Source organism: Streptomyces abyssomicinicus (genome assembly GCF_008974245.1).
GTDB classification, from domain to species: Bacteria; Actinomycetota; Actinomycetes; order Streptomycetales; family Streptomycetaceae; genus Streptomyces; species Streptomyces abyssomicinicus.
The window spans coordinates 312,913-428,255 of sequence record NZ_BBZI01000011.1; the positions used below are offsets into that span (position 1 = coordinate 312,913).

90 protein-coding genes, 2 tRNA genes, 2 pseudogenes and 1 riboswitch (2 of these 95 only partly in view) are annotated in these 115,343 nt (G+C 73.3%); of the genes and pseudogenes, 60 read left to right on the plus strand and 34 right to left on the minus strand.

Features of this window, described 5'->3' with window-relative positions; all coding sequences use genetic code 11:
- Positions 1–805: the 3' portion of a galactokinase gene (gene galK, locus GBN72_RS26720; RefSeq protein WP_151774460.1), read on the plus strand. Its footprint begins 374 nt before the window's first position; only the last 805 of its 1,179 coding nucleotides appear in the window; its start codon lies off the left edge, out of view; the stop codon is at positions 803–805.
- Between the two features lie 133 nt (positions 806–938).
- Here the strand turns inward: galK and GBN72_RS26725 are convergent, their stop codons facing one another.
- Positions 939–2,306: a sensor histidine kinase gene (locus tag GBN72_RS26725; protein WP_151774461.1), complete on the minus strand. Its 1,368-nt coding sequence runs from the start codon at positions 2,304–2,306 to the stop codon at positions 939–941.
- Between the two features lie 155 nt (positions 2,307–2,461).
- Here GBN72_RS26725 and GBN72_RS26730 point away from each other — a divergent pair, with 155 nt between their 5' ends.
- The 7 genes from GBN72_RS26730 (at position 2,462) to GBN72_RS26760 (ending at position 8,861) form a co-directional block, all read left to right on the plus strand.
- On the plus strand, positions 2,462–3,328 hold the full coding sequence (locus GBN72_RS26730) for a terminase gpP N-terminus-related DNA-binding protein (protein WP_151774462.1): 867 nt from the start codon (positions 2,462–2,464) through the stop codon (positions 3,326–3,328).
- An 8-nt stretch (positions 3,329–3,336) separates the two neighbouring features.
- Positions 3,337–3,408: transfer RNA gene (locus GBN72_RS26735), tRNA-Gln, on the plus strand.
- 129 nt (positions 3,409–3,537) lie between these two features.
- Positions 3,538–4,980, plus strand: coding sequence for a bifunctional UDP-N-acetylglucosamine diphosphorylase/glucosamine-1-phosphate N-acetyltransferase GlmU (gene glmU, locus GBN72_RS26740; RefSeq protein WP_151774463.1), 1,443 nt, complete (start codon positions 3,538–3,540; stop codon positions 4,978–4,980).
- A 140-nt stretch (positions 4,981–5,120) separates the two neighbouring features.
- Entirely contained in the window at positions 5,121–6,095 is a 975-nt protein-coding gene (locus tag GBN72_RS26745) for a ribose-phosphate diphosphokinase (RefSeq protein ID WP_108951652.1), read from the plus strand.
- Positions 6,096–6,307: 212 nt separating this feature from the next.
- Positions 6,308–6,916, plus strand: a complete 609-nt coding sequence (locus GBN72_RS26750; protein WP_151774464.1) for a 50S ribosomal protein L25/general stress protein Ctc — start codon at positions 6,308–6,310, stop codon at positions 6,914–6,916.
- Positions 6,917–7,013: 97 nt separating this feature from the next.
- Positions 7,014–7,610 carry an aminoacyl-tRNA hydrolase gene (pth, locus tag GBN72_RS26755; RefSeq protein ID WP_151774599.1) on the plus strand — a complete coding sequence of 199 codons (597 nt, stop codon included), beginning with the start codon at positions 7,014–7,016 and terminating at the stop codon, positions 7,608–7,610.
- 435 nt (positions 7,611–8,045) lie between these two features.
- Positions 8,046–8,861 (plus strand): LuxR C-terminal-related transcriptional regulator, encoded by an 816-nt coding sequence (locus GBN72_RS26760; protein ID WP_151774465.1) that lies wholly within the window; start codon positions 8,046–8,048, stop codon positions 8,859–8,861.
- Here the strand turns inward: GBN72_RS26760 and GBN72_RS26765 are convergent.
- Positions 8,820–9,317: a MarR family winged helix-turn-helix transcriptional regulator gene (locus GBN72_RS26765; RefSeq protein ID WP_151774466.1), complete on the minus strand. Its 498-nt coding sequence runs from the start codon at positions 9,315–9,317 to the stop codon at positions 8,820–8,822. The two genes, GBN72_RS26760 and GBN72_RS26765, sit on opposite strands and share 42 nt — an antisense overlap.
- A 72-nt stretch (positions 9,318–9,389) precedes the next feature.
- Between GBN72_RS26765 and GBN72_RS26770 the strand changes: the two genes are divergently transcribed.
- Positions 9,390–10,244 carry a trans-aconitate 2-methyltransferase gene (locus GBN72_RS26770; protein WP_246212929.1) on the plus strand — a complete coding sequence of 285 codons (855 nt, stop codon included), beginning with the start codon at positions 9,390–9,392 and terminating at the stop codon, positions 10,242–10,244.
- Between the two features lie 300 nt (positions 10,245–10,544).
- Here GBN72_RS26770 and GBN72_RS26775 read toward each other — a convergent pair whose 3' ends face one another.
- Entirely contained in the window at positions 10,545–11,240 is a 696-nt protein-coding gene (locus tag GBN72_RS26775) for a TetR/AcrR family transcriptional regulator (RefSeq protein WP_151774467.1), read from the minus strand.
- A gap of 7 nt (positions 11,241–11,247) precedes the next feature.
- A complete protein-coding gene (locus GBN72_RS26780; RefSeq protein ID WP_151774468.1) occupies positions 11,248–12,261 on the minus strand; it encodes an acyl-CoA desaturase in 1,014 nt (337 codons plus the stop codon).
- Between the two features lie 328 nt (positions 12,262–12,589).
- Between GBN72_RS26780 and ppc the strand changes: the two genes are divergently transcribed.
- Positions 12,590–15,322, plus strand: coding sequence for a phosphoenolpyruvate carboxylase (gene ppc / locus GBN72_RS26785; RefSeq protein ID WP_151774469.1), 2,733 nt, complete (start codon positions 12,590–12,592; stop codon positions 15,320–15,322).
- 149 nt (positions 15,323–15,471) lie between these two features.
- Here ppc and GBN72_RS26790 read toward each other — a convergent pair whose 3' ends face one another.
- Positions 15,472–18,066 carry an ABC transporter permease gene (locus GBN72_RS26790; RefSeq protein ID WP_151774470.1) on the minus strand — a complete coding sequence of 865 codons (2,595 nt, stop codon included), beginning with the start codon at positions 18,064–18,066 and terminating at the stop codon, positions 15,472–15,474.
- Positions 18,063–18,881 carry an ABC transporter ATP-binding protein gene (locus tag GBN72_RS26795; RefSeq protein WP_151774471.1) on the minus strand — a complete coding sequence of 273 codons (819 nt, stop codon included), beginning with the start codon at positions 18,879–18,881 and terminating at the stop codon, positions 18,063–18,065. The genes GBN72_RS26790 and GBN72_RS26795 overlap by 4 nt, the downstream gene beginning before the upstream one ends.
- Positions 18,882–19,369: 488 nt before the next feature.
- Between GBN72_RS26795 and GBN72_RS26800 the strand changes: the two genes are divergently transcribed.
- The 4 genes from GBN72_RS26800 to GBN72_RS26815 all read left to right on the plus strand — a co-directional run bounded on the left by GBN72_RS26800 (position 19,370) and on the right by GBN72_RS26815 (position 24,515).
- Positions 19,370–20,917 carry an MFS transporter gene (locus GBN72_RS26800; protein WP_151774472.1) on the plus strand — a complete coding sequence of 516 codons (1,548 nt, stop codon included), beginning with the start codon at positions 19,370–19,372 and terminating at the stop codon, positions 20,915–20,917.
- A 147-nt stretch (positions 20,918–21,064) separates the two neighbouring features.
- Complete coding sequence (locus GBN72_RS26805; protein ID WP_176604110.1) at positions 21,065–21,628, plus strand: DUF485 domain-containing protein; 564 nt, start codon at positions 21,065–21,067, stop codon at positions 21,626–21,628.
- Positions 21,629–21,648: 20 nt separating this feature from the next.
- Entirely contained in the window at positions 21,649–23,220 is a 1,572-nt protein-coding gene (locus GBN72_RS26810) for a sodium/solute symporter (protein ID WP_174887215.1), read from the plus strand.
- Positions 23,221–23,561: 341 nt separating this feature from the next.
- Complete coding sequence (locus tag GBN72_RS26815) at positions 23,562–24,515, plus strand: TerC family protein (RefSeq protein WP_246212932.1); 954 nt, start codon at positions 23,562–23,564, stop codon at positions 24,513–24,515.
- A gap of 100 nt (positions 24,516–24,615) precedes the next feature.
- Here the strand turns inward: GBN72_RS26815 and GBN72_RS26820 are convergent, their stop codons facing one another.
- Both GBN72_RS26820 and GBN72_RS26825 read right to left on the minus strand, forming a co-directional pair.
- Entirely contained in the window at positions 24,616–26,955 is a 2,340-nt protein-coding gene (locus GBN72_RS26820) for an SUKH-4 family immunity protein (RefSeq protein WP_151774474.1), read from the minus strand.
- A 7-nt stretch (positions 26,956–26,962) separates the two neighbouring features.
- Positions 26,963–27,985 (minus strand): HNH endonuclease, encoded by a 1,023-nt coding sequence (locus tag GBN72_RS26825; protein WP_151774475.1) that lies wholly within the window; start codon positions 27,983–27,985, stop codon positions 26,963–26,965.
- 282 nt (positions 27,986–28,267) lie between these two features.
- Here GBN72_RS26825 and GBN72_RS26830 point away from each other — a divergent pair, with 282 nt between their 5' ends.
- From GBN72_RS26830 to mfd, 3 genes are all read left to right on the plus strand, one after another.
- A complete protein-coding gene (locus GBN72_RS26830) occupies positions 28,268–28,789 on the plus strand; it encodes a YwqJ-related putative deaminase (protein ID WP_151774602.1) in 522 nt (173 codons plus the stop codon).
- Positions 28,790–28,982: 193 nt separating this feature from the next.
- A complete protein-coding gene (locus GBN72_RS26835) occupies positions 28,983–29,513 on the plus strand; it encodes an SUKH-3 domain-containing protein (protein ID WP_151774476.1) in 531 nt (176 codons plus the stop codon).
- Between the two features lie 129 nt (positions 29,514–29,642).
- Complete coding sequence (gene mfd / locus GBN72_RS26840; RefSeq protein WP_151774477.1) at positions 29,643–33,182, plus strand: transcription-repair coupling factor; 3,540 nt, start codon at positions 29,643–29,645, stop codon at positions 33,180–33,182.
- Positions 33,183–33,568: 386 nt separating this feature from the next.
- Here mfd and GBN72_RS26845 read toward each other — a convergent pair whose 3' ends face one another.
- Positions 33,569–34,177: a TetR/AcrR family transcriptional regulator gene (locus tag GBN72_RS26845; protein ID WP_151774478.1), complete on the minus strand. Its 609-nt coding sequence runs from the start codon at positions 34,175–34,177 to the stop codon at positions 33,569–33,571.
- 213 nt (positions 34,178–34,390) lie between these two features.
- Here GBN72_RS26845 and GBN72_RS26850 point away from each other — a divergent pair, with 213 nt between their 5' ends.
- Both GBN72_RS26850 and GBN72_RS26855 read left to right on the plus strand, forming a co-directional pair.
- A complete protein-coding gene (locus tag GBN72_RS26850) occupies positions 34,391–35,227 on the plus strand; it encodes an SCO6745 family protein (protein WP_151774603.1) in 837 nt (278 codons plus the stop codon).
- A 164-nt stretch (positions 35,228–35,391) separates the two neighbouring features.
- Positions 35,392–36,192 (plus strand): HNH endonuclease family protein, encoded by an 801-nt coding sequence (locus tag GBN72_RS26855; protein WP_151774479.1) that lies wholly within the window; start codon positions 35,392–35,394, stop codon positions 36,190–36,192.
- Between the two features lie 146 nt (positions 36,193–36,338).
- Here GBN72_RS26855 and GBN72_RS26860 read toward each other — a convergent pair whose 3' ends face one another.
- A complete protein-coding gene (locus GBN72_RS26860; protein WP_246212933.1) occupies positions 36,339–37,136 on the minus strand; it encodes a DUF4352 domain-containing protein in 798 nt (265 codons plus the stop codon).
- 355 nt (positions 37,137–37,491) lie between these two features.
- Here GBN72_RS26860 and GBN72_RS26865 point away from each other — a divergent pair, with 355 nt between their 5' ends.
- The 3 genes from GBN72_RS26865 (at position 37,492) to GBN72_RS26875 (ending at position 42,141) form a co-directional block, all read left to right on the plus strand.
- Positions 37,492–39,729, plus strand: a complete 2,238-nt coding sequence (locus tag GBN72_RS26865; protein WP_151774480.1) for an N-6 DNA methylase — start codon at positions 37,492–37,494, stop codon at positions 39,727–39,729.
- A gap of 157 nt (positions 39,730–39,886) precedes the next feature.
- Positions 39,887–40,603 (plus strand): hypothetical protein, encoded by a 717-nt coding sequence (locus GBN72_RS26870; RefSeq protein WP_151774481.1) that lies wholly within the window; start codon positions 39,887–39,889, stop codon positions 40,601–40,603.
- 38 nt (positions 40,604–40,641) lie between these two features.
- A complete protein-coding gene (locus GBN72_RS26875) occupies positions 40,642–42,141 on the plus strand; it encodes a serine/threonine-protein kinase (protein ID WP_281371935.1) in 1,500 nt (499 codons plus the stop codon).
- A gap of 42 nt (positions 42,142–42,183) precedes the next feature.
- Here the strand turns inward: GBN72_RS26875 and GBN72_RS26880 are convergent, their stop codons facing one another.
- A complete protein-coding gene (locus GBN72_RS26880) occupies positions 42,184–42,585 on the minus strand; it encodes a hypothetical protein (protein WP_218042090.1) in 402 nt (133 codons plus the stop codon).
- A 395-nt stretch (positions 42,586–42,980) separates the two neighbouring features.
- Between GBN72_RS26880 and GBN72_RS26885 the strand changes: the two genes are divergently transcribed.
- The 13 genes from GBN72_RS26885 to GBN72_RS26945 all read left to right on the plus strand — a co-directional run bounded on the left by GBN72_RS26885 (position 42,981) and on the right by GBN72_RS26945 (position 57,682).
- Positions 42,981–43,601 carry a SurA N-terminal domain-containing protein gene (locus tag GBN72_RS26885; protein ID WP_151774484.1) on the plus strand — a complete coding sequence of 207 codons (621 nt, stop codon included), beginning with the start codon at positions 42,981–42,983 and terminating at the stop codon, positions 43,599–43,601.
- A 49-nt stretch (positions 43,602–43,650) separates the two neighbouring features.
- Positions 43,651–44,619 carry a nucleoside triphosphate pyrophosphohydrolase gene (locus tag GBN72_RS26890; protein WP_151774485.1) on the plus strand — a complete coding sequence of 323 codons (969 nt, stop codon included), beginning with the start codon at positions 43,651–43,653 and terminating at the stop codon, positions 44,617–44,619.
- A 157-nt stretch (positions 44,620–44,776) separates the two neighbouring features.
- The gene (locus GBN72_RS26895; RefSeq protein ID WP_151774486.1) at positions 44,777–46,078 is read left to right on the plus strand and encodes a cytochrome P450 family protein; all 1,302 of its coding nucleotides are present in this window, start codon (positions 44,777–44,779) and stop codon (positions 46,076–46,078) included.
- A gap of 135 nt (positions 46,079–46,213) precedes the next feature.
- Positions 46,214–47,431, plus strand: a complete 1,218-nt coding sequence (locus GBN72_RS26900) for a LysM peptidoglycan-binding domain-containing protein (RefSeq protein ID WP_151774487.1) — start codon at positions 46,214–46,216, stop codon at positions 47,429–47,431.
- A 221-nt stretch (positions 47,432–47,652) separates the two neighbouring features.
- A riboswitch (cyclic di-AMP (ydaO/yuaA leader) is annotated at positions 47,653–47,822 on the plus strand.
- Between the two features lie 4 nt (positions 47,823–47,826).
- Positions 47,827–48,522, plus strand: coding sequence for a LysM peptidoglycan-binding domain-containing protein (locus tag GBN72_RS26905; protein ID WP_151774488.1), 696 nt, complete (start codon positions 47,827–47,829; stop codon positions 48,520–48,522).
- Positions 48,523–48,828: 306 nt separating this feature from the next.
- Entirely contained in the window at positions 48,829–50,109 is a 1,281-nt protein-coding gene (gene eno / locus GBN72_RS26910) for a phosphopyruvate hydratase (protein WP_439959818.1), read from the plus strand.
- A 228-nt stretch (positions 50,110–50,337) separates the two neighbouring features.
- Positions 50,338–50,862, plus strand: coding sequence for an FtsB family cell division protein (locus GBN72_RS26915; protein ID WP_151774490.1), 525 nt, complete (start codon positions 50,338–50,340; stop codon positions 50,860–50,862).
- A gap of 36 nt (positions 50,863–50,898) precedes the next feature.
- Entirely contained in the window at positions 50,899–51,507 is a 609-nt protein-coding gene (locus tag GBN72_RS26920; RefSeq protein ID WP_151774491.1) for a DUF501 domain-containing protein, read from the plus strand.
- Positions 51,504–52,445 carry a Ppx/GppA phosphatase family protein gene (locus GBN72_RS26925; protein ID WP_151774492.1) on the plus strand — a complete coding sequence of 314 codons (942 nt, stop codon included), beginning with the start codon at positions 51,504–51,506 and terminating at the stop codon, positions 52,443–52,445. The genes GBN72_RS26920 and GBN72_RS26925 overlap by 4 nt, the downstream gene beginning before the upstream one ends.
- 275 nt (positions 52,446–52,720) lie before the next feature.
- Entirely contained in the window at positions 52,721–53,950 is a 1,230-nt protein-coding gene (locus tag GBN72_RS26930) for an LPXTG cell wall anchor domain-containing protein (protein WP_151774493.1), read from the plus strand.
- Between the two features lie 460 nt (positions 53,951–54,410).
- The gene (locus GBN72_RS26935; RefSeq protein ID WP_151774494.1) at positions 54,411–55,811 is read left to right on the plus strand and encodes an NAD(P)/FAD-dependent oxidoreductase; all 1,401 of its coding nucleotides are present in this window, start codon (positions 54,411–54,413) and stop codon (positions 55,809–55,811) included.
- Positions 55,812–56,172: 361 nt separating this feature from the next.
- On the plus strand, positions 56,173–57,303 hold the full coding sequence (locus GBN72_RS26940) for a lytic polysaccharide monooxygenase (protein ID WP_501207497.1): 1,131 nt from the start codon (positions 56,173–56,175) through the stop codon (positions 57,301–57,303).
- Positions 57,304–57,599: 296 nt separating this feature from the next.
- Positions 57,600–57,682, plus strand: a tRNA-Leu gene (locus GBN72_RS26945).
- Positions 57,683–57,769: 87 nt separating this feature from the next.
- On the opposite strand, the gene GBN72_RS26950 is transcribed toward GBN72_RS26945, so the two are convergent.
- The 3 genes from GBN72_RS26950 to GBN72_RS26960 form a co-directional block, all read right to left on the minus strand.
- Positions 57,770–58,987 (minus strand): acyltransferase family protein, encoded by a 1,218-nt coding sequence (locus GBN72_RS26950; protein WP_246212952.1) that lies wholly within the window; start codon positions 58,985–58,987, stop codon positions 57,770–57,772.
- A gap of 425 nt (positions 58,988–59,412) precedes the next feature.
- Positions 59,413–61,542 (minus strand): bifunctional polysaccharide deacetylase/glycosyltransferase family 2 protein, encoded by a 2,130-nt coding sequence (locus GBN72_RS26955; protein ID WP_439959822.1) that lies wholly within the window; start codon positions 61,540–61,542, stop codon positions 59,413–59,415.
- 158 nt (positions 61,543–61,700) lie between these two features.
- Positions 61,701–62,291, minus strand: a complete 591-nt coding sequence (locus tag GBN72_RS26960; protein WP_151774497.1) for a hypothetical protein — start codon at positions 62,289–62,291, stop codon at positions 61,701–61,703.
- A gap of 303 nt (positions 62,292–62,594) precedes the next feature.
- Between GBN72_RS26960 and GBN72_RS26965 the strand changes: the two genes are divergently transcribed.
- The 3 genes from GBN72_RS26965 to GBN72_RS26975 all read left to right on the plus strand — a co-directional run bounded on the left by GBN72_RS26965 (position 62,595) and on the right by GBN72_RS26975 (position 66,036).
- Positions 62,595–63,509 (plus strand): chitosanase, encoded by a 915-nt coding sequence (locus GBN72_RS26965; protein ID WP_151774498.1) that lies wholly within the window; start codon positions 62,595–62,597, stop codon positions 63,507–63,509.
- Positions 63,510–63,643: 134 nt separating this feature from the next.
- Positions 63,644–64,864: an acetyl-CoA C-acetyltransferase gene (locus GBN72_RS26970; protein ID WP_151774499.1), complete on the plus strand. Its 1,221-nt coding sequence runs from the start codon at positions 63,644–63,646 to the stop codon at positions 64,862–64,864.
- A gap of 374 nt (positions 64,865–65,238) precedes the next feature.
- Entirely contained in the window at positions 65,239–66,036 is a 798-nt protein-coding gene (locus GBN72_RS26975) for a hypothetical protein (RefSeq protein WP_151774606.1), read from the plus strand.
- Positions 66,037–66,909: 873 nt separating this feature from the next.
- On the opposite strand, the gene GBN72_RS26980 is transcribed toward GBN72_RS26975, so the two are convergent.
- Positions 66,910–68,298 (minus strand): cystathionine beta-synthase, encoded by a 1,389-nt coding sequence (locus GBN72_RS26980; protein ID WP_151774500.1) that lies wholly within the window; start codon positions 68,296–68,298, stop codon positions 66,910–66,912.
- Positions 68,299–68,465: 167 nt separating this feature from the next.
- Here GBN72_RS26980 and GBN72_RS26985 point away from each other — a divergent pair, with 167 nt between their 5' ends.
- The 3 genes from GBN72_RS26985 (at position 68,466) to GBN72_RS26995 (ending at position 71,038) form a co-directional block, all read left to right on the plus strand.
- Complete coding sequence (locus GBN72_RS26985; RefSeq protein WP_151774501.1) at positions 68,466–69,545, plus strand: SGNH/GDSL hydrolase family protein; 1,080 nt, start codon at positions 68,466–68,468, stop codon at positions 69,543–69,545.
- A 129-nt stretch (positions 69,546–69,674) separates the two neighbouring features.
- Positions 69,675–70,577: a Bax inhibitor-1/YccA family protein gene (locus GBN72_RS26990; protein WP_151774502.1), complete on the plus strand. Its 903-nt coding sequence runs from the start codon at positions 69,675–69,677 to the stop codon at positions 70,575–70,577.
- Positions 70,578–70,726: 149 nt separating this feature from the next.
- Positions 70,727–71,038, plus strand: coding sequence for a hypothetical protein (locus GBN72_RS26995; protein ID WP_164540890.1), 312 nt, complete (start codon positions 70,727–70,729; stop codon positions 71,036–71,038).
- A gap of 41 nt (positions 71,039–71,079) precedes the next feature.
- Here the strand turns inward: GBN72_RS26995 and GBN72_RS27000 are convergent, their stop codons facing one another.
- Positions 71,080–71,499, minus strand: a complete 420-nt coding sequence (locus GBN72_RS27000) for a hypothetical protein (RefSeq protein ID WP_151774503.1) — start codon at positions 71,497–71,499, stop codon at positions 71,080–71,082.
- Positions 71,500–71,676: 177 nt separating this feature from the next.
- Here GBN72_RS27000 and GBN72_RS27005 point away from each other — a divergent pair, with 177 nt between their 5' ends.
- Together GBN72_RS27005 and GBN72_RS27010 are read left to right on the plus strand one after the other, a co-directional pair.
- Positions 71,677–72,537 carry a MurR/RpiR family transcriptional regulator gene (locus GBN72_RS27005; protein WP_151774504.1) on the plus strand — a complete coding sequence of 287 codons (861 nt, stop codon included), beginning with the start codon at positions 71,677–71,679 and terminating at the stop codon, positions 72,535–72,537.
- Between the two features lie 222 nt (positions 72,538–72,759).
- Complete coding sequence (locus tag GBN72_RS27010; RefSeq protein ID WP_151774505.1) at positions 72,760–73,344, plus strand: hypothetical protein; 585 nt, start codon at positions 72,760–72,762, stop codon at positions 73,342–73,344.
- 17 nt (positions 73,345–73,361) lie between these two features.
- Here GBN72_RS27010 and GBN72_RS27015 read toward each other — a convergent pair whose 3' ends face one another.
- From GBN72_RS27015 to GBN72_RS27030, 4 genes and pseudogenes are all read right to left on the minus strand, one after another.
- Positions 73,362–73,736 (minus strand): roadblock/LC7 domain-containing protein, encoded by a 375-nt coding sequence (locus GBN72_RS27015; RefSeq protein WP_151774506.1) that lies wholly within the window; start codon positions 73,734–73,736, stop codon positions 73,362–73,364.
- 14 nt (positions 73,737–73,750) lie between these two features.
- The gene (locus GBN72_RS27020; RefSeq protein ID WP_151774507.1) at positions 73,751–74,329 is read right to left on the minus strand and encodes a roadblock/LC7 domain-containing protein; all 579 of its coding nucleotides are present in this window, start codon (positions 74,327–74,329) and stop codon (positions 73,751–73,753) included.
- 599 nt (positions 74,330–74,928) lie between these two features.
- A pseudogene (locus GBN72_RS35590) lies at positions 74,929–75,699 on the minus strand (DUF4388 domain-containing protein); the annotation flags it as partial.
- Complete coding sequence (locus GBN72_RS27030; protein ID WP_151774508.1) at positions 75,696–76,097, minus strand: hypothetical protein; 402 nt, start codon at positions 76,095–76,097, stop codon at positions 75,696–75,698. The pseudogene GBN72_RS35590 and the gene GBN72_RS27030, both read right to left, overlap by 4 nt.
- A gap of 899 nt (positions 76,098–76,996) precedes the next feature.
- Here GBN72_RS27030 and hutU point away from each other — a divergent pair.
- The 4 genes from hutU to hutI all read left to right on the plus strand — a co-directional run bounded on the left by hutU (position 76,997) and on the right by hutI (position 82,633).
- Complete coding sequence (gene hutU / locus GBN72_RS27035; RefSeq protein ID WP_151774509.1) at positions 76,997–78,676, plus strand: urocanate hydratase; 1,680 nt, start codon at positions 76,997–76,999, stop codon at positions 78,674–78,676.
- Between the two features lie 50 nt (positions 78,677–78,726).
- Positions 78,727–79,935, plus strand: coding sequence for an allantoate amidohydrolase (locus tag GBN72_RS27040; RefSeq protein ID WP_151774608.1), 1,209 nt, complete (start codon positions 78,727–78,729; stop codon positions 79,933–79,935).
- A 158-nt stretch (positions 79,936–80,093) separates the two neighbouring features.
- Positions 80,094–81,428, plus strand: coding sequence for a formimidoylglutamate deiminase (locus GBN72_RS27045; protein ID WP_151774609.1), 1,335 nt, complete (start codon positions 80,094–80,096; stop codon positions 81,426–81,428).
- Complete coding sequence (gene hutI, locus GBN72_RS27050) at positions 81,425–82,633, plus strand: imidazolonepropionase (RefSeq protein ID WP_151774510.1); 1,209 nt, start codon at positions 81,425–81,427, stop codon at positions 82,631–82,633. The genes GBN72_RS27045 and hutI overlap by 4 nt, the downstream gene beginning before the upstream one ends.
- Positions 82,634–82,666: 33 nt before the next feature.
- Here the strand turns inward: hutI and GBN72_RS27055 are convergent, their stop codons facing one another.
- The gene (locus tag GBN72_RS27055) at positions 82,667–83,692 is read right to left on the minus strand and encodes an RNA polymerase sigma factor SigF (protein ID WP_439959823.1); all 1,026 of its coding nucleotides are present in this window, start codon (positions 83,690–83,692) and stop codon (positions 82,667–82,669) included.
- 238 nt (positions 83,693–83,930) lie between these two features.
- Between GBN72_RS27055 and GBN72_RS27060 the strand changes: the two genes are divergently transcribed.
- The 3 genes from GBN72_RS27060 (at position 83,931) to GBN72_RS27070 (ending at position 86,343) form a co-directional block, all read left to right on the plus strand.
- Entirely contained in the window at positions 83,931–84,314 is a 384-nt protein-coding gene (locus tag GBN72_RS27060; protein WP_151774511.1) for an STAS domain-containing protein, read from the plus strand.
- 252 nt (positions 84,315–84,566) lie between these two features.
- Positions 84,567–85,124, plus strand: a complete 558-nt coding sequence (locus GBN72_RS27065) for an ATP-binding protein (RefSeq protein WP_151774512.1) — start codon at positions 84,567–84,569, stop codon at positions 85,122–85,124.
- Between the two features lie 841 nt (positions 85,125–85,965).
- A complete protein-coding gene (locus tag GBN72_RS27070) occupies positions 85,966–86,343 on the plus strand; it encodes a hypothetical protein (protein WP_151774513.1) in 378 nt (125 codons plus the stop codon).
- Between the two features lie 216 nt (positions 86,344–86,559).
- On the opposite strand, the gene GBN72_RS27075 is transcribed toward GBN72_RS27070, so the two are convergent.
- Positions 86,560–88,047, minus strand: coding sequence for a peptide MFS transporter (locus GBN72_RS27075; protein ID WP_151774514.1), 1,488 nt, complete (start codon positions 88,045–88,047; stop codon positions 86,560–86,562).
- A gap of 562 nt (positions 88,048–88,609) precedes the next feature.
- On the opposite strand from GBN72_RS27075, the gene GBN72_RS27080 reads away from it, so the two are divergent.
- Both GBN72_RS27080 and GBN72_RS27085 read left to right on the plus strand, forming a co-directional pair.
- Positions 88,610–89,287, plus strand: a complete 678-nt coding sequence (locus GBN72_RS27080) for a response regulator transcription factor (RefSeq protein ID WP_151774515.1) — start codon at positions 88,610–88,612, stop codon at positions 89,285–89,287.
- A 12-nt stretch (positions 89,288–89,299) separates the two neighbouring features.
- Positions 89,300–90,574, plus strand: a complete 1,275-nt coding sequence (locus GBN72_RS27085; RefSeq protein ID WP_151774516.1) for a sensor histidine kinase — start codon at positions 89,300–89,302, stop codon at positions 90,572–90,574.
- A gap of 35 nt (positions 90,575–90,609) precedes the next feature.
- On the opposite strand, the gene GBN72_RS27090 is transcribed toward GBN72_RS27085, so the two are convergent.
- Positions 90,610–91,128: a GtrA family protein gene (locus GBN72_RS27090; RefSeq protein WP_151774517.1), complete on the minus strand. Its 519-nt coding sequence runs from the start codon at positions 91,126–91,128 to the stop codon at positions 90,610–90,612.
- 205 nt (positions 91,129–91,333) lie between these two features.
- On the opposite strand from GBN72_RS27090, the gene GBN72_RS27095 reads away from it, so the two are divergent.
- From GBN72_RS27095 to GBN72_RS27105, 3 genes are read left to right on the plus strand one after another with little or no spacing between them, the layout of a single operon-like run.
- On the plus strand, positions 91,334–92,479 hold the full coding sequence (locus GBN72_RS27095) for a 5-(carboxyamino)imidazole ribonucleotide synthase (protein WP_151774518.1): 1,146 nt from the start codon (positions 91,334–91,336) through the stop codon (positions 92,477–92,479).
- Positions 92,476–93,003 (plus strand): 5-(carboxyamino)imidazole ribonucleotide mutase, encoded by a 528-nt coding sequence (gene purE / locus GBN72_RS27100; RefSeq protein WP_151774519.1) that lies wholly within the window; start codon positions 92,476–92,478, stop codon positions 93,001–93,003. The genes GBN72_RS27095 and purE overlap by 4 nt, the downstream gene beginning before the upstream one ends.
- A complete protein-coding gene (locus GBN72_RS27105; protein WP_151774520.1) occupies positions 93,000–94,190 on the plus strand; it encodes a dipeptidase in 1,191 nt (396 codons plus the stop codon). Before purE ends, GBN72_RS27105 begins: the two co-directional genes overlap by 4 nt.
- A gap of 114 nt (positions 94,191–94,304) precedes the next feature.
- On the opposite strand, the gene GBN72_RS27110 is transcribed toward GBN72_RS27105, so the two are convergent.
- A complete protein-coding gene (locus tag GBN72_RS27110; RefSeq protein ID WP_151774521.1) occupies positions 94,305–95,648 on the minus strand; it encodes a UDP-glucose dehydrogenase family protein in 1,344 nt (447 codons plus the stop codon).
- Positions 95,649–95,874: 226 nt separating this feature from the next.
- Here GBN72_RS27110 and GBN72_RS27115 point away from each other — a divergent pair, with 226 nt between their 5' ends.
- Positions 95,875–97,047 (plus strand): acyl-CoA dehydrogenase, encoded by a 1,173-nt coding sequence (locus GBN72_RS27115; protein ID WP_151774522.1) that lies wholly within the window; start codon positions 95,875–95,877, stop codon positions 97,045–97,047.
- Between the two features lie 115 nt (positions 97,048–97,162).
- Here the strand turns inward: GBN72_RS27115 and GBN72_RS27120 are convergent, their stop codons facing one another.
- A complete protein-coding gene (locus GBN72_RS27120; protein ID WP_151774523.1) occupies positions 97,163–98,470 on the minus strand; it encodes an LCP family protein in 1,308 nt (435 codons plus the stop codon).
- Between the two features lie 132 nt (positions 98,471–98,602).
- Here GBN72_RS27120 and GBN72_RS27125 point away from each other — a divergent pair, with 132 nt between their 5' ends.
- Positions 98,603–99,154, plus strand: coding sequence for an acyl-CoA thioesterase (locus GBN72_RS27125; protein ID WP_151774524.1), 552 nt, complete (start codon positions 98,603–98,605; stop codon positions 99,152–99,154).
- Positions 99,155–99,279: 125 nt separating this feature from the next.
- Here the strand turns inward: GBN72_RS27125 and GBN72_RS35595 are convergent.
- A pseudogene (locus tag GBN72_RS35595) lies at positions 99,280–100,725 on the minus strand (LCP family protein); the annotation flags it as partial.
- A gap of 788 nt (positions 100,726–101,513) precedes the next feature.
- Between GBN72_RS35595 and GBN72_RS27140 the strand changes: the two are divergent.
- Positions 101,514–102,548, plus strand: a complete 1,035-nt coding sequence (locus tag GBN72_RS27140; RefSeq protein ID WP_151774527.1) for a glycosyltransferase family 2 protein — start codon at positions 101,514–101,516, stop codon at positions 102,546–102,548.
- 113 nt (positions 102,549–102,661) lie between these two features.
- Here GBN72_RS27140 and GBN72_RS27145 read toward each other — a convergent pair whose 3' ends face one another.
- From GBN72_RS27145 to GBN72_RS27160, 4 genes are all read right to left on the minus strand, one after another.
- The gene (locus GBN72_RS27145; protein ID WP_151774528.1) at positions 102,662–104,353 is read right to left on the minus strand and encodes an LCP family protein; all 1,692 of its coding nucleotides are present in this window, start codon (positions 104,351–104,353) and stop codon (positions 102,662–102,664) included.
- Positions 104,354–104,523: 170 nt separating this feature from the next.
- Positions 104,524–106,281, minus strand: coding sequence for an LCP family protein (locus GBN72_RS27150; protein WP_151774529.1), 1,758 nt, complete (start codon positions 106,279–106,281; stop codon positions 104,524–104,526).
- 261 nt (positions 106,282–106,542) lie between these two features.
- Entirely contained in the window at positions 106,543–107,751 is a 1,209-nt protein-coding gene (locus GBN72_RS27155; RefSeq protein WP_439959819.1) for an LCP family protein, read from the minus strand.
- Positions 107,752–107,827: 76 nt separating this feature from the next.
- Positions 107,828–108,583 carry a TIGR03089 family protein gene (locus GBN72_RS27160; RefSeq protein WP_151774530.1) on the minus strand — a complete coding sequence of 252 codons (756 nt, stop codon included), beginning with the start codon at positions 108,581–108,583 and terminating at the stop codon, positions 107,828–107,830.
- A 129-nt stretch (positions 108,584–108,712) separates the two neighbouring features.
- Here GBN72_RS27160 and GBN72_RS27165 point away from each other — a divergent pair, with 129 nt between their 5' ends.
- Together GBN72_RS27165 and manB are read left to right on the plus strand one after the other, a co-directional pair.
- Complete coding sequence (locus GBN72_RS27165; protein ID WP_246212934.1) at positions 108,713–110,194, plus strand: peptidoglycan recognition protein family protein; 1,482 nt, start codon at positions 108,713–108,715, stop codon at positions 110,192–110,194.
- A gap of 117 nt (positions 110,195–110,311) precedes the next feature.
- Positions 110,312–111,397, plus strand: a complete 1,086-nt coding sequence (gene manB / locus GBN72_RS27170) for a mannose-1-phosphate guanylyltransferase (protein ID WP_151774532.1) — start codon at positions 110,312–110,314, stop codon at positions 111,395–111,397.
- Positions 111,398–111,421: 24 nt separating this feature from the next.
- Here the strand turns inward: manB and GBN72_RS27175 are convergent, their stop codons facing one another.
- The 4 genes from GBN72_RS27175 to cofD form a co-directional block, all read right to left on the minus strand.
- Positions 111,422–112,405 (minus strand): DNA-3-methyladenine glycosylase family protein, encoded by a 984-nt coding sequence (locus GBN72_RS27175; protein ID WP_151774533.1) that lies wholly within the window; start codon positions 112,403–112,405, stop codon positions 111,422–111,424.
- A gap of 113 nt (positions 112,406–112,518) precedes the next feature.
- Positions 112,519–113,289, minus strand: coding sequence for a hypothetical protein (locus tag GBN72_RS27180; RefSeq protein WP_174887216.1), 771 nt, complete (start codon positions 113,287–113,289; stop codon positions 112,519–112,521).
- 212 nt (positions 113,290–113,501) lie between these two features.
- Entirely contained in the window at positions 113,502–114,827 is a 1,326-nt protein-coding gene (locus tag GBN72_RS27185; RefSeq protein WP_151774535.1) for a coenzyme F420-0:L-glutamate ligase, read from the minus strand.
- A protein-coding gene (cofD, locus tag GBN72_RS27190; RefSeq protein ID WP_151774536.1) for a 2-phospho-L-lactate transferase crosses the window boundary here: on the minus strand, positions 114,824–115,343 show its 3' portion. 440 nt of this gene lie beyond the right edge of the window; 520 of the gene's 960 nt are visible here — the last part of the coding sequence; its start codon lies off the right edge, out of view — the gene reads right to left on this strand; its stop codon occupies positions 114,824–114,826. The genes GBN72_RS27185 and cofD overlap by 4 nt, the downstream gene beginning before the upstream one ends.

Below are 115,343 nucleotides of genomic sequence, written 5' to 3' on the forward strand. Positions count from 1 at the left end.
CTCCACCGTCCCCAGCGGAGCCGGGCTCTCCTCCTCCGCCGCCCTCGAGGTCGTCATCGCGCTCGCCCTCGACGACCTCTTCGGCCTCGGCCTCGACCGGGCGCTCCTCGCCCGGCTCTGCCAGCGCGCCGAGAACGAGTACGTCGGCGCGCCCACCGGGATCATGGACCAGACCGCCTCCGCCTGCTGCGAGGCCGGACACGCCCTCTTCCTCGACACCCGCGACGGCACCAGGCGCCAGATCCCCTTCGACCTCGCCGCCGAGGGCATGCGGCTGCTCGTCGTCGACACCCAGGTCAAGCACTCCCACAGCGGCGGCGAGTACGGCAAGCGCCGGGCCGGCTGCGAACGCGGCGCCGAACTCCTCGGCGTGCGGGCGCTGCGGGACATCCCCTACGCGGACCTGGACGAGGCGCTCGCGCGCATCGACGACGAGGAGATCCGGCGGCTGGTCCGGCACGTCGTCACCGAGGACGAGCGGGTCGAGCGCGTCGTGGGGCTCCTGTCCGCCGGGGACACCCGGGCCATCGGCCCCGTCCTCACCGAGGGCCACGCCTCGCTGCGCGACGACTTCCGGGTCTCGGCACCCGAACTCGACGCGGTGGTCGACGCGGCGCTGTCGGCCGGCGCCCTCGGAGCGCGGATGACCGGCGGCGGCTTCGGCGGCTCCGCCATCGTGCTCGTCGACGACGACGCGGCGGACGCGGTCACCGCCGCGGTCGAGGCCGCCTTCGCCAAGGCCGGCTACCAGCCCCCGCGCGTCTTCGCCGCCATCCCCTCCCAGGGCGCCCTCCGCCTCCGCTGACCCCACGCGTCCCGGGCCGTGCCGCCCCGCGCGTCCCGGGCCGTGCGACGGGGCCCGTGCGGCGGTGCGGCTTGCTCGGCGGTGGGGCTCGTGGGGCTCGTGGGGGTGGTGGGGTTCGTGCGGTGGTGTGCGGTCAGGGGGCAGGGGCGGTGGGGGCGGCCGGCGGTGGGGCCGGGATCACCGCGGAGACACGGAAACCGCCCAGGTCCGTGGGGCCCGCCACGAACGCCCCGCCCAGCGAGGTCACCCGCTCCCGCATCCCCACCAGACCGTTGCCGCCCGACGGAAGACCCGCCTCCGCCCCCGGCACCCCCACCGGCCGCTCGTTCTCCACCTGCATCGCCACCTCACCCTCCCGGTGAGCCACCCGCACCCGCGTCCGCGCCCCCGCCGCGTGCTTGTGCACGTTGGTCAACGCCTCCTGCACCACCCGGAACGCCGTCCGCTCCACCACCGGCGGATACCCCGGCGACTCCCCCTCCTCGAGGAACTCCACGGCCACCCCCGCCGCCCGTGACTGCCCGATCAGCTCACCCAGCGCCGCCAGCCGCGCGGGCCCCTCCGCGGCCTCCGCCGCGCCCGCCCCTTCGGCCGCCGCCCGCTGCTCCGGCATCCGCGGCGAACCCGCCGCCCGGGCGGAGGCGGAGGCGGAGGTCGAGGCGGAGGCGGACACCGGCGCCGCACCGGCCGCCGGGGTGGTCCGCAGCACGCCCAGCATCTCCCGCAGCTCCGTCAGCGCCTGCCGGCCCATGTCCCCCACCAGCGCCGCGTTCCGCACCGCCTTCTCCGGGTCCTTCAACGCCACCGCCTGGAGCGCCGCCGCGTGCACCACCATCAGGCTCACCCGGTGCGCCACCACGTCGTGCATCTCCCGCGCGATGCGCCGGCGCTCCTCGTTGCGCGCCCACTCGGCCCGCTCCTCGGCCCGCTCCGCCAGCAGTTGCAGCTCCCGCTCCAGACTGTCCGCGCGCTCCCGCAGCGACTCCATCAGCCGCCGCCGCGCACCCACGTACAGGCCCAGCAGCACGGCCGGCGCCGTGTGCCCCAGCGCGGTGCTGACCGCGGCGAACCACCGGAACCAGCCCTCCACCTCGGGCTCCATCCGCACCAGCGCCACCACCAGCACGCCCGCCAGGGACATCCCGGCCAGCGCGCCGATCAGCCGTCGCGGCAGGTCCGAGGAGGCGACCGTGTAGAGGCCGACCACCGCCAGCAGGAAGCCCATCACCGCCGGGGTGATCGCCACCCCCACCAGGGCGACCGCCACCGGCCACCGCCGGCGGAACCCCAGCACGGAGCCCACCAGCACGCCGAACACCACGCCCACGGCCATCGGCAGCCCGGCGTCGCGGGCGAACCCCACGCCCTCCACCGCGCACTCCGTGGCCGACGCCACCGCCAGCGAGACGTCCAGCACCACCGACCGCCGGCGTGGCCACCACCCGTCACCGGGCCCGGCCCGCTCCACCGCCGCCCGTCGCTCTTCCCCCGTCGTGGTCATGCGCCAAGCCTACGGAAGGCATCCAGGGACGTTCCTGCGGGTTTGCGAGTGGACATATCGATACATGGCCATCGAACTCGATGTAAAAGCGCTCGAACTGGTGAATCGCTCAGATTTCCGCCCCAAAACGCCGGCCGCCCGCGCAGAGTGAGCACATGGAACAGCGCGACGCCGGATCCGACCACCTCCGGCAACAGGCCGTCGCCCTCCGGCGGCAAGGACTCAGCACCCGGCGGATCCGCGAGGAGCTGGGCATCGACAACTGGACCCTCCGGCCCCTCCTGGCGGGCGAGCCTCCGCCGGAGTGGACCAGGCGCCCCCGGGCCAAGGACGACCTCCGCGAACGCGCCCGCGAGCTCCGCCGCCAGGGCTGGACCTACGACCGGATCACGGCGGAACTGGGCTGCTCCAAGAGTTCGGTGTCCCTCTGGGCCCGGGACCTGCCGAGGCCGGAGCGGAAACGTCGCACCCGCGAGGAGGCGTCCGAGATCGGGAAGCGGGCCTGGGAGGCCCGGCTGCAGACCCGCGAGGCAGAACGACAGCAGACCAAGGGGGCGGCCCGGCGTGAGATCGGAGCGCTGTCCGAGCGCGAACTCTTCATCGCCGGAGTCGCCCTCTACTGGGCCGAGGGGTCGAAGGACAAGCCGTACGCCCGCCGCGAACGGGTCGTCTTCGTCAACAGCGACCCGGGCGTGATCCGGACCTACCTCGCCTGGCTCCGCCTGGTGGGCGCCCCCTTCGGACGCCTGCGTTTTGCCGTGATGATTCACCAAGGAGCCGATGCGCGAGCCGCAGAGGAGTACTGGGCCGAACTGACAGGCGCCGACGCGTCCGCCTTCTACAGAACCACCTTGAAGAGACACAACCCGAAGACCACTCGGAGGAACACCGGCGAGAACTACCGAGGCTGCCTCGCCGTATATGTGCTTCAGGCAGCCGACTTGTACCGTCGCATCGAAGGGGCTTGGTGCGGCATAGTAGAGGCCGCAGCGTCAGCGCATGACTCAGCTCACCTGGGTTGACAAAGCATTCCCCCGTGGTGTAATTGGCAGCACTCTAGATTTTGGTTCTAGCTGTTCAGGTTCGAGTCCTGGCGGGGGAGCCGAACAATGTGAGCACTCCTGACCGGCCCGGACCGCATACGCGGTCGGGGCCCGTTCGCATGTGCCGCTCACCGACCCCCCGGTATCCTGCGAGGGTCCCACTCGTAACACAGCCGAAGGGCACCACCGTGAGCGCCAACCGCCCGGCCGCCGTCGTCGTTCTCGCAGCGGGTGAGGGCACCCGTATGAGGTCCGCCACTCCCAAGGTCCTGCACACGCTCTGCGGACGCTCCCTGGTGGGGCACGTGCTCGCGGCCTCCCGTGAGCTGGAGCCGGAGCACCTGGTGGCCGTGGTGGGCCACGCCCGCGAGAAGGTGACGGCCCACCTGGGCGAGACCGACCCCGCCGTGCGCACCGCCGTGCAGGAGGAGCAGAACGGCACCGGCCACGCGGTCCGCATCGCGCTGAACGAGCTCGGCGCCGTGGACGGCACCGTGGTCGTGGTGTGCGGCGACACCCCGCTGCTGCGCGGCGAGACGCTCCGCGCGCTCGCGGAGACGCACGCCGCCGACGGCAACGCGGTGACGGTGCTGACCGCCGAGGTCCCGGACGCCACCGGCTACGGCCGGATCGTCCGCGACGAGCAGGGCGCGGTGACCGCGATCGTGGAGCACAAGGACGCCTCCGACGCGCAGCGCGCGATCCGCGAGATCAACTCCGGTGTGTTCGCGTTCGACGGCCGCCTGCTGGCCGACGCGCTGGGCCGGCTGCGCACGGACAACAGCCAGGGCGAGGAGTACCTGACGGACGTCCTCGGCATCCTCCGCGCCGACGGCCACCGGGTGGGGGCGAGTGTGGCGGAGGATCACCGGGAGATCGCCGGCATCAACAACCGGGTGCAGCTCGCCGAGGCCCGTCGCTCCCTGAACGAGCGGCTGCTGGAGCGGGCGATGCTGTCCGGCGTGACGGTGGTGGACCCGGCGTCGACCTACCTGGACGTGACGGTGACGTTCGGTCAGGACGCGCTGGTGCACCCGAACACGCAGCTGACGGGTTCGACGCACATCGGCGAGGGCGCCGAGGTGGGTCCGAACAGCCGCCTGCACGACACGGAGGTGGGTCCGGGCGCGCGGCTGGACAACACGGTGTCGGACGGCGCGATCGTGGGTCCGGAGGCGTCCGTGGGGCCGTTCGCGTATCTGCGGCCGGGGACGCGGCTGGGTCTGCGGTCGAAGATCGGTACGTACGTCGAGACGAAGAAGGCGGAGATCGGCGAGGGCACCAAGGTGCCGCACCTGACCTATGTGGGCGACGCCACGATCGGCGACCACACGAACATCGGCGCGGCCAGCGTGTTCGTGAACTACGACGGCCAGGAGAAGCACCACACAACGATCGGGTCGCACTGTCGTACCGGTGCGGACAACATGTTTGTGGCTCCTGTCACTGTCGGGGACGGCGCGTACACCGCGGCGGGGTCGGTGGTGACCCAGCCGGTGCCGCCCGGTGCTCTGGCCGTGGCCCGCTCCCAGCAGCGGAATATCGGGGGTTGGGTGGCTCGGAAGCGTCCGGGGAGCGCCGCGGCGAAGGCCGCCGAGGAGGCGTCCCGGCCGGTGGACGGCGAAGGCTGAGCGTGTTCACGCCCGTCTGATCGGGCGTACCGTGATAAGTGCAGAAACCGCACCACCCCCCAGCCGGGCGGGCAGGCGCCGTCCGGCGATCTCCCCTGCTCCGCCCGCTGCGAGACCACACCCTCTGAGGAGACAGTGCTGTGACCGGGATCAAGACGACCGGCCAGAAGAAGATGATGTTCTTCTCCGGCCGCGCCCACCCCGAGCTTGCCGAGGAGGTGGCGCACCAGCTGGGCGTCGAGGTCGTGCCGACCAAGGCCTTCGACTTCGCGAACGGTGAGATCTACGTTCGCTACCAGGAGTCGGCGCGTGGCGCGGACTGCTTCCTGATGCAGAGCCACACGGCCCCCATCAACAAGTGGGTCATGGAGCAGCTGATCATGATCGACGCGCTGAAGCGCGCGTCGGCCCGGTCGATCACGGTGATCGTGCCGTTCTACGGTTACGCGCGTCAGGACAAGAAGCACCGTGGCCGTGAGCCGATCTCGGCCCGTCTGATCGCGGACCTGATGAAGACGGCGGGTGCGGACCGGATCCTCACCGTGGACCTGCACACGGACCAGATCCAGGGCTTCTTCGACGGTCCGGTGGACCACCTGTTCGCGCTGCCGCTGCTGGCGGACTACGTGGGCGCGAAGGTGGACCGGGACAAGCTGACGGTGGTCTCGCCGGACGCCGGCCGGGTGCGGGTGGCGGACCGCTGGTGCGACCGTCTGGGCGCTCCGCTGGCGATCGTGCACAAGCGGCGCGACAAGGACGTGGCGAACCAGGTGACGGTCCACGAGGTCGTGGGCGAGGTCAAGGACCGGGTGTGCGTCCTGGTCGACGACATGATCGACACCGCGGGCACGATCTGCGCGGCGGCCGACGCCCTGTTCGCGCACGGTGCGGCGGACGTGATCGTGACGGCGACGCACGGTGTGCTGTCGGGTCCGGCGGCGGACCGGCTGAAGAACTCGCGGGTGAGCGAGTTCGTGCTGACCAACACGCTGCCGACGCCGGGTGAGCTGGAGCTGGACAAGATCACGGTGCTGTCGATCGCGCCGACGATCGCCTCGGCGGTGCGTGAGGTGTTCCAGGACGGTTCGGTGACGAGCCTGTTCGACGAGCAGTGATCCGAGGTTCGGTGAGCGGGCTTCCGTCCGGTCTCTGCTAGATCGTTTTTGTGCGGCCTCCCCGGCCGAGTAGACTCATGGAGTTGCTCGGCGAGGGAGGCCGTACTTCGTGTACGGCGGTCCGTTATCGACGCGCTCTTCGTAGCAGGCCGTTGTTTGGCCGGGTGACCGACCCCGACCGTTTTCACGTACCACTACGAGGAGTGTGAGCCATGTCCGAGGTGAAGCTCGCCGCTGAGACCCGCACCGAGTTCGGCAAGGGTGCGGCCCGTCGCATCCGCCGCGACAACAAGGTGCCGGTCGTCCTGTACGGCCACGGCACGGACCCGAAGCACCTGACCCTGCCGGGTCACGAGCTGCTGCTGGCGCTGCGTACGCCGAACGTTCTGATCTCCCTGTCGGTCGACGGCAAGGCCGACGAGCTGGCGATCCCGAAGGCCGTGCAGCGCGACCCGCTGAAGGGCTTCCTGGAGCACGTCGACCTGCTGCTGGTCAAGCGGGGCGAGAAGGTCTCCGTCGAGGTCCCGGTCGTCACCGAGGGCGAGCTGGCCCCGGGTGCCGGTCTGGTCGAGCTGGTCCAGGCCGCCCTGTCGGTCGAGGCCGAGGCCACCCACATCCCCGAGTCCGTGACCGTCTCGGTCGAGGGCCTGGAGTCGGGTGTCAGCATTCTGGCGAAGGACGTCAAGCTGCCGAAGGGCGTCTCGCTCGCCGGTGACGAGGACGCCGTCGTGCTGTCCGTCGTCGCGCCGCAGGTCGAGGCGTCCGAGGAGGAGGCCGGCGAGGCCGCCGCTCCCGAGGGCGACGTCGTCGACGAGGGCTGAGTCCTCGCGTAGTCGTGTCACCGGCCGCCGCTCCCCTGGGGGGCGGCGGCCGGTGGTGTTTGCTGTTCGGTGAGGCGTTTCCAGGGAGAGTGACGTGGTGTCCACAGACGCGAATGCCCCGTGGCTGGTGGTGGGTCTCGGCAATCCGGGGCCGGAGTACGCGATGAACCGGCACAACGTCGGCTTCATGGTGGCGGACCTGCTGGCGGATCGGATGGGCGGCCGGTTCAAGCGCGCGGGGAAGGCGCAGGCCCAGGTGGTGGAGGGCCGGGTGGGTCCGCCGGGGCCGCTGTCGCGCCGGGTCGTGCTGGTGAAACCGATGTCGTTCATGAACCTGTCCGGTGGGCCGGTGAACGCGCTGCGGGACTTCTACAAGGTGCCGACGGCGCACGTGGTCGCGGTCCACGACGAGCTGGACATCGACCACGGGACGCTGCGGCTGAAGCTGGGCGGTGGCGACAACGGCCACAACGGGCTGAAGTCGATCACCAAGGCGATGGGGCCGGAGTACCACCGGGTGCGGTTCGGGATCGGGCGTCCGCCGGGCCGGATGCCGGTGGCGGACTTCGTGCTGAAGGACTTCTCCTCGGCGGAGCGCAAGGAGCTGGACTTCTTCGTGGACCGTGCGGCGGACGCGGTGGAGTCGCTGGTGCTGGAGGGGCTGGAGCGGGCGCAGGGGGCGTACAACTCCTGACCGTCCGGGCGCGGGTGGCGCCCGGGGCGGCGTGGGGGACGAGGGCGGGGGTGTGGTGAGGGGCCCGTGCGCCCCGGGGGATGGCGCCGCTCCCCCCAGTTCGGCGAATCCGCTTCCCGGGTAGGCCGCCGCCCGTACTCTGATGAGCAGCACCGGTGGGGGCCGGTGCCTTTCAGGGGGCGAGACAGTCGGGTACGGCGCCCGGATCCGGTGGTCGGAGGCGCGTGCGTGCGACGGGCTCGGCGGCGGCCGGGTCGTGGTCGCCGGGCGTGGCTCCGCGTTCCGGGGCCCGGCGGCCTGGGCTTGGGCCGGGCGTCGTGTCCGCTTCGCCATTGGCGCCGGCGCCGGGGTTGTCCGTGGCGTCGGCGCCGAGGCGCGTGCCCCGCATATTCGGGCCCGGAGAGCTGGGCAGGCAGACGGGACGGGGTGGGTCGTATGGTCCGCGTTCGGGTGCTGGTCGTCGACGATCACCGCATTTTCGCCGAGTCGCTGGCCGCCGCCCTGGCGGCCGAGCCGGACGTGGAGGTGTCGGCGGCCGGCAGCGCGGTGGCGGCGTTGCGGTCCCTGGAGCGTGCGACGGTGGACGGGCGGCGTTTCGACGTGCTGCTGGTGGACGCGGATCTGGGCGCGGGGGGTCAGGTGCCGGTGTCCGCGGCGGCGGCCCGTCTCTCGCTTCCGGCGCAGGTGTCCGGTGCGTCGGCCGTGGCGCCGGCGGAGGGCGCGGCCGCGGTGACGGGGGACGGCATCGCGCTGGTGGCCGGCGTCCGGACGGCGCATCCCGGGGTGCGGACGGTGGTGCTGGCGGAGAAGGACGACCCCCGTCGGGCCGCGCAGGCGTTGCAGGCGGGCGCGTCGGGGTGGGTGGCCAAGGACTGCTCGCTGTCGCGGCTGCTGACCGTGGTGCGGGGTGTGCTGCGCGACGAGACGCATCTGCCGCCGGCGCTGCTGACGGGTGTGCTGCGGGAGATGACCGCGGCGCGGCGGCACCGTACGGAGAGCGAGCGGCTGGTGGAGTCGCTGACGCCGCGGGAGCGCGAGGTGCTGCGCTGCATGGTGGCGGGGCTGGGTCGCAAGGCGGTGGCGGAGCGGTTGTTCCTGTCGCCGCACACGGTGCGCACGCACATGCAGAACGTGCTGGGCAAGCTGGGCGTGCATTCGACGCTGGCGGCGGTGGCGCTGGCGCGGCGGGCGGGGGTGGGGCCGGTGGACCTAGCCGGGGATGTTGTCGAACGGGGCGGTCAGCCGGCGTAGCAGGGTGGCGAGTTCGCCGCGTTCGCCGCGGGAGAGCTCGGAGAGCAGGGCGCGTTCCTGGTCGAGGAGGCCGGCGAGGGCCTGGTCTGCGCGGCTCTTGCCCTCCTCGGTGAGGCGGACGAGGACGCCGCGGCGGTCGCTGGGGTCCGGGAGGCGTTCGACGAGGCTCTTCTTGGCGAGCCGGTCGATGCGGTTGGTCATCGTCCCGGAGGTGACCAGGGTCTGGGTGAGGAGCTGGCCGGGGGAGAGCTGGTAGGGGGATCCGGCGCGGCGCAGGGCGGTGAGCACGTCGAACTCCCAGGGTTCGAGGTTGTGCTCGGAGAAGGCGAGCCGGCGCGCGCGGTCGAGGTGGCGGGCGAGCCGGCTGACCCGGCTGAGTACTTCGAGCGGTTCCACGTCGAGGTCCGGGCGCTCCCGGCGCCACGCTGCGACCAGCCGATCGACCTCGTCCTCCATACGATCAGTGTAGTGGTTGTGTCGATGTGAAGTCTCTTGACGTCGAGAGATTTTTCCGTGTGCACTGGTGCCATGGACGCGGACATGGACACGGGTGCGGGCAAGGGCGCGGGCACGGACTGGGACGCCGAGCGGTACCTGCGGCACGCGGACGACCGCGCCCGCCCGTTCGCCGACCTGCTGGCCCGTGTCCCCCCACTGCCGGTGGCGGCGCCGCGGGTCGCGGACCTGGGCTGCGGTCCGGGGAACGCGACGGCCGGGCTGCTGGCGCGGCGGTGGCCGGCCGCCCGGATCACTGGCTACGACAACTCTCCCGCGATGCTGGAGCGGGCGGCGGCGCTGGCCGGGCCGACCGAGGGCGGCGGCAGCCTGTCCTTCACCTTCGCGGACCTCACCCGGTGGACGCCGGACGGCGCGTACGACCTGATCGTCTCCAACGCGGCGCTGCACTGGGTCCCCGGGCACGCGCGGGCGCTGCCGGAGTGGGCGCGGGCGTTGCCGCCGGGCGGGGTGCTGGCGTTCCAGGTGCCGTACAACCTGGACGCGCCGGTGCACGCGCTGATGCGGGAGACGGCGGCCGGTCCGCGCTGGGCGGAGCGGCTGCGGGGGGTGCTGCGGGGGACCGGCTCGGTGAGTGCGCCGGAGGCGTACCTGGACCTGTTCGCGCGGCGCGGGTTCGCGGTGGACGTCTGGGAGACGACGTACCTGCACGTGCTGTCCGGCGAGGACGCGGTCCTCGACTGGGTGTCCGGCACGGGGCTGCGGCCGGTGCTGGCGGCGCTCGCCGCCGACCCGCCCGAGCGGGACGCGTTCGTCGCCGAGTACGGGGCGCGGTTGCGTGAGGCGTATCCGCGCGCGCCGTACGGCACGGTCCTGCCCTTCCGGCGGCTGTTCTGCGTGGCCGTCGCCCCCGGAAGGGACCGCTGACGAGGGCGGCCCGCCGGGTGCGCCGCAGGGTCCCGCCCGGCCCGCCCCGCCCGCGCGGCGGGGAACCGGCACCGACGCGGGGCCGGTACCGGCGGGGACCGGGACCGGTGTGGGGCCGGTGTCGGCGGGGGACCGGGGTGGCGCGGGGCCGGCCGTACGGGCGGCCCGGCCCGCCCCGCCCGCGCGGCGGGGAACCGGCACCGACGCGGGGCCGGAACCGGCGGGGACCGGGACCGGTGCGGGGCCGGTGTCGGCGGGGGACCGGGGTGGCGCGGGGCCGGCCGTACGGGCGGCGGGCGGTCAGGACTTGCGGTGGCCGATGAGCTTCGGCTTCTGCTCGAGCCCGTCGAGTCCGTGCCACGCGAGGTTGACCAGGTGCGCGGCCACCTCCGCCTTCTTCGGCCGGCGCACGTCGAGCCACCACTGCCCGGTGAGGGCGACCATCCCGACCAGCGCCTGCGCGTACAGCGGCGCGAGCTTGGGGTCGAACCCCCGGCTCTTGAACTCGCGGCCGAGGATGTCCTCGACCTGCGTGGCGATGTCGGAGATCAGTGAGGCGAAGGATCCGGTGGACTGCGGGATGGGGGAGTCCCGCACCAGGATGCGGAAGCCGTCCGTGTACTCCTCGATGTAGTCGAGGAGCGCGAACGCGGCCTGCTCGCACAGCTCCCGCGGGTGGCCGGCCGTCAGGGAGCCGGTGACCATGTCGAGCAGCCGCCGCATCTCGCGGTCGACGACCACCGCGTACAGGCCCTCCTTGCCGCCGAAGTGCTCGTAGACCACCGGCTTGGAGACCCCGGCCTTCGCCGCGATCTCCTCCACGGAGGTCCCCTCGAAGCCCTTGGCGGCGAAGAGGGTACGTCCGATCTCCAGCAGCTGCTGGCGTCGTTCCGCGCCCGTCATCCGGGTGCGGCGCGCACGCCTGGGCGGCTTCTCGGTCCGCGTGTCGTCACGGGGCCGTTCGGAATCGCTGGGGCTGCTGGAGTCGGTCACCACATGTCAATCATGCCGCGTCGGCCGTGGCGCGGGCCCGGCGGGACCGTTCGGCGTCCGGATCACGCCGTGCGTCGATGCGCTCCGCGGAGGGCCAGCGGACGTCGTAGGCCCAGCCCAGCTGCTCGAACCAGCGGATGAAGCGGGCGGAGGAGTCGAGCTGTCCCTTGAACACGCCGTGGCGCGCGGAGGTGGGGTCGGCGTGGTGCAGGTTGTGCCAGGACTCGCCGCAGGAGAGGACGGCCAGCCACCAGACGTTGCCGGAGCGGTCCCGTGACTTGAAGGGGCGCTTGCCGGTGGCGTGGCAGATGGAGTTGATGGACCACGTCACGTGGTGCAGCAGGGCCACCCGTACGAGTGATCCCCAGAAGAACGCGGTGAAGGCGCCCCACCAGGACATGGTGACCAGACCGCCGACGATCGGCGGGATCGCCAGCGAGAGCACGGTCCAGCCGATGAACTGGCGGGAGATGGCGCGCAGCGCGGGGTCCTTGATGAGGTCGGGCGCGTACTTCTCCTGCGGGGTGCGCTCCTCGTCGAACATCCAGCCGATGTGGGCCCACCAGAGGCCCTTGACCAGGGCGGGGACGGTCTCGCCGTAGCGCCAGGGCGAGTGGGGGTCGCCCTCGGCGTCGGAGAACTTGTGGTGGCGGCGGTGGTCGGCCACCCAGCGGACCAGGGGACCTTCGACGGCCATGGAGCCCATGACGGCGAGCATGATCTTCAGCGGGCGCTTGGCCTTGAAGGAGCCGTGTGTGAAGTGCCGGTGGTACCCGATCGTCACACCGTGGCAGCCCCAGTAGTAGAAGAAGACCATCAGGCCCAGGTCGAGCCAGCTCACCCCCCAGCCCCAGGCCAGCGGCACGGCCGCCAGCAGGGCCGCGAACGGGACGACGATGAAGAGGAGCAGGGCGATCTGTTCGACCGAGCGCTTCTGCTCGCCACCCAGGGTGGCCTTGGGCAGGTCCTGTGGCGGCGAGGCGCGCCGCGAGTCTTCGTCGATCACTTCGGAGCTGGTCGTCATGGGCATCCCTCGAACGCGTGAGAACTGCTGAGAACGGCGGAGAGCTACTGATGAGTAGTGCCGAGGTGGCGGTGTCCTGCGATGTTGCGCTTCCTACGGTTCCGTAACCTACGGCAACGTAAGTATGTCAGCGGCTCGTCTCACGGCAAGAGCCGCTCGCCCGCGTGTGCCCTCGCTTGCCTATCCTTGAACCGGTCGGACAGCGCGGTCCGCTCCTCAATCAGTCTCTTCCCGGACGAACCGACCCCAAAAGCCGTGAACGGCCGCACGGGTGGCGCGCCCGGGTGCCCTGCCAGACAGAGCTTCACCGTTGCAAGGAGCCGCACCTGTGAGCAGTGTCGACGACCGGACCACCACCACGAGCAGCGAACTGCGGAGCGACATCCGCCGTCTGGGTGATCTCCTGGGCCAGACCCTGGTCCGCCAGGAAGGTCCTGAGCTGCTGGAACTCGTGGAGAAGGTCCGCAGACTGACCCGGGAGGACGGCGAGGCGGCTGCCGAGCTGCTCCGGGGCACCGAGCTGGAGACGGCCGCCAAGCTGGTACGTGCCTTCTCCACCTACTTCCACCTCGCGAACGTCACCGAGCAGGTGCACCGGGGGCGCGAACTGAGGGCGCGCCGGGCGGCGGAGGGCAGTCAGCTGGCCCGTACGGCGGACCGCCTGAAGGACGCGGACCCGGCCCACCTGCGGGAGACGGTGAGCAACCTCAACATCCGTCCGGTGTTCACGGCGCACCCGACGGAAGCCGCCCGCCGCTCGGTGCTGAACAAGCTGCGGCGGATCGCGCACCTGCTCGAGACGCCGGTCATCGAGGCGGACCGGCGCCGCCACGACACCCGGCTGGCCGAGAACATCGACCTGGTGTGGCAGACGGACGAGCTGCGCGTGGTGCGCCCGGAACCGGCCGACGAGGCGCGCAACGCCATCTACTACCTGGACGAGCTGCACGCCGGCCCGGTCGGCGACGTGCTGGAGGACCTGACCGCCGAGCTGGAGCGGATCGGTGTCGAACTCCCGGACGCGACGCGGCCGCTGACCTTCGGCACCTGGATCGGCGGTGACCGGGACGGCAACCCGAACGTCACCCCGCAGGTGACCTGGGACGTGCTGATCCTGCAGCACGAGCACGGCATCAACGACGCGCTGGAGCTCATCGACGACCTGCGCGGCTTCCTGTCCAACTCGATCCGCTACACCGGCGCCACCGACGAGCTGCTGGAGTCGCTGAAGCGGGACCTGGAGCTGCTGCACGAGATCAGCCCGCGCTACAAGCGGCTGAACGCCGAGGAGCCGTACCGGCTGAAGGCGACCTGCATCCGGCAGAAGCTGCTCAACACCAAGGAGCGGCTGGCCAAGGGCACGGCGCACGAGCCGGGCCGCGACTACCTGGGCACCGCGCAGCTGCTGGCCGACCTGGTGCTGATCCAGACCTCGCTGCGCGAGCACCGGGCGGGGCTGTTCGCGGACGGCCGGATGGACCGCACGATCCGCACGCTGTCGGCGTTCGGCCTCCAGCTCGCCACCATGGACGTGCGTGAGCACGCCGACGCCCACCACCACGCGCTGGGCCAGCTCTTCGACCGCCTCGGCGAGGAGTCCTGGCGGTACACGGACATGCCGCGGGACTACCGGTCGCGGCTGCTCGCCAAGGAACTGCGCTCGCGCCGCCCGCTGGCGCCGAGCCCGGCCCCGCTGGACAAGGCGGGCACCAAGACGCTGGGCACCTTCGACACCGTCAAGCGGGCCCTGGACGTCTTCGGCCCGGAGGTCATCGAGTCGTACATCATCTCGATGTGCCAGGGCGCGGACGACGTCTTCGCGGCGGCGGTGCTGGCCCGTGAGGCCGGGCTGCTGGACCTGCACGCCGGCTGGGCGAAGATCGGCATCGTGCCGCTGCTGGAGACCACCGACGAGCTGAAGGCCGCGGACACGATCCTCGACGACATGCTCTCCGACCCGTCCTACCGGCGCCTGGTGGCGCTGCGGGGCGACGTCCAGGAGGTCATGCTGGGCTACTCGGACTCCTCGAAGTTCGGCGGCATCACCACCAGCCAGTGGGAGATCCACCGCGCCCAGCGGCGGCTGCGCGACGTGGCGCACCGGCACGGGGTGCGGCTGCGGCTCTTCCACGGCCGGGGCGGCACGGTGGGCCGCGGCGGCGGCCCGTCGCACGACGCGGTCCTGGCGCAGCCGTGGGGCACGCTCGAGGGCGAGATCAAGGTGACCGAGCAGGGCGAGGTCATCTCCGACAAGTACCTGGTGCCGTCGCTGGCCCGGGAGAACCTCGAGCTGACGGTGGCGGCGACGCTCCAGGCGTCCGCGCTGCACACCGCGCCGCGGCAGTCGGTGGAGGCGCTGGCCCGCTGGGACGCGGCGATGGAGGTCGTCTCCGACGCCGCGCACGTGGCGTACCGGAAGCTGGTCGAGGACCCGGACCTGCCGGCCTACTTCTTCGCCTCCACCCCGGTGGACCAGCTGGCCGACCTGCACCTGGGCTCGCGGCCCTCGCGCCGTCCCGACGCGGGCGGCGGCCTGGACTCGCTGCGGGCGATCCCGTGGGTGTTCGGCTGGACCCAGTCCCGGCAGATCGTCCCCGGCTGGTTCGGCGTCGGCTCCGGTCTGAAGGCGCTGCGCGAGGCCGGTCTGGACACGGTCCTGGAGGAGATGCACCAGGAGTGGCACTTCTTCCGGAACTTCGTCTCCAACGTGGAGATGACGCTGGCCAAGACGGACCTGCGGATCGCCTCGCTGTACGTCGACACGCTGGTGCCGGACGAGCTGAAGCACGTCTTCGACGTGATCCGGGCCGAGCACGAGCTCACGGTGGCGGAGGTGCTGCGGGTCACCGGGGAGTCCGAGCTGCTGGACGCAAACCCGGTGCTGAAGCAGACCTTCGCGATCCGTGACGCGTACCTCGACCCGATCTCCTACCTCCAGGTCACGCTGCTCAAGCGGCAGCGGGACGCGGCGGCGTCGGGCGAGGAGGTCGACCCGCTGCTGTCGCGGGCCCTCCTGCTCACCGTCAACGGCGTGGCCGCCGGCCTGCGCAACACCGGCTGACGCCGCTCCTCCACCGCACGGCGCCCCCGCCCGGCCCAGGCCCGGCGGGGGCGCCGTCGTGCGGGGGCGGAAGGGGCCCGGGGCGCACCTCGTGTGCGGACAGGCCCCGCCCGGGTCCGGGCGGGGCCTGGTGGAGGCGGCGGGAGGGGTCACTCCGTGGCGATGGCGCCGAGGACGTTCATACGGCCGGCGCGGTAGGCGGGGGCGAGGGCGGCGAGCAGGCCCACCACCGCCGACCCGGCGAAGACGCCGAGGATCGTCGGCCACGGCACCTCCAGCACCGTGAGCCCCTCCAGCGCGAGGAGCTGCTGCGCGGCCGTGCCCCAGCCCATGCCCAGGCCGAGCCCCAGCAGCGCGCCGAAGAGCGCGATGACCACGGACTCCAGCCGGATCATCCGCCGCAGCTGCCGCCGGGAGAGCCCGATGGCCCGCATCAGGCCGATCTCCCGGGTGCGCTCGACGACCGACAGGGCGAGCGTGTTGACCACCCCGAGGACGGCGACGATCACCGCGAGCGCGAGCAGCGCGTAGACGATGTTGAGCATCTGTCCGATCTGGTCCTGGAGCGCCTCCTTGTAGTCGGTCTGGTCCATGACCTGGTACTGCGGGTAGTCGTCGAGGGCGGCCTTGACGGCGGTGTACGCCGCGTCCTCCTGGCCGTCCTCGGCGCCGGCGAAGACCATGGCGTCCAGCGGCATCTTCTCCGCCGGGATGTACTTCGCCGCGGTGTCGATGGAGAGGTAGAGGGCGCCCTTGTCGACGGTGACCTCGTCGCTGGTGATGGCGCGGACGGTCAGGGTGCCGGTCTCGCCGCCGGGGAAGCCGACCTTCACCTCGGAGCCGATGGTGAGGCCGTACTTCTCGGCGAAGTCGCCGAAGACGGACATGGAGTCGGGCCGGTAGGCGTCGGCGAGGTCGCCGGCCTCGGTGTCGGTCCGCAGGTCCTGCGCGTACGACGGGTCGGCGGCGTTGAGCCACTCCTTCTCCGCGACGCGGCCGTCGGGCATGGTGAGCGTGGCGTCGGGGAGCAGCTTGTACTCGGTGACCCGGTCGACGCCCTCGGCGTCGCGGACGGCGTCGACGGCCTGCGGGGTGATCAGCTGGCCGCCGGGCGACTGGATGATGAAGTCGGTGCCGACGGTCTTGTCGAGCTGGTCGGTGGCGGAGGCCACCATGGAGGAGCCGACGACGGAGAGGCAGGCGACCAGCGCCAGCCCGATCATCAGGGCGGCCCCGGTCGCGCCGGTCCGGCGCGGGTTGCGCAGCGCGTTGCGCTCCGCCATGCGTCCGACGGGCCCGAAGAGCCGTAGCACGAGCAGCCCCAGGACCCGGACGACCCCGGAGGCGAGGACGGGTCCGACGACGATGAACCCGACGAGCGTGGTGACGATGCCCAGGCCGAGCCACTGGGAGCCGGTCCCGGCGGCGTCGGCGCGGGTGGTGGCGTAGAGCGCGGCGGCCCCGGCGAGGGTGAGGACGGTGCCGACGGCGAGCCGGATGCGTCCGGCGCGGGTGTCGGCGGGCATGCCGGGGTCGCGCAGCGCGGCCATCGGGGAAACCTTGGAGGCGCGTCGGGCGGGCAGGTAGGCGGCGACCAGGGTGACCACGACGCCGAGCACGACGCCCGCGACGGGCGTGGTCCAGGCGATGGTGAGGTCGTCGGTGGAGAGGTTCATGCCCATGGCGCCCATGGCTTCCATGAGCAGGACGGCGAGGCCGATACCGGCGCCCACGCCGAGGGCTGATCCGACGACGCCGAGGATCAGGGCTTCGGCGAGCACGGTCTGGTTCACCTGCTTCCGGGACGAGCCGACGGCGCGCATCAGGCCGATCTCCCGGGTGCGCTGGGTGACGAGCATCGAGAAGGTGTTGAAGATGAGGAAGACGCCGACCATCGCGGCCAGCAGGGCGAAGCCGAGCATCGCGTACTTCATGACGTCGAGGACCCCGGCGAAGTCGGCGGAGGCCGCGTCGCCGAACTCGTCGGCGGTGAGGATCTTGTAGCCGCCGCCCGCCGCCGCGGTGCCGGCGAGGGCGGCGGTGACGGACTTCTTCACCTGCTCGTCGGTGTGGCCGTCGGCGGCCGTCACGTAGACGTCGGTGAAGACGTCCTTCTCGCCGATCAGGGTCTGCTGGGCGGTGGGCGTGTCGAAGTAGAAGACCGCGGCGCCGGGGTTGGTGACGGTGAAGGCGGCGACGCCGCTGATCTCCGCCGTGTGGGTGCCGTTGACGTTGATGACGGAGACGGTGTCGCCGAGGGCGAGGCCGTGCTTGTCGGCGGTGTCGGCGTCGACCATCACCTGGCCGGAGCCGCGGGGCGCCGCCCCGTCGGCGATCTCCATGGTGCGGGCGTCGAAGTCCGTCCAGTTGCCGACGATGGTGGGCGCGCCGCTGGTGGGGGAGAGGCTCTCCTTGTCGGCGTCGACGACGGTGACGTTGGTGGAGAAGACCGCGCCCTCGGCGGAGGCGACGCCTTCGGCGCGCTCGATGTCCGCGACGACGGCGGCGGGCAGCACGGGTGGTTTGCCGGTGCTGGAGGCGTTCTCGGCGTCGGCGCCCTCGGGGCTGACGGTGACGTCGGCGGAGGTGGTGGCGAAGAGCTTGTCGAAGGTGGTGTTCATCGTGTCGGTGAACACCAGGGTTCCGCAGACGAAGGCCACGGAGAGCAGGACGGCGATGCCGGAGAGCGCCATCCGTCCCTTGTGGGCGAGGAAGCCGCGGACGGCGTTGCGGGTGGTGCTCATGAGGTGCGCCCCCGGGTGCCGGAGGAGGGGGTCTGGGAGTGTCCCCCGGAGAAGCGCAGCATCCGGTCCAGGACGGCTTCGGCGGTGGGGGTGCGCATCTCGTCGACGATGCGGCCGTCGGCGAGGTAGACGACGCGGTCGGCGTAGGAGGCGGCGACCGGGTCGTGGGTGACCATGACGATGGTCTGGCCGAAGTCGTCGACGGAGCGGCGCAGGAAGCCGAGGATCTCGGCGCCGGCCCGGGAGTCGAGGTTTCCGGTCGGCTCGTCGCCGAAGATGATCTGCGGCCGGGACGCGAGGGCGCGGGCGACGGCGACGCGCTGCTGCTGGCCGCCGGAGAGCTGGGCGGGGCGGTGCTTGAGGCGGCCGGAGAGGCCGACGGTCTCGACGACCTGGTCCAGCCACGCCTGGTCCGGCTTCCGGCCAGCGATGTCGAGGGGGAGGGTGATGTTCTCCAGGGCGTTGAGGGTGGGGACGAGGTTGAACGCCTGGAAGACGAATCCGACCTGGTCGCGGCGGAGCTGGGTGAGCTTCTTGTCCTTGAGGCCGGTCACCTCGGTGTCGTCGAGGAAGATCTGGCCGGAGGTGACGGTGTCGAGTCCGGCGAGGCAGTGCATCAGGGTCGACTTGCCGGAGCCGGAGGGACCCATGATGGCGGTGAACTCGCCGCGCATCAGGTCGATGTCGATGCTGTCGAGGGCGACGACGCGGGTCTCTCCGGAGCCGTAGGCCTTGACGACCTGCCGCGCCCGCGCGGCGACGGCCGATGTCCTCCCGGTACCCCCGGACTTGGGGATGGTCACAGCCGAAGTCACGGTGCTTCTCCTTTTCAGGTGAACGGTGTTCGGTGAACGGTGCGTGGAACGTCCGGACCGTGGCCGGTGCAGGACGGGTGGTGCGGTGTGCGGCGGAGCGTGCGCCCGGGTGCGTGGGCGCGCCGGCACGGCGTGCGGTGTGCCGCGGTGCGCACGGGTGCGGTGACCTCCCCCGCCGGGCGCCGCGCCGTGCCGTGCCGACGCATCGAGTCTTCTCGGCCGAGGGGCGGGGCGCGATGGTGCACGGTGCAGTTGTCGGCGGGGGGTAAACCCCACCGCCGCTGGTGCCGTCCGCCTCCCCCCTGGGCGTGTGAACAGGCTAGGGAGCGGGAGCCGACGGCCGCGTCGTCCGGCGGGTGGAGGCACCCCGGACGGCGCCTACGGCGGTTCCCCTAGGGGGAGTTGGCCTCAGGGAGGAGGCTTCTCGGGGTTCGGTACGCCCTGCCGCGCGGGCCGGTCGTGGTGCCAAGCTGTACCCCGGCGGACAGATGTATGGGGAAGGGATTCTGGTGGCCAGGACGGGGCTTCGCGCGGCGGACGCCGGGACGGCGACGGCCGCCGCCACGCGGCGGGGCCCGGTGGTGGCGGCGCTGATGCTGGCCATGGCGCTGGTGGCGCTGGACTCGACCGTGGTCGCCACGGCCGTCCCGCAGATCGTGGGGGACCTGGGGGGCTTCGCGTACTTCTCCTGGCTGTTCTCGGGCTACCTGCTGGCGGTCACCGTCACCCTTCCGGTGTACGGCAAGCTGTCCGACACCTTCGGCCGCAAGCCGGTCCTGATCGCGGGGGCGGTGCTCTTCCTGCTGGGGTCGCTGCTGAGCGGGCTGGCCTGGGACATGGGCTCGCTGATCGCCTTCCGCGTGGTCCAGGGGCTCGGCGGCGGCGCGTTGCAGGGCACCGTGCAGACGCTGGCGGCGGATCTGTTCCCGCTGCGGGAGCGGCCGAGGATCCAGGCGCGGCTGTCGACGGTGTGGGCGATGTCGGCGGTCGCCGGGCCGGGCGTCGGAGGGCTGCTGGCGGCGTACGCCGGGTGGCGGTGGATCTTCCTCGTCAACCTGCCGGTCGGCGCGCTGGCGCTGTGGATGATCGTGCGCCATCTGCGGGAACCGCGGAAGGCGGCGGCCGGCGCCGCGCCGCGGCCGCCGGTCGACTGGGCGGGAGCGCTGGCGATCTTCGCCTGTGCCGGGACGGTGCTGACGGCGCTGGTGCAGGGCGGGGTGGCGTGGCCGTGGCTCTCGGCGCCGTCGCTGCTGCTGTTCGGGGCGGGGCTGGTGCTCGCGGCGCTGGTGGTGGTGATCGAGCGGCGGGCCGCGGATCCGGTGATCCCGGGCTGGGTGTGGCGGCGCCGCACGATCGCGGCGGTCAACCTGTCGCTGGGGGCGATGGGCCTGCTGATGGTGGCGCCGACGGTGTTCCTGCCGACGTACGCGCAGGGCGTGCTCGGCCTGGAGCCGGTGGCGGCCGGGTTCGTGATGTCGGTGTGGACGTTGACCTGGCCGGTGTCGGCGGCGCTCAGCCAGCACCTGTACCGCAGGATCGGCTTCCGCGACACGGGGCTGGTCGGGATCGGGGTGACGGCGCCGGCGCTCGGCGCGTTCCAGCTGCTGCCCTACCCGGGGTCGGTGTGGCAGCCGGTGTTGCTGATGGCGGTGGTGGGGGCGGGACTCGGGCTGTTCTCGGCGCCGCTGCTGGTGGGCGTGCAGTCGACGGTGGGCTGGTCGGAGCGGGGCACGACGACGGCGTCGGTGCTGTTCTGCCGGCAGACGGGGCAGACCGTGGGGGCCTCGCTGTTCGGCGCGGTGGCCAACGGCGTGCTCGCGTCACGGCTGGGCGGTGGCGACCTGGACGCGGTGACCCGGGCGCTCGACACGGGTGCGGGGGTGCCGGAGGCGACGGGCCGGGCCCTCGCGGCGGCCACGCAGGCCGTGTACCTGGGCGCCGCCGTGGCGGCGGTGGTGGCGTTCGTGGTGCTGCTGACCCTGGCGCCGCGGCGCTTCCCTGTGCCGGCGACCAGTGCGGAGGCTCCCGGGGAGTGAGCCCGCACCGTTCCGGTCCCCACCGGGCGTCCGCCGGGTGAAACCACTGCGACGGCGGCGGGCGCGTCGGTAGCTTGCGTGGGCTCGTCCACCCCCCTCTCCCTGCGGCCCCTTCCCAGGGGTCCTGAGCCTCGCAAGGAGCACGGGATGTCCTACGACCCGTATCCGTCGTACCAGGCACCACCACCACCCCCCCCTCCGCCCCCGTCGCCGTCGCCGTCCCCGTCACCGTCCCCGGGCCGCCGTGTCGCCCCGCCCGGTGAGCACTTCCCCCTGCCCGGCGGGCATGTCCCCGCGTACGGCGAGTACTTTCCCCCGCCCGGCGGGCAGTTCCCCCCGCCCGGGGCCCGGTTCCCCGGGCCGGGTGGGCAGCTCCCGGCGCACGACGAGGTGTTCCACCCGTTCGACGCGCAGCCGGCGCCCCGGCGGCACGCCGTCGACCTGGAGCCGCTGCGCGCCGCCTACCGCGGGCAGCGGCGCGTCGCCGGCCTCACCCTGCTGGGCTTCTTCGCGCTGTACGTCCTGCTGACGGTGTTCGCCCCGTCGCTGGCGGACGCCCGGCCCGGTGGCGGCCTCAGCCTGGGACTGCTGCTCGCCCTGCTCCAGCTCCCGTTGACCATGCTCGCCCTGTTCGCCCACGAGCACACCGCGCGCCGACGGGTCGACCCCCTGGTGGACCGCGTCCGGGCACCGCGGGGGGAGGCATCGTGAACGACTTCTCCGCCCACTCGATGTCCCTGGTCGCCTTCTGCGCCGTCGCCTCGATCACGCTGCTGCTCTGCGTCATGACCGGGCCCGACCGGGACGACCTCCAGGAGTTCTACACGGGCTACGGCGTCCTCACCCCGTTCCGCAACGGCATGGCGATCGCGGGCGACTACATCTCCGCGGCCACCGCGCTCGGCACCTGCGGACTGGTGGCGTTCTTCGGCTACGACGGGATGCTGCTGGCGCTCAGCACCGCGCTGTCGATGATGCTGCTGATGCTGTTGCTGGCCGAACCGCTGCGCAACACCGGCAAGTTCACCATGGGCGACGTGCTGGCCCGGCGCACCGCCTCCCGGTCCGTGCGGATCACGACGTGCGTGGTGACGATCGTGTCGCTGATCCCGATGATGCTGGTGCAGCTCGCCGGGGCCGGACAGCTCATGTCGTTCATCCTCGGCTTCGACAGCGAGGCCCTGGAGACCGGCATGGTGATCGGCCTGGGTGTGCTGATGATCAGCTACGCGGCGATCGGCGGGATGAAGGGCACCGCGTTCATCCAGCTCCTCAAGATCTTCGCCCTGCTGGGCTCCGGGGTCATGGTCTGCGGGGTGCTCCTGGCCCGGTACGACGGCGATCCGGGAGCGCTGTTCGACGCGGCGGCGGCCCGCAGCGGCATCGGCGACGCCTTCCTGAGCACCGGCGTGGAGTTCGCGGGTCATCCGTTCCCCCGGCTCGACATGCTGTCGATCCACGTCTCGATCCTGCTGGGCGCGGCGGTGCTGCCCCACATCACCATGCGCATGTTCACCGCGGAGAACGCGCGGCAGGTGCGGCGGTCGATGTCCTGGGCGGTCTCCTCGGTGACGCTGTTCTCGCTGATCGTCGTCGTGGTCGGGTTCGGAGCGGTGGCGCTGGTCGGGCGGGGCCCGATCGCGGCGGCGGACCCGCAGGGCAACACCACCTTCCTGCTGGGCTCCCGTGCGGCGCTGGGCGCCGACGAGTCGTACCTGGCGGCGCTGCTGTTCACCACGGTGACCACGGCGGTGTTCCTCACCCTGCTGTCCTCGGTGGCCGGCATGATCCTGGCCTGCGCCAACTCGATCGCGCACGACGTGTTCGCCGGGCGGGGGCGGCCGGGTGCGCGCCGGGAGGTGACGGTGGCGCGGACGGCCGCGCTCGCGGTGGGCGTCGCGGCGATCGTCCTGGCCACCCTGGTCCAGCACCGGAACCTCCAGCCGCTGGTGACGCTGTCGATCAGCCTGGGCGCGTCGGCGATCGCGCCCGCGCTGGTCTACAGCCTGTTCTGGCGGCGGTACACCCGGCGCGGGGTGCTGTGGACCCTGATCGGAGGCTCGGCAGCGGTGCTCCTGCTCACGCCGTTCACCAACCTGGTCTCCGGCTATCCCAACTCGGCCCTGCCGGAACACCACTTCAACTGGTTCCCGTTCACCACGACCGGCCTGGTGACGATCCCGCTGGGCTTCGCCCTCGGCTGGCTGGGGACGGTGACCTCGGGCCGCCGCGAGGTGCGGGAGCAGGAGCGGCGGTACGCGGAGCTGGAGCCGCGCATCCTGGCGGGCGTCGACTCCCGGTAGGCCGGCTCCGGGCGGTGGCCGTGCGCGCGGCCGCCGTGCGCGCCGCGCCACCCGTCGGCCGCGCCACCCGTCGGCCGCGCCACCCGCCGGCCGCGTCGCCGCCGGGCGTGCCGGGCGGGGCCATGCTCGTGAAACCTCGCGCGCGGTGGGCCGTCGTGGATAACCGGGCGGCACGGGCGGCGTAGAACGGGGCGTGATCACCGACGACGCCGCGCGGGACCGCGTCCGCCCGCCGCCCCGCGCGGCGGGCGCCGCGTCCACGCGGTCGCCCCACCGGCCCGGAGGGCCCCGCGGGTGCCCCCGCTCCGACCACGACTCCCGCTGCTGGAGGAACTCCCGCGATGAATGACCTGTCGTTCACCGTCCCGCCGTGGGCCTGGGCCGCCGTCACCGCCGGCATCTGCGTGATGCTCGCCGTCGACCTGATCGCCCACCGCGACAACCACGTGATCGGCTTCCGCGAGGCCGCTCTCTGGAGCGGCCTGTGGATCGCCATCGGGCTCGGCTTCGGCCTCGTCCTCTGGGCGTGGCAGGGCGGGGAGGTGTCGTCCACCTACTTCGCCGGCTACCTCATCGAGAAGGCACTGTCGATCGACAACGTCTTCGTCTTCGCGCTGGTCTTCTCGTTCTTCGCGGTCCCCGACGCCTACCACCACAAGGTCCTCTTCTGGGGCGTCCTCGGCGCGCTGGCGGCCCGGCTGGTGTTCATCTTCGTCGGCGCCGAACTGCTGCGGGTGTTCTTCTGGACCGCCTACGTGTTCGGCGCGTTCCTGATCTGGACCGGCTGGAAGATGGCCGTCTCCAAGAACGAGGAGGTCCACCCCGACCGCAACCCCGTGGTCCGCCTGTTCAGGAAACTCATCCCCACCGATCCCACGTTCCACGGCGACAGGTTCCTCGTCCGGGTGAACGGCAGGCGGGTGGCGACGCTGCTGCTGGTGGTCCTGGTCGCGGTCGAGGCGACCGACCTGATCTTCGCCATCGACTCCGTCGCCGCCGTCCTGGCCATCACCACCAACACCTTCCTGGTGTGGACCGCCAACGCCTTCGCCGTGCTGGGGCTGCGCAGCCTGTACTTCTGCCTCGCCGGACTCCTGCGCCGCTTCGCCTACCTCCACTACGGCCTCGCGGTCCTCCTGGCCTTCGCGGGAGTCAAGCTCATCCTGTCCGAGACCCCCGTCGGCAAGCTCCCCATCCCGCTCACCCTCGGCGTCATCGCGGTGACCATCACCGTGTCCATCGCCTGGTCGCTCATCGCCACCCGCGGCCGGCCGGCTGACGGAGGGACCGGCTAGAGCGGCGCCGGCGCCGCCCGGGGGCCCCGCCCGGAAACGCCGCGGGGGCGGAGGAGCGGATCCTCCGCCCCCCGGGGCGTGCGTCAGGCGCTGCGGACGGTCAGAGCAGGCCGTCCCAGAACTGCTCCAGCAGGACCGACCACCAGCTCTCCGGCGACGCCAGCGCCGCCGGGTCGAGCGCGGCGAGCTGGGCCTGGAAGTCCACCGTCCAGCGCGCCGCCTGCTCCTGGTTGAGCCCGAACCGCAGCGGCCACATGCGGCCCAGCAGCGCCAGGCAGCGCGCGAACTCGGGCAGCCCGGTGTTCACGAACTGCGGCGGCACCGGGGCCCCGCCCGGTCCGGCCTCCACCGGCACCGCGACGATGTGCGCGGTGCCGTACTGCACGCAGATCGCCCTGCCGAAGTCGCTGCCCATCACCAGGTACGACCCGGCGTCGGAGGCCGGCTGCACGCCGCGCTCCTGCGCCAGCTCGGCCAGCGTCGGCACCGGCCGTCCCGGCTGGGCCTGCGCCCAGAAGAACGGGCCCAGGTCGAACGGCAGCCCGGCCACCACCAGGGTGTGGGCGACCACCGGCGGCACGCCCTGCCGGGACACCGCCGCCTGGTCGAAGCGGAACACGCCCGGCCCGAACACCGCCGCCAGCTCGTGGGCGACGCCCTCCGGCGGCACCGGCGGGAGCGGCTGCACCGGCGGCAGCGGCGCCCGCACCGGGCCGGGCCGGGCCGGGCCGTCCGCGACCTGGTGCAGCTCGCCCTGGTGGGCCAGCAGCTGCGCGATGCCCTGCTGCCGGCTCGCCTGGTCCTGGCCGTAGGGGGCGATGGAGGTGATCCGGGCCTGCGGCCACTGCTCGCGGATCATCCGCGCGCAGTACGCGCCCGGGAGCGAGCAGGACTCCAGCTCGGTGTGCAGCTCCAGCACCTGGTTCTGCGGCACGTTCATCGCGCGCAGCTCGTGGAAGATCTGCCACTCCGGGTGCGGAAGGCCCGGCGCGCTCCGGCGGATCAGCTGGTGCTCGGAGCCGTCCGGGGCGCGGTAGCGCAGCACGGCCTGGTAGCCCGGGCCGACCATCGGCTGCTGGGGCTGCTGCGGATACCCGTACGCGGGCGGCACGCCGGGCGCGCCCGGCGCCGCCGGGGGCGGCGGCACGGCGCCCGGAGGGGGCACCGGGCCGGGTGCCGAGGGCTGCACCGGGGGGCCGGAGGGCGGCGCGAACATGGTCTCCGCGTGGTGCACACCGCCCGGGGCGGCCGGCGGCGGGGGTGGGGGCGTCGCCGTGCCGCCGCCCGGTGCGGCGGGCGGCGGGGGCGGGGGCGGCGGAGGCGTGGAGCCGCCGGACGACGGGTCGGCCAGCATGGTGACCGCGTGGTGCATCCCGCCGCCCTGCGAGCCGCCCGGGCCGCCGGGCGTTCCCGGCGCGCCGGGCGGGGCCGGGGTGTCCGGGCCGCCGGGGGCGTCGGGCCCCTGAGGACCGAGCGAGGAGACCATCTGGGTCGGCACGTACCCGAGCGAGTCGCCTCCCGACGCGGGTGCGGCCGGGCCCGGCGGGGGCGGCGGCGGAGGCGGCGGGGTGGCACCGGTGCCGGGACGGCGCGGCGGCGCGGCCTTGGCGGTCGCGGCGTCCGCGATGTCCCCGGCGTTGGCCGGCAGCGGCCGGGGCGGTACGGCCGGCTGCGGCGGCTGGTGCGCCGCGGGCGGCTGCGGGGCGGGCGGCTGGGCGGCGGCCGACTGGGCGGCGGGCGCCGGCGACTGGGCCTCCGGCGGCACCGGGGTCATCCGGGTGGGGGGCAGCGCGCTGCCGCCGTGCATGAGCGCGGTCGGCGCGTCCGCCCCGCCGGGGAGGCTCTCCAGGCCCTCGGCCACCGGCGGCGCGAACACCGTGTGCGGCAGCGGCACCGACCGGTCGTCCTCGGCCTGGGCCGTGGTGTCGGTCCCCTCCCACGGTGTGGCCCCCGCGGGAGGGGGCGACGGCACGGCGGGCGGCGGCGTGGCGGGCACGGCGGGCGGCGGGGCGGCGGGCGGCGGCGTGGCGTCGCGGCCGGCCGGGGCACCGTCCCGCTGGTCCGGGATGCCCATCCGGTCGGCCGCGTCCTGGAGCCACTGCGGCGGGGTGAGCAGGAACGACGTCTGGTTCAGGTCGACCCGCGCGGGCGCGGGGGGCTGCGGCGCGGGCGTCGCGTCCTGGCGTCCGTACAGCTCCTCGTAGCGGCGGACGACCTCGCCCACCGCCAGCCCCGGCCACAGCGTGGCCTCGCCGCTGTCGCGGGCGATCACCAGCCGCTGCGCGCCGCCGTCGGAACGCGGGCCGTCGGCCCGGTCCTCGGCCCACACCACGAAGCCCAGCTCGAACTCGCGTACCCGCACCTCACGGTGCTGGTACGCGGGCACGTCGCCGTTGATCCATTCCTCGCCGCGCTCCTGCGCCTGCGCGAAGGTCACCATCGGCCGTTCACTCCCCTGTCCGGCCCGACACCGGCACCGCGCGCGCGAAACCGCCGTCCACCATCAGATTCGCCACCGTCTCCAGCTCGGGCGGGCTGCCCGCGAGCCGGCCGAGGAACGCGTCGAAGTCCTCGCCGCAGGGCAGCAGCAGCCGCTCCACCCGCTCGGCCGGGGACCACGACGGGTCCGCGTCGCGCACGTCGTCGTAGGCGCAGAACCACACCGAGCCGCGCCGCTCGCCCTTGACCTTCACCGCGAGGATGCCGCCCTGGAGGAACGCCACCCCCAGGTAGTCCTTGGTGAGGTGGTCGCGCAGGCACTTGTTGACGTACACCAGGTCGTTGACCGCCGCCTCGTCGCGGACGGTGAGGAACGGCTGGTCGACCAGCAGGCCCAGCTCGGCGTCGAGCGCGGTGCCCGCGGGGGCGCAGCCACCGGCCGCCTTCAGGAACGCGCGGTAGGCGCCGGGCAGCTGGTAGCCGAGCTCCTCCTCCACGGCCTGCACCTGGTGCTCGGTCACCGCGACGGAGTTCTTGGGGAGCCGGAAGTGCGCGGGCCGGGTGTCCTGGAGCGGGCGGGTGCCGCGCTTGCCGTGCTCCACGGCCGTCGTGGAGATGCCGCCGTGGTGCCGCAGCAGCGCCTTCACCTCGACCGGGACCAGCTCCAGGCGCCGCGTGCGCGGGACGTGGTGCCAGGTCCAGCCGTGCGGCGTGGCCACCGGCGGGATCGTGTCCCACAGCGGGTGCCCGGTCGCGGCCAGCGCGGCGTTGGCGGAGACGTGGTCCGTCAGCCGCAGCTCGTCGACGCCGAATCCTTCCGGCGGGTCGGCGATCTCGGCGGCCGCCCGGGCGTAGGGCGAGAAGTCCGGGTAACCGTGTTCGTCGACCCTCACGCCCGCCGGGTGCCGGGCGGCGCGGACGGGGTCGGGAAAGTGCACGACCTGTCCGGCGTAGGCAGCGTTCGGCGGCGCGGGTCGTCCTCCGGTCCCGTGGCCGGGAGAGACCCCCAGCCCGAGCCCACCTGTTGTCATGGCGGTTGCCCCCTGCGGCGTTCCGGCGGCCGGTGAAGCCGCGCTCTCCCATACTGTCGACCACCGCGTGGGTGGCGGTTCCCGACAGACTATGCGGTGCCGCGCGCGGTGGTCATCGCGCGTCCGGATGTGTGATCCGGCATCCGGATGTGTGATCTCGCGTCAACACTCCGTGGTCGCCGCGCCCCGCGTCGGGCGTGTCACGGGCCCTGGCTTCCTTGTCGGCCACAGGGTTTGGCACTCTAAGGCCACCGAGGGGATGCTCGGGAGGTGAGAACGATCATGAAGGCCGCACAGACCGCCAGGACGGAACCGCCGTCCGGTCCGTCGCAGGACCCCCGAGTCGGCTGGAGCAGCGCGGACGGCGCCGCGGCTCCGGCGCTCCTGCACCGCCGTGACGGGATACTCCCGACGGTGGCCGCCGCGCTGTCCGTGCGCGGCAACACGCTCACGGGCACGGCCGCCCGGGGTGACCAGACGCCCGTGCTGCATCCGCTGGTGCAGGACTTCCTCGACGCCCTCACCAGCGACCAGCGCGACCGCTTCACCGGCCGGTGCGCCGAGACGCTGCTGATCTCGCGGCAGATCTGCGCCGCGGACGCGGCGCGGAGCAAGCGTGCCACGCGCCGGCCGATGACCGCCGGCGAGGCCCGCAAGGCGTTGAAACAGGCCAAACTGACCGCCCGTCGCATCCGGGAGGACGGCGATCCGCTGCACGGCAGCTTCGCCGCGCCCTGCCGGGCCTGCGCGGCCCTCTCCGCCCACTTCGGGGTGCGGGTCGTCGACCCGGGCGCCGAGGGCTGACCGCGTCGCAGCCTCCCACCCCCTGTCCGCCGCCTCCTGTCCGCCGCCTCCACCCCCCGTCCGCCGCCTCCCTCCGCCCTCCGCCGTCCGCCGTCCTTCGACCGCTTTCCGCAGCTCCGACCGCCCTCCGCCGCACCTCGACCGCCGTCCGCCGCCCTTCGGCCCTCCCGTCCCCAAGGACTCCAGGTTCCTGATGCAAGCCGAGCGAACATCCTCGACCCGTTTCGCCGTCCACGTCGACGCCGCGCTGCGTGCAGCGGGCTGGGAGCCGGGACGGTGGGACATCCGGCAGGCCGAGGTCTGGGCCGACACCCTGCGCGAGCACGTCTCGCCCGCCGGGCACACGCACGCGGTGCACACCGCGGCGGTGGAGGTGTGGGCGGAGTTCGGCGGCCTGCGGGTGGCGCCGTCCGGGCCGGGACGGCAGGTGGCGCCGGCCGAGTTCGAGATGGACCCCATGCACGGGCTGCACATGGCCCGCACGCTGGGCGACCTCGGCCGGGCGCTGGGGACCGAGCTGTGCCCGGTCGGCGCCGAGCCGGCCAGCGGTGCCCTCCTCGCCATGGACGCGCTGGGCCGCGTCTACGCCCTGGACCACGCCGGTGACTGGTTCCTCGGCCCCGGCATCGACCAGGCCGTCACCACCCTCGTCACCGGCACCGCCCCCACCCGCCTCACCACCGCGGACCTCCCCGCCCCCCGCCCCGCCACCCCGCAGAGCTGACCGCACGCGGCGGTGGCGCCGTCGGGTCCGCACCGTCCCCCGTCCGCGACGTACGCTGGAACCCCCGGTCCGCCCCGCGTACCGGGCGCTTCGCGTGACACGAGAACCCCGCTGGACGGAAAGGCCTCCATGAGCCTGCACGGTCTGCTCGACGCCGTCGTCAAGGACGCCGCACTCGCCGAGGCGGTGCGTGCCGCCACCGAGGGCCACCGCACCCACGTCGACCTGGTCGGTCCTCCCGCCGCCCGCCCCTTCGCGGTGGCCGCGCTGGCCCGGGACGCCGGCCGCACCGTCCTCGCGGTGACCGCGACCGGCCGTGAGGCCGAGGACCTCGCCGCCGCGCTCCGCTCACTCCTCGACCCCGACGCCGTCGTGGAGTACCCGTCCTGGGAGACCCTCCCGCACGAGCGGCTCTCCCCCCGCAGCGACACCGTCGGCCGCCGCCTCGCCGTGCTGCGCCGCCTCGCGCACCCGAGCGCCGACGACCCCGGCGCCGGACCCGTCCAGGTGGTCGTCGCCCCGGTCCGCTCGGTCCTCCAGCCGCAGGTCAAGGGCCTCGGTGACCTGGAGCCGGTGTCCCTGCGCACGGGAGCGCAGGCCGATCTCCAGGACGTGGTGACGGCGCTCGCCGCGGCCGCGTACTCCCGCGTGGAGCTGGTGGAGAACCGCGGCGAGTTCGCGGTCCGCGGCGGCATCCTCGACGTGTTCCCGCCGACCGAGGAGCACCCGCTCCGTGTCGAGTTCTGGGGCGACGACGTCGAGGAGATCCGCTACTTCAAGGTGGCCGACCAGCGGTCCCTGGAGGTCGCCGAGCACGGCCTGTGGGCGCCGCCCTGCCGCGAGCTGCTGCTGACCGACGAGGTGCGCCGCCGCGCCGCCGAGCTGGCCGAGGCCCACCCGGAGCTGGGCGAACTGCTCGGGAAGATCGCCGAGGGCATCGCCGTCGAGGGCATGGAGTCCCTGGCCCCCGTCCTCGTCGACGACATGGAACTCCTCCTCGACGTGCTGCCCAAGGGGTCGATGGCGGTCGTCTGCGACCCGGAGCGGGTCCGCACCCGGTCGGCGGACCTGGTGGCGACCTCGCAGGAGTTCCTCCAGGCGTCCTGGGCGGCCACGGCCGGCGGGGGCGAGGCCCCGATCGACGTCGGCGCGGCCTCCCTGTGGTCGATGGCGGACGTCCGGGACCGTGCCCGTGAGCTGGACATGCTCTGGTGGTCGGTCTCCCCGTTCGCCGCCGACGAGGTCACCGACGAGTTCTCCGGCGGCGACACCCTCAAGCTCGGCATGCACGCCCCCGACACCTACCGCGGCGACACGGCCCGCGCCCTGGCCGACACCAAGGGGTGGGTGGCCGACGGCTGGCGCATCGCGTTCCTCACCGAGGGACACGGCCCGGCGGCCCGGATCACCGAGGTGCTCGGCGGGGAGGGCGTCCCGGCCCGCCTGGACAAGGACCTCACCGGGCTCACGCCGTCGCTGGTGCACGTCTCCTGCGGCAGCGTCGAGTACGGCTTCGTGGACCCGGGCCTGAAGCTGGCCGTGCTCACCGAGACCGACCTGTCCGGCCAGCGCACCGCGACCAAGGACGGCGCGCGGATGCCGGCCCGGCGCCGCAAGGCGATCGACCCGCTCACCCTGGAGCCGGGCGACCACATCGTGCACGAGCAGCACGGCGTGGGGCGCTACCTGGAGATGGTGCAGCGCACCGTGCAGGGCGCCACCCGCGAGTACCTGGTGGTGGAGTACGCGCCCGCCAAGCGGGGACAGCCCGGCGACCGGCTGTACATCCCGACCGACCAGCTGGAGCAGATCACCAAGTACGTCGGCGGCGAAGCGCCCACCCTGCACCGCCTGGGCGGCGCGGACTGGACGAAGACCAAGGCGCGGGCGAAGAAGGCGGTCAAGGAGATCGCCGCCGACCTGATCAAGCTCTACAGCGCGCGGATGGCGGCGCCCGGCCACGTCTTCGGCCCGGACACCCCCTGGCAGCGGGAGCTGGAGGACGCCTTCCCGTACGCGGAGACGCCCGACCAGCTCACCACCATCGCCGAGGTCAAGGCCGACATGGAGAAGTCGGTCCCGATGGACCGCCTGATCTGCGGCGACGTCGGCTACGGCAAGACCGAGATCGCGGTGCGTGCCGCGTTCAAGGCGGTCCAGGACGGCAAGCAGGTCGCCGTCCTCGTCCCGACGACCCTGCTGGTGCAGCAGCACTTCGGCACCTTCAGCGAGCGGTACGCGCAGTTCCCGGTGAAGGTGAAGGCGCTCTCCCGGTTCCAGTCGGAGGCCGAGGCGAAGGCGACCCTGGAGGGGCTGCGGGACGGCTCGGTGGACATCGTCATCGGCACCCACCGGCTGTTCTCGTCGGAGACCAGGTTCAAGGACCTGGGTCTGGTCATCGTCGACGAGGAGCAGCGGTTCGGCGTCGAGCACAAGGAGCAGCTGAAGAAGCTGCGCGCCAACGTGGACGTCCTCACCATGTCCGCCACGCCCATCCCGCGCACCCTGGAGATGGCGGTCACCGGCATCCGTGAGATGTCGACGATCACCACCCCGCCGGAGGAGCGCCACCCGGTGCTCACCTTCGTCGGCCCGTACGACGAGCGGCAGATCGGTGCGGCGATCCGGCGTGAACTGCTGCGTGAGGGCCAGGTGTTCTACATCCACAACCGGGTGGAGTCGATCGACCGGGCGGCGGCGCGGCTGCGGGAGATCGTGCCCGAGGCGCGGATCGCGACGGCGCACGGCCAGATGTCGGAGCAGGCGCTGGAGCAGGTCGTCGTCGACTTCTGGGAGAAGCGGTTCGACGTGCTGGTCTCCACGACGATCGTGGAGTCCGGCATCGACATCGCCAACGCCAACACGCTGATCGTGGAGCGCGGCGACAACTTCGGCCTGTCCCAGCTGCACCAGCTGCGCGGCCGGGTCGGCCGTGGCCGGGAGCGGGGTTACTCGTACTTCCTGTACCCGCCGGAGAAGCCGCTGACGGAGACCGCGCACGAGCGGCTGGCGACCATCGCCCAGCACACCGACCTGGGCGCGGGCATGTACGTGGCGATGAAGGACCTGGAGATCCGCGGCGCGGGCAACCTGCTCGGCGGCGAGCAGTCCGGCCACATCGCGGGCGTCGGCTTCGACCTGTACGTGCGGATGGTCGGCGAGGCGGTCGCCGAGTACCGGGCCTCGCTGGAGGGCGGTGTGGAGGAGGCGCCGCCGCTGGAGGTCAAGATCGAGCTGCCGGTGGACGCGCACGTCCCGCACGACTACGCGCCGGGCGAGCGGCTGCGGCTCCAGGCGTACCGCTCGATCGCCTCCGCCAACTCGGAGGAGGACGTCGCGGCGGTCCGCGAGGAGCTGGTGGACCGCTACGGCAAGCTGCCGGAGCCGGTGGAGAACCTGCTGCTGGTCGCGGGGCTGCGGATGCTGGCCCGGTCCTGCGGGGTGGGCGAGATCGTGCTCCAGGGCAACAACATCCGCTTCGCGCCGGTGGACCTGCGGGAGTCGCAGGAGCTGCGGCTGAAGCGGGTGTACCCGGGCACGGTCATCAAGGCGACCGCGCAACAGGTGCTGGTGCCGCGGCCCAAGACCGCGAAGATCGGCGGCAAGCCGCTGACGGGGCGCGAACTGCTGGCCTGGACGGGCGAGTTCCTGACCACGGTGCTGTCCTAGCGCCGCCGTCGGCACCGACGTGGGCGCCGCCGGCGGTGCCGTCACGGGCGCTGCCGTCGGTGCCGATGTGGGCGCCGTCGGTGGTGGGTCATGGGCGCTGTCGACGGTGCGGTCATGGAAGCTGCCGGCGGTGCGTCATGGGCGGCGCCGTCGGTGCCGTCATGGGTGCTGCCGGTGGTGCGTCATGGGTGCTGCCGTCGGTGCTGCCGCGATGTCGGTGCTGGTCCGGTGGCACTGTCGGGGGCGGCCGTCGTGGCCGGCGGGGCCCTCGTGGCGGCGCCGCTCCGGCGCGGCGCCTTGGCGGCGCGGCCCCTGGTGGGCACGGGCACGGGCACGGACAGGGGCCTGGGTGAGGGGCGGGTGGCGCGCGGTGTGCCGCTCGCCCCTCACGCCGTGTCCGTGTCCGGGCCGGCGCCCGGCCTGAACAGCGTCGCCGCCACCTCGCGGAACATCTCCTCGGGCTCGCCTCCGCCGAGCGCGTCGTCGAGGTTGTGCGCCAGCAGGAGCGTGGCGAAGCCGTGCGCCAGGGACCAGGCCGCGACGCCGGCGAGCCGTGATTCCACGCCGCGGTCCCGGGCCGGGACCCCGGCCACGGCGTCCCGCAGCGCCGCGTCGGAGAGCGCCTGGGCGGTGATCAGCTCGACGTCGCCGGTCCGGAGCAGCTGCGGCGCGAACATCACCTGGAAGTGCGCCGGATGCTCCCGTGCGAAGCGCACGTAGCGGACGCCGGCCTCCCGCAGGTCCTCCGCCTCGCGCAGGGCGCCGGCGAGCAGTTCGTGGCCCTCGGCCGCGATGGCGGTGAGCAGGCCGGCCCGGTCCTTGAAGTGGTGCGCGGGCGCCGCGTGCGAGACGCCGGCACGGCGGGCCAGGTCGCGCAGGCTCAGCGCGGCCGGGCCGTCGGCGGCGATCGTCTCCAGGGCGGCGGACATGATCGCGCGCCGCAGGTCGCCGTGGTGGTAGGGGCGGGCGGAGGGCGTGGAACGGGGCGTGGCCATGGGGCCAGGTTACTCCCATCTGGTCATTGACAAGTTGCGCGCGCGCCCGCAATCTGGACGGTGACAAGTTCTTTCTCGTCCGGGCACGGCTGAAGACGGAGGTGCGTCATGGTGGAGACGACCGGTGCGGCGACGGGGGCCACGGGCGGAATCGTGGCCGGGACCGCGGCCGGGGAGGCGGCCGGTGCGGTCCCTCTCGCCGATGTCCGTCGCATGTGGCACCTGCTGGAGCCGCTGCACGCGGTGCTCTACTACGCGCCGGAAGCGTTCGAGGAGGCCGCGGCCCTCGGTTACGAGGTGGGGGAACGCTGGCCCGCCTACTTCGCCTTCCGTGCCGCGCCGTTGGGGGCGGTGGGTGCGGTGCGGGCGGCCTCGGCCTTCTACAGCATGAGCCCCCGGATGGTGGAGCGGTACATACCCGCCGTCTGGGAGACGGCGAGTCCCGCGGCCGTTCTCGCCGCCCGGTCCCGCGGCGTCGACCGTGCCTACCGGTCCCTGTTCGGCGACCGGGTTCCCGGTCCGGAGATGCGCGAGGCGGCGGCGCTGGCCCGGTGTGCCGCCGAGGCGGCCGACCTGTCAGGCCGTCCGTTGGCCGCGGCCAACGCCGAGCTGTCCTGGTCGCGGGAGCCGCATGTCCAGCTGTGGCAGGCGGCCACGGTCCTGAGGGAACACCGGGGTGACGGCCACGTGGCCGCTCTGATGACGGCCGGGCTCGACCCGGTCGAGGCGCTGGTCTCCTTCGCGGCGATCGGTGCGGCGAGCCGGGAGGTCCTCGGCAGCAGGGAGTGGAGCGCGCGGGAGTGGGAGGAGGCGCGGGAGCGGCTGGCCGCCCGCGGCCTGGTCGCCGAGGACGGTGCGGCCACCGAGGCGGGCCGGGCGCTGCGTGAGCGTGTCGAGCGGGAGACCGACGCCCTGGCCGCCGTGCCGTGGCAGGCCCTGGGTGTCGACAGGACGGCTCGACTGGCCGAACTGCTGGGGGAGTTCTGGGTGGCGGTGATCGGCTCGGGCCTGCTGCCCGCGGCCAACTCCCTGGGCATCGGCAAGGTGTGAGGCCGCCGGCAAGGTGTGGAGGCGGGTGGCGGTGTGCGAGGGGCGGGGCGCGGTGTGAGGGAGGGGCCGCCGACCCGTACGAGTGACACCCGGAATGCCCGGTACCGCCGGGGGCATGATCGCATTGGTTCCTGCAGTTCCGACACGACCGGAGGTAGCGAACTATGCGCAACGAAAGGCCAGTCGGCGACCGCCGCCGCGCCATCGGTGTCCTCTCCGCCCTCGCCGCGGCCGCGGCACTGGCCTCCGGGTGCCAGGTGCCCGGGGGTTCCGTCGACAACTCCCCCTCGGACGCCGCCGGTTCACCCACCGGGCCGCCGGCGGCCGGAGCCGGGCGCGCCGTCAGCCCGCTCGACAACCCCGACGGCACCAAGCCCGGCCTCGCGGTCGTCTCCTCGGACGCCGACCGCGCCGAGGCCCGTGAACTGATCGAGAAGGTCGCCGTGAAGGGCCGTGGCCCCAAGACGGGCTACGATCGGGACGAGTTCGGCGAGGCGTGGCTGGACACCGCCGACGTGCCGCTCTCCCGCAACGGCTGCGACACCCGCAACGACCTGCTGCAGAGGGACGGCGACGAGCTCGAGTTCCGTACCGGGTCCAACTGCGTGGTGGTGGCGATGACCCTCGCCGACCCCTACACCGGCAAGGAGATCGACTGGATCAAGGCGGACGCCGCCGAGGTGCAGATCGACCACGTGATGGCGCTGTCCTACAACTGGCAGATGGGCGCCTCGCGCTGGTCCCGGGAGAAGCGGGAGGCGATCGCCAACGACCCGCTCAACCTCCTGCCGGTGGACGGCCCCACCAACTCGGCGAAGGGCGACTCCGGCCCGGCGACCTGGGTCCCGCCGAGCAAGGCGATCCGCTGCGCCTACGCGGTCCGCTTCGCCCAGGTGTCACTGAAGTACGAACTCCCGGTCACCAAGGCGGACAAGGCGGCCATGCTGCGGCAGTGCGGAGGCTGACGGCGGCCTCCCTGGCCGCGGCCGCGACGGCCGGCGCGGAGCGGTGTCGCCTCGGGGCGGAGTGGGGCGGGGTGCGGCGGACGCGGCGAGGGGCCGCCCGGTGATCGGACGGCCCCTCGGAGTGGTGCGAGGAGTGGTGCGGTGCGTCAGAGCTTGACGTCCCAGAAGACCGACTCGTAGTCGAAGCTCGGGGAGACCTCGAGGACCAGGTTCGTGGTGCCCTTGGGCACCGAGAAGCCGAAGGTCTGCGTGGTCTTCTTGCCGGCGGTGACGGAGCCCTCGAACATGCCCAGGCTGTCGGCGTCGATGATGGACTCGGCGGGAGTGCCCTCCTCGCCGGCGGTGGCCTCGACGGTGCCCAGGGCCAGGTCGACGGTCGCGTCGCTGCCGTTGTTGATCTCGACGGTCACCTCGTAGGCGTCGTTGCCGGCCTCGTGGCCGACCGCGAACTCGTCCGGGGTGTACTTCTTGACGTCGGTGACGGTGGCCACGAGGCCGTCGTCGAACTCCATGCCGTCACCCAGCGCGAGCAGCTCGCCGTCCTTGGGAGCCTCGCCCTCGGCGCCCGGGTCCTTCGGGGCGGTCGCGGCGGCGTCCTTCTCGAGCTTGTCGAGTTCCTTCGAGAGGTCCTCGGCGGCCTTGTCCACCAGCAGGACGGTGAACACCAGGATGGCGGCGGCGGCCACGACGGAGATGGCGCCGAGGATCACACCGGTGAGGGACGCGCCCTTGTTGGTGGCCTCGCCCTTCTTCACCTTGCCCAGGCCGATGATGCCGAAGATCAGCGCCAGGAGGCCGAGGAGCCCACCGAGCCAGAAGAAGAGAATGGTGACGGTGAGCACGAGGCCGATGATTCCGAGAACCAGTGCGGTCGTGCCCATGCCGTTCTTCGGCTGCTGAGGCGCGACCGGCGGGGCCGGCGCGTAAGGCATCTGCTGGGACATTGAAGCTCCCCCTCCAAGGGTCGTAACTGCCCGCACGTTGTCGTGTCCACGTGTAGGCAGGGGCAAGCACATCACGAGCTGTGAACCGGATCAACCAGATTCCGCCCGCCGAGACGGTCTTGTGATGAAACATCGGGCCGACCTGTGAACATTCGGTCGGTGCTTCGGGACGGCCGGGGAAGACGAGGATGCGAGCGGTGCGCTCGCCGGCCCCTGGTGGTCCGTCTGGCGTGGGTAATCACAGCAGAGATTGTGAACGCGGTCAACCAGGTTCACAGACTGATGGCGGTACACGCTGTGAACATTCTGGTCACGTGGCTATGCTCAGGCACACCGAACGAGGGAGAGGGGCCCCGTGCAGGAGAACGCGACCGAGGTGACGGCGGCCGGCATCGCCCGGCTGGCCGGAGTGGGTCGGGCGGCCGTGAGCAACTGGCGGCGGCGGCACGCGGACTTCCCCAAACCGGTCGGGGGCACCGAGACCAGCCCCGCCTTCCTCCTCGGGGAGGTGGAGGAGTGGCTCCGCCGACAGGGGAAGCTCGCCGAGGTCCCGCTGCGTGAACGGGTCTGGCAGCAGGTCGCCGGTCACCCCGACGGCCCGGCCGCCGCGCTCACCCAGGTCGGCTGCGTGCTCCTGCTGGTGCACGAGCGCCCCACCCGCTGGCTGGAGGCGGCCGCCGGTTCCGACGAGCGGCTCGCCGCCCTGCTCCCGGCCGACCTCGCCCAGATCCTCGCGGTCCGTCTCGGCACCGCCGCGACCACCGCCGGTTCCCACCACGCCCTGAGCGACGACGGCGCCGCGGGCGGTGCCCCGGGCCCCGCCCCGCTGGCCCCGCCCGCAGTCCGCCCGCCCACCGGGCCGCAACTCCTGCCCTCCGTGCCCCTGTTGCGCGGCGCCGCCGAACTCGCGGCCGAGAACGGCGCACGCCACACCTACGAGTTCCTGCTGGACCGGTACGTCGACCCCCGCCACCACACCCTCACCCCGCCCGGTCTGGCCGACCTGATGGCCGACCTGGCGGGCACCGGCGGCCCCGACCGGCCCGGCTCGCCCCGTGTGGTCCTCGACCCGGCCTGCGGCACCGGCACCCTGCTGCGCGCCGCCGCCCGCACCCACCCCGCCCGCGAACTCCACGGCCAGGACAGCGCCCCCGCCCTCGCCGAACTCACCGCGCTGCGCCTCGCCCTGCACGCCCCCGGCCCGGTGCGCACCGCCGCCGCCGACACCCTGCGCGGCGACGCCTTCCCCGCCCTGCGCGCCGACGCCGTCCTGTGCCACCCCCCGTTCAACGAACGCAACTGGGGCCACGACGAACTCGCCTACGACCCGCGCTGGGAGTACGGCTTCCCGGCCCGGACCGAGTCCGAGCTGGCCTGGGTGCAGCACTCCCTGGCCCGGCTGCGCGAGGGCGGCACCGCCGTCCTGCTGATGCCGCCCGCCGCGGCGTCCCGCCGCTCCGGCCGCCGCATCCGAGCGGACCTGCTGCGCCGCGGCGCGCTGCGCGCCGTGATCGCCCTGCCGCCCGGGACCGCGCCCCCGCACAGCCTGCCCCTCCACCTGTGGGTGCTGCGCCGCCCCGGCCGGTCGCCCGTCCGCCCGGAGGTGCTGCTGGTCGACACCCTCGGCGCCCCGGCCGTCGCCCCCGGCGCCACCGGCCCCGCGTCCCGCTCCGGTCCCGACTGCGACGTCGTCCGGGAGATCGCCCTCGATGTCTGGCAGGCCTACGAGCGCACCGGCGCCTTCGCCGAGCGGCCCGGGGTGGCCCGCGTGGTCCCGGTGATCGACCTGCTCGACGACGACGTCGACCTGACCCCCGCCCGGCACCTGCCGCCGCCGGTCACCACCGAGGGTCCCGAGCAACTGGTCGCCGTCCGTGAACGCCTCGACGCCACCCTGCGACTCACCGCCGAACTGGCGCCGGCCCCCCCGCCGCCCGGTCCGGCCGCCCGCGAGGACTCCGCCACCGGCGGCTCCGGGCCGGTCACCACCGTCGGCGAACTCGTCCGGGGCGGCGCCCTCACGCTGGCCCTGGGCGGGACCGGCGGCCGCCGCGGCCTGCCCGTCCTCACCGACCTCGACGTGATCAACGGCACCGCCCCCTCCCCGCCCTCCCCGCCCGCCCCGGCGACCTCCTCCCGCGCGGCCGGCACGGGCGGGGCCGACGACGACGACGCGGCCGCCGCGGACGACGACACCGTGGTCACCCGCGCCGGGGACGTCGTGCTGCCCGTCTCCGGCGGCGAACCCGTCGCCCGGGTCGTCGACGAGGTCTCCGCGGGCGCGGCCCTCGGCCGCAACCTGGTGCTGCTGCGCCCCGACCCGGAGACCCTGGACCCCTGGTTCCTCGCCGGCTTCCTGCGCGGGACCGCCAACCACCGCCGCGCCAGCAGCTTCGCCTCCACCGCCACCCGCCTCGACGTCCGCCGCCTGCGGGTGCCCCGGCTGCCGCTGGAGGAGCAGCGCCGTCACGGCGAGCGGTTCCGCGCGCTCGACGAGTTCGAAGGCGCCCTGCGCCAGGTCGCCCAGCTCGGCGAGCGCCTGATCCGCGGTTCCTACGACGCCCTCACCGAGGCCGCGGCCCCGCCCCCTTGAGGCCCCCTCGGTCCCGGCCGCCCCCGGGCGCGCGTGCGTTCCCGGTCCGCCGCGGCCCACCGCTGCGATCCGGCAACGGATCCCGCGCTACGGGGCCGGGCGCGGGGGACCGGCAAGTACCCTGCTCGCAGCCGTCGGTACACACACAGGAGACGCCATGCAGGGCCTGGGCCATCACCAGCCGGTCACGCCGCCGCCGCCCACCGGTCTGCTGGTGTTCCTGCGGATCCTCTTCGTGACCGTCGCCGTCGGCAGCATCGGCCTGCTCATGTGGGTGCCGATGCTGCGGCTGGCGATCGTCACCCGCAAGGTGCTCGACTGGGTGCTCTTCGGCCTCTCGTTCGTCCTGCTGCTGGTCTCCTGCGCCCTGCTGATGTCCGAGCCCGACGACGAGGTCGACACCGCCCCCGAGGTCGTCGGCGTGCTGATGCTGCTGATCACCCTGGTCGCCGTCATCTCGTACTACCTGGTCGCGGAGATCCGGCACTACGAGCAGCGGCGCCGCCACCCCGGCGCGGCGTTCGGCCACGGCCACACCGGCGCGGGCACCGGCTACGGCTACCCGTACACGGGGAACCCCTACGGCTCCCCGCAGCCGCCCGGCACCTGGTCCGGCGGGCACACGCCCGCCCCGCACACCGCCGGCTCCCACATCCCGGCCCCGCACACGGCGGGCCCGCACACGCCCGCCCCGCACACCGCCGGCTCCCACACCGCGGTCCCCACGCCCTCGCACACCGCCACGCCCACGCCGCCCGTCACACCCCCCGTGACCCCCGCCCCCGGCGGCCGCATCGACCAGGTGCGCGCCGAACTCGACGAGCTCAGCGACTACCTGCGCAAGCAGGACGGCGGGCCGGAGAACGCCAGGTGACCACCACCACCGGCCGCGTCGTCGCCGGACGCTACGAACTGTCCACGCTCATAGGCCAGGGCGGCATGGGCCAGGTATGGACCGCCTACGACCGCCGCCTCGACCGCCGCGTCGCCGTCAAACTGCTCCGCCCCGACCGCGTGGCCGGCGCCGAGGCGGAGGAGCTGCGCCGCCGCTTCCTGCGCGAGTGCCGGGTCACCGCCCAGGTCGACCACCCCGGCCTGGTCACCGTCCACGACGCGGGCAGCGAGCGGGACGACCTGTTCCTGGTCATGCAGTACGTCGACGGAGCCGACCTCGCCGACCACCTCGCCGAGCACGACCCGTACCCCTGGCACTGGGCGACGGCCGTCGCCGCCCAGCTGTGCGCGGTGCTCAGCGCGGTGCACGCGGTGCCGATCGTCCACCGCGACCTCAAGCCGCGGAACGTCATGGTCAAGCAGGACGGCACGGTGACCGTGCTCGACCTCGGCGTCGCCTCCGTGATGGACAGCGACACCACCCGTCTCACCCACACCGGTTCGCCCATCGGCTCGCCCGCCTACATGGCGCCCGAGCAGGCCATGGGCGGCGCCGTAGGCCCCTACACCGACCTCTACGCCCTCGGCGTGGTGCTGCACGAACTGCTGTCCGGCGAGGTCCCGTTCGCCGGGACGACCGCGCTCGGCGTGCTCCACCGCCACCTCTACGAGCCGCCGCTGCCGGTCCGCCGGCTGCGCCCCGAGGTGCCCGAGGCGCTGGAACGCCTGGTGCTGCGGCTGCTGGAGAAGGACCCGCAGGCCCGTCCGTCCTCCGCCCAGGAGGTCTACGAGGCGCTGCTGCCCCTGCTCCCCGGCCGCGGGCTGCCCAGCGGCGCGCCCCTCGACCCCACCCGCCCCTTCCTGCGCCCGCACGCCCCCTGGCCGGACCGCGCCCGCACCCCCGCCCCACGGCCCGCGCCCCCCGCCACCGGCCCGGCGTCCCCCGGGGCGCCGAAGCCGGCCGTGGCCGACGCCGTCGACGAGGTCAAGCGCCTGCTCGGCGACGGCCGGATCACCCAGGCCGTGGACCTCCTCGGCGCGATCCTCCCGGACGCCGCCACCCAGCACGGCGAGCGTTCCCCGGTGGTGCGCACCCTGCGCAAGCTCTACGCCGCCACCCTGATGGACGACGGCCAGTACCGCCGCGCCCTGCCCGAGCTGCGCCGTCTCGCCGAGGAACGCGCCGCCGAGGCCGGCCACGACGACCCGCAGGCGCTCGGCTTCCGCTTCGACGCGGCGCTCTGCCTGGAACAGCTCGGCGAGGCCACCGCCGCGCTCGCCGAGTACCGGGCGCTGCTGCCCGCCTACGAGAACCCGTACGCGGGCGGCGACCGGTCCCGCGCCCACGACCTGCGCCGCCGCATCGGCCACCTCCTGCTCGCCCTCGGCGACCGCCAGGCGGCCCACGACACCCTCGCCCGCCTGGCCCTGGACGTGGAACGCCTCCACGGCCCGGCCCATCCCCTGGTCGGCGAACTCCGCCGCACCCTCCAGTGGCTCGGCCAGATGGGCGGCTGAACGGGAGTTCCACCGGTTCCCCCGGTACCGGCGGCGGCGGTGTCAGCCGGGCGTGACGCCGAAGTGCTCGCGTACCTGGCGGACGTTCGGCGGGCCGTTGAACCCGAGTTCCCCCGGGCCGACGACGATCGACCCGTCCTCGTTCCTGTACTCCTGCGGGGTGGCCCAACGGTCCTCGATGTCGGGCGACGCGGCGTAGGCCCGCAGGACCGCCTCCATCACCGTGACGGCCTCGGCCTCGGTGGCCGCCTCGACCACCACGTCACCACGCTGCCAGCCACCACCGAACTGGTCGCTGCAGTCGAACTCCGCGGAGCGGACACCGGCCGTCGACGTCGTCACCGAGGTGAACGCCTCCTCGCACCCGGCGGCACCGGACGAGCACGCCGAGACGGGCAGCAGCAGCGCCGCCGCCAGGACAGCCGGCAGCAACCGCGTTCGCACATGTCGCATCGTTCGGTCGGTCCTCTCCGTGATGTCCGGCCGGTCGCCGGCGTTCGGCCGGTCGCCGGCCGGCCGGGCGGGGTGACGGTCACGCGGCGTTCCCGGGCATCCCGTGGCCCCGCTGTACGACCTGGCACCGACCGACGCGAACGGAGTATGCCGTAGAGCCGGCGGCGGACGGACCGGATCGGGTGGATCACGTGTTCCTGCCGTGGCCCTCGTTCCCGCGGCCGGACAGGTCCTCGCGCGCCGGTGGGCGGGTGACGTTTCGGCGGGACGTCCCGATCGTTGGCACGACGTTGGCGCCGGGGGCTGGTTCACAGCCCCGGCGCTGCCTACCATCGATCACCGCAAGACTTTGTGCACCAAAGCACAAACTCCAACGGGAGGTTTCCTTGCAACGCCGCCGCCGTACCGCGCTCCTGCTTTCCGCCGCTCTCGCGGCGCCACTGCTCACCGCCTGCGGATCCGACGCGCATCCCGGCGCCGCGGCCGTGGTGGGCGGGGAGCGGATCACCCAGGCTCAGGTCGAGGAGCGGGTGCGTGAGGTGCGCGACGCGCAGCGCGCCGTCGTCACCGAGGACGAGCAGTACCGGCAGGTCGTCGCCCAGACGGGGACGCTGGCCCGGTTCACCGTGCAGGCCATGGTCCTCGACCGGGTGCTGCACCACGCCGCCGACGAGGCGGGCGTCACGGTCACGCCCAGGGAGGTCCAGGACCTGCGGACCAACCTGGAGCAGCAGCTCGGCGGCCGCCAGGGCCTGGAGAACACCTGGCTCCAGCAGTACGGCGTCGCCCCCGGGAGGCTGGAGGAGAACCTCCGCCTCCAGGTCGCGGCGAGCGAGCTGGCCCAGCGGCTGGGCACCGAGACCGACACCCCCGTGTTCACCGAGGCGCTGGCTGCCTCGTCCAAGGACCTCGGCATCGAGATCAACCCGCGCTACGGCACGTGGGACGCGGAGAAGAGCGCCCGGGCGGACCTGCGGACGCCGTGGGTGAAGGACGTCGAGGCCTGACCGGCCGCCCCCGGCCGGGTGTGCCGCGGCGCTGCGTTACGTTCGGAGGGTGAACGTCAACAGCCCCGAGGACACCCCCGGCCGCGTCGTCCTGCTCACCACCAGCCACCGGGTCGCCCCCGGGCTGCTGTCCTGGCCCGCCTGGCGCGTGCTGCGCGAGGCGGACCGGGTGCTCTGCGCGGACGACGCGCACCCGCAGCTGCCGTACCTGCGCGAGGCGGGGGTGACGGTGGAGGAGGCGTCCCTCTCCGCCGGGGAACTGGTCGACGCGGCGGACGGCGGGCGCACCGTGGTGGTGGTCGCCGGCGGCGAGGGCGAGCCCGCGCTGACCGACGGCCTGGCCCGGCTGGCCGGCTCCGGCCGCGTCCGGATGCCGGACCTGGAGCTGCTGCCCGCCTCCTACGACCTGCCGGGCGCCCGGCTGCTGGACCTGGTCCAGGTGATGGACCGGGTCCGCGCCGACTGCCCGTGGACCTCCCGCCAGACCCACGAGGGCCTCGCCAAGTACGCGCTGGAGGAGGCGTACGAGCTGGTCGAGGCGATCGAGACGGGCAACCGGGAGGAGCTGCGGGAGGAGCTCGGGGACGTGCTGCTCCAGGTCGTCTTCCACGCGCGGATGGCGGAGGAGGACGAGGAGGAGCCGTTCTCGGTCGACGACGTGGCGGGCGGTCTGGTCGCCAAGCTGATCCACCGGCATCCGCACGTCTTCGGCGAGGAGTCGGCGGCGACCCCGGAGGAGGTCGAGGAGCACTGGCTGCGGACCAAGGCGGTCGAGAAGCAGCGGTCCTCGGTCACCGAGGGCGTGCCGCTGGGGCAGCCGGCGCTCGCGCTCGCCGCCAAGCTGGCCTCCCGGGCCCGCAAGGCGGGACTGGACGCGCCGCTGCCGGCCGGTGAGGGCGTGGGGTACGAGCTGCTGACCCTCGCGGTCCGCGCGGAGGCGGCGGGCATCGACCCGGAGTCCGCCCTGCGCGCCGCGGCCCGCGCCTACCGCGACGCCATCCACACCGCGGAACACTGATCCCCCCACCCGGCGCGAGCCCCCGGGGCCGCCCCGGGTGACCTCACGCGAACCCATGCGCACCGCGCACCCCGGCGCACCGCGACGTGAACGCCGGACGGCCACGGCCGCGCGGGGCTGGACGAGGCCCCGGCCCCGCGCCGCGTACCGTCGTGGGGTGACCGAGCCGCACCCGACACCGCCCGCCCCGGAACTCTTCACCTGGGAGTTCGCCACCGACCCGTACCCGGCCTACGCCTGGCTGCGCGAGCACGCCCCCGTGCACCGCACCCGCCTGCCCAGCGGCGTGGAGGCATGGCTGGTCACCCGGTACGCCGACGCGCGGCAGACCCTCGCCGACCCGCGGCTGTCGAAGAACCCGGCCCACCACGACGAGCCCGCGCACGCCCGGAACAAGACCGGCATCCCGGGCGAGCGCAAGGCGGACCTGATGACGCATCTGCTGAACATCGACCCGCCCGACCACACCCGGCTGCGCCGCCTGGTCGCCAAGGCGTTCACCCCGCGCCGCGTCGCGGAGTTCGCGCCCCGCGTGCAGGAGCTCACCGACACCTTGATCGACGGCTTCGCCGCACGCGGCAGCGCGGACCTGATCCACGAGTTCGCGTTCCCGCTCCCCATCTACGCCATCTGCGACCTGCTCGGCGTCCCCCGCGAGGACCAGGACGACTTCCGGGACTGGGCGGGCATGATGATCCGCCACGGCGGCGGGCCGCGCGGCGGCGTGGCCCGGTCGGTGAAGAAGATGCGCGGCTACCTCGCCGACCTGATCCACCGCAAGCGCGAGGCGCTGCCCGCGGAGCCCACGCCCGGCGAGGACCTGATCTCGGGCCTGATCCGCGCCTCCGACGAGGGGGAGCACCTGACCGAGAACGAGGCCGCCGCGATGGCGTTCATCCTTCTCTTCGCGGGCTTCGAGACGACGGTCAACCTCATCGGCAACGGCGCCTACGCGCTGCTCACCCATCCCGCCGAGCGCGACCGGCTGCAGCGCTCGCTGGCCGCGGGCGACCACGCGCTGCTGGAGACGGGCATCGAGGAACTGCTCCGGTTCGACGGCCCGGTGGAGCTGGCCACCTGGCGGTTCGCCACCGAGCCGCTGACCGTGGGCGGGCAGCGGATCGCGGCGGGCGACCCCGTCCTGGTGGTGCTGGCCGCCGCGGACCGGGACCCGGAGCGCTTCGCCGAGCCGGACACCCTCGATCTGTCCCGCCGCGACAACCAGCATCTGGGGTACGGGCACGGCATCCACTACTGCCTCGGCGCCCCCCTCGCCCGTCTCGAGGGCCGGACGGCGCTGGCGACCTTGCTCACTCGGCTGCCCGACCTCCAACTCGGCGCGGCACCGGAGGAGTTGCGCTGGCGCGGTGGGCTCATCATGCGCGGCCTGCGGACTCTTCCGGTCGAGTTCGCTCCTGAGCCGGGACGAAGTGGAAGCAATAGCTCGACAGTTCTGTGATGTTCGCGTGTTCCTCGCGACATCGAGTTGTGATGGACGATGATCAGCGGCTACGTTCCCGCAGAGACGCGTCGACCCCCCGGCGGGATGCCGGCCGGGTCCGCGCGGCCATCGCAGTCGACGAAAGGCATCCGCATGCTCTCCGGAAACGGTCGTCACCGCCGCCCCCGTCAGGCGCCGGCGGTCGTCGTCGCGGCCGGCGTGACCGGGTCCGCACTCGCCCTGCCGCTCTTCGCGGCCACCGGTGCCAGCGCGGCCGAGGGGGCGACCTGGGACCGGGTCGCCGAGTGCGAGAGCGGGGGTGCCTGGAGCTCCGACACCGGCAACGGCTTCTACGGCGGCCTCCAGCTCAGCCAGGAGCAGTGGGAGGAGAACGGCGGCCTGTCCTACGCCTCCAACCCCGCCGAGGCCAGCCGTTCGCAGCAGATCGCGGTGGCCGAGCGCATCCTCGCCGAGCAGGGCGCCACCCCGTGGCTGGCCTGCGGCGCCATGAACGGACTGCGTGAGGACGGCCCGGCCGCCCGGGTGGACACCGGTGTGGACGCCCTGCGGACCGGTGACGTGACCGGCCCCGGCGCCTACGACGGCTCCGCGTCCGGCTGGGGCGTCGGCGGCGACCGTGCCGGAAGCGGGAACGCGGGCGGCGAGGCCGACGGCACCGCCGGTACCGGCAATGCGGACAAGAAGGACAAGAGCGGTGATTCCGGCGAGCGGGACGGTTCCGGTGACCGGGCCGACCGCTCCTCGGGTCATGACCTCTTCCCCGGGTCCGAGTACGCCCCCGAGGGCGACGGCGGGATCGCGGACCTCGGTCTGGACCTGGGCCTGGTGGACACCGGCACCGGAACCCCGGTGATCCCGGACCTGCCCGAACTGGGCGGCGGCTCCGGCGACCAGGGCGGTCACGGCGGCGACAAGGCCACCGAGGACGACAAGGCGACCGAGGGCGGCAAGGACAAGGGCGACTCCGACGGGAAGGGCGGCGCCGGCTCGGCCGACGAGGAGGATCCGCTCTTCGGGGGCGACGGCTCGCTCTTCGGCGACGACACGCCGCTGTTCGGCAGCGGCTCCGGCGCGCAGGAGGAGAGCACGGACGCCGATTCCGGCTCCGGGCGCCACCGCGGCGCCAGCGCCGAGGAGTCCGGCGAGGAGAGCGAGGGCGGCTCCTCCGGCCGTCACGCCGCCGTCGCGGAGACCTACACCGTGCGGGCCGGCGACAGCCTGGTGTCCATCGCCAGGTCGGAGGGTGTGAAGGGCGGCTGGCGTGCCCTCTACGAGGCCAACGAGGACCTGATCGGGAAGAACCCGGACCGCCTCGCGCCGGGCACGACGCTCACCCTCCCGGTCGGCTAGGCCGAAGACCAGGCAGGGTGAAAGTCGGGCAAAAGCGGGGGAGTTACCCACCTTTTCGTCCCGGAATGTCTGATTCCGGCGAAGTGAGAGATGGGTCTCAGAAGCCCTGATCGTCTTTGAAATCCCGGCCATGGCGTGGCTAACGTCGAACCGCTCGCTCCAGCGGCGGGCCCCGGCGGCCGTCACGCCTAATCCTGCCAACGGCCGTACGGGACTTGTCGTCGCGTCATGCGCCGCAGGCAGGAGCGGGGGAACCAGGTAAGCGCCGGGCCCGGTGGACAGTCCGCCGGGACCGGCTAGGGGTGAAGCCGCGCACCGGAAGGTGCGCGGCCGGGCGACCCTCATAGCCCGAACCCGACAGCTCACCTCGCAGGCGTCGGTGAGGGGATACCTCCATGTCGTTTACCTGCCAGGGCAAGCACCGTCGTCCGTCCAAGACCAAGCGCGCTCTCGCCGTCGCCGGCCTCACCGGCGCCGTCGTGGCCGCCCCGCTGCTCACGGCGGGCACCGCGTCCGCCGCCACGGAGTCCGAGTGGGACACCGTGGCCCAGTGCGAGTCGGGCGGCGACTGGTCGATCAACACCGGCAACGGCTTCTACGGCGGTCTGCAGTTCACCAACTCGACCTGGGCCGGCTTCGGCGGCACGCAGTACGCGGCCTCCGCCGACCAGGCCACCAAGGCCCAGCAGATCGAGATAGCCGAGAAGGTCCTCGCGGAGCAGGGCCCGGGCGCCTGGCCGCACTGCGGCACCGGCCTGTCCAGCGCTCCGTACCAGGGCGGCGCCGCCGAGGCCCCCGCCCAGGAGGCGCCGCAGCAGGAGGCTCCGGCCCCCGCGCCGCAGCCCGAGGAGACGGCGGCCCAGCCCGCCAAGGCCAAGAAGTCCGCGAAGGCCGAGAAGGTCACCACGCCCACCGGCGAGAAGGTCCTCAAGGGTGACGGCGAGTACAAGGTCGTCAAGGGCGACTCGCTCAGCAGGATCGCCGAGGAGCACGACGTCAAGGGCGGCTGGAAGAAGCTCCACAAGCTCAACAAGGACGTCGTCGAGGACGCGCGGCTGATCTACCCGGGCCAGATGCTCCACCTGAGCTGACCCGGTCCCGGGCCGGAGGTCCGAGGGGCGGACAGCCCTGAGATCCCGCGGTCACCGGAGATCCCGCCCCCGTGCGCGTCACCCTCGCGCACGGGGGCGGACCCATTTCCCCGCAATCCGCCTCGGGACTTTTTGTTTCGGGCCGGAACAATTAATCTCCTGTTACCCCTCCGTACGGGGGGCGACCGGCTGGCCGATCCCGCCCGGCCGGTTAGGCTCGGTCTCGCAGAGCCACGGAGGCTGTGCACCCCGTGCCGGACCAGGTGGTCCGGCACCACACGCGTCACATCCCAGAAGGAGATGCTCGTGCCGTCCATCGACGTCGTCGTAGCCCGGGAAATCCTGGACTCCCGAGGCAACCCCACGGTCGAGGTCGAGGTCGGCCTCGACGACGGCAGCACCGGCCGTGCCGCCGTCCCGTCCGGCGCCTCCACCGGCGCCTTCGAGGCCATCGAGCTTCGCGACGGCGACAAGAACCGCTACCTCGGCAAGGGCGTCGAGAAGGCCGTCCTCGCCGTGATCGAGCAGATCGGCCCGGAGCTCGTCGGTTACGACGCCACCGAGCAGCGCCTGATCGACCAGGCGATGTTCGACCTGGACGCCACCGACAACAAGGGCTCGCTCGGCGCCAACGCCATCCTCGGCGTCTCCCTCGCCGTCGCCCACGCCGCCGCCGAGGCCAGCGACCTGCCGCTCTTCCGCTACCTGGGCGGCCCCAACGCGCACCTGCTGCCGGTGCCGATGATGAACATCCTGAACGGCGGCTCGCACGCCGACTCCAACGTGGACATCCAGGAGTTCATGATCGCGCCGATCGGCGCCGAGTCCTTCTCCGAGGCCCTGCGCTGGGGCACCGAGGTCTACCACACGCTGAAGAAGGTGCTGAAGACCAAGGGTCTGTCCACCGGCCTCGGCGACGAGGGCGGCTTCGCCCCGAACCTCGGCTCCAACCGCGAGGCCCTGGACCTGATCCTCGAGGCGATCAAGGAGGCCGGTTACACCCCCGGCCAGCAGATCGCCCTCGCCCTCGACGTCGCCGCCTCCGAGTTCTACAAGGACGGCAAGTACCTCTTCGAGGGCAAGGAGCGCTCCGCCGCCGAGATGACGGAGTACTACGAGGAGCTCGTCGCGGCCTACCCGCTCGTCTCCATCGAGGACCCGCTGTTCGAGGACGACTGGGACGGCTGGAAGGTCATCACCGAGAAGCTGGGCGACAAGGTCCAGCTCGTCGGCGACGACCTCTTCGTCACCAACCCGGAGCGCCTCGGCCGCGGCATCGAGGAGGGCGCCGCCAACGCCCTGCTGGTCAAGGTCAACCAGATCGGTTCGCTGACCGAGACCCTGGACGCCGTCGAGCTGGCCCAGCGCAACGGCTTCAAGTGCATGATGTCCCACCGCTCCGGCGAGACCGAGGACGTCACCATCGCCGACCTCGCCGTCGCCACCAACTGCGGCCAGATCAAGACCGGCGCACCGGCCCGCTCCGAGCGCGTCGCCAAGTACAACCAGCTGCTGCGCATCGAGGAGATCCTCGACGACGCCGCGGTGTACGCCGGCCGCAGCGCCTTCCCGCGCTTCAAGGGCTGACCCCGCCGGGCCCCGGCAGGAGGCCCCAGGCCCCTGCCGAAGCCCGCAGGACCCCCGGCCGGCGCCACGGCTGGCACCGTGCCCCCGGAGCACCGCTCCGGGGGCACGCCCCTGTCCGCGCCCCGCCCCGCCCCGGCGTCACGTACCGTGTGCGGGGAAAGAGCACACGGACAGGCACGGCACGGCAACGGCACGGCACGCGGACGCCGACGGGGAGGCGCGGAGAAGATGGCGCAGAACCGGGACCGGTTCTCCACGACCACCCGGCTGCGGCTGCTCGGTGAGCAGACCGCCGCCCGCGTCTACCGCTCCCAGACCCGCCGCCAGGCCCGCCGTTCGCGGCTGACCGGCCGGGCCGCGCTGCTGGCCCTGGTGCTGTGCACCCTGATCGTCGCCCTGGCCTACCCGACCCGGCAGTACGTCTCCCAGCGTGCCGAGATCGCCGAGCTGGAGGAGGAGCGCGACGCCGCCCGTGAACGGGTGGAGGAACTGCGCGACCTCAAGGCGCGTTGGAAGGACGACGCCTACGCCGAGCAGCAGATCAGGAAGCGGCTGCACCACCTGCGGCCGGGCGAGACCGGTTTCACCGTGCGCGGCGCCGCCTCCGCACGGAGGCAGGACGCCGGCCGCCCGACCGCGGACCGCCCCTGGTACGCCGTCCTGTGGGACGCCGTCGATAATGCCGACAAGGCCGACAAGGCCGACACCGCCGCCGGGGCCGACGGCGCCGGCACCGCGGCCGCGGCCCGCTGAGCCCCACCCGTAGACCGAGAGAGCAGAACCCCAGGCATGGAAACGCCCCCGCCGCCCACCGAGCGCACCGAGCCCACCGAAGCGGACGTCGAGGCGTTCCAGCTCCAGCTGGGCCGCCCCCCGCGCGGCCTGCGCGCCATCGCGCACCGCTGCCCGTGCGGACAGCCGGACGTCGTGGAGACGGCCCCGCGGCTGCCGGACGGAACGCCCTTCCCGACGACGTACTACCTGACCTGCCCGCGCGCGGCCTCCGCGATCGGCACGCTGGAGGCGGACGGCGTCATGAAGGAGATGACCGAACGTCTGCGGACCGACGAGGCGCTCGCCGCCGCCTACCGGGCCGCCCACGAGGACTACATCCGGCGCCGTGACGAGATCGAGGTGCTGCAGGGCTTCCCCAGCGCGGGCGGCATGCCCGACCGGGTCAAGTGCCTGCACGTCCTGGTCGCGCACTCCCTGGTGGCCGGGCCGGGCGTGAACCCGCTGGGCGACGAGGCCCTCGCGATGCTGCCCGAGTGGTGGCGCAAGGGCCCGTGCGTCACGCCGGGCGCCTGCTCCGCCGACGCCGACGCGGCTGATGCCGGTGCCGGTGCCGGTGCCGGTGCCGAGGCCGCGGCCGGCGGCGACGGGGAGGCCGGCGCATGACCCGGGTCGCCGCCATCGACTGCGGTACGAACTCCATCCGCCTCCTGGTCGCCGACGCCGACCCGGCCACCGGAACCCTCACCGACCTCGACCGGCGGATGACCGTCGTCCGGCTCGGCCAGGGCGTGGACCGCACCGGCCGGCTCGCCCCCGAGGCGCTGGAGCGCACCTTCGCCGCATGCCGCGAGTACGCCGCCGTGATCGAGAAGCACGGTGCCGAGCGGATCCGCTTCGTCGCCACCTCCGCCTCCCGGGACGCCGAGAACCGCGACGAGTTCGTGGCCGGGGTCCTCGCCATCCTGGGCGTCGAGCCCGAGGTGATCACCGGCGACCAGGAGGCGGAGTTCTCCTTCACCGGCGCGACCCGGGAACTCGCGGGCCGCACCGACCTGGAGAAGCCCTTCCTGGTGGTGGACATCGGGGGCGGCTCCACCGAGTTCGTGGTCGGCGACGACCGGGTGCGCGCCGCGCGCTCGGTGGACGTCGGCTGCGTGCGGATGACCGAGCGCCACCTGGTCGACGAGGGCGTGGTCGTGGACCCGCCGACCGAGGAGCGGATCGCCGCGATACGGGCCGACGTGGAGGCCGCCCTGGACCTCGCCGAGCGGACCGTTCCGCTGCGCGAGGCCCGCACCCTGGTCGGCCTGGCCGGCTCGGTCACCAGCGTCTCGGCGATCGCCCAGGACCTGCCGGAGTACGACTCGCGGGCCATCCACCACTCGCGGGTCTCCTACGAGCGGGTCCGCGAGATCACCGGCCGGCTGCTGGGCTCCACCCACGCCGAGCGCGCGGAGATCCCCTCGCTCCACCCCGGCCGGGTCGACGTGATCGGCGCGGGTGCGCTGGTGCTTCGGTCGATCATGGAGCGGACCGGCGCGCGGGAGGTCGTGGTCAGCGAACACGACATCCTCGACGGCATCGCCTGGAGCATCGCCTGAGCGCTCGCTCATGCTCGCGCATGACATGAGTCACACAACCGGTGCGGACCGGGAGGGCAACCCTCCCGGTCCGCACCGTTTTGCACCCCGCCCCCGGTCCGCGGGCCCGGAGGGGTCCCGCGAAAGACCAGGGCGGATCCGGTCAACGCCTCATAAAATCCAGGGGGTTGATCATCGTCCGTGCGTCACGCGCAGGCGGCCCCGGTGAGGGCCCCGGCGGTGGTCCCGCGCAGTCTTCCGCACACGTCACGCATTTCGCCCCAGGAGGCATGCTCGTGCAGAAACGCCGTTACCTGGCAGTGGCCGCCGCTCTCGCCGTCACCTCACCGCTCGCCCTGGCCGCCGCCTCGCCGGCGTTCGCGGACCCGGCGCCGGTGGTCGCCGAGTCCGGCTCCGGCCGGAACCTGCAGGATGCCGTCACCGAGGCCCGCGCGGTCCACGTCGAGGCGATGCGGGCGCGCATCGAGGCCTACGACGAGGTCCTGGCCCTCCTCGAGTACGACAAGGACAACCCGCCCGCGCTGGTGGTCGCCGCCGAGAAGACGCGGAAGGTCGCCGAAGAGGCGAAGGCGGCGCTCGACGCGGCGGTCAAGCGGGTGGACGACGCCGAGGCCGCGCTGGCCGGGGCCGACGAGGCCGGGAAGGCGGCCGCCGAGCAGGAGCTGGCCGACGCCGAGCTCGCCCTCACCGACGCCCGGCAGCACCACCTCGAGGCGGCCGAGGCCGCCGAGAAGGCCGACACCGAGCTCGACGACGCCGAGGTCGCCGTGCTGCGCGACTACGAGCTCGCCAAGCAGGCCGAGAAGGCCGCCGAGGAGGCGCTCAAGAAGGCCGAGGCGGCCCTCGAGGACGCCAAGGACTGCAAGAAGGACACGTCGCTGAAGGCCACGGCGCTCGGCCTGCCCGAGCAGCTGGTCGCCGGCGAGCAGGCGACCTTCACCTTCCGGATGACCAACGGCAGTGAGCACACCCTCGACATCCGCCCGCTGACCTTCATCGTCATCGACTCCGGCGGCGACCAGGACGACCTGAAGGCCGAGTGGAAGGACGGCGACGGCTGGAAGGGCCTGGAGACCGCCGAGAGCCCCGACGTGGTCTTCGAGGGCGTCGAGCCCGGTGAGCGCGTGGACGTCCGGATGCGGCTGACGCTCGACAAGGATGCCGAGGAGGGCCACGCGGTGGCCGCCTTCGCCGTGGACCCGGCCGAGGGCTCGCTCCCGTGCCTGTACGGGCCGATGAAGACCTACGACCTGAAGGTGCTGCCGGCCGGCAGCACGCCCAGCCCCTCGCCGTCCGGGTCCGGCGACCCCTCGGCGAGCCCGAGCCCGAGCCCGTCCGGCTCCGGCACCCCGGGCGCCACCCCGCAGGGCGGCAGCACCGGCGGCGGTCTGGCCGCGACCGGTTCCGAGATGACCTCGGTCGCCCTGGCGGCCGCCTCCGCGCTGGTGCTGGGCGCCGGTGCGGTCGCCGCCTCCCGGCGACGCAAGGCGGGCGCCCGGACCTGACCGGCCCGTGGCCCACGGCCCGGCGGAGCGCACCCGCGCCCGCCGGGCCGTGGCATGTCCGCCCCACGTCAGAGCGGTGCGGGGCCCGTGCGGGACGTTCCGGGGCGCCTCCGCGGAAAACCTTCGTGAACTTCTTCACAAGGAATTGGCCCCTGGAGGGCGACAAGTGGGCCGAAGGGCCGTCCCGAGGGGGCGGAACCGGGGGTTCCGGGCGTTCGGGGGAGGCGTTCGCGGGAAGCCGCGGACGGTTGGCCGCACCGTTGTTTCGTGATCCTCACACCGCTCTTACATCGACAAGGAGCAGCTCACGGGCCATTGACAACGACAGTGGGGTGCACAGCGTTCCCCGCTGACGCAATGATCTGGATCACGGTGAGCCGCGCAGTGTAGCAGAGCACCGGTAGAAGCTTGTGAAGGGGCGCACGAAGGGCACCCGCTTACCGGGTGGATACTCGATGCCATGAGCACCACGGAGCGTCCCAGGATCCTCGTTGTAGGCGGTGGGTACGTAGGCCTGTACGCGGCACGACGCATTCTGAAGAAGATGCGCTTCGGTGAGGCGACCGTCACGGTCGTCGACCCGCGCTCGTACATGACCTACCAGCCCTTCCTCCCCGAAGCCGCCGGCGGCAACATCTCGCCGCGCCACGTCGTCGTCCCGCTGCGACGCGTGCTGCGCAAGGCCGAGGTGCTGACCGGTCGCGTCACCACCATCGACCAGGACCGCAAGGTCGCCACGGTCGCCCCGCTCGTCGGCGAGGCCTACGAGCTCCCCTTCGACTACCTCGTGGTCGCGCTGGGCGCGGTCTCGCGGACCTTCCCGATCCCGGGTCTGGCCGAGGAGGGCATCGGCATGAAGGGCGTGGAGGAGGCCATCGGCCTGCGCAACCACGTCCTGGCCCAGCTCGACAAGGCCGACTCGACGACCGACGAGGAGATCCGCCGCAAGGCGCTCACCTTCGTCTTCATCGGTGGCGGCTTCGCCGGCGCCGAGACGATCGGCGAGGTCGAGGACATGGCCCGCGACGCGGCCAAGTACTACAAGAACGTGTCCCGTGAGGACATGCGCTTCGTCCTGGTCGACGCCGCGGACAAGATCCTCCCCGAGGTCGGCCCCAAGCTCGGCCAGTACGGCAAGCAGCACCTGGAGTCGCGCGGCGTCGAGGTGCACCTGTCCACCTCCATGGACTCCTGCGTCGACGGCCATGTGGTCCTGAAGAACGGCCTCGAGGTCGACGCGGGCACCATCGTGTGGACCGCCGGCGTCAAGCCGAACCCGGTGCTCTCCCGCTACGGCCTGCCGCTCGGCCCCCGCGGCCACGTGGACTGCGCCCCGACCCTGCAGGTCCAGGGCACCGACTACATCTGGGCCGCGGGCGACAACGCCCAGGTTCCGGACCTGGTCGGCCGTGCCGCCGGCAACCCGAACGCCTGGTGCCCGCCGAACGCGCAGCACGCGCTGCGTCAGTCCAAGGTCCTGGGTGACAACGTCCTCTCGGCGATGCGCGGCTTCCCGCAGAAGGACTACAAGCACGCCAACAAGGGCGCGGTGGCGGGCCTCGGCCTCCACAAGGGCGTGGCGATGATCGTCATGGGCAAGATGAAGATCAAGCTCAAGGGCCGTCTCGCCTGGTACATGCACCGTGGCTACCACGGCATGGCCATGCCGACCTTCAACCGCAAGATCCGTGTCCTCGCGGACTGGACCCTCGGTGCGCTGACCAAGCGCGAGGTCGTCTCGCTGGGCGCCATGGAGCACCCGCGCGAGGAGTTCTACGAGGCCGCCAAGCCGGCGCCGGCCGTCCCGGCCGCGGCCACCGGCGGCACGTCCGAGAAGGTCGAGGAAAAGGCCAAGGCCTGACCTCCCGTCACCTCGTCGAGCCCGAAGGGGCTGCCCACCTTCCGTGGTGCGGGCAGCCCCTTCGGGCTTTTCGGGGTCCGCGACCGGTTGTCGCCGGTTGCGGGTGGTTGCCGCACGGTTGCTGGGGGTTGTCGCCGTTGCTTTTCGGCCGATCGTTTGCTTTTCGGACGCCGGTGGTCGACGGCGCCGATGTTTCGGGATGTTTCGGTGACGCGGCCTGTTTACAGGGGGTTCACACGCGCCCTATGGTCCCAAGTGGGAGCGCTCCCACCCCCACGTTTCAATGTCATGCTCCTGTCGCGCACGAGGCGGACGGCCCTGCGGCGCGTACACCGGCATGACCGGCGAAAGGTCACGTGCCGTGATCAGATTCACCCGCCGCTTAGGCGGCACGAAGCGCAAGACATCGTTGCTCACCGCGTTCGCCACCGCGCTTTCCGGTCTCGGCCTGGTGCTGATCGCCCAGGGGCCCGCCGAGGCCCACGGCGTGGCCATGTCCCCCGGCTCGCGGACCTACCTCTGCTACAAGGACGCGGTGTCCGGATCCGGCGGGGTCTCGCCGACCAACGCGGCCTGTGCCGCCGCCATCGCCCAGAGCGGCTCCTCGTCGCTGTACAACTGGTTCGCGGTGCTCGACTCCAACGCCGGCGGGCGTGGACAGGGCTACGTGCCCGACGGGACCATCTGCAGCGCCGGTGACCGGTCCCCCTACGACTTCAAGGGCTACAACCTGGCCCGCAACGACTGGCCCAAGACCCACCTGACGTCGGGTGCCAGCATCCAGCTGAAGTACAGCAACTGGGCCGCCCACCCGGGCGAGTTCCGGGTGTACATCACCCGCCAGGGCTGGTCCCCCACCTCTCAGCTGAAGTGGTCCGACCTGTCGCTGGTCCAGACCGTCTCCAACCCGCCTCAGTCGGGCTCGGTCGGCACGGACGGCGGCCACTACTACTGGAACACCCCGCTTCCGTCCGGGCGTTCCGGTGACGCGCTGATGATGGTCCAGTGGGTGCGGTCGGACAGCAACGAGAACTTCTACTCCTGCTCCGACATCGTCTTCGACGGCGGCAACGGTGAGGTCACGGGCATCCGCAACGGCTCGACCCCGCCGCCCACGACCCCGCCGCCCACCACGCCTCCGCCGACCACGCCGCCGCCCACCACCCCGCCGCCCACCGGGGGCGACAGCTCCTGCATGGCCCACTACAAGGTGGTGAACGCCTGGAGCGGTGGCTTCCAGGGCGAGGTCCAGGTCATGAACCACGGCACCGCCGCCACCAAGGGGTGGAAGGTCAACTGGACCCCGGGCAGCGGGACCAGCATCACCAGCCTGTGGAACGGCAGTCAGACCACATCGGGTGGAGCCGTGACGGTCTCCAACACGGCCCACAACGGATCGATCCCGGTGAACGGCTCGACCACCTTCGGGTTCACCGCCAACTCGACGGGCAACGACCTGCCGTCCGGCACCATCTCCTGCACGGCCTCCTGACCGCGCGGGACCGCACCTCCTGAGGGTGACGGGTCTGTGGGCAGCCGCCCGGCTGTCCACAGACCCGGCACGGGGCACCGCGGCGATTCGAGCGGACCCCTAGGGGCAAGAGGTGAAATCTCGTCAATCACCTGTTGACGAGGGTCACCGACTGCCCCAAGCCTGACGGGTGCGTACGGAACGACGGTTTCTGACGGGTCGTCAGAGGCCCGTAAAATAAGACAACTTCGTAGGTGTGCGGCTGTTCGAATGGGCTCCCGCCGCTAGGCTCAGGCCTCGCTGCGCGCCCATGACCGGCCCGGGTGGTGGAATGCAGACACGGCGAGCTTAAACCTCGCTGCCCCTCGGGGGCGTACCGGTTCGAGTCCGGTTCCGGGCACATCCGTTCAACCGGCCCTGATCTGTCGGAGGGCCTCCCGCGCCGGTGCGGCGCCCAGCCGGGCGCCGCACCGGCGCGGTGCGCGTGTCAGCCCCGGTGCGGTGCGGCCGGGGCCCTGCCCCGTCGTCCGGCGGGCCGCCCGGGCCGGGCGGGCCACAGGCGGGGCCGTCGCTTCGCCGCCACGTCCTCGACCCAGCCCACGGCGAGGACCGCCAGGGCGAGGAGCGGCCAGACCAGGGCGAACATCCAGACGTTGGACGTGCTGTCGAGGGCGGCCGACGCACGGTCGCTCTCCATGAAGGGGAGCCGGTAGGCCAGGTCGATGACCGGCGCCGTCGCCGTGATCGCCAGGTTGTGCCAGAGGTAGATGGTGACCGCGCGGTTGTTGGAGAGGGTCACCAGCCCGTCCCACTTCGCCAGCCGCCCCGGGAGCTCCCGCCAGGACGGGGAGTACTGGAGCAGGATCACCACGAAACCGAACGACCAGGTGGCCTGTGCCAGCGGGATGCCGTTGAGGTCCCAGCCCTCCGGGCCCGGGTGGGCCGACGCCCACCACAGACCGAAGGCCATCACCAGGGATGCCAGGGAGACCGAGACGTACCGCGGTATCCGTTGCAGCAGGCCGTCGTGGTGGGCGAAGCCCAGGACCCAGCAGGCGCCGTAGACCGCGAAGTCGGTGACCGCCTCGCCGGTCTCGCCGGGGATCGTCAGCACGCCGGTGCCGACGACGGCCGTCAGGAGGAGCGGGGCCAGCAGCGTCGGCCAGGGCGCCCGGCGGAACGCCCACAGCAGCAGCGGGGAGGCGATGACGAACCACAGGTAGGCGCGCAGGTACCACAGGGGACCCACCGCCTGGTCGGCCCAGCTGGGCTCCAGCCAGTCCACCGGGGCGCCGGCCTCCGCGGGGAAGGGCGGCGCCCCGAAGGGGAAGACGTAGTTGACCAGGGCCGCCCAGCCCCAGGCGCCGTCCTGGTCGGGGTCCTGGGACGGGTCCCAGCCGCCCGCGAACAGCAGCACCAGGGCCACCGCCGCGAACGCCCACAAGGGGGGAAGCAGGCGGCGGATCCGCCCGCGGATCACGGACGCGGCCGGCCGTTCCAGCGAACGCGCCATCAGCGAGCCCGCCAGCGCGAACATCACGCCCATCGACGGGAAGACCACCGTCAGCCAGGCCCAGCCGAAGCAGTGGTACGCCACCACGCGGACCAGGGCGACGGACCGCAGCAGGTCCAGGTACCGGTCACGGCCCGGCTTCCGGGCCGCCTCGGCCGGGGCCGCGGTCGGCGCCGCCCCGGCTCCGGGCACCGGCTCCGTCTGCGGCGTCCGCGCGTCCTGGCCGTGGCCGGGGTAGGGCGAACCCGCCCCTTGGCCGTCGCCCGCGTACGACGTCCGCGCGCCGGGACCGGTGCGGTCGTACGGCGTCCGGCTGCCCTGGCCTTGGCCCGCGTAGGGCGTGCGCGCGTTTTGGGCGGCGTGGTCCGCGTAGGGCGTGCGCGCGTCCTGGGCGGCGTGGTCCGCGTAGGGCGTACCCGCGTCCTGGCCGCCGTGGCCCGGGTACGGCGCACCCGTGTCCTGGCCGGTGTACGCGGCGTACCGCGGCTGCGGGTGCCGGCCGGTGTGGTCGGCGTAGGGGAGGGGTTCCGCGGCGTGGCCGGGGTGGCCCGGGTACGGGTGCGCGTACCGCTCCTCCGGCTCCGGGCCCGGGCCCGTTCCGTCCGTCTGTCCGTGCGTCATGCCACCGGCCTCCGGTCGTCGCCGCCCCGTACCCGCTGCTGCGGTATGACCCCGTCGACGGGCGCCCCCACGACGCCGGTCCGCCGCAGCTTCTGCCAGCGCAGCCGGCCGCCGGTCAGCGCGGTGATCCACGACTGGAGCAGCACCACGTACATGAGCTGGCGGTAGAGGAGCTGCTGCAGCGGCAGCGAGACGAGGTGGCTCATCCGCTCGCGGTCCAGGCGGAAGGCGTACGCCGCGCAGACCGCCTGGAGGGCGAGGACACCCAGCCAGGCCACGATCGTCTGCCGGGTCGGGCCGAAGACGACGCCGTAGAGCAGGAAGACGTCGATCAGCGGGGCCAGCAGCGGGGCCACGACCATGAAGAGGGAGACGAAGGGAAGGCCCACGCGGCCGAAGCGACCCGAGGGGCCCTTCTCGATCACCGAGCGGCGGTGCTTCCAGATGGCCTGCATGGTGCCGTACGACCAGCGGTACCGCTGGGACCACAGCTGCTGGACGGACTCCGGCGCCTCGGTCCAGGCGCGGGCGTTCTCGGCGTAGACCACGCGCCAGCCGGCCCGGTGGAGCGCCATGGTGACGTCGGTGTCCTCGGCGAGGGTGTCGTCGCTCATGCCGCCGATCGGCTCCAGGGCGGAGCGGCGGAACGCCCCGACCGCGCCCGGGATGGTCGGCATGCAGCCGAGGATGTCGTACATGCGGCGGTCCAGGTTGAACCCCATCACGTACTCGATGTGCTGCCAGGCGCCGATCAGGCTGTCCTTGTTGCCGACCTTGGCGTTGCCCGCCACGGCGCCGACCCTCTGGTCCGCGAAGGGCTGCACGAGTTCACGCACGGTGGAGGGCTCGAACACGGTGTCGCCGTCCATCATCACGACGATGTCGTACCGCGCGTTGGCCAGGCCCCGGTTGAGCGCCGCCGGCTTGCCGGCGTTGAGCTGACGGATCACCCGCACGTTGGGCAGACCCATCGCCTGGACGATGCCGGCGGTGCCGTCGGTGGAGCCGTCGTCGATGACGAGGACCTCGACCGGGTGGTCGCTGGCCATCAGGGAACGGACGGTGTTCTCGATGCACTTGGCCTCGTTGTACGCCGGCACCAGCACGGTCACCGGTTCGGTGACCGGCGGGCCCCAGCGGAAGTTCCTGCGCCGGACCCGGCGGGCGTGGGCGCCGGCGAGCACGAGCATCATCACGAAGCGCGCGATGACCAGGGTCCCGATGACCGCGAGGCCGGCCACCAGGGCGTCGGTGGTCCTCTCCGCGGCCTGCACCAGGAAGGTCCATGCCTTGCCCGTCCACAGGTCCGCCCCGGTGACCTCGCTGTGCGCGCTGGGCGCGTCCAGGGCCTCGGTGAGGTTCTCGAACCGGTAGCCCTTCTCCTTCAGTTCGGGCAGGAACCGGGCGAGGGCCGCGACGGTCTGGCTGCGGTCTCCGCCGGAGTCGTGCATCAGGACGATGGCGCCCTCGCCGTTCTCGGGCGTGGCGCGGCGGATGATCTCGTCGACGCCGGGGCGCTTCCAGTCCTCGCTGTCGGTGTTGTTGAGGACGGTGATGTAGCCGCGGCTGCCGATGTACTCGGTGACCGGCCAGGAACTGTCGTCCATGGCCGCGGCGAACGAGGAGTACGGGGGGCGGAAGAGCGAGGTGCGGATGCCCGCCGCGCCGGTGAGCGCCAGCTGGTTCTGGGAGAGCTCCCGGTCGATGCGCGCCTGGGACTGGAGTGCGAGGTCGGGGTGGTTGAAGGTGTGCAGGCCGATCTCGTGACCCTCGTCGACCATGCGCCGCACGAGGCCCGGATGGCGGGAGGCCATGGTGCCGGTGACGAAGAAGACCGCGTGGGCGTCGTGCTCCTTCAGCACGTCCAGCACCTTGGGCGTCCACTCCGGGTCCGGGCCGTCGTCGAAGGTGAGGACGAGCCGGTGGTCGGGCACGCTCAGGCTCTGCGTCCTCCCGGCGCGGGCGTCGATGACGGGGCCGCCCTCGAGGATCTCCTCCGGCACCCGGTCGGTGGCGGCGGGCGGCTGGACCCGGTGGTCGGCGAGGATCTCGCTGTGCACGTAGCCGCGCAGCATCAGCATCACGGTCATGACGACCAGGAACAGCGAGGGCAGCAGGTAGCGCAGGGGCAGCAGCGTGGGGGGCCGGCGGCGTGGACGGCGTCGGCGGCCACGGGAGGAAGGCCCGCGGCGGGTACGCGGTGAGGTCACGGGAAGTTCTCTGGGAAGGGGCGTCGGCGGTGCGGACGCCCGTGGGATCGGTGGGGGATTGCCGTGGCGGACGGTTATCGGCCGGCCGGGGCGGTGGGCGTCGCCGGCGCGAGGCCGGCGGAGGTGTCCGCGGCCGGTGCCGTGGGCGACGGCTCCGGTACCTGGTCCGTGGCGGCGCCCTCGAGTGCGGGGTCCGCGCCGGACGGTGAGGGAGCGGCGCCGTCGGAGAGCGAGGTGGGCTCCGGCTGCTCGGCCGGCGCGTCCAGCCGCTGTTTCTGTTCCGGAACCGGGAGCCAGGGCGCGGAGGAGTTCCCCGACAGCAGCGTGACCACGATGGCCACCGCGTAAACCGCGCAGACGAGGCCGATCAGCGTGCCGAGGCGCCGGAAACGCCTGCTGCGGCGGCCGGAGGAGTCCACGAAGACGGGACCGTCCTGCCCGGGCGCGGCCTCGGACCGCCGGGCCGGCATCCCGGCGTCCCGGCCACGGTCGCCGATGGAGACGGCCTTGAGCTGGACCGTGACCTCGATCGGCCGGTCGGCGTTCCGGCCCTCCATGGAAAGGGCCTTGAGCTGGACGGTCGCCTCGTCGGGCCGGTCGCCGGAGCCCGGCCGGACGCCGTGCGTCCGCCGGCCGTGCCGGTTGTCGTCAAGCCAGTCGTCCACTGCGACGCACACTCCCAAAAAACACATATCGGGTGCGCACGTGAACCCGAGTCGACGCACTTCTTTGCGGGAGCGAAAATCGGCGGTCCGAAATTCGCCACTGGCGCGCACTGCCTGAGCAGGCGTCAAGGGGGCGCGCGAGGCGGTGGGGTGGTGCCGCCTTCGGGAGTCTACTTTGTAGGGGGATATTAATGGAATGGCCGAAGTTGCTCGACCTCAGTCCGAAAGGTGACGAGGAAGATGAACTTCCGGTCTGTTGTGCCCGTCGGGTGAGGTTCCTGGGGCTGTGGCTACTGTGTGCCCATGAAGCGTGCCGGATGCCTGCTCCTCGCGTTCGTCCCCGTCGTCGTGACCGCAGGGGCCTATTTCTTCACGCCCGCACAGCCGGGGGGTGAAGGGCTGGGCGGTTCGGCCGCGTCCGCCGGCGCGCAGGGCCGGCAGGAGTCCAAGGCCGCCGCCGAGGGTGCCGAGGGCGCCGAGGACGCCGAGCTGGTCGACGGACTGCCGCCGGGGCTCGCCGACCCCGTGAAGAAGGAACTCGCCCAGCGGATCGTGGCGAGCGCCGTGAACTCCACGACCCGGTGGCGGGAGACGTACGGCTCCATCACGGACACCGGCGACGGGCGGGGCTACACCGCCGGCATCCTCGGCTTCTGCACGGGGACCCACGACCTGCTCGCACTCGTCGAGCGGTACACCGAGGACCACCCCGGCAACGGGCTCGCCCGCTACCTGCCCGCGCTGCGCGCGGTGGACGGCACGGACTCGCACGAGGGCCTGGACCCCGGGTTCACCGAGGCGTGGCGGGCGGAGGCGGAGGTGGAGGCCTTCCAGGCCGCCCAGGAGGCGGAGCGCGACCGCGCCTACTTCGACCCCGCGGTCCGTCTGGCCAAGCTCGACGGCCTCGGCGACCTCGGGCAGCTCGTCTACTACGACGCCATGGTGCTGCACGGCCCCGGCACCGAGAGGAACGGCTTCTACGAGCTCCGCGAACGGGTGATGGCCGATGCCGACACCCCGGCGGAGGGCGGGTCCGAGGAGGAGTATCTCGACGCGTTCCTGGACGTGCACCGGGCGGCCGTCGTGGCGAGGGAGCGGGGCGGTGACGACACCGGCCGTGTCGACACGACGCTGCGGCGGTTCCTCGACGACGGCAACTTCCGCCTGAGCACCCCGCTGGAGTGGCGGATCGGCGGGCGGACGTACCGGGCGGCGTGAGCTCCACGGGAAAAAAGCAAGCGCTTAGAAAAATGCGGCCGGTGTCACACCCCCATCACGGTGACCGGGCGGGTACGGGCCGGTAACTTCCCAGAAGGTCCGCCCCATCCGCAGCGAACGCCTCTGGAGCCGTGATGCCCGAAGCCGTGATCGTCTCAGCCGCCCGTTCCCCCATCGGCCGTGCCTTCAAGGGCTCCCTCAAGGACCTGCGTCCGGACGACCTGGCGGCCACCATCATCCAGGCCGCCCTGGCCAAGGTGCCCGAGCTGGACCCGCGGGACATCGACGACCTCATGCTCGGCGTCGGTCTCCCCGGCGGCGAGCAGGGCAACAACCTCGGCCGCATCGTGGCCGTCGAGATGGGCATGGACTTCCTGCCCGGCTGCACCGTCACCCGGTACTGCTCCTCCTCGCTCCAGACCAGCCGCATGGCGCTGCACGCCATCAAGGCCGGCGAGGGCGACGTCTTCATCTCCGCCGGCGTCGAGATGGTGTCCCGCTTCGTCAAGGGCAACTCCGACAGCCTCCCCGACACGCGCAACCCGCTCTTCGCCGACGCCGAGGCGCGCACCGCCGAGGTCGCCCAGCAGGAGGGCACCACCTGGCACGACCCGCGCGAGGACGGCCTGGTCCCCGACCCCTACATCGCGATGGGCCAGACCGCCGAGAACCTGGCCCGCCTCAAGGGCGTCACCCGCCAGGAGATGGACGAGTTCGGCGTCCGCTCGCAGAACCTCGCCGAGAAGGCCATCAAGGACGGCTTCTGGGCACGCGAGATCACCCCGGTCACGCTGCCCGACGGCACCGTCGTCTCGGCGGACGACGGCCCGCGCGCCGGCGTCACCCTGGAGGGCGTGCAGGGCCTCAAGCCGGTCTTCCGCCCCGACGGCCTGGTCACGGCCGGCAACTGCTGCCCGCTCAACGACGGCGCCGCCGCCCTGGTGATCATGTCGGACACCAAGGCCCGCGAGCTCGGCCTGACCCCGCTCGCCCGCATCGTCTCCACCGGCGTCTCCGGCCTCTCCCCGGAGATCATGGGCCTCGGCCCGGTCGAGGCCTCCCAGCAGGCGCTGCGCCGGGCGGGCCTGTCCGTCAAGGACATCGACCTGGTCGAGATCAACGAGGCCTTCGCCGCCCAGGTGATCCCCTCCTACCAGGACCTCGGCATCGACCTGGACCGCCTGAACGTCAACGGCGGCGCCATCGCCGTCGGCCACCCCTTCGGCATGACCGGCGCGCGCATCACCGGCACGCTGATCAACTCCCTCCAGTGGCACGACAAGCAGTTCGGCCTGGAGACCATGTGCGTCGGCGGTGGCCAGGGCATGGCCATGGTCATCGAGCGCCTCAGCTGACCTCACGCGCGCGCCCTCCGGGGCGCGGCGTGCGACGGCCCCGCCCCCCGGTTTCTTCCCGCCGGGGGGCGGTGCCGCGTGCTCTGCGGGACGCGACCGGTGCCGTCCCGTGACCCAACCTCCGCCAGGATGTGACCTATCTCCCTCGCGGCCCGTCACGGCGGGAGAACGCGCAGGTCAAGCGGCCTACGCCGGTCGATGCGCCCCCGTCGTGCGCCCGATTCGCGGTGGTTCGCACTGACAGGCGGGGCGTGCAGGCGTCAAGCTCGATGGTGGAACTCGATGTAGGAAAGTCGGGGTCGACTCGTACGGGGGTGCGCCGGTCGTCGTCCGGTGCGTTTGTTCGTGGAACCGGGAGTACGTCAGTGAGCGCCATGCAGACCGCCCTGCTGGTCATCTCCGCCGCCGCGTGCGCCGTGGGAGCAGCCGTCCTCGTCGCCCTGCGGCGCCTGCGTCGGGAGTTCGCCGCGGTGCGCGCCGAACTCGAGGCCGCCGTGGGACCCGCCGCCTCCTCCTCCGGCTCCGCCGGACGGGACGGTGCCGGCGCCCGGGTGCCGGCCGCGCGGCCCGCCTCCGACGCCGAGGAGATACGCGCCGCCGTCGCCGAGGCGCTCGCCGAGGAGCGGGAGCGGGAGCTGGCCGAGGCGCGTGCCTTCTGGGCCGCGCAGGAGGCGCGGGACGCGTCGGAGGCGCGGTCCCTGCTGGGGCTGCCGCAGGACGGCGAGTTCTTCCTGCCGCACCCCGCGGACTTCGCCGGGCTGGAGCTCGACGCCGAGGGCGAGGGCGAGTCCGCCGAGCTGGCCGCCGCGCGGCGGCGCCACCCCTCCCACCCCGACTTCACCCCGGCGGGGGCGCAGTCCCCGACGATCGCCGACGACGAGCAGACGCTGGCGCGGCTGGAGGAGCTGGCCCAGGCGGAGACGCCGCTGGCGGACGTGCGGCCGGGGCCGATGGGGACGCTCGACGTGTACGAGTTCGCCGACGGTACGACGCTGTGCGTGACGCCCGGGCACCGGGAGACCGCGGAGCGGCTCGCCTCCGCCGTCCGTGACGGTGAGGCCCCCTCCCTGCTGGGCGGCTCCGGCATCTCCGGCGGCTACGTCCTCACCTTCACCTGCGGCCCCACCGACAACGTCTGCGTCCTGGCCGACCGCGTCATCGCCTCCCTCTGACCCCCCCGAGGCGCCCAGGCCGCGCCCTTCCCGCCCGCGGGCCGTGCCGCCATGCGGTACGTGGTCCGTACCGTCCCCGCCTACGCCAATCGTGCCGCCGCGCGGCGCGGAGCTCCCGCCCTTCCGTCTGCGGGCAATCGTGCCGCTGACGTACGCACGCGGCGGCTCGCTCCGCGGAACGTAAGCCCCTGGGAAGGGGGCGGGTCGGGGGATGAACAGTGCTGTCCGCCTGGCCCGGACTTGAGCACGCCGCAGTGAGGTCACGCGTGTACGGAACCGCCCGCTTGCGCGTGGTGGATGGGACCGCTCGCCGCGGAGGCCGGGGCCTGCGCCCGCCCGTGCCGCCCCCTGGGCGGCCCAGCCGCCCGCAGGGGGGGCGACAGCACCTGCCCGTTGGGCGGTGCGGCAGCACGGGCGGCGGCCCGGCCGCCCGCAGGGGGTGTGGCAGCACCTGCCCGCGGGGCGGTGCGGCAGCACGGGCAAGGTGACCGTTCAGTCGCCCGCAGGGGTGGGGCGGCAGTGAGGCAAGGGTGAACGTCCAGCTACCCGCGGGGGGTGCGGCATGCGCCCGCAGGGCCGCTGTGAGGAGCGGGCCGCTCGGCGCGCCGCAGGGGGCCCGTGGACGCGGGGCCGTGCCGTGTGGGCGGGGGACTGTCGCGGGAACCGCCGCGCCCCCCGTTGCCGGGGGGCCGGGACGACGGCGGTTCCCGCGATGGACGCGGACCGGGTCAGGACCGGGCATCGCGCGTACCGGCCGAGGCGGGGAGCCGCTCCCACTCTCACCGGCAGGAACAACCATGCCGGACCCGTGTTAACCCCATGCTGCGCGCACGTGACGCGCGAGTACCACTTCCGGCAACGCCGACGCCGCCGTCAGCGCTCCCCGCCCTTCGCGAGGAAGGACAGCAGGTCCTGCCGGCTGACGACCCCCGTCGGCTTGCCGTCCACCAGCACGATCGCCGCGTCCGCGGACCCCAGCACCGCCATCAGGTCCTCCACCGGCTCACCCGACCCCACCTGCGGCAGCGGCGCGGACATGTGCCGCTCCAGCGGGTGGTTCAGCTCCGCCCGCTTGGTGAACAGCGCGTCCAGCAGCTCCTTCTCGACGACGGAGCCGACGACCTCCGCCGCCATCACGTCCGGGTGACCCGCCCCCGGCTTCACGATCGGCATCTGCGAGACGCCGTACTCGCGCAGCACCTCGATGGCCTGGCCGACCGTCTCGTCGGGGTGCATGTGGACCAGCGACGGCATGCCGCCGTCCTTGTCGTCGAGCACGTCGGAGACCCGCGCGCTCGGGCCGCTGTCCTCCAGGAAGCCGTAGTCGGCCATCCACTCGTCGTTGAAGATCTTGCTCATGTAACCGCGGCCGCTGTCCGGCAGCAGCACCACGACCACATCGTCCGGGCCGAGCTTCCTCGCGACCTCCAGCGCCGCCACCACGGCCATGCCGCAGGAGCCGCCCACCAGCAGGCCCTCCTCCTTGGCGAGGCGGCGGGTCATCTGGAAGGAGTCCTTGTCGGAGACCGCGACGATCTCGTCGGCCACCGTCCGGTCGTAGGCGCTGGGCCAGAAGTCCTCGCCCACGCCCTCGACCAGGTACGGGCGGCCGGAGCCGCCGGAGTAGACGGACCCCTCCGGGTCGGCGCCGATCACCTTGACGCGGCCCTCGCTCGCGTCCTTCAGGTAGCGGCCGGTGCCGGAGATCGTGCCGCCGGTGCCCACGCCCGCGACGAAGTGGGTGATCCTCCCCTCCGTCTGCTCCCACAGCTCGGGGCCGGTGGAGTGGTAGTGGGAGAGCGGGTTGTTCGGGTTGGAGTACTGGTCCGGCTTCCAGGCGCCGGGGATCTCACGGACCAGGCGGTCGGACACGTTGTAGTACGAATCCGGGTGCTCGGGGTCGACGGCCGTCGGGCAGACCACGACCTCCGCGCCGTACGCGCGCAGTACGTTGATCTTGTCCGTGCTGACCTTGTCGGGGCAGACGAAGACGCAACGGTAGCCCTTCTGCTGTGCCACGATGGCCAGGCCCACGCCGGTGTTCCCGCTGGTCGGCTCGACGATGGTGCCGCCCGGCTTCAGCTCGCCGCTCTGCTCCGCCGCCTCGATCATCCGCAGGGCGATGCGGTCCTTCACCGATCCGCCGGGGTTGAAGTACTCGACCTTGGCGAGGACCGTGGCCTCGATCCCTTCGGCCACCCTGTTGAGCCTCACCAGCGGCGTGTTGCCGACGAGACTGATCATCGAGTCGTGGAATTCCACCGTTGTCTCCGGTCGCTTTCGTCATTGATGCGGTGGGCCCCACCCTACGGGCCCTGACCGACCGTCGCGGACTCGTCACGATCGCGATTGGCGGACCACCTCCACGGGGCAAGCAAGGAGTAACCGGGCGGTACGGGGCGCCGGCGACGAGGAGGTGGCGGCGAGGGATGTCGAGCACGTCGAGGGCACGCGTGGCCCGGCGGATCGCGGCCGGAGCCGCGTACGGCGGGAGCGGGATCGGTCTGGCGGGCGCCGCGGCCGCAGGACTGCTGCTGGCCGAGATCCATCTGGCCCGGCGGACGGTGACCAACGGGTACGACCCGCACGTTCCCGGCGCCGACGGGCTGTACGGGGCGGGATTCGCCACACCGGTGAACCCGCCGCTGCGGCTGGTGATGCTGGGCGACTCCACGGCCGCCGGGCAGGGCGTCCACCGCGCCGGGCAGACGCCCGGCGCGCTGCTCGCCTCGGGGCTGGCGGCCGTCGCCGAGCGGCCGGTCCGGCTGCGGGTGGTGGCGGTGCCCGGGGCCACGTCGGAGGACCTGGAACGGCAGGTGTCCGAGGTCGTCGCCGGCGGGGACGGGCCGCCGGACGTCTGCGTGGTCATGGTGGGCGCCAACGACGTCACCAGCCGGACCCCGGCCACCCGCTCGGTGCGCTGCCTGGCGGCCGCCGTGCGGAGGCTGCGCACCGCGGGGGCGGAGGTGGTCGTCGGCACCTGCCCGGACCTGGGCACGGTCGAGCCCATCCAGCAGCCGCTGCGCTGGCTGGCCCGCCGGACCTCCCGGCAGCTCGCCGCGGCCCAGACCATCGGCGCGGTGGAGCAGGGCGGCCGGACCGTGTCGCTCGGCGACCTGCTGGGCCCCGAGTTCGCCGCCCATCCGCGTGAACTCTTCGGCCCCGACTCCTACCACCCCTCCGCCGAGGGCTACCAGACGGCGGCGATGGCGGTGCTGCCCACCGTCTGCGCGGCGCTGGGGCTGTGGCCCGCGGAGGAGGAGCGGCCGGACGCCACCCGCGACGAGGGCTTCCTGCCGGTGGCCCGTGCCGCGGCCGCGGCGGCCGAGGAGGCGGGCACCGAGGTGACCGCCGCCTCGCCCGGAGGTGTCCGCGGGGCCTGGGCGCTGCTCAAGCGGCGGCGGCGCCGCCGGGTGAACCCTCCACCGGCGCCGGAGCCCGCCCCGGCGGAACTCCGCGGGGGTCTCGGGGGTCTGCCCGGCATGGGCCGGGGCCCGGGCCGGGCATAGGGAGGACGCGTAAGGCGTTGCATCGCGAGGGAGGGGAAGGAAAGATCCTACCCAAGCAGTAGAGGCAAGTTTTTGCCTGTCCATTACTCTTGAGCCCAAGGCCGCGCAAGGTGGCCATGGAGGAGTGAAATGAGGAGCAGCAACCCGGTCTTCTCGCGACGGGGGTTCAGCCGCGACAACGGCTACGCGGGCTTCAACACCGCGCCGCAGGCCGGGGGAGCAGCTGTCGGCACGCAGGGTGCCAACCCGTACGCGCAGAACCCGCAGGCGCAGAACCCGTACGCGCAGAACCCTTACGCCCAGCAGGACGCCGCCCAGTACGGTGCCCCGCAGGCCCCGGCGTCCGCCGGCCGCATGACGATGGACGACGTCATCATGCGCACGGCGACCACGCTCGGCGTCCTGATCGTCACCGCCGCGCTCGCCTGGGCGCTGCTGCCGGTCGACATGGGCAACATCAACCGTTCCTACGGCATCGCGATCGGCGCGGCCCTCATCGGCTTCGTGCTGGCGATGGTCCAGTCGTTCAAGCGCAAGGCCTCGCCGGCGCTGATCCTGACCTACGCGGCCTTCGAGGGCGTCTTCCTCGGGGTCCTGTCCAGCATCGTGGACACGCACATCGCGAGCGGCGCGGCCATGCAGGCCGTGCTCGGCACGATGGCGGTCTTCGCGGCGGTCCTGTTCGCGTACAAGATGCGCTGGATCCGGGTGAACCGCCGCTTCGCCGGCTTCGTCATGGCGGCCGCGCTGGGCTTCGTCCTGCTGATGATGGTCAACATGCTGTTCGCCGTCTTCGGCGGCGGTGACGGCCTCGGCTTCCGCAGCGGCGGCATGGGCATCATGTTCGGCGTCATCGGCGTCCTGCTCGGTGCCTGCTTCCTCGCCCTGGACTTCAAGCAGGTCGAGGACGGCATCGCCTACGGCGCGCCGCGCGAGGAGTCGTGGATGGCCGCGTTCGGCCTGACGCTGACCCTGGTCTGGATCTACACGGAGTTCCTCCGTCTGATCGCGATCCTGAACAGCAGCGACTGATCACCGCTCCTCCGCTCGAGCGAGGAAGGGCCCCGGGTCTCCCGGGGCCCTTCCGGCGTTCCGGGGCCCTTCCGGTTTCCCGGGGTGCGGGTGCGGCTCGGGCGCGGGTGGGGCCGGAAGGCCGGCGTGGGGCGGCGTAGGCTCACGGTGTGGTTGATACGACGCCCCTGACCCGTGCCGTGGAACAGTTCGCCGACCGGCTGCGCGCCGCGCCGCAGAGCCGGCTGCAGCGCGGGGCGGCGGGGGAGGCGCTGGGCCTGGCGCGGGAGCTCGCGGTGCGGGCGCAGCGGCTGGAGGCGCCGGGCGTCCCGCCGCGGGAGATGCCGGACGCGGGCATGTTCGCGGTCGCCGACCAGTTGACCGTCGCCGCCCACGACCTGGCCTCGGTGGCCCCGGACGACTCCGAGATCACCGAAGCCGCCCACCTGGTGACCGAGGCCCAGCACCGCGCGGGCGTCTGACACCCGGGGGCGGGTGCCGGGGCCGCGGGCCCCGGCCCGGGTCAGTTGTGGTGGGTGCGGCGGCGGGACGGGGAGAAGCCGCCGGTGACCTGGACCGCGTTGACGCCGACGATGCCCAGCCAGGCGACCAGCAGGCCCGGCAGGCCCGCCGTCCCCGCCCCGATCGCGGACAGCGGAACCGCCAGCACCAGCGACACCATGCCGAAGCCGTACCGCTCGCCCCAGCCGTCCCCGGCCGGCCGCGCGGCGGCGGGCGCGGGGGCCGTCCCCCCGGCCCGCACCGCGACCACCCGTTCCTCGCCCTCGCGTCGCCGCATCCGCCGCTCCACCCGCTCCAGGAACGACTCGATCAGCGCGTCCTCGTACTCCGGGCCCAACTCCTTGCGCGCCTCCACCGTGGCGGCGAGGTCCTGGGCCGTCTCCCCGCCCCGCGCGCGGGCTGCCGCGTCCATACCGGTCATACGGCCGAGGCTAGGGCCGCGCGCCCCGGACGTCAGTAGGGCTAGCCCCACCGTGCGGGTCCCACCGTGCGGGCCGGTGCGGCCGGTGCGGCGTCTCGCCGGGCAGACGCCCCCTCCCGTCCGCGCGCCGCGCTGAATAAAGTCATGCGGAGTGATCCGCCGGGAGAGGGAGTATGCATGAGCACCACCACCGGGAGCCCCGCCGACGCCCGGCTGCGGGCGCTCTTCGAGGGCCGGCGGCTCACGCCCACGCAGCGCCGCATCGCGCACTGCATGGTGCGCCGCGCCGCCGAGATGCCCTACCTGTCCAGCGTGGAGGTGGCCGAGCTGGCCGGGGTGAGCCAGCCCTCGGTGACCCGCTTCGCGGTGGCGCTCGGCTTCGACGGCTACCCGGCGCTGCGCCGCCGCCTGCGCGAGGTGCTGCCCGTGCCACAGGCCGCCCGGCCCGAGGAGGAGAGGGCGCGGACCAACGCCTACCAGCGGGCCGTGGAGGCGGAGATCGACAACCTGCGCCGCCTCGCCGACGCGCTGGCCGACCCCGGCCCGGTCCGCGAGGCGGGACGGCTGCTGGCCGCCTCCCGCCCGCTGCCGGTGCTGGGGCTGCGCGCCGCGGCTGCCCAGGCGCACGGGTTCGCGTACTTCGCGGCCAAGGTGCACCCGGACGTCAGGCTGCTCACCGAGGGCGGCTCGATGCTCCACGACCGGATCGACGCGGCCCGCCGGGCCGGAGCGGACGCCCTGCTCTGCTTCGCGCTGCCGCGCCACCCGAGGGAGACGGTGGAGGCGCTGGCCCACGCCCGGGAGGAGGGCCTGACCGTGGTGACCGTCGCCGACTCCGCGTTCGCCCCGGTGGCCGCCGTCTGCGACCTGCTGATCCCGGCCGCGGTGGGCACCGGCCTGGCCTTCGACACGGCGTGCGCGCCGATGCTGCTGGGGCGGGTGCTGCTGGAGGCGATGTGTGACGGCCTGCCCGACGCGCAGGCCAGACTGGAGGAGTTCGACGTCCGCGCGGCGGCCCGGGGGCTCTTCGCCGAGTAGGCGGCGCGCGGCCACGCCCGCGTCCGTCCGTCCGCGGAGCCGACCGTCCGCCGCCACCGCCACCGCCGACGCCCGTCGGCCGTCCTCACGCGCATCCGTCCGTCCTCACGCGGATTTGAACACGCCATGACTAACCTGCCGGTCGAACAGGTCCCGACGGGGACCCGTCCGCGTCCCGCGGACGGAAACGGAGCGGAGCTCGAGGAGACGAGGAGGCGGATCGTGGCGCGCGGAGGTCAGGGACTGGCCCGGGTGGCCGTGGTCGTACGGGCGGGGGCGGCACCGATGTGGTGGCTCGGGGTGCTCGCGGCCGGAGTGGGAGTGCTGCTGCCGGGGCTGACCGGCCGGCGGATCGGGCTGTACGCGGGGGCGCTGCTGTTCCTGGTGACCGCCGTCCTGGTGGGGGCCGCGGGGCGCAAGCGGTACGCCGCGCTGGTGAAGGCCGCGGCCAAGGCGGGACGCAACGACCTGCTCCAGGACCGGGCGGTGTCGGCCCGGGGGTGGCGGCGCGGGCACGCCTGGTGGCTGCTGCTCGCCTTCCTCGCCGCGGTGGGCTCCTCGTTCGCGCTGCCGGCGGCCGGCGGCATGACACTGGCCGGCGCGGGCGCCGGACTGTGGCTGAAGGCGGCCTGGCTGGGCCGCCGGGAGCGGGCCGGCGAGGTGCTGCTGTGGGTGCGGGTGGACTGGCTGCGCCGCGGCGGCGCCCCGGCCGGGAAGACCGTCCGGGGCTACCGCTTCACGGGTGTCGCGGCGGGCGACGCGTCCCCCGGCGGGGCGCGGCGCCGCCGTACCGCGGTGCCTGCCTGACCGGTGTCCGCCGGGGCTCAGACCTCCAGCTCGGCCTCGATGCGCTTGAGCTGGTGGCGGGCCATCGCCAGGTTGGAACGGCTGGCGTCGAGCACCAGGTAGATGAAGAGGCCGTTCCCGCTCCGGCCCTTGAGCAGCCGGATCAGGTGGTACTGGTCGCTCAGGGTGATCAGGATGTCCTCGATCTCGGACTGGATGCCGAGATGCTCCATCGCGCGCATCTTGGCGCGCACCACGTCGGTGTTGCCGGCGGCGGCGACGTTCAGGTCGAAGTCCTTGCTGCCGCCGAGCGTGCCGAGCGCCATGCCGCTGGTGTAGTCCACCAGCGCGACGCCGGTGGCGCCCTCGATGGTGGTCAGGGCTTCCTTCAGGGCGGTCTCGGTGCTGGCCATTGCGGTGTTTCCTCTCAACTGTGGGTGGTGGGCGCGGTCGCCTCGGCGGTGCGGGACGGGCGTGCCCGGGTGGGTACGGACGCGGGGGTCGTGGTGGCGCCGGTGGCGCCGGGAACCACGGCCGCCGCGGTGACGGTGGCGGGGGAGAGGGGCGCGGGGTCGAGGGCCGGGGGGACGGAGCTCTGCCGGTCGACGAGCTCGCCGATCCGGGCGGCGCTGCGACGCCCCTCCAGGTGCAGCCGCCCGAGGTTCACCGCGTCCTCGCAGAGCAGGGTGAGCACGGTCGAACGGCCGGCCGCGTAGGTCGCCAGGTAGCCCGAGTCACCGCGGACGACCAGCTCGGACGGGGTGCCGCGGCCGGTCCCGTCGGCCAGCCGGAGCACCGCGGCGAGCACGGTGGTGGTCAGCGCGGCGGCCTCCTCGGCGGCGACGCCGGGGGCGTCGTCGGCCAGCACCGTGCCGTCGGCGCAGGTGGCGAGGGCGCCGGTCAGCCGGGGCAGACGGGACCGGAGCCGGCGCAGCTCCGCCCGCACCTCCGCCTCGGCGGCCGGCTTCTGCTTCCTCTCGGCCCGCTGACGGAGGGCGCGGATCACAGGGTCTCCAAGGCTGCCCGGAGTCTTCTGAGCAGGGTGAGGTCGGGGTCGGCGAAGGACGTGGGCGGCATCTGCGACGGTGCGGCCACCGGGGTCCGCGGGGCCGGAACCCCCGGTGTGGACGCGGCGGCCGCGGACCGACCGGCCACCGCGGTCACGGAGGTCGCCGCGGTCACCGGGGCCACGGAGGTGAGCGGCTCCGCCGGGTGAGCCGTGGCCGTCGTGGGCGCGGACACCGGCCCGGCGGGCGGGGACGTGGCGGGTGGCGCCGTCGGTGCCGTACGCGGGGCGGCCGGGGACCCCTGGCCCGCGCGGTGCCGGCCGCGGGAGGGGCGCAGCGGCAGCGGGACGTCCACGTCGGGGTGGTTGCGGGCCTCCTGCTCCGCACCGCCGTCCGGCGGCTGGACCGGGTGCGCGGGCTGCGGCGCCAGCGGCGGCAGCGGCTGCACGAGCGGCACCAGCGGTGCCAGGGACGCGGGCGGTGCGAGGGACGCGGGCGGTGCCGGCGGCACGGGCGGCACGGGCGGCACGGGCGGTGCCGGGCTCACCACCGGACGGCTACGGGCGGTGGGCTGCACGGGAAGCGCGGTCGCGGTGCCGCTCCCGGACGCCGTGCCGGTGGTCGGCGGCGGGGGCGCCGCCGGGCGGTGGGTGGCGGCGACCAGGCCCGCGGCGGCCAGCCGGCGCAGGTCCACCAGGGTGTGGAAGGCCGGGCGGCCGAGTTCGCGGGCGATGTCGGTGGCCGTCCGGCGGCCGTCGACCAGGTCCAGGATCGCCTGACGCCGCGGGCAGACCGGGACCGTCCGGGCCGGGCGGACGACGGTCAGCGGGGCCGTGTCGGTCGACGGGTCGGGCCAGATGCGGTTCAGCAGCGAACGCCGCCGCATCGTCTCCCGCTCCAGCGCCGACACGGGGACGGGCCGCACGGGACCCATCCAGTGCCAGGCGCCGTAGCGGAAGTGCCCGGGCGCGCTGCTGGGGGCGAGCGCGAAGTAGGCGGCGTCGTAGAGGGTGCCCAGGTGGCAGAGCTCCAGCTGCCCCTGGGAGAGCATGCCCTGCGAGATCAGCGTCCGGCCCACCGGCCGCTTCGGGTCGGCCTCCGCGCCCTCCACGGCCCGCTGCCACCCCTCCGGGTCCACCGCGCCGCCGGCGGTGAGCAGCACGTCGATGCCGGGCGTGGCCGGGCTCTCGGCGTGCACCACCCGGCCCTCGGACAGGTAGAGCGTGCCGCGCTCCCGGACCAGGACGCCGGTGGCGTGCTCGGCGGCCAGCCGGTTCAGCATCGGCGAGACGCTGCCCCACGGGCGCTGCCGCGCGGCCGACGGGTCACGGACCGGCAGGCGCGGCGGGGGCGTGTTCACGGGCGTCATGCGAGCACCAGCCGTCCGGCCAGGTCGCCCAGACGGATCCGGGCCAGCGCCAGGTTGCCCTCGTCGCGGTCGAGCCACAGGTGGAGGAAGACGTTGCTCTCGTAGGTGGCCCGCAGGAAGCGGAGCACGTGGTAGCTGTCCCGGTTGCTGATGATCACGTCCTCCACCGGAGGCTCGGCGCTGTCCCAGCCCGCGCCCTCGCCGGGGGTGAAGGCGCGGTGCTCGGCGGCCAGCCGGGCGAGTTCGGCGGCCTCGGCGGCCGCGGTGTCGTGGTCCTCGCCGCCGGGAGGGTCGCCGACGGTGCCGAGGGGCAGTCCGCTGGTCCAGTCGACCAGCGCGGCGCCCCTCGCCCCGGGCAACCGCATGACTTCCAGAAGACACTCGTCGATTCCGGGCATGCGTGGCCCCCTCCACCTGGCGTTCGGCTGAACGACGGAGAGGTTACGCAGGTTCGCGGAGAGTAGTGGGGGTTCTGGCATTTTCCAGCGGAACATGCCGACGGCCGACTATCGTGGGTCAACTATGCCGCCCCACGGCCGGATTGCCCGATTAACTCCCCGGACATCACCCCGATGCGGTATGCCCCCCGCGAGCGCTCCCCCGACCCCGCGCCCGTGTGGTCCACCCGTTCCTTCTGCGGGCAATCGTGCCGCCAAGGGCGATGGGGGTGCCCCCTGCTCGAGCGAAGTCGAGAGCTTGGGGGAGGGTGGGCGCAGGCCTCACGTACGCACGCGGCGGCTCGCTCCGCGGAGTTGAGCCCCTGGGAAGGGGGCGGGTCGGGGGATGAACAGCGCTGTCCGCCCGGCGTTGCTCAGGCTCGCCTCGGTGAGGTCAGGTGCGTACGGCACCGCAGGGCTTGCGCATGGCGGGGCGGACCGCTCGCCGCGGAGGCTGGGGCCTGCGCCCGCCCTCCCCCAAGCTCTCGGCTTCGCTCGAGCAGGTGGGGGTGCCCCCGGACGGAGTCTGGGGGAGGACCCCCATCGCCCCCTGGGCGGCCCGGCCGCCCGCAGAAACGGCGGGTGCGGCACGGTGGCCGCCTGTGTGCTGTCCTCCGGGCGACCCGGCCGCCCGCAGGGCGGCGGGGTGGGGCGCGGTGACCGCCCGGGTGCCGCCCCCGGGCGGCCCGGCCGCCCGCAGAAGGTGTGGCGGCGTGGCGTGGTGGCTGTCCGGGTGCCCGCAGGGCTGCCCGGAAGGGATGGGGAGGTGGGGGCGGGGCGGTGCTGTTGACTGGGGCTATTCACACGGACAGGATGTGAATAGCCGTCAAGCAACGTCGCGCCACCAGGAGGCCGCCGGTATGTCAGGACGTCCCCGCCCCGTCCGATCCCCCCGCGGAACCGAACTCACCGCCGCCGGCTGGCAGCAGGAGGCCGCCCTGCGGATGCTGCAGAACAACCTCGACCCGGAGGTCGCCGAACACCCGGACCGCCTGGTGGTCTACGGCGGCACCGGCAAGGCCGCCCGCGACTGGCGCTCCTTCGACGCCATGGTCCGCACCCTCCGCACGCTCAAGCAGGACGAGACGATGCTCGTCCAGTCCGGCCGCCCCGTCGGCGTGATGCAGACCCACGAGTGGGCCCCCCGCGTCCTGATCGCCAACTCCAACCTCGTGGGTGACTGGGCGAACTGGGAGGAGTTCCGCCGACTGGAGCAGCTGGGCCTGACCATGTACGGGCAGATGACCGCCGGCTCGTGGATCTACATCGGCACCCAGGGCATCCTCCAGGGCACCTACGAGACCTTCGCCGCCGTCGCCGCGAAGAAGTTCGGCGGCACCCTGGCCGGCACCATCACCCTCACCGCCGGCCTCGGCGGCATGGGCGGCGCCCAGCCGCTGGCGGTCACCATGAACGAGGGCGTCGCGATCTGTGTCGACTGCGACCCCCGCGCCATCGAGCGCCGCATCGACCACCGCTACCTGGACGTCCGCGCCGACTCCCCCGACCACGCCCTCCAGTTGGCGGTGGAGGCCCGCGACGCCCGCCGCCCGCTCTCGATCGGCGTCCTCGGCAACGCCGCCGAACTGGTCCCGCGGCTCCTCGCCATGGGCGCTCCCATCGACATCGTCACCGACCAGACCTCCGCCCACGACCCGCTGAGCTACCTCCCCGTCGGGGTCGCGTTCGACGAGATGGCCGACGCCGCGGTCAAGGACCCGGCCGGATTCACCACCCGCGCCCGCGAGTCCATGGCCCGCCACGTGGAGGCGATGGTCGGCTTCCAGGACGCCGGGGCCGAGGTCTTCGACTACGGCAACTCGATCCGCGGTGAGGCGCGACTCGCGGGCTACGGGCGCGCGTTCGACTTCCCCGGCTTCGTGCCCGCCTACATCCGTCCGCTGTTCTGCGAGGGCAAGGGCCCGTTCCGCTGGGCGGCGCTCTCCGGCGACCCGGCGGACATCGCGGCCACCGACCGCGCCGTGCTGGACCTGTTCCCGGAGAACGAGTCGCTGGCCCGCTGGATCAAGCTGGCCGGGGAGCGGGTGAAGTTCCAGGGCCTGCCCGCGCGGATCTGCTGGCTCGGCTACGGCGAGCGCGACAAGGCGGGCGAGCGGTTCAACGACATGGTGGCGAGCGGCGAGCTGAAGGCCCCGGTGGTGATCGGCCGCGACCACCTGGACTGCGGCTCGGTCGCCTCCCCGTACCGGGAGACCGAGGCGATGCTCGACGGCTCGGACGCCATCGCCGACTGGCCGCTGCTCAACGCCATGGTCAACGTGGCTTCCGGCGCCTCCTGGGTGTCGCTGCACCACGGCGGCGGCGTCGGCATGGGCCGCTCGATCCACGCCGGACAGGTCACCGTCGCCGACGGCACCCCGCTGGCCGGGGAGAAGATCCGCCGCGTCCTCACCAACGACCCGGGCATGGGTGTCGTCCGGCACGTCGACGCCGGCTACGACATCGCCGAGACGGTGGCCGCGGAACGCGGTGTCCGCGTCCCCATGCGCGAGGACGACGGCGAGGGCGAGGACGCGTGAGCACGCCGAAGGCCGACGGCACCACGCCCAAGGGGGCGTCGTTCCAGGAGATGTGGCGGGACCTGGCCGCGGTCGGCCGGGACCGGTCCTCCGGCGGGTACCGCCGCTTCGCCTGGACGGCGGCCGACGGCGACTGCCGGGCCTGGTTCCGCGAACAGGCCGAGGCCCGCGGTCTGGCCGTGGAGACCGACCGCAACGGCAACCAGTGGGCGTGGCTGGGCGACCCGGCCGCCGGGGACGCCGTGGTGACCGGCTCCCACCTGGACTCCGTCCCGGACGGCGGTGCCTTCGACGGCCCGCTGGGCGTCGTCTCCGCCTTCGCCGCCCTCGACGAACTCCGCGCGCGGGGCGTCCGCTTCGGCCGGCCGCTCGCGGTGGTCAACTTCGGCGACGAGGAGGGCGCCCGGTTCGGGCTCGCCTGCGTTGGCTCCCGCCTCACCGCCGGACTGCTCACCCGCGCACAGGCCCACCGGCTCACCGACGCCGACGGCGTCACCCTGCCCCGTGCCATGGAGGCCGCCGGGCACGACCCGGACGCCATCGGGGCCGACCCCGAACGCCTCGCCGGGATCGGCGCGTTCGTGGAACTCCACATCGAGCAGGGCCGGGCCCTGGACCTGACCGGCGACCCGGTCGGCGTGGCCAGTGCGGTCTGGCCGCACGGCCGCTGGCGGTTCGACTTCCACGGCGAGGCCAACCACGCCGGCACCACCCGCCTCGCCGACCGGCGCGACCCGATGCTGCCCTACGCCGAGACCGTCCTCGCCGCCCGCCGGGAGGCGGTGCGCGCGGGCGCCGTCGCCACCTTCGGCAAGGTCGCCGTCGACCCCAACGGGGTCAACGCCGTGCCCTCCCTGGTGCGCGGCTGGCTGGACTCCCGCGCCGCCGCCCAGGACGCCCTGGACGACGTCGTCGGCGCGGTGGAGGGCGCCGCCCGCGCCGCCGCCGTCGAGCACGGCGTCCGGCTCGAGGTGTCCCGCGAGTCGTTCACCCCCGAGACCCGCTTCGACCACACCCTGCGCGACCGGCTCGCCGCGCTCCTCGGCGGCCGCGACGACGGCCGCGGGCCGGCGCCCGTGCTGGGAACGGGGGCCGGACACGACGCCGGGATCCTCGCCGGAAGCGTCCCCACCGCCATGCTGTTCGTGCGCAACCCCACCGGCGTCTCCCACTCCCCGGCCGAGCACGCCACCGAGGACGACTGCGCCGCGGGGGTGCGCGCCCTCGCCGACGCCCTGGAAGGACTGGCCCGCGCGTGACACCCCCCACCACCCGCCGCCCGGCCACGGACCACCCGGCCACCGACCGACCGGTCACCGACCGTCCCGGCGCGGACCGTCCGGGCGTCGACCGACCGGACGCTCACCGGCGATCCACGGACCGCCCCGGCACCGACCGTCCGGAGGCCACGTACTGGCTGGAGCACGCCCTCCTCACCGCCGACGGCCCGGTCCTCTCCGGCGTCCTGGTGGAGACCGGCCCGGACGGCCGGATCACCGCCCTCACCCACGAGGTCACCGCGCCCCCGCCCGGCGCCGAACCCCTGCGCGGCCTCACCCTGCCGGGGCTGGCCAACGCCCACTCGCACGCCTTCCACCGCGCCCTGCGGGGCGTCGTCCAGGCCGACCGCGGCACCTTCTGGACCTGGCGGGACGTCATGTACCAGGTCGCCGGGCGGCTCGACCCGGACTCCTACCTCGCCCTCGCCCGGGCCGTCTACGCGGAGATGGCGCTGGCCGGCATCACCGCCGTCGGCGAGTTCCACTACCTGCACCACGCCCCCGGCGGCGCCCGCTACGACGACCCCAACGCCATGGGCGAGGCGCTGATCGAGGCCGCCGCCCAGGCCGGCATCCGGATCACGCTGCTGGACACCGCCTACCTCTCCTCCGGCTTCGGCGCACCGCCCACCGAGCCCCAGCTCCGCTTCTCCGACGGCGACGCCGAGGCATGGGCCGCCCGCGCCGCGCTGCTGAAGGACCGCGACCACGCGCGGATCGGCGCCGCCGTGCACTCCGTGCGGGCCGTCCCCGCGGGCCAGCTGGCCGACATCGCCCGCTGGGCGGAGGAACGCGGCGCGCCGCTCCACGTCCACCTCTCCGAACAGCCCGCCGAGAACGAGGCGTGCCTGGCCGCCCACGGCCGCACCCCGGCCCGGCTGCTCGCCGACCACGGCGTGCTCGGCCCGCGCACCACCGGCGTGCACAACACCCACCTCACCGACGAGGACATCGCCCTGATCGGCGGAACGGGCACCGGCACCTGCATGTGCCCCACCACCGAACGCGACCTCGCCGACGGCATCGGTCCCGCCCCCGCCCTCCGGCGGGCGGGGTCGCCGATCGTCCTGGGCTCCGACAGCCACGCCGTGATCGACCTGTTCGAGGAGGCGCGCGCCCTGGAACTCGACGAACGGCTGCGCACCCGCGTCCGCGGCCACTGGAGCGCCGGGGCGCTGCTGCGCGCCGCCACCGCCGACGGCCATGCCGCCCTCGGACGGCCCGAGGCGGGCGGACTGGAGCCGGGTGCGCCCGCCGACTGGACGACCGTCGCCCTGGACAGCGTCAGAACCGCGGGCCCGCCGCCCCGGCGGGGCGCGGAGACCGCGGTATTCGCCGCGACGGCCGCGGACGTGCGCCACACCGTGTGCGCGGGCCGCCACGTGGTCCGCGACGGGGCGCACACCCTGGTACCCGAACCCGCCCGAGAACTGGCGTCGGCCATCGCCGACCTGCACACAGGACGAGCATGAGCACCCCGACCGGCAGCGCCACCGCCACCCTGATCGACAACATCGCCCACCTGGTCACCAACGACCCCTCCCTCGGCGCCTCCGACGACGGCACACCACTCGGCGTGATCCGGGACGCGGCCGTCGTGATCGAGGGCGACCGCGTCATGTGGACCGGTATGTCCAGGAAAGCACCCACCACCGACAACCGGGTCGACGCCCGGGGCGGCGCCCTGCTGCCGGGCTTCGTCGACTCCCACACGCACCTGGTCTTCGCCGGGGACCGCACCGGGGAGTTCAACGCCCGGATGTCCGGGCGCCCCTACACGGCGGGCGGCATCCGCACCACCGTCGCCGCCACCCGCGCGGCGACCGAGGCCGAGCTGGAGGCCAACCTGGTGCGGCACCTGCGGGAGGCGCTGCGGCAGGGCACCACCACCGTGGAGACCAAGTCCGGCTACGGCCTCACCGTCGAGGACGAGGCCCGCTCGCTGCGGGTCGCCGCCCGGCACACCCGCGAGGTCACCTACCTCGGCGCGCACGTCGTCGCCCCCGAGCACGCCGACGACCCGGCGGCCTACGTGGAACTCGTCACCGGCGAGATGCTGGACGCCTGCGCGCCGCACGCCCGCTGGGTCGACGTCTTCTGCGAGCGCGGCGCCTTCGACGGCGACCAGGCACGCGCGGTCCTCACCGCCGGCCGCGACCGCGGACTGATCCCGCGCGTGCACGCCAACCAGCTCGGCCACGGCCCCGGCGTGCGGCTCGCGGTGGAACTCGGCGCCGCCAGCGCCGACCACTGCACCCACCTCACCGACGCCGACGTGGACGCGCTGGCGGGCAGCGGCGGACGGACCGTGGCCACCCTGCTGCCCGGCGCGGAGTTCTCAACCCGCGCGCCCTGGCCGGACGCCCGGCGGCTGCTCGACGCGGGGGTCACCGTCGCCCTGTCGACCGACTGCAACCCGGGATCGTCGTACACCTCGTCCATGGGGTTCTGCGTCGCCCTCGCCGTCCGGGACATGGGCATGACGCCCGACGAGGCGGTGTGGGCGGCCACCGCGGGCGGGGCGGCCGCGCTGCGCCGCGCGGACGTCGGACGCATCGCGCCCGGCGCCCGCGCGGACCTGCTGCTCCTCGACGCGCCCAGCCACGTGCACCTGGCCTACCGGCCGGGCGTCCCGCTGGTGGCGGGGGTGTGGCGGGGCGGCGTCCGCGAGGTGTGAGGCCCCCGAGGCTCCCCGCACCCGGCGCGGGCGCTACTCGTCGCCGGTGAGGCCCTCGCGGAGCCTGACCAGGGTCCGGGACAGCAGCCGGGAGACGTGCATCTGGGAGATACCGAGCTCCTCGCCGATCTCGGACTGGGTCATGTTGGCCGTGAACCGCAACGACAGGATCCTGCGCTCCCGGGCCGGGAGCCCGGCGATCAGGGGCTTGAGCGACTCGATGTACTCGACGCCCTCCAGATCGTCGTCCTCGTAGCCGATCCGGTCCGCGAGGGCGCCCTCCGTGTCGTCCTCCTCGGGCTGGGCGTCCAGCGAGGAGGCGGTGTAGGCGTTCGAGGCGACCATGCCCTCAAGGACCTCTTCGCGGGAGAGGTCCAGGTGCTCGGCCAGCTCGCCCACGGTCGGCGCGCGGTCCAGCCGCTGCTGCAGTTCGTCGGTGGCCCGGGCGAGGTCCAGGCGCAGTTCCTGGAGCCGGCGCGGGACGCGCACGGACCAGGAGGTGTCCCGGAAGAAGCGCTTGATCTCGCCGATGATGGTCGGCATGGCAAATGTGGGAAACTCCACACCGCGGCTCAGCTCGAACCGGTCGATCGCCTTGATCAGGCCGATGGTGGCCACCTGGATGATGTCGTCCATCGGCTCGCTGCGGGAGCCGAACCGGGAGGCGGCGAACTTGACCAGGGCGAGGTTCAGCTCGACCAGGGTGTTGCGGACGTAGCTGTGCTCCGAGGTGCCTTCCTCGAGCGAATCCAGCCGCGCGAACAGCGACTTGGAGAGTGCGCGGGCGTCCGCCGCCCGTACTTCCGCGTAGTGGGGGATCTCGGGAAGCCCGTCCAGCAGCCCGGCGGGATCCGCGGGGGGCGCGGTGCCGGCGGGCCCCGGCGGGGTGCCGGGATCGCCGTCGAGGGCGGACCCGGTCCGTTGGTGGGGGAGCGTCCGGTCGGGGAGTGTCCCGGTGACCGCGAGGTCCGGGAGGCCGGCGCGGGACTGGGGCGGGATTGCCGACGTCGCTCTGGGGGTATGCGATGCGTCGAGCCGGGGTGACATGAAGTCCTCCATCGTTCTCGGCATACGGCTGCCGAAGCCAGTGCGTGCACTTCTTGGGGTGTGCGGCGCCTCCAAGCCGGTCGGATCGGATGTGTTCTCATCAGCCCTACCCGCTCGAGCAACAAGACCGCAAGCACCCTCTGTACGCTTATGTCCCACTTCTTATGATTGTTCGGCTGCCGAATCTTGCTCAAAAGGCGTAGGGTTCGGAGGCGGAATCAGCAGATCGGACGTCGAGAGAGAGACGGCAATGGACCACGGGACGGTCGGCAGCGCGCAGTCGGGCCGGCTTCTGGTGGAGGTACGGGAAGAGGGAGCCAGCGCCGTCGTGATCCCGGCGGGCGAACTCGACCACCACACCGCCGAACTTCTCCGCGAGCCGCTGGAGCGCAACCTGGCGAAGGGGCGCACCCGGCTCGTGGTGGACTGCTCCCGGCTGGAGTTCTGCGACTCCACGGGGCTGAACGTACTGCTCGGCGCCCGCCTGAAGGCGGAAGAGGCCGGCGGCGGCATCCATCTGGTGGCGATGCGGCCCGCGGTGGCGCGCGTCTTCGAGATCACCGGCGCGGACACGGTCTTCTCCGTGCACGACACGGTCGAAGGCGCGCTCGCGGAGGGCACGGGAGCCGGCTGATCGGTGACGGAGGTCACGAAGAGCGACGCCAGTGGCGGGCATTCGTGACATCGTGTGCTGAATCGGTGAAAGATGGCGGACAGGGCGAAACGGGGCGAATCGGTGAGTGTTCCCTCGTCCGGGGCGGGCAGGAGAATTGCTGAGGACAGGGGGCGCCCTGGACGGAACCGGGCCGACGGCCCGCACCGCCCGCGACGCTCCGGAGAACCCGAGTCCACTCGTGTACTGGTGAATCGGTGAGGTGAAGCGCTGATGAGCACCACCCGGCCCCATCCGCCGGGCGATCGCGGCCCGCAGCCCGGTGGCGCTTCCTCCTCCCCGCGCGCCACGGCGGTGAACGGGGCGTTTCCCGCCCTTCGGCGGGTGACGGGGGCATCGAACGGAGGCGCGCCGGTGGCGCCGGAGGTACGGCAAGTCAATCTGGCGGACGAGAGCGGCGTCGTGCCCCTCGCCCGGGACTTCACGCGACAGGCCCTGTACGCGTGGGGCTGGTTGCCGTCGTCCACGGACGACGGGCGCGCGGCGGCGGAGGACGTGCTGCTGATCGTGTCCGAGCTGGTCACCAACGCGTGTCTGCACGCGGAGGGGCCGGAGGCGTTGACGCTGACCTTCGACCGGAAGACGATCCGGGTCGCGGTCACCGACCGCGGGGAGGGGCAGCCGACGCCGCGGACGCCGCATCAGGCGGGGCGGCCGGGCGGTCACGGCATGTTCATAGTCCAGCGGCTGTCGATGGACTGGGGCGTCGTGACGGCTCCCGAGCTGCCCGGCAAGACGGTCTGGGCCGACCTGGCGCAGCCCACCGCCTGACCCCCCGGTCCCTGCCGCGCCGCACCCCTGCAGCGCGGCAGTGACCCCACCGGGCCCCCGGCCGCGCGGCCACCGGCAGGCGCGCACCCCTGGCCCCTGCCTCGACCGCACGCCCACCCGGCCCCGGTCGACCTCCATGCCCTCGCATCCCGGCCCCGGTCGACCCCCGAGCCCTCGCATCCCGGCTCCGCGGTCACCGGCCCCTGGCCGACCCCGCGACAGCCGTCCCCAGCTTCCCCCACCTCACGGGCACGGCCCGGCGCGACCCTCCCCCTCCGTCTCGCCTCCACGCCCACCGGGCACCCAGGCGCCTCGCCCCCGCCCTTTCCGGGCGCACGGGCGCCGATCCCACGTCCGCCCGGAGCGGCGTTCCACCGGGCTACCCCGTCCTCGGCCGCACGGCCCCCGCCCCCGCATGCCCACACGGCACCCAGGCGCCGCGGTTCTCTCTCCCCCCCGAGGGCCGCTTCCACGGCGAGGTCCCCCGCGAGCCTCGCCGCGGCCTGCGGGGCGGCGCATGCCCCGCCGCCGCCCTCGGGGCACCTGCCAGCCGTTCTGCGGGCACATGCCGCACCCCCCCTGCGGGCGGCTGGGCCGCCCAGGGGGCGGCACGGGCGGGCGCAGGCCCCAGCCCTCCGCGGCGGGCGGCCTGCTCCACCACGCGCAAGCCCTGCGGCGCCGTACGCACGTGACCTCATTGCGGCGTGCCGAAGGCCCAGCCCAGGCGGACAGCACTGTTCATCCCCCGCCCCGCCCCCTCCCCAGGCGCTTGCCTTCCGCGGGGGGAGCCGTCGCGTGCGGACGTGAGTCTCTTCGAGCCGTCCGTGAGATGGTCGGGCGCGTGACCGAGTCCTGGACGATCAATGACGACAGCCCTGTGCCCGTGTCGTCCGGGACGGTGCTGGAGGCACTTCGGTCAAGGATCGACAGCGGGCAGCGCGAGACATGGCTGACCAGCTCGTCCGGACGATCGCTGGCCTTCGTGACAAACACCGAGCGCGCGCTGGTGATGCTGCTCGAAGAAGAGGGCGATCCCGGCGAGCATGCCGTGGACCCCGGGGCTCAGGGATCGAGTGACGGGTTCGTCCTCTCCAACGGGCAGGACGACGAGTACCCGGATGAGGACACCGTCCCCCTGCGCGAGGCGTTCAGGCTCGTGAAGCAGATCGTGGGGACGGGATGCCGGCCGAAGGGCGCCCGCTGGGTTGCCGATCGCTGAGCGGCCCGCTCGGCTCTCGCGTCGGCGAGGGGCGTGACCTGCGTGCCCCATCGCGGTAACCGCCCGCAGGCGGGAGCGGCGCGGCCCGCGCATCGCGTGGTGGCGCCGTCGCCCGCGGCGGTGGCGCCGTCGCGGCACCGCGCGGTTGCCCGGGTGGGTACGCGCGAAGGGGCCGTCCCGTGGAGACGGGACGGCCCCTTCGTGGTGCAGGGAAGGTCAGCGGATGTCGCCCATGAGGCGCTTGACCTTGCCGCGGTTGAGGAAGATGCCGATACCGACCACCGCCGCGAGCGCCGCCTCGAGCGCCACGAACCCGGTCCGGTTCAGGTCGACCCCCGCCTCGGCGACGAGCCCGGTCACCGCGTCACCCGCGGTGACGGCCAGGAACCACACGCCCATCATCTGCGAGGCGTACTTCGCCGGCGCCATCTTCGTCGTGACCGACAGGCCCACCGGCGAGAGCAGCAGCTCACCCACGGTCTGGCAGAAGTAGATCAGCACCAGCCACCACGGCGAGACCTTGCCGTCGCCCGACGCCACCAGCGGCAGCATGAAGACGAAGAAGGAGATGCCGACCAGGACCAGACCGCCGGCGAACTTGACGATCGTGCTGGGCTCCTTGTCCTTGCGGGCAAGGGCGAGCCAGATGGTGGCGAAGACCGGGGCCAGCGCCATGATCAGGACCGGGTTGACCGACTGGAACCACGAGACCGGGAACTCCCAGCCGAAGACCTCGGTGTTCACATGCTCGTCGGCGAAGATCGACAGGGTCGAGCCGCCCTGGTCGTAGATCATCCAGAAGACGGCCGCGGCGGCGAAGAACCAGATGTAGCCGGAGACCTTCGACTGCTCGGTGTCCGTGAGCTCCTTGTCGCGCTTGATGCGGACCAGGACGGAGACCGGGATCAGCAGACCGAGGACGAGCAGCGGAACCGTGGCCCACTTCAGCGTGAAGTGACCGGTGCCGCCGACGACGCCGTAGAAGACGACCGCGACGATGAGCCAGTACATGGCCTTGCGCAGCGTCGAGGCGCGCTCGGCCGCGGACAGCGGCTTCGGGACGACGCTGGACTCGGCGGCCAGGTGCTTGGTGCCGACCAGGAACTGGACCAGGCCCAGACCCATGCCGACCGCGGCGAGCGCGAAGCCCAGGTGCCAGTCGACGGTCTGGCCGACGGTGCCGATCACCAGCGGGGCGGCGAAGGCACCCATGTTGATGCCCATGTAGAAGACGGTGAACCCGCCGTCACGGCGAGGGTCGTCCGCGCCGTTGTACAGGTGGCCCACCATGGTGGAGATGTTGGCCTTGAGCAGGCCCGAACCGACCGCGACGAAGAGCAGGCCGACGTAGAAGACGGCGTCCATCGGGACGGCCAGGAGCAGGTGGCCCGCCATGATGACGCCGGCCGCGATGGCCGTCGTCTTGCGGGGACCCCAGACGCGGTCGCCGAACCATCCGCCGGGGAGTGCCAGCAGGTACACCGTGGCGACGTACACGGAGTAGATGGCGACCGCCGTACCGGCGTCGAGGTTGAGGCCCTCGTCGGCGATCAGGTACAGCGGGAGCAGCGCGCGCATGCCGTAGTAGGAGAAACGCTCCCACATCTCGGTCATGAAGAGGGTGGCCAGGCCGCGGGGGTGGCCGAAGAAAGTCTTCTCGGCCCCGTGGGACGGGGGCGAGGACTTCGTCAGGCTGGACGCCATGGTCGTTCCTTGCTGGTCGGGACGCGCCGGGGGATGGGGGCGCGCCCGGTGGGGGGAGGCCGGCACCGATGTCGTCCACCCAGGTCCCGCCGTGGGGGAGGGTTGCTCCGTGGGGGAGGGAGCGGGGAGGACGACGCCGGGATCCACGCCCCGCGCGTTCTCGACGCGCGGGACCCGGCCACAGGTCTGGTTCTTACCGGGCCGGCTGGTAACCGGCCCGCGCACAGGGGCGGTCTTCGGTGCGTGACACGGAAGCCGCCCTATGGGGCCAGAGCCATTAGACAGCAGAAACACGTGTCAATGGGCATATAGGGGGCATCTGAGGTGATGATCACACCTCTGTGAGCCGTCCGCGCCGCACCGTCCAGCGGCCGATCCACCCTCTCATACCGTGGAAATACGGACGGAGCGGGGTGGGCAGGCGGGGGCGGACCGGGACAGAAGGTGACCGGCAGGGCGGCGGGAGCGGGCGGCGCCGGGTGCGTCCGGGCCGGGCCCCGCACCGGAATTCCGGCGCGACGGCGGGCTCCGGCTCCCGTCACGGCGGGACTACCATCACCCCATGACCCGTGTACTGCTCGCCGAGGACGACTCGTCCATCTCTGAGCCGCTGGCCCGCGCGCTGCGCCGGGAGGGCTACGAGGTCGAGGTGCGCGAGGACGGCCCGTCCGCCCTCGACGCCGGAGTGCGGGGCGGGGTGGACCTGGTCGTGCTCGACCTGGGACTGCCCGGCATGGACGGGCTGGAGGTCGCCCGGCGGCTCCGCGCCGAGGGGCTCAGCGTCCCCATCCTCATCCTGACCGCGCGCGCGGACGAGGTCGACACCGTGGTGGGCCTCGACGCGGGGGCCGACGACTACGTCACCAAGCCGTTCCGGCTCGCCGAGCTGCTCGCCCGGGTGCGGGCCCTGCTGCGGCGCGGCGCCACGGAGCCGCAGCAGCCGCCGGCCATCCACGGCGTGCGGATCGACGTGGAGTCCCACCGCGCCTGGATGGGCGAGGAGGAGCTCCAGCTCACCGCGAAGGAGTTCGACCTGCTGCGCGTCCTGGTCCGGGACGCCGGGCGGGTCGTCACCCGGGACCAGCTGATGCGCGAGGTCTGGGACACCACCTGGTGGTCGTCGACCAAGACCCTCGACATGCACATCTCCTGGCTCCGCAAGAAGCTCGGCGACGACGCGGCCAACCCCCGCTACATCGCCACCGTGCGCGGCGTCGGCTTCCGCTTCGAGAAGAGCTGACACCCTTCACCCATGCGCCGCCGCCTGATCCAGTCCACGCTCGCCGTGGTCCTCGTGGTGATCGCCGTGTTCGGCGTCTCCCTGGTCCTGGTGGAGACCCGCACCATCAGCGCCAGCGCCCAGGAGCGGGTGGAGTCGGAGGCGGTGCGGCTGGCGAGCATCGTCGACGCCCGCGTCCTGGGGGAGGAGCACGTCAGCGCCCGCATCCTGGAGAACCAGGTGGAGGCGGGACGCTACGCGGTGATCACCTTCCCCGGCCGGAAGCCGATCGAGGTCGGTGACCGGCCGGACGGGGACGTCATCCATGCCACCACCCGGGGTGAGGGCGGCGAGACGGTCCGCGTCGAGGAGCCCCGCTCCCGGGTGACCCGCGAGGTCGGGCGCACGCTGCTGATCATCGCGGCCGTGGCGCTGCTCGCGGTGGTCGCCGCGATCGTGCTGGCGGTCCGCCAGGCCAACCGGCTCGCCTCGCCGCTCACCGACCTCGCCGAGACCGCCGAACGCCTCGGCTCCGGCGACCCCAGGCCCCGGCACAAGCGGTACGGCGTTCCCGAGCTGGACCGGGTCGCCGACGTGCTGGACGGCTCCGCCGAACGCATCGGCCGGATGCTCACCGCCGAACGCCGACTGGCCGCCGACGCCTCCCACCAACTGCGCACCCCGCTCACCGCGCTCTCCATGCGGCTGGAGGAGATCACCCTCACCGACGACCTGAAGACCGCGCGGGAGGAGGCCGCCATCGCGCTCACCCAGGTCGAGCGGCTCACCGACGTGGTGCAGCGGCTGCTCACCAACGCGCGCGACCCGCGCACCGGCTCCGCCGTCTCGTTCGACATCGACGAGGTCATCCACCAGCAGATCGCCGAGTGGCGGCCCGCCTACCGCAGCGCCGGCCGGGCCATCGTCTCCTCGGGCAAGCGGCACCTGGAGGCGATGGGCACGCCCGGCGCGGTCGCGCAGGTGCTGGCGGCGCTGATCGAGAACTCGCTGATGCACGGCGGCGGCACGGTGGCGCTGCGCACCCGGGTGGTGGGCAACCAGGCGGTCGTCGAGGTGACGGACGAGGGGCCGGGCATCCCGGCCGACCTCGGGGCGCGGATCTTCGAGCGGACGATCAGCGGGCACAACTCCACGGGCATCGGCCTCGCCGTCGCCCGGGACCTCGCGGAGGCGGACGGGGGCCGGCTGGAGATGCTCCAGGCGCAGCCGCCGGTGTTCGGTCTCTTCCTCAGCCGCCCGTTGCCGGAGCGCCCGCCGCGGAAGCCCTCGGGGCCGACGGTCCGCTGACGCGGCCGGGAGCGGGCGGGATCGCGGGGGTGGCCCTACGGCCGCCCGACCCGCTCGGAGGCGCGCCCCTGCGGGTGGACGCGTGACGGGCGCGGCCGCTCGTCGGGCAGGGCGCGGAAGACCCAGGTCCGGTAGGACCAGAACCGGAACAGCGTGGCCACCGCGACGCCCGCGAACTTGAACACGTTGTTCTGCAGCGGGGTGTCCCAGCCCATCCAGTAGGTGGCGACGAACAGCACGCCGTTCTCGATGACCAGCCCGACGCCGCTGAAGGCCAGGAACAGGGTCATCTCCCGCGTCCGGTGACCGCGGTCACGGTCCCGGTAGGTGAAGTAGCGGAAGCCCACGTAGTTGAAGACGATCGCCAGCGCGGTGGCCGCGACCCCGGCCCGGCCCGGGCGCACCCCCGTGTGGAGCAGCAGGTTGAACGCGGCGAAGTTGACCACCAGCCCCGCCCCGCCGACCGCCCCGAACTTGACCACCTCACGCCACAGGGCGCGCACCCGGCGGCGGAGACCGCCCGGCGCGGCGGTGCGAAGAAGCTCACTGCCCATCGCTGCCCAGCCCCGTTCATGTGATCGACGTCGACTCAGTCATGCTAACCACGCCCGTTCCGCGGTCGCGCGCGCAACGGCACGGGGGTGCGCGATTAGAACCCTGGTGGTACACGCCTGGCCGGTTTCCGCCCTCCGGGACGGAAAGGAAGGGCCCGCTCCCGGCGAAAGAAGGGCCGCTCCCGGCGCCGGATACCCTTGACGGGTGACGTTCCCGGTAGTCGGCATGATCGGCGGCGGCCAGCTCGCTCGTATGACACACGAGGCTGGTATCCCGCTCGGCATCCGTTTCAAGCTCCTCAGTGACACCCCGCAGGACTCCGCGGCCCAGGTCGTGAACGAGGTCGTCATCGGCGACTATCGCGACCTGGAGACCCTCCGCGCCTTCGCCCGCGGCTGCGATGTCATCACCTTCGACCACGAGCACGTGCCCACCGAGCACCTGCGGGCCCTGGAGGCGGACGGCATCGCCGTGCGCCCCGGCCCGGACGCGCTGGTGCACGCCCAGGACAAGGGCGTGATGCGGGCCAGGCTCACCGAGATCGGTGTGGCCTGCCCCCGGCACCGCATCGTCGCCGACCCGGCGGACGTGGCGGCCTTCGCCGCGGAGGGCGACGGCTTCCCCGTCGTCCTCAAGACCGTCCGCGGCGGTTACGACGGCAAGGGCGTCTGGGTGATCAAAAGCGCCGACGACCCCGCGGTCACCGAGCCCTTCAAGGCCGGCGTCGAGGTGCTGGCCGAGGAGAAGGTCGACTTCGTCCGCGAGCTCGCCGCCAATGTCGTGCGTTCCCCGCACGGCCAGGCGGTCGCCTACCCGGTCGTGGAGTCCCGCCAGGTCGCCGGTGTCTGCGACACCGTGATCGCGCCCGCCCCGGACCTCGACGCGGACCTGGCGCTCCAGGCCGAGCGGATGGCGCTCACCATCGCCAAGGAACTCGGCGTGGTCGGCCACCTCGCCGTCGAGCTGTTCCAGACCCGCGACGGCCGCATCCTCGTCAACGAGCTGGCCATGCGCCCGCACAACTCGGGCCACTGGTCCATGGACGGCGCGGTCACCTCCCAGTTCGCCAACCACGTGCGGGCCGTCCTGGACCTCCCGCTTGGCGACCCGCGTCCCCGCCAGCCGTGGACCGTGATGGTCAACGTCCTCGGCGGCGACTACCCGGACATGTACTCGGCGTACCTGCACTGCATGGCCCGGGACCCGCAGCTCAAGATCCACATGTACGGCAAGGACGTGAAGCCCGGCCGCAAGGTGGGTCACGTCAACACCTACGGCGACGACCTGGACGACGTCCTGGAGCGCGCCACGCACGCGGCCCACTACCTGAGGGGAACCATCACCGAATGAGCAGCGAAGCGCCGCTGGTCGGCATCGTCATGGGGTCGGACTCCGACTGGCCCGTGATGGAGGCCGCCGCCCAGGCCCTCGACGAGTTCGAGATCCCCTACGAGGTGGACGTCGTCTCCGCCCACCGGATGCCCCGCGAGATGGTCGCCTACGGCGAGCAGGCCGCCGACCGCGGGCTCAAGGCGATCGTCGCGGGCGCCGGCGGCGCCGCCCACCTGCCGGGCATGCTCGCCTCCGTGACCCCGCTGCCGGTCATCGGCGTGCCGGTGCCGCTGAAGTACCTGGACGGCATGGACTCGCTGCTCTCCATCGTCCAGATGCCGGCCGGCGTGCCGGTCGCCACGGTGTCCGTCGGCGGCGCCCGCAACGCCGGTCTGCTGGCCGCCCGGATCCTCGCCGCGCACGACGCGGCGCTGCTGGAGCGGATGCGCGAGTTCCAGCAGGAGCTCAACGACCAGGCCACCGAGAAGGGCCGCCGGCTGCGCGCCAAGGCCATGGGCAACGGCTCCGGGAACGGCCGGTGAGCGGCCCGGGGGACTCCCTCGGGCCGGCCCGGGAACTGCTGCGGGAGTTCCCGGTCGTCGACGGCCACAACGACCTTCCCTGGGCGCTGCGTGAGCAGGTCGGCTACGACCTCGACGCCCGGGACATCGCGGCCGACCAGAGCGCCGCGCTCCACACCGACCTCGCCCGGCTCCGTGAGGGCTGCGTGGGCGCCCAGTACTGGTCGGTGTACGTGCCGTACCAGCAGCCGTACCCGCTCGCCGCCACGCTCGAGCAGATCGACTGCGTGCGGCAGCTCCTCGACCGCTACCCCGGCGACCTGCGCGCCGCGTACACCGCGGGCGACCTGGAGGCCGCCCGCGCCGAGGGGCGCATCGCCTCGCTGATGGGAGCCGAGGGCGGCCACTCCATCGAGAACTCGCTGGGCGCGCTGCGCATGCTGTACGCGCTGGGCGTGCGGTACATGACCCTCACCCACAACAGCAACGTCGACTGGGCGGACTCCGCCACCGACGAGCCGCTGCACGGCGGGCTCACCGCCTTCGGGCGCGCGGTGGTGCGGGAGATGAACCGCGAGGGCATGCTGGTCGACCTCTCGCACGTGGCCGACACCACCATGCGGGACGCGCTGGACGCCTCCGCGGCACCGGTGATCTTCTCCCACTCCTCCGCCCGGGCGGTCTGCGACCACCCGCGCAACATCCCGGACGACGTGCTGGAGCGGCTGCCCGCCAACGGCGGCGTCGCGATGGCCACCTTCGTGCCCAAGTTCGTCCTCCAGGCCGCGGTGGACTGGACGGTCGAGGCGGACGAGAACCTGCGCGCGCACGGCTACCACCACCTGGACACCACGCCGGAGGCGATGAAGGTCCACCGGGCCTTCGAGGAGGCCCACCCGCGTCCGCGGGCCACGGCCTCGACGGTCGCCGACCACCTCGACCACATGCGGGAGGCGGCGGGCGTCGACCACATCGGCATCGGCGGCGACTACGACGGCACGGCCTTCACCCCGGACGGGCTGCACGACGTCGCCGGCTACCCGAACCTGGTCGCCGAGCTCCTCGACCGCGGCTGGTCCCGCGAGGACCTCGCCAAGGTCACCTGGCACAACGCGGTCCGCGTCCTCGGCGACGCGGAAGCCGTCGCCCGCGACCTGAGGTCCACGACCGCCCCGTCCCACGCGACGATCACGGCGCTCGACGCGTAGTCGCGGCCGAGGCGTGACCGGCTCGCCAGGGGGCCGGTCACCCCGAGGCCGGCCCGGCCGCCCGCAGACGTGTGTGCCCCTCGCGGGGATCCCGCGAGGGGCACACACGAGGGGTCAGGCCGCCGGGCGGCCCATGCCCCGGTAGAGCCAGCCGGCGGCCCGCCACGGCTCCGGGTCCAGCGCGTTGCGCCCGTCCAGCAGCACCCGCCGCGCCGCGACCGTGCCCAGCTTCTCGGGGTCCAGCTCCCGGAACTCGCGCCACTCGGTGAGGTGGAGCACTATCTCCGCGCCCCGCACGGCGTCCTCCGCCGACTCCGCGTAGCCCAGCGTCGGGAAGACCCGCCGGGCGTTCTCCATGCCCTTCGGGTCGTAGACGGTGACCTGACCGCCCTGGAGGTGGATCTGGCCCGCGACGTTCAGCGCGGGCGAGTCACGGACGTCGTCCGAGTCCGGCTTGAACGTCGCGCCGAGCACCGCGACCCGCTTGCCGAGGAACGACCCCCCGCCCAGCGCCTCCCGGGCCAGCTCGACCATCCGGCCGCGCTGGCGCATGTTGATGGAGTCGATCTCCCGCAGGAAGGTCAGCGCCTGGTCCGCGCCCAGCTCGCCGGCGCGCGCCATGAACGCCCGGATGTCCTTCGGCAGGCAGCCGCCGCCGAAGCCGATGCCGGCCCGCAGGAACTTCTTACCGATCCGGTCGTCGTAGCCGATCGCCTCGGCCAGCTTGGCGACGTCACCGCCGGCCGCCTCGCACACCTCCGCCATCGCGTTGATGAACGAGATCTTGGTGGCCAGGAAGGAGTTCGCCGAGGTCTTCACCAGCTCGGCGGTGGGGAAGTCCGTCACCACGAACGGCGTGCCCTCGGAGAGCGGGGTCGCGTACACCTCGCGGAGCAGCTTCTCCGCCTTGCCCCCGCGCACGCCGACCACGATCCGGTCGGGGTGCAGGGTGTCGTCGACCGCGAAGCCCTCGCGCAGGAACTCCGGGTTCCAGGCCAGCTCCACGCCCTCGCCGCCCGGCGCGTGCTCGGCCAGGTAGGCCGCCAGCCGGTCCGCGGTGCCCACCGGCACCGTCGACTTGCCGACGACCAGCGCCGGACCGGTCAGGTGCGGCGCCAGCGAGGCGATCGCGGCGTTCACGTAGCTCATGTCGGCGGCGTACTCGCCGTGCCGCTGCGGGGTGTTCACGCACACGAAGTGCACGTCGCCGAAGGCGCCGGCCTCCGCGAAGTCCATGGTGAAGCGCAGCCGGCCGGAGGAGCCCTCGATTCCGGCGACGTGCCGGCGCAGCAGTTCCTCGAGACCGGGCTCGTACATCGGGACCTCGCCCCGCTGCAGCATCTCGATCTTCTCGGGGACGACGTCCAGGCCCAGCACCTCGAAGCCCAGCTCGGCCATCGCCGCGGCGTGCGTGGCGCCGAGGTACCCGGTGCCGATCACGGTGATCTTGAGGGCCATGGATGCTCCTGAAGGGTGACGTCCTTGCTTTCCACGTGCTGGCTGCGCGCCGACCGAGCATAACCGGGGGGTGGAGGTCCGCCCTTACGGGAAGACCCGCGAAGCGGGAAACCTCTGTCGCCAACCTCACGGTGCCCCGGCGGAGGAGACGTCCTAGGATTCGGCTACTAAACGGTAGTTAACTCATATCGTCCCCTCTTCTTTCTCCCTTGGAGCGTGAGAGACCTTGGCCGGATCGGCTGACTTCGACCTGTACCGCCCGTCCGAGGAGCACGACATGCTCCGCGACACGGTCCGTGCCCTCGCCGAGGCGAAGATCGCCCCGTACGCCGCGGCGGTCGACGAGGAGGCCCGCTTCCCCCGGGAGGCGCAGGACGCGCTGGTCGCCAACGACCTGCACGCCGTGCACGTCCCCGAGGAGTACGGCGGTGCCGGCGCCGACGCGCTCGCCACGGTGATCGTGATCGAGGAGGTGGCCCGCGTCTGCGCCTCCTCCTCGCTGATCCCCGCGGTCAACAAGCTGGGCTCCCTGCCGGTGATCCTCTCCGGCTCCGAGGAGCTGAAGAAGAAGTACATGACCCCGCTGGCCAAGGGCCAGGGCGGCTTCTCCTACTGCCTCTCCGAGCCGGAGGCCGGCTCGGACGCGGCGGGGATGAAGACCCGCGCGGTCCGCGACGGCGACTTCTGGGTGCTGAACGGTGTCAAGCGCTGGATCACCAACGCCGGCGAGTCCGAGTTCTACACGGTGATGGCGGTCACCGACCCCACCAAGCGCTCCAAGGGCATCTCCGCCTTCGTCGTCGAGAAGTCCGACGAGGGCGTCTCCTTCGGCGCCCCGGAGAAGAAGCTCGGCATCAAGGGCTCCCCGACCCGCGAGGTCTACTTCGACAACGTCCGCATCCCCGCCGACCGCATGATCGGCGAGGAGGGCACCGGCTTCGCCACCGCGATGAAGACGCTGGACCACACCCGCATCACCATCGCCGCCCAGGCCCTCGGCATCGCCCAGGGCGCACTGGACTACGCCAAGGGCTACGTCCAGGAGCGCAAGCAGTTCGGCAAGCCGATCGGCGACTTCCAGGGCGTGCAGTTCATGCTCGCGGACATGGCCATGAAGATCGAGGCCGCCCGCCAGCTGACCTACGCGGCCGCCGCGAAGTCCGAGCGGGTTGCCGCCGGAGGTGGGGAAGGGGACCTCACCTTCCAGGGCGCCGCGGCCAAGTGCTTCGCCTCGGACGTCGCCATGGAGGTCACCACCGACGCCGTCCAGCTGCTCGGCGGCTACGGCTACACCCGCGACTACCCGGTCGAGCGCATGATGCGCGACGCCAAGATCACGCAGATCTACGAGGGCACCAACCAGGTCCAGCGCATCGTCATGGCGCGGAACCTGCCGTAGTCCTTCGCGGCGGCCGCCGCGGCCGGCGTGACGCCGCTGCCGCCGCGCAGGAGAACGGGAGAAGGGCGCCCGGGCCGGACGGCCCGGACGCCCTTCGGCGTCCGACGGGGCGACCTCAGTTGCCCTTGACCGTGACCCTCTCGTCGTTGTTCAGCTGCTCCACCAGCTGCTTGACCTTGGCCTTGTCCCACACCAGGTTGCCGCCGCTGCTGCCGGATATCGGCATGTTCATCGACGTGCCCTCACCGCCGGTGACCCCCTTCATCGCCCAGAACATCGACGCGAGGTCGAACAGGCCGGTGTCCTCACTGACGATCAGGGTGTCCAGGCCGGCGCTCAGCGTGGGGTAGAGGCGGAACGGGTTGAGGACCGTGCCCGGGGTGGCGGCCTGGTTGGCGAGGGCGGAGAGGAACTTCTGCTGGTTCTTCGTCCGGTCCAGGTCGCTGCCCGCGAAGGCGTACCGGGTACGGACGAACGCCAGCGCCTGCTCGCCGTTCAGCGTCTGCTTGCCCGCCTCGAAGTCCGCGCCGGACTTCTCGTCCTTGAACGCCTTGGGGATGTCCATCTCCACGCCGCCGACCGCGTCCACGATGTTGGCGAAGCCGGCGAAGCCGATCTCCACGTAGTGGTCGATGTGCAGCCCGGTGTTGTACTCCACGGTGCGCACCAGCAGCTCCGGGCCGTCCTCGGCGTAGGCCGCGTTCAGCTTCACGCGGCGGCCGGTGCCCTCGTAGAACTTGCCGGAGTCCGAGCCCTTGAAGCTGGGTATCTCCACGTCCGAGTCGCGCGGCAGCGAGATCAGCGTCGGGCCGTTGCTCCCGGTGTGCAGGATCATCATCGAGTCCGTGCGCTTGCCGTCGGCGGAACCGGTGTGCAGCCGCTTCTTGTCCTCGTCGGACATGCCCTCACGGCTGTCGGAGCCGACGATCAGGTAGTTGGTGCCGTCGCCCTCCTCCGGCCGCTCGATGACCTTGGAGAGGTCGACCTCCTCGCGCAGCTTGGAGTCGGCCCAGAAATAGGTGCCGACCGTCACCACGAGCAGGGCCGTGACCACGGTGACGGCGGTGCGCTTGACGCGGCGGCCCCAGTCGGGCGTCCGGCGGTAGCCGCCGTCGTACCCGCCGTCGTCGTAGCCGCCGTCGTTGTAACCGCCGCCGCCCTGGCCGCCCTGGGGGGCGCCGTACACCTGGCCGGTGTTGTAACCGCTGTCGTACCCGGGGTCGTAGCCGCCCTCGTACGGCGGCGCGGACGGCTGGCGCGGCACGTTCGCGCCGTACTGGGGAGCCGGGCGGCCCGGGACGGGTCCGGACGGCTCGCGGCGGACCTGGCGCATCGCGCGGGCGGATTCGGGCTCGCCTGCGCTGCCGCGTCCGTACCGGTCGCCGCGGCTGTTCTCGGACCATCCCTGAGGCCAGTCATTCATGACGGACAGTGTGCACGCTGGGACGGCGCCCTCAGAAGGCCTGTGGAAAACCCGGGGCCCGCCTGTTGCGAACCCGACACGTGAATCGGGGCAAATCGGAACCTTGGAGGGTTCCGGCATAAGGTAGAGGGCATGACAGATCAGGCCCTGACCTCCGATTCCGGCATAGTCACCGGGAAGCCCGCGTCGGCTTCCCGCCTCACGCTGAGCCACATCATGACCCACCACGACACCAACCTCCTGGGCACGGTGCACGGTGGCGTGATCATGAAGCTGGTGGACGACGCCGCGGGCGCGGTCGCGGGGCGGCACTCGGAGGGGCCCGCGGTCACCGCGTCCATGGACGAGATGGCCTTCCTCCAGCCGGTCCGGGTCGGGGACGTGGTGCATGTCCGCGCCCAGGTGAACTGGACGGGGCGCACGTCGATGGAGATCGGCGTGAAGGTGCTCACCGAGCGGTGGAACGAGTCGGTGCCGCTGAGCCATGTCGGCTCCGCCTATCTGGTGTTCGCCGCGGTCGACGAGGGCGGGAAGCCGCGGCCGGTGCCGCCGGTGATCCCGGAGACGGGGCAGGAGCGCCGGCGGTACCAGGAGGCGCAGATCCGTCGCAGTCACCGGCTCGCGCGGCGGCGGGCGATCCTCGAGCTCCGCGAGGAGCGCACCGCCGCCGGCCTCGCCGACTGACCCCGCCGCCGGAAAGGGCACGGCACGAGCACCGCGCGGCGGCGCGGCGGTCCACGGCCGCGGCGCGCGGCGGCCGGGACTGGACGGCGTGCGGGACGGGACGGCGTGCGGGACGGCGGGGCGGGCTACTCGCAGAGGACGTCGTCGCCCGTGACGACGCCGTCCTCCCCCTGGTAGGGGTCCTCCGCCTTGACCCGGCGGACGCCCTTGAAGTCCGCCCCGGCGAGCACCCGCAGGGTCGGCCCCAGACCCGGCCGCGCCCGCAGCGCACTGCCCGGCAGCGCCGTCGCGAGCGATTTCGCGGACCGGTCCCACCGCGGGTCGTGCAGCACGACCGTCCGCCGCACCGACCGGTCGGCCGCGTTCACCGGCGTCCCCGTGGTCACGAACCCCGTCGCCGCCAGCCCGTCGTCCACCCGCTTGCCCAGCCCCGGCGTCATCGTGGCGTTCTCCACCTGGACCCGGATCTGCTCCGGCGCCACCGGCACCCGCACCGCCTTGCGCCGCTTGGCGGCGTACGGCGCCAGCGGCCGGTCCTCGCGCAGCGCCGCGAAGATCTTCCGCGCCTTCCGGGCGTTCCACTTCAGCGTCTCGCCGACGACACCCGGCGCCCGGTACCTCATCGTGGCGATCGGTACGGTGGTGAACTCCGAGGACGACGGCGAGAAGTTCCGCATCGCCCGGCCCAGGTCGAACATCTCCGACGTCCCGAAGCCGCGGTCCGCGCGCACCGACCCCAGCACCGTGCCCGCGACGTCCCGCAGCTTCACGGGGTTGAGCAGCACCCCGGAGGAGGTGGCCTGCTCGATCAGCGCCGCCAGGAACCGCTGCTGGCGCTGCATCCGCCCGAAGTCGGAGGCCGCGTCCACGTGCCGGGCGCGGACGTACTGCAGCGACCGCCCGCCGTCGAGCCGGTGCTGTCCCGGCCCGAGGTTCAGCCCGGTGTTCGCGTCCTTCAGGGGCCTGGCGGTGCAGATCCGCACGCCGCCCAGCACGTCGACGGTGCGGATGAAGCTGGTGAAGTCGACCTCCAGGTAGTGGTCGATCTTCACGGCGGTCATCTTCTCGACGGTCCGCACGGTGAGCTGCGGTCCGCCCTCGGCGTACGCCGCGTTCAGCCGCACCGGATGCCCGGGCCGCTTCTTCCCGGTGTCCGGGTCGGTGTACTCCGGCGTCACCGCGTACGAGTCGCGCGGCAGGCTCACCACACTGGCCCGGCCGCGGTCCGCGGAGATGTGGACGATCATCATGGTGTCCGTGCAGTGGCACGGCTCACCGCCGAGGCGGTACTTGCGCCGCTGCTCCGGGGTGATCTTGTCGCGCCCGTCGGTGCCGACCACCAGGACGTTGGTGCCGTGGCCCGCGTGCGGGCGGTTCTTCATGTCGCGGAACGGGTCGACGCGCGCGATGCCGTCGTCGATCCCGGTCAGCACCGAGTGCCCGATGCCGGCCGTGGCGAGGACGGTCACCGAGAGCGCGGTCACCACCCGCCCGCCCCAGCCGCGCCGCCCGGAACGCCGCCGGGGGCCGCCCCCGCGTCCCGCGCCGCCGCCCGACCGCCGCGGAGGTCTGCCCGCGCCGCCGTCACCCCTGCCCGCGCCGCCGTCACCTCTGCCCGCGCCGCCGTCTCCTCTGCCCGCGCCGCCGTCTCCTCTGCCCGCGGCGCCGTCTCCCCTGCCCGCGGCGGAGGTCCCCTGTCCCCGCCGGGGCCCGTACCCACCGGACCGCCCGGCGGCGGACCCGCCGGCGCCCCGGCCGCCACCGCGGGGCCGCCCGGTGCCGGCGTGGGGTGTCCCGTCGCCGCGGAGCCCGGCTTCGGACCGGGACCCCCGCCGGGCCGCCGGCCGCGGCCCGTCGGACCGCCGCACTTCGGTCCGCCGCACTTCGGACCGCCGCTCGTCGGACCGCGATGCATCGGACCGCCGCTCGTCGGACCGCGGCGCGGAGGGACGCCGGCCGGCGGCACGCTCGGCGGCGGAGCGCTCGACCGGGAGCCGTTCGACCGCGGGACGCCCGACCGCGGGACGTTCCACGGCGGGGCGCTGGACGACCGCGCGCTCCACCGCGGGCGGCCGGGCGGCGCCGGACCGCGGGGCGCGGGAGCCGTCCGGGGCCGGGGATCCCGGCACCGCGCCGCGCAGTGGCCGACGGCGTCGGGGGTCCGGTCGTTCGGGCGGTCGGGGCGGTGTGGCGGGCAAGGGGCGTACACCTCCGCGAGGGCCTGGACAGGGCCTGGGGGCCCGCAAACGGGCCATATGCATCCGTTCCGTGAGCACGGTAGGCCGATACGATCTGCTGCCCGGTCCCCGGGCGGGACGGCGCGCGCCCAGGTCCCCCGATCGCGGTAACGTGAGGGCTGATGAACGCCAATTCCGCCGCGCCGCTTCCCGCCGTGTCCGTGATCATGCCGGTCCTCGATGAGGAGCGGCACCTTCGTGAGGCAGTCCGCGCCATCCTCGCCCAGGAGTACGCGGGCGAGATGGAGGTCGTGATCGCCCTCGGCCCGTCCACGGACCGCACGGACGAGATCGCCGCCGAACTCGTCCGCGAGGACCCCCGTGTGCACACGGTCCCCAACCCGACCGGCCGCACCCCCGCGGCGCTGAACGCCGCGATCAAGGCGTCCCGCCACCCGGTCGTGGTCCGTGTCGACGGCCACGGGATGCTCTCCCCGAACTACATCGCCACCGCGGTCCGCCTCCTGGAGGAGACCGGCGCGCAGAACGTCGGCGGCATCATGCACGCCGAGGGCGAGAACGACTGGGAGCACGCGGTCGCCGCGGCCATGACCTCGAAGATCGGCGTGGGCAATGCCGCCTTCCACACCGGCGGCCAGGCCGCCCCGGCCGAGACGGTCTACCTGGGCGTCTTCCGCCGAGAGGCGTTGGAGCAGCAGGGCGGCTACAACGTCGAGTTCATCCGTGCCCAGGACTGGGAGCTCAACTTCCGGATCCGTGAGGCGGGCGGCCTGATCTGGTTCTCGCCCGAGCTGCGGGTCTCCTACCGGCCGCGGCCCAGCGTCAAGGCGCTGGCCAAGCAGTACAAGGACTACGGCCGCTGGCGGCACGTCGTCGCCCGCTACCACCAGGGCTCCATCAACCTGCGTTACCTCGCCCCGCCGACCGCCGTGTGCGCCATCGCCGCCGGGCTGGTCGCGGGCGTGGCCCTCACCCCGTGGGCGCTGGTGATCCCCGGCGGCTACCTGGCGGCGATCGTCGCGGGCTCGGTGCCGGCCGGCAAGGGCCTTCCGCTCAAGGCACGGCTCCAGATCCCGGTCGCCCTGGCCACCATGCACATGTCCTGGGGCTTCGGCTTCCTCACCAGCCCCAGGTCCCTGGCCCGCAAGGTGATCGCCTCCCGCCGCCCGGCGGTGCTGGCCCCGGTGAACGACTGACCCGCCCAGGCACGCACGAGGAGGGGCCCCGGTCGATCCGACCGGGGCCCCTCCTCATGCGCCGACGCCGACGCCGACGCCGACGCCGACGCCGACGACGCCCGCCGTCGCCGCTACCAGGTGTAGATGTCCTCGGCGACCTTCATGCAGTTCTTCTCCTCGCCGTTCTGCGCGCCCGCGCTCTCCGGGAGGTCGCCCTCCTCCAGGACGTTCTCCTTCGGGTACGCGTCGCCCTCGCGCCAGTCGGCGCCGACCGTCAGCGTCACACCGTTGACGTCGGCCGACTTCTTCACCGAGCTGGCGGGAATGCCCAGCGACTCGGCGACCCGCAGGGCGTCGCCCTTGAGGTCGGCGCTCGGGTACTGCACCACCGTCCGCTTGGCGGGCTTCGTCGCCGCGCCGTCCTTCGCGGCGAGCGCGAAGCCCTGGCCGGCCAGCACCTGCTGGATCGCCCCGGCGCGGCCCTGCACGGCCGCCAGCGTCTGGCTCGCGGTGCCGTTGCGGACCTGGACGGCGATCTGCCCGTCGGGCGCGGCCTCGTCCTTCGGCCCGGAGTCCTGCTCGCCCTTGGTGCCGTTGCGGTCGAAGGGCACGTCGTCCTGGAGCATCGCCCAGAGCTTGTCGGCGTCGCCCGCCCGGGGGATCAGGCGGTTCGGGTCCTGCGGCCACGGGTCGTTCGGCATGGTGGTCGTGGTGATGCGGTTGATGGGGATCTCCTTCATCTCCATCGCCAGGCCGGCCAGCTTCGCGACGCTGCCGATCTCCTCGGAGACCTTCAGGGCGTTGGTGGCGGCTTCCGCCAGGTCCATCAGCTCGCCGCTGTCCGTGAAGATGTTCTGCTCCTGCAGCTCCCGCATCATCGAGTTGATGTACATCTGCTGGGCCTTGGCGCGCATCTGGTCGCTGCCCCAGGCGTGCCGGGTCCGCAGCCACTGGAGCGCCTGCTCGCCCTTGACGGGGTGGGTGCCCGCCTCGAGCTTCAGCCCCGAGCCGCCCCGCTGCGCAGCGGTCGACCGGTCCCAGACGTTCTCCTCGACGCAGACGTCGACACCGCCGATCGCGTCGGCCATCTCGACCACGCCGATGAAGTCGATGACGATCCAGTGGTCGATGTAGACCCCGGTGAGGTTCTCCCAGGTCGACAGGGTGCAGCCCGGGCCGCCGCGCTGGAGCGTGGAATTGATCATGCCGTAGGTCGCCGGGTAGGTCGTGCCCTCCTCGGCGTCGCGGCACTCGGGGATGTTCACCATGGTGTCGCGGGGGATGCTCACCATCGAGGCGCTCTTCCGGTCCGCCGAGAGGTGGAGCAGCATCTGCACGTCGGCGCGGGGCTTCTGCCCGACGTTCTCCTTGCTGCCGCCCAGCTTCAGGTTCCTCGGGTCGTTGCGGTCGTCGGACCCCAGGACGAGGATGTTGAGCGGAGTCTGACCCGCGGCGTTCGGCTTGGCCTTCTTGGCGTTCGACTTCCCGCCTGCGCGGGCATCGGTGTCGATGTTGTCGTTGAGGTGCTGGTAGTACAGGTATCCGGCCGCACCGGCGCCGACTATCAGGAACGCAAGGATCAGCGCCGTCCAGCGCAGCACGCGCCGTCTTCGGCCGCCGCGGCCGCGGCGGCGGCCGTTGCCGCGTCTGCCGCCGTGCCGGCCCCCGTCGCGGGGCTCCGTGGGTGAGTCGTCCCCGTGCCGGCCGGCCGGTCCGTCCCCCGGGCCGTCCGCCTCGTACAGGCTGTCGTCCCACCCCAGGTCGGCCGCGCCCCCCGCGGAGCCGCGGCGCCGGTCCTCACCGCGCACACGCGTCTCTGCCATATGTGCCTCCCCACCTGTCTCCGCCTACGGGACCGCCCCGCGCAATCCCGTCTGTGAGATGCGCGAGGCGGCCAATTCGTTGCGCGGTAAACGCTGTTACTTCCCGCACGCCCGTGTGCGGCGCGTGCCCGGCGCTCTGCCCGGCCCCGCCCACCGGGCGCCCCCGAGCCCTACTTGGCGCACTGGGCCTTGTCGGCCGTGGACTTGTCGACGCCGTCCGGCGCCTCCGTCGGCGCGGTCAGCGGCACACCCGCCCCCTTGAAGTCCTTGCCGAGGATCAGCGTCATGGTCGGCATCCCCTGGGCGTTCTCGGTGCTCTCGCCCTCCTTGAGCGCCGAGCCCGGCAGACCCATCATGGCGGCCAGCGCGCGGGCCTGGTCGGCCTGGTCCGGGGCGTACTCCAGGGTCGTCTTCTTCTGCGTCGCGTCGGCGTTGCCGCCGTTCTCCGACTTGCCGACGCCCTGCTGGGTCTGCAGCCACGTCAGGGTGGACTGGGCGGCGCCGCTCTTGGCGCTGCCGTTGAGCACCCGCACCCGCACCTCGGAGGCCGGCGCCTTGCTGCCCTCGAGCCGGGCGGCCTCGGCGTCCTTCTGCTCCTTCTTCTTCCTCTTCACCTCGGTGAAGGAGACGTCCTCCTGGATCATCTGGAAGACCTGCGGGGCCTTCGACGGGTCGGGCACCACCGTGACCGGCGTGGGCTCCGCCGGGTTGTCGATGACCGGGACCGTCATGAAGGACATGTTCTTCGGCTCGACCTCGTTGATCTCCAGCGCCATGTCCTTCAGCACGGAGACCTTGCCGATCGCCGCGTCGACCGTGAGCGCCTTGGTCGCGGCCTGGGCGAGGTCGTTGAGCTTGGTCGGGCTGGAGAGGGTGTCGCCGGAGGACATCTTCCGCATCATCGAGCCGAGGAACTGCTGCTGGGCCTTGATGCGGTCCAGGTCGCCGGAGTTGCCGAAGCTGTAGCGGGTGCGCAGGAAGGCGAGGGCCTCCTCGCCCTGGATGGTCGACTTGCCGGCCGGCAGCTTCAGGTGCGACTTGGGGTCGTCGACCGCCTCCTCGACACAGACCTCGACACCGTCGATCGCCGCGGTCAGCGTCTTGACGGCGTTGAAGTCGGCCACCATGAAGTGGTCGACCTGGATGCCCGTGAACTCCTTGACGGTCCGCGCCGTGCAGCTCGCGTCCCGGCCGTTCTGCCCGAGGCTCTCGTTGAAGCGGGTGTTCGCCGTGCCCGGGACGACCTCGGTGGTGCCGTCCTCCAGGGTGGTCTCGCAGTCCGGGATGTCGGTGACCAGGTCACGCGGGATGCTCATCACCGTGGCGTTGCTGCGGTCCTCGGCCACGTGCAGCAGCAGGGTGGTGTCGGCGTGGCCGGGGCTGTTCTTGTCGCCGTAGCCGGCGTTGCCGGCGCCGGTCCGCTTGTCGGTGCCGATGATCAGGAGGTTGAACGCCTCGTCCGCGGAGAAGGAGTCCGAACAGGCGTCGCCGCCGCAGGCGGTCTTGCTGATGTTGTCCTCGAGGTCCTGGATGTACCAGTAGCCGAAGCCCGCCGTCGCGACGATCACGAAGGCCAGCGTGCCGCCGGTCCAGGCGAGGATCTTCTTGCCCTTGCTCTTCTTCTTGGGGCGGCCGCGGCGGCGGCCGGGCTCCGGGTCCTCGGGTTCGGCGCGCCGTCTGCGCGGCTGCGGCACGTCGCGGCCCGGACGCTGCCGGGCGGGCGCCTCGCTGCCGTAGCCGCTCTCGTGGGCGGTGCGGTCACGCGGCACACCCCCCTCGCGGGGGGCCGGACGGCGTGGGCTCGGCACCGGCGGTGACTGCGGAGCGGGACTGCTCAGTCGCAGTTCGTACTCGCCGGTCTGCGGGTTGAGCACCCACTGGTCGGCGGGATCGATGTTGTCCGCCCGTCCACGGCCATGCGCGTCCACGGTTGTTGAATCCTCCGTCGGGGCCACGGCGCCTTCCCCCAGGCGCGGGGTCTCGTCATGGTGCCGACCGCAGGACGGACCTCCTGACCGGGGCACCGGATCGCTCACACTATCCGCCCACAACGGCATGGAGCGACGACGGTGACACATTCCACTTCCCTACAAGCGGGCAATCCGCCGCATTCTTCTGCCTCAGAGCTACGCCTTGGCCATGGTTTTACCTGCCGGCAGCACGGGGGTTCGACGGAGGCGACCCGTCCGTTACGCGCAGGGGTCCTCGGCGGCCGTGGAGCCGGTGAAGGAGGGGGAGGGCGACGGCTTCGCGGGGGCGCCGCGCGCGCCGGTCCGTCCGGTGGACGTCCGCTCCGTGACCGCGACCGGGCGGTCGTGGCGCAGCAGCTCGAAGAGCTGTTCCGCGGCCGGCTCGAGCAGCCGGTCGCGGTTGGGGTCGGCCGGGTACGGCTCACGCGGGACGGTGGTGAAGAGGACGCGCTCGGAGGGGATGCCGCGCACCTCGCGCACGAACCCGTACAGGTCCCGCAGCCCCGCGAGCCCCGGGTCGGTGGTCAGCGCGGAGGTCGCCGCGTGCAGCACCGGGTAGAGCCTCAGCGGGTTGTGGAGGACGTGGTCGCTGCGGACCTTCTGCACCAGCGCGCCCAGGAACCGCTGCTGGCGTTCCATCCGCGCGGTGTCGCTGCCGTCGCCGAGGGACTTGCGGGCGCGGACCCAGCCGAGGGCCTGCTCGCCGTCGAGGGTGACCCGCCCGGCGGGGAGGTCCAGCTGGGCCGCCTTGTCGCGCACCGGCTCGCTCAGGCACATGTCGACGCCGTCGACGGCGTCGACCATCTCCTTGAAGCCGTGGAAGTCGATGATCATGTGGTGGTCGATCCGCACGCCGGTCATCTTCTCGACGGTGCGGATGGTGCAGGCCGGGCCGCCGGTGCCGAAGGCGCTGTTGAATTGGGCGAGGCGGGCGGGGCCGGTGCCGCCGTCGCGCTCGCGGCAGGCGGGGACGCGCACCATCAGGTCGCGCGGCAGGGAGACCGCGACCGCGCTGCGCCGGCCGGCGGCCAGGTGCAGCAGGATCGTGGTGTCGGAGCGCTCCCCGCCCAGGTTCCGGCCGTAGCGCCCGTTGCCCTCGCCGGAGCGGGTGTCGGAGCCGATCAGCAGCACGTTGCGCGCGTCGGGCGCCGGCCGCCCCGGCCGCTCCGCGGCGTGCCGCGCCAGTTCGGCGGCGGTCGCCTCGTCGGAGGTGACGTTCTCGCTCAGCCGGCTGTAGACGGCCCAGCCGGCCAGCAGGCCGGCCACCAGCAGCACCGCGGTGGTTGTGCCGAGGACGACGACGGCGATCCGCAGCCGGCGACGGCGGGGCGAGGTGGGCGACGACTCGGACGGCACGTGGGTGCCATGCCCGTCCGGCGGCGTGCTCTCCCGCCCGTGCCGCCGGGTGGAGGACAACTTCGCCCCCACGGACGCACCCGCGAGCCCCGCCGCCGCGCGCCGCGCCGCCCCGGACCGGCGGGGCCGCGCGCCGCGCCGCCCCGGATCAGCGGGCGGTGGCGGTGACCCGCTCGGAGTCCACCCGGGTGGCGAGGGAGTCCTCCGCCAGCCGGTCGAGGTGGCGGCAGAGCACCACGGAGCCGCCGATGGCCAGCGGGGCGTACAGGCCGGCCGCGACGCCCTCCCAGGTGTCGTACGGCAGGCCGCTGAGGATCCGCGAGGCCGGCCCGGTCAGTCCGAGGCCGGGAGCCTCGGCGCGGGCCCGCTCCACCACCTCTGCGGCGGTGAACTCGCGGCCGGCGACGATCAGCGCGGGCTCCTCCGGGTCGACCGGCGCGTAGGGCGCGAACCGGTCGCCCATCCCGGGGACCTCGACGGCGTAGTCGCGGAAGCCGGCCGGGGCCTCGGGGAAGCGTCCGCCGAGCGGTCGCAGCGACAGGGCGATCCGCTCCCCGGAGCAGGCCCGTGCGGCCTGAAGGGTGTCGGGCCCGGCGACCACCAGGTCCGCGGCGGCCGCGTCGCCGCCCGGATCCGCGACCACGCCCACCGAGTGACAGGCCATCAGCCAGACGGCTGCCTGCCAGTGCCCCGGCAGCAGCAGGGCCAGCCGGTCGCCCGGTTCCGCGGACAGCTCGTCCTGGAGGTAGTTCGCCGTCTTCGCCACCCAATTGGCGAAGGTGGCGACGGAGAGTTCGACGCGCTCACCGGTGGCGTCGTCGTAGAAGGTCACCAGGGGGCGCGCGGCGTCCGCGGCGAGCGCGGAACGCAGCAGGTCGGCGGGGGTGCGATCGGTGGCGTTCACGGGCGCAAGGGTACGCGCCAGGAGGCGGCCGGGGAGCGGGGAGGCGCTACCGGTTCGGGTGAACGACGCCCGACAGGCCGTCAACAGAGCTATGGACATGAATGTCTGATTATGTCCAGGATGCGGAGTATGCGCGGACTCCTTTCTTCCTCATTCCTCTCCCCCCTCGCCTCCTCGCTCGGCATCACCTGCGCGACGTCACTGGTCGTGCCGCTCGCCGTCGTCGTGGCCGCCCCCGCCGCGGCGGCCCGGCCGCCCGCACGCCTGCCCGCGGCGGAGGCGGCGGGGGACGCCGGCTCCACCCAGTCGCTGCCCCTCGCCCCCCTCGACGGCCGCCGGGCCGCCACCGCCGCCCCCGGCCGGGCCGAACAGGGCCTCGCCCGCCGGGACGTCCGGCCGTTCTCCCTCGTCGGCGTCGTCTGGGACGACCCGGACGCCGAGTTCCACGGCCGGGTCCAGGTCCGCACCCGGGGCGCCGCCACCGGCCGGTGGAGCGCCTGGAAGGGCCTGGAGACCCACACCTCCGAGCACGGAGCCGATCCGGGCACCGCCGAGGACGCCGCCCGCGGCGGCACCGCCCCGCTGTGGGTGGGCGCCTCCGACGGCGTCGAGATCAGGGCCCGGCCCGAGGCGGACGGGCACGGTCACGGCGGCGCGATCCCCGCCCTCCCGGCCGGACTGCGGGCCGAACTGGTCGACCCCGGCGAGGGCGCCGCCTCCGGCGCTCCCGCCACGCGCGCCGCCGCCCCGGCGCAGCCGGAGGTGCTGCCCGCGCTGAGTCGCGCGGAGACCGCACGGGAGGCCGCCGCCCTGCGCGGCTCCGCCCCCGGCACCCCCGACACCCCCCACCCGCCGGACACCCCCGCGCCGGCCGGTCCGGCCACCGAGGAGGACCAGGCGACGGAGGGGACGGATACGACGGATACGACGGATACGACGGATACGACGGAGGTGGCGGAGGCGGGGGCCGGGGACCCGGTCGTGGACGGGCCCAGGGCCGCGCCGTACATCGGACCGCGTCCCGCGATCGTCACCCGCCGGGGCTGGAAGGCGAACGAGAGCCTGCGGGAGAAGAGCTTCGCCTACACCAAGAAGGTCAAGGTGGCGTTCGTCCACCACACCGCGACCGGCAACGGGTACACCTGCAAGCAGGCCCCCTCGGTCATCCGCAGTATCTACCGCTACCACGTGGGCAGCATGGGCTGGCGGGACATCGGCTACAACTTCCTCGTCGACAAGTGCGGCAAGATCTACGAGGGCCGCGCCGGCGGGGTCACCCGCCCCGTGATGGGCGCCCACACCCTGGGCTTCAACAGCAACAGCATGGGCATCGCCGTGATCGGCAGCTTCGGCGCCACCAAGCCCACCGCGAAGTCCGTCCGCGGCATCGCCCGCCTGACGGCGTGGAAACTCGGCCTGCACGGCATGAACCCGCGCGGCAAGACTTATCTGAAATCGGGCGGTGGCAATCGCTACCAAAAAGGCAAGAATGTACGACTGAACACCATCTCCGGGCACCGGGACGGATTCGCCACGAGCTGTCCGGGTGGTCGCCTCTACAGCAAGCTCGGCACGGCCCGGAAGACCTCGGCCCGCTACCAGGGACGATGACGCCGGGGCGGTGGGGGCCGGCCGGCTCCTGACGCTCGTACAGCCTTCGAACGGTCTGCGTACACTGGCCGGCCGACACCAAGATCGGCCGGTCCCGGCAGGAAGCAGAGACGACAGGTGACAGAAGCGATCCTCCTGGTCGGCGGCAAGGGCACCCGGCTGCGCCCGGTGACGGTGAACACTCCCAAGCCCATGGTCCGCGCGGCCGGGGTTCCGTTCCTCCAGCACCAGTTGGCCCGGGCCGCCGCCGCCGGCGTGGAGCACGTGGTGCTCGCCACGTCCTACCTGGCAGAGGTGTTCGAGCCGTACTTCGGCGACGGCTCCGCGCTGGGACTCCACCTCGAGTACGTCACCGAGCGGGAGCCCCTGGGCACCGGCGGCGCCATCCGCAACGCGGCGGCCCGGCTCCGGTCCGGCCCGGACGAGCCCGTCCTCGTCTTCAACGGCGACATCCTCACCGGCCTCGACATCCGTGCCCTGGTCCGCACCCACGAGGCATGCGGCGCCGACGTCTCGCTCCACCTGACCCGGGTCACCGACCCGCGCGCCTACGGGCTGGTGCCGACCGACCCCACGGGCCGGGTGACCGCGTTCCTGGAGAAGCCCCAGACGCCCGAGGAGATCGTCACCGACCAGATCAACGCCGGCTGCTACGTCTTCCGGCGCTCGGTCGTCGACACCATCCCGGCCGGGCGGCCGGTCTCCGTCGAGCGGGAGACCTTCCCCGGCCTGCTGGCGGCCGGCGCGCACCTGCAGGGCATGGTCGACTCCACCTACTGGCTCGACCTCGGCACCCCCGAGGCCTTCGTCCGCGGCTCCGCAGACCTGGTTCTCGGCCGCGCCCCGTCCCCCGCCGTGCCCGGCCGCTGCGGCGACCGGCTGGTCCTGCCCTCCGCGGTGGTGGCCGCCGACGCCAAGCTCACCGGCGGCACGGTGGTGGGCGAGGGCGCGCTGGTCGCCGAGGGCGCGCGGATCAGCGGCTCCACCATCCTGCCGGGCGCGGTCGTCCAGCCCGGCGCCGTCATCACCGACTCCCTGGTCGGCGTCCACGCCCACATCGGCGAACGCACGGTCCTCACCGGCGCGGTGATCGGCGACGGCGCGTTCGTGGGCCCCGACAACGAGCTGCGGGCCGGCGTCAGAGTGTGGTGCGACGCGCGGATCCCGGCGGGGTCGGTCCGGTTCTCGTCGGACGTGGCGTAGCCCTTCGGGCGAGGCGGGGCGCCGTCACCACACGCTGATGTCGCCCCGCCGCATGCGCGGCGCCCTCCGCGCGGGGATCCGCCCGCTCAGCAGCACCAGCCGGGCCGCCCGGTGCCGCTGTCCCGCGCCCGCGTAGGGCTCCAGCAGCCGCAGCATCGCCGCGTCGTCGGCGTCCCGGTCGTCGGCCAGCGCGTGCCCCACGATCCCCGGCAGGTGCAGGTCCCCGGTCGTCACCTCGTCCGCCGCGCCGTGCGACCGCTGCACCACCTCGGCCGAGGTCCACGGCCCGATGCCCGGCACCACCTCCAGCCGCGCCCGCGCGGCCTCCGCCGGCATCGCCGCGGCCTCCTCCATCCGCTCGAAGACCCGCACCGCCCGCAGGATCGTCGCCGCGCGCTTGTCGTCGACGCCGGCCCGGTGCCACTCCCAGGACGGCACCAGCGCCCACGCCCGCGGGTGCGGCATCACCCGCATGCCCTCCGGCGCGGGACCCGGCGCGGGCTCGCCGAACGCCTGGAGCAGCCGCCGCCAGCCCCGGTACGCCTCGTCCGCGGTGACCTTCTGCTCCAGCACCGAGGGGATCAACGACTCCAGCACCAGACCGGTCCGGGTCAGCCGCAGGCCCGGCACGCGCCGCGCGGTCAGCGCGAGCAGGCGGTGGCGCGGCACGAACGCGGAGGGGTCGTCCTCCATCCCCACCAGCCCCGGCAGCCCGTCCAGCAGCCACTGCGCACCCGGACCCCAGGCCTCGCCGCGCACCGTCCCCAGCGCGGTGCGCGCGGAGACGCGGACCGTTCCGGGGCCCAGCGGCGTCCGGGTGGCCCGCCACACCGCGCCGTCCTGCGTCATCCGGAACGACGGGTCGCCGGCCCCGCGCCGCAGCACCCCCAGCACCAGGGGGAGATCCACCGGGCCGCCCGGAACCAGCTCCCGGACCAGCCCGGGTCCGCCACCCTGCCGGGGCACACCCGCACCCCTGGGCACGCGCGGCGCGAAACGTCCTGCCATGCCCCCGAGGGTACGGTCCGTCCCCGACACCGGGCGGGCGGCACCGGGTGGCCGGTGCCGGTCGGCTCGACGGTCCACCGGCCGCCGGCACCGCGGACGTCACCGCACGGACGTCACTTCACCACGACGTTGTCCCCGGACGACGTCGACGGCCCGGTGGTGGTGTTGCCGTAGTACACCCAGCGCCAGGTACCCGTCCGGGAGGCCGTCACGGTCGTCCTGAGATCACCCGAGCTGTTCGCGTACACCTTCTTCACCGTGCTGTAGGAGGTGGAGCCGGCGGGCTTGAACTGCAGGCTCACCAGGCGGCCTCCGTAGGAGACGTACTTCCTGGTCTCCCAGTTGGCCCGGGTGACCTTCCCGGTCACGGTGATGCTCTTGCCCTTGGTCACCGGTTCGGGGGAGGCGTTGACGGTCAGACGGGAGTTGCGCTTGACGTGAACCGTCAGACCCTCGTCGTCGGTGTCGGCACCGTCGCCCTTGAAGTACACCCGGGCCGCGACCTTCCAGGCCCCGGCCTCCTTGTTGGACATGTCCCATTCGCTCGGGTCGAAGTACATCGTCTCGTTGAAGTCACAGACGCCCGCGCTCACCTTGACGCAGTCGCTCGTCTCGATGGCGTGCCACAGTTCGTCGCCGCCGTTCGCAGAACCGCGGTACAGGAACACGTGGGGAAACTCCCACGCCTCGGTCGTCGCCATCCGGAAGGAGGCGGGCACCGCGACCTCGTTCGACACCCCGATCACGATCGGCTTGCCGTCGTTCACCTGGACACGGGTGAACGAGACTCCTCCCTCGGCCGCCCCGGCCGGCGCCGCGGCCACGGCCATGAACACCGCCGCCGCGCCACCGGCCACGACGACTCTCCAGATCTGCTTCCCCACCTGATCCCCGATCTCCGCCAGCGGACGCACGGAAGGCTCATCCCTCCGGCGCCTTACAGACGGCCGGCGTCCGGACGAGGTTGTACACCGGCGCATCACGATGGGGCATCGGACGATCCCCGCTTCCGGCGAGGCGAGGCGAGGCGAGACGAGGCGGGCGGCGCGGCGGGCGGAGCACGGACCGCGCCGCCCGCGAACGGCGCGACGTGGAGCTAGCGCACCGTGAGGAAGGTCTCGGCGGAGCGTGCCGCCCGCGGCCTCGGCTCCTCGGCGGGGTGACCCACCGCGACGGCCCCCATCGGGTCCCACCCCTCCGGCAGCGCCAGCACCTCGCGCACGACGTCCCGGCAGAACATCGTCGACGACACCCACGCGGACCCCAGCCGCTCCCCGGCCAGCGCGACCAGGAAATTCTGCACGCCCGCGCCCATGGCGACGACGAACATCTCCCGCTCCGCCCCGTCCCGCCGGGCGTCGCCGTAGGTGTGCGAGCCGTCCATGACCAGGCACGGCACCACCAGGTACGGCGCGTTGCGCAGCACGTCCCCGCGCCGCACCCGCTTGGCGACCGACTCCTCGCTCTTCCCGTCCCGCCGCAGGTCGGCGATCCAGGCGTCCCTCATCGCGTCCAGCAGCCGGATCCGCGACTCCTCGCTCTCCAGCAGCACGAACCGCCACGGCGTCGTGTGGTGCGGCGCCGGCGCGGTCACCGCCGCGGCGACGGCCCGCCGGACCGCGCCCGGGTCGACCGGCTCGTCGGTGAAGGAACGCACGGTGCGCCGCTGGGCGACGGCCTCCCGCACGGCCTCGGAGGTCCCCAGCCGGAACATGTCGTCCCGCGCCGACCGCACCAGCGCCCGCGCGCCCCGCGCTCCGGCCCCGTCGTCGCCGACCAGGTGGGACAGCCCCCGCACCACGGCCACCGGCCGCCCCGCCGCCTTGCCCTTGACCAGGTCGCCCGCCGCCGCCAGCTCGTCGGCGAGCGCCACGACCGTGGCGGACAGCGGGTTGCCGTGCGCGTCCGTGCCGCCCCGCAGGTCGTCCAGGACCCGCACGCCGGCCGCGCCGATGCCCACGTCGGTGAGCCCGTTGCGCCAGGGCCGGCCGAAGGTGTCGGTGACGACCACGCCGACGTCCACGCCCAGTTCCGCCCGCAGCCCCTCCCGGACGGTGCGGGCGGACGCGTCGGGGTCCTCGGGCAGCAGCAGCACCGTCCCGGCGGGCGTGTTGGAGGCGTCGACGCCGGCCGCGGCCATCACCAGGCCCTGCCGGTTCTCCACGATCCGCAGCGTGCCGCGCCGGGCGACCACCCGGACCGTCTCGGCGTCGATGGCGGCCTCCCGGTCGGCGGCCGCCATGATCCGGCCCTCCGCCTTGGAGGCGATCTTCGAGGTGACCAGCACCACGTCTCCGTCGGCCAGGTCCGGCTCGGCGGCGGCGATCAGCTTGGCGAGGTCGTCGCCCTCCCGCACCTCGGGCAGCCCCTCGACCGCCCACACCCGGAACCCGGGCCGCGTCTCCCGCGGGGACTCGCTCACGCCTCCCGCACCTCCTCGGCGAGGGCCAGCGCCTCGCGGGCCATGGCCGCGGTGGCGTCCACGTCGGTCATCATCAGCGGCACGGCCCGGCAGCGGATGCCCGCCGCCTCGACCCGCCCGACCGCGCCGGCGTCGACCGTGTCGACCAGCCAGCCGTCCAGCAGCCCCGAGCCGTAGTGCTCGGCGACCGCCGCGGCCGTGGACTCGACGCCGACCGCCGCGAGCACCTTGTCGGCCATCCCGCGCACCGGCGCGTCCCCGACGATGGGGGAGAGCCCCACCACCGGCACCCCGGCCTCGGCGATCGCCTCCCGGATGCCGGGCACGGCGAGGATGGTGCCGACCGAGACGACCGGGTTGGACGGCGGGAAGAGGATCACGTCGGCCTCGGCGATCGCCTCCAGCACGCCGGGCGCGGGCTTGGCCTGCTCCGCGCCGACCGGCACGATCGCCTCGGCCGCCACCGAGGCCCGCAGCCGCACCCAGTACTCCTGGAAGTGGACCGCCCGCCGCTCG

Coding starts and splice junctions, on each gene's coding strand:
- GBN72_RS26725 (WP_151774461.1), bottom strand. CDS start 2,306: ATGACCACGACGGGGGAAGAGCGACGGGCGGCGGTGGAGCGGGCCGGG.
- GBN72_RS26730 (WP_151774462.1), top strand. CDS start 2,462: ATGGAACAGCGCGACGCCGGATCCGACCACCTCCGGCAACAGGCCGTC.
- GBN72_RS26750 (WP_151774464.1), top strand. CDS start 6,308: ATGTCCGAGGTGAAGCTCGCCGCTGAGACCCGCACCGAGTTCGGCAAG.
- GBN72_RS26760 (WP_151774465.1), top strand. CDS start 8,046: ATGGTCCGCGTTCGGGTGCTGGTCGTCGACGATCACCGCATTTTCGCC.
- GBN72_RS26765 (WP_151774466.1), bottom strand. CDS start 9,317: ATGGAGGACGAGGTCGATCGGCTGGTCGCAGCGTGGCGCCGGGAGCGC.
- GBN72_RS26770 (WP_246212929.1), top strand. CDS start 9,390: ATGGACGCGGACATGGACACGGGTGCGGGCAAGGGCGCGGGCACGGAC.
- GBN72_RS26780 (WP_151774468.1), bottom strand. CDS start 12,261: ATGACGACCAGCTCCGAAGTGATCGACGAAGACTCGCGGCGCGCCTCG.
- GBN72_RS26790 (WP_151774470.1), bottom strand. CDS start 18,066: ATGAGCACCACCCGCAACGCCGTCCGCGGCTTCCTCGCCCACAAGGGA.
- GBN72_RS26800 (WP_151774472.1), top strand. CDS start 19,370: ATGTATGGGGAAGGGATTCTGGTGGCCAGGACGGGGCTTCGCGCGGCG.
- GBN72_RS26805 (WP_176604110.1), top strand. CDS start 21,065: ATGTCCTACGACCCGTATCCGTCGTACCAGGCACCACCACCACCCCCC.
- GBN72_RS26810 (WP_174887215.1), top strand. CDS start 21,649: ATGTCCCTGGTCGCCTTCTGCGCCGTCGCCTCGATCACGCTGCTGCTC.
- GBN72_RS26815 (WP_246212932.1), top strand. CDS start 23,562: ATGAATGACCTGTCGTTCACCGTCCCGCCGTGGGCCTGGGCCGCCGTC.
- GBN72_RS26820 (WP_151774474.1), bottom strand. CDS start 26,955: ATGGTGACCTTCGCGCAGGCGCAGGAGCGCGGCGAGGAATGGATCAAC.
- GBN72_RS26825 (WP_151774475.1), bottom strand. CDS start 27,985: ATGACAACAGGTGGGCTCGGGCTGGGGGTCTCTCCCGGCCACGGGACC.
- GBN72_RS26830 (WP_151774602.1), top strand. CDS start 28,268: ATGAAGGCCGCACAGACCGCCAGGACGGAACCGCCGTCCGGTCCGTCG.
- GBN72_RS26835 (WP_151774476.1), top strand. CDS start 28,983: ATGCAAGCCGAGCGAACATCCTCGACCCGTTTCGCCGTCCACGTCGAC.
- mfd (WP_151774477.1), top strand. CDS start 29,643: ATGAGCCTGCACGGTCTGCTCGACGCCGTCGTCAAGGACGCCGCACTC.
- GBN72_RS26845 (WP_151774478.1), bottom strand. CDS start 34,177: ATGGCCACGCCCCGTTCCACGCCCTCCGCCCGCCCCTACCACCACGGC.
- GBN72_RS26850 (WP_151774603.1), top strand. CDS start 34,391: ATGTGGCACCTGCTGGAGCCGCTGCACGCGGTGCTCTACTACGCGCCG.
- GBN72_RS26855 (WP_151774479.1), top strand. CDS start 35,392: ATGCGCAACGAAAGGCCAGTCGGCGACCGCCGCCGCGCCATCGGTGTC.
- GBN72_RS26860 (WP_246212933.1), bottom strand. CDS start 37,136: ATGTCCCAGCAGATGCCTTACGCGCCGGCCCCGCCGGTCGCGCCTCAG.
- GBN72_RS26870 (WP_151774481.1), top strand. CDS start 39,887: ATGCAGGGCCTGGGCCATCACCAGCCGGTCACGCCGCCGCCGCCCACC.
- GBN72_RS26900 (WP_151774487.1), top strand. CDS start 46,214: ATGCTCTCCGGAAACGGTCGTCACCGCCGCCCCCGTCAGGCGCCGGCG.
- GBN72_RS26905 (WP_151774488.1), top strand. CDS start 47,827: ATGTCGTTTACCTGCCAGGGCAAGCACCGTCGTCCGTCCAAGACCAAG.
- GBN72_RS26915 (WP_151774490.1), top strand. CDS start 50,338: ATGGCGCAGAACCGGGACCGGTTCTCCACGACCACCCGGCTGCGGCTG.
- GBN72_RS26920 (WP_151774491.1), top strand. CDS start 50,899: ATGGAAACGCCCCCGCCGCCCACCGAGCGCACCGAGCCCACCGAAGCG.
- GBN72_RS26925 (WP_151774492.1), top strand. CDS start 51,504: ATGACCCGGGTCGCCGCCATCGACTGCGGTACGAACTCCATCCGCCTC.
- GBN72_RS26935 (WP_151774494.1), top strand. CDS start 54,411: ATGAGCACCACGGAGCGTCCCAGGATCCTCGTTGTAGGCGGTGGGTAC.
- GBN72_RS26965 (WP_151774498.1), top strand. CDS start 62,595: ATGAAGCGTGCCGGATGCCTGCTCCTCGCGTTCGTCCCCGTCGTCGTG.
- GBN72_RS26970 (WP_151774499.1), top strand. CDS start 63,644: ATGCCCGAAGCCGTGATCGTCTCAGCCGCCCGTTCCCCCATCGGCCGT.
- GBN72_RS26975 (WP_151774606.1), top strand. CDS start 65,239: ATGCAGACCGCCCTGCTGGTCATCTCCGCCGCCGCGTGCGCCGTGGGA.
- GBN72_RS26985 (WP_151774501.1), top strand. CDS start 68,466: ATGTCGAGCACGTCGAGGGCACGCGTGGCCCGGCGGATCGCGGCCGGA.
- GBN72_RS26990 (WP_151774502.1), top strand. CDS start 69,675: ATGAGGAGCAGCAACCCGGTCTTCTCGCGACGGGGGTTCAGCCGCGAC.
- GBN72_RS27000 (WP_151774503.1), bottom strand. CDS start 71,499: ATGACCGGTATGGACGCGGCAGCCCGCGCGCGGGGCGGGGAGACGGCC.
- GBN72_RS27005 (WP_151774504.1), top strand. CDS start 71,677: ATGAGCACCACCACCGGGAGCCCCGCCGACGCCCGGCTGCGGGCGCTC.
- GBN72_RS27015 (WP_151774506.1), bottom strand. CDS start 73,736: ATGGCCAGCACCGAGACCGCCCTGAAGGAAGCCCTGACCACCATCGAG.
- GBN72_RS27030 (WP_151774508.1), bottom strand. CDS start 76,097: ATGCCCGGAATCGACGAGTGTCTTCTGGAAGTCATGCGGTTGCCCGGG.
- hutU (WP_151774509.1), top strand. CDS start 76,997: ATGTCAGGACGTCCCCGCCCCGTCCGATCCCCCCGCGGAACCGAACTC.
- GBN72_RS27040 (WP_151774608.1), top strand. CDS start 78,727: ATGTGGCGGGACCTGGCCGCGGTCGGCCGGGACCGGTCCTCCGGCGGG.
- hutI (WP_151774510.1), top strand. CDS start 81,425: ATGAGCACCCCGACCGGCAGCGCCACCGCCACCCTGATCGACAACATC.
- GBN72_RS27055 (WP_439959823.1), bottom strand. CDS start 83,692: ATGGAGGACTTCATGTCACCCCGGCTCGACGCATCGCATACCCCCAGA.
- GBN72_RS27060 (WP_151774511.1), top strand. CDS start 83,931: ATGGACCACGGGACGGTCGGCAGCGCGCAGTCGGGCCGGCTTCTGGTG.
- GBN72_RS27065 (WP_151774512.1), top strand. CDS start 84,567: ATGAGCACCACCCGGCCCCATCCGCCGGGCGATCGCGGCCCGCAGCCC.
- GBN72_RS27075 (WP_151774514.1), bottom strand. CDS start 88,047: ATGGCGTCCAGCCTGACGAAGTCCTCGCCCCCGTCCCACGGGGCCGAG.
- GBN72_RS27080 (WP_151774515.1), top strand. CDS start 88,610: ATGACCCGTGTACTGCTCGCCGAGGACGACTCGTCCATCTCTGAGCCG.
- GBN72_RS27085 (WP_151774516.1), top strand. CDS start 89,300: ATGCGCCGCCGCCTGATCCAGTCCACGCTCGCCGTGGTCCTCGTGGTG.
- GBN72_RS27090 (WP_151774517.1), bottom strand. CDS start 91,128: ATGGGCAGTGAGCTTCTTCGCACCGCCGCGCCGGGCGGTCTCCGCCGC.
- purE (WP_151774519.1), top strand. CDS start 92,476: ATGAGCAGCGAAGCGCCGCTGGTCGGCATCGTCATGGGGTCGGACTCC.
- GBN72_RS27110 (WP_151774521.1), bottom strand. CDS start 95,648: ATGGCCCTCAAGATCACCGTGATCGGCACCGGGTACCTCGGCGCCACG.
- GBN72_RS27120 (WP_151774523.1), bottom strand. CDS start 98,470: ATGAATGACTGGCCTCAGGGATGGTCCGAGAACAGCCGCGGCGACCGG.
- GBN72_RS27125 (WP_151774524.1), top strand. CDS start 98,603: ATGACAGATCAGGCCCTGACCTCCGATTCCGGCATAGTCACCGGGAAG.
- GBN72_RS27140 (WP_151774527.1), top strand. CDS start 101,514: ATGAACGCCAATTCCGCCGCGCCGCTTCCCGCCGTGTCCGTGATCATG.
- GBN72_RS27145 (WP_151774528.1), bottom strand. CDS start 104,353: ATGGCAGAGACGCGTGTGCGCGGTGAGGACCGGCGCCGCGGCTCCGCG.
- GBN72_RS27165 (WP_246212934.1), top strand. CDS start 108,713: ATGCGCGGACTCCTTTCTTCCTCATTCCTCTCCCCCCTCGCCTCCTCG.
- GBN72_RS27175 (WP_151774533.1), bottom strand. CDS start 112,405: ATGGCAGGACGTTTCGCGCCGCGCGTGCCCAGGGGTGCGGGTGTGCCC.